A 115343-nucleotide genomic window follows, 5' to 3' on the forward strand; every position below is an offset into this window, starting at 1 on the left:
CAAATCCTGCGCGAAGTGGCCAAGGACATCGCGGTCTTGCATGCGCCGAATATGTCGCCGGGAATGAACGTGCTGTTCGCGCTGGTGTCGCAGGCGGCGGCGGCGCTGCCGGAGTATCGCGCGTATTTGACGGAAGCGCATCACACGATGAAGGTGGATGCGCCGTCGGGCACGGCGCTGCGGATTGCCGAGATTGTGGAAGATACGGTGGGCAAGAAGATCGAGGTATTTTCCTTGCGCGTGGGTGACGTGGTGGGAGAGCATACGCTGGTGTTAGGCGGCCACGGCGAGCGGTTGGAGATTACCCATCGCGCCGATTCGCGCGCGGTGTTTGCGCACGGTGCGCTGCGCGCGGCGGAGTGGCTGGCGGATCAACCCGCGGGGTTTTATACGATGGCGGATGTTCTCGGGCTCTAATGCGAGGAATCAAACATGTTATTCATCGTCGCCATCTTCGTATCAGTATCCGCGTGTCTCGCACAGCCGTTTCCGCCGGACTCGGTGTGGACGTTTGCGTTTGATGATGGCGGGGATGAGTATTTTTATGATGCGGTGGAAGTTGAGGACGGCTATTTGCTGTGCGGCGAGGCGCGGGAGTGGAATGCGCTGGCGGGACATGGTATCATTGTCAAGCTGGATCGCTCCGGACATTTACTCTGGGAACGGCCTTATCCTCACACCCATCCAGAACGATTTCCGGAGATCTTGAAGCGAGCGGACAATGACTACCTGTTGGGTTGTGAGCTGTTGTCCAGCAACGGAGAGTCGCACCGGCTGCGGGTTTATGAATTGGATGACTGGGGCAATGTGAACGTCACGTTCTGGCACGAATTGGGACAGATGGACCCCTATCCCGTCCGCATGGGGACTATGAACATGCCGGGAACGATTAATTTCACGACTTCATATTCGCTCGAACTGTTTGAAGGCGAGAGGATGTGCGTGCTCGAGATATCGGATAGTGTGGGCAATTCACAACTGCGCTATTTCAACACGGGCGGATTGAATGACAACGCGGGGCATGTTTTGCTTGACTCCGCGACTTTCGAATCAGTCTTATTCGGAACCACTCGGGCGAATATCACGAGTGACACGGACGGCTTGCTGGTTTATCAAGGTGACGTACATGCCGCGCATGGCGACGTCGGTGACGACGGCTATCTGGCGGCAGCTTATGACGCCGTTCGTGGCCGGGTGGTTGCAACGGGTTTCACAACGACCAACGGCAGTGCAAGAGACCTGTGGATTCAATCCACCGTCCTGCGAAATCCGGATTCGGTGAACTGGTCACATCATTTTGGCGGATTGTCGAATGAAAGCGGCGCAGCGATTCTCAACGCTGATGATGACGGCTATATCATCGCCGGAAATTTCTCATCGGAAGACATCGAGTTTGAGCAGTCGGATTTTTGGTTGTTGAAGGTGGATGAAGATGGCGACAGCGTGTGGTCGGTGCTTGCGGGGCGCGACGAGGCGGATCGCTGTGAGGGGATGATTCAGACTGAAAACGGCTTCCTGCTGTTCGGCGCATCGCAATCGTTTGCCGTGCCGGGGTGGGATGGGTGCGCAATGTATTTGGGGTATGTGCCGGATTTGGCGGTGTCGCCTGCGAGTTTGAATTTCGGGCCGGTACAGGTGGGCGACAGCGCGGTGCGGACGGTAAATTTGGTCAATACGGGTTCGAATGTGTTGACGGTGAGCAGTTTCACCGCGACAGATGTCTATCATGCGCGCTTCAGCGAACCGGCGACGGTCGAAATCGGCGACACGCTTCGGGTTGAAGTGGTGTTCGCGCCGCAGTCGGGCGGGAGTATTGTGGATACGCTGCGGATTCAAAGCGACGCGATCACGGGCGAGAAGATTTTACGCTGCCTTGGCGCGGGAACAGGCGTGAGCGCGGAGGATGGGACAGTGCCGCGCGAGTTCGCACTGCATCCTCCCTATCCGAATCCGTTTAATGCGACGACGACTATGCGATATGATCTGGCGCGGGAATCAGACGTGCGGCTGGAACTCTTTGACGTGAGCGGACGATTGACGCGCGTGCTGGTGGCGGGTACGCAGTCGGTGGGTTCACATACAGCAACTTTGGATTTGCACGACGTGAGTTCGGGGATTTACTTTGCGGCGCTACGCGCGGGGAGCGATCATGCGGTGCAGAAGTTGTTGCTGGTTAAGTAGCCTGCTGTTATGGGCGTGCGCCGCGATGGCGCAGCCGCCGGGGATAGATAGCATTTATCTGTTCACGCAGTTTTCCGGATTGGTTACGCAAGCGATTCCGCTTGAAGGTGGTGACGTAATTCTGTCAGGCCATCGCAGCATTCCGCATCAAGCTGGCGAGTGGCAGATCATGCGGATGACGCCGGAACGTGAGATCCTGTGGCGGCGGACAATTCCGGAGCATGTCGCATCCGCGCAAGGAGAAGCTGATTATTGACGGCGACTGGATCGTCGGCGTCGGGCGCACGTCCGTTCGGATAGACTCCAACACATTCAGCTCAGAGTCCGTGTTGATCCGATACTCGATTGACGGCGACAGCGGGTGGGTGCGCGACTATAACGATCCGGTCAACTATGAAACGCTTTACAGCGTTACCGCCGACGGACAGGGTGGTTATTATGTGCTGGGCACGAAAGCGATGCTTAGCAACGAGACGTACAACTACCAGGTTTGGCTGTTCAAGGTGGATTCGAACGGCGACATGCAGTGGGAGCGATTCTACGGCGACGAGCATTTGGATCAGGCGGGCGATATCGTTAGGCTCGTGGGCGACAGTCTGCTATTCTCGATGACGACTACACTTGGTGCGAATGATCACGAGAGCTTTGTCTGGACGACCCTCGAAGGCGACAGTCTGACATCGGTCGCGTTTGAGTCACAGGGTGCCGCCTACGCATCCCTTGGCATGTACCTGGTGCCGCGCAACGGCGGTTGGGAACACCTCTGGCTGAATGCAATCAACAATGTCGAAGACGAACTGCACTATTTACGGACGGATTACCTCGGCAATGTGATTTTTCAGCAGGTTGTGACCGCTCCGCAGAACGCGATTCAGGACTTCCGGCAGACGCCGGATGGTTTGCTCACGGCGGGATACAGTCCGTTCGGTGACATAGCCACTCGGGATGTTGTTATCGGGCGGCTTAGCGAATCGGGCAACTGGTACTACGTTGAAGCGATTCCCATGGACCTCACGCAATCGACCTCCGGGTTCTTGCCAACGATCGGTGGCCAGATCGCGCTGTTGGGCAACACGCAGTTGGATGACACGACGTACAGTGCCTGTATCTTTTATTTGCACGACAATGAACACGACAGCTTTCTATTCGCGATACCGTCGCGCGTGAATTTCGGAGTCGTGCCGGTCGGCGAGGTGCGGCTGCAGGAGATCAGCTTGATCGTGTCCGGTGATTCGTCGGTGACGATTTCCGAGCTTTTGCTGCCTGACTTCATGACCGCACAATTTCCGACGCCTGTCACGGTTCTCCCGGGGGACACGCTGATTTTTGAGATTGGTTTTCGCGCGGACGAGCTGCGTACTTATGCAGATACCCTGACGCTGACGTCGGACGCACGCAATCCGGTTTTGGGCATTCCCGTGTCCGGTCAGGCACCGTATCCGGCGTGTGAGCCGGCGTTGGGAGTGCTGAATTTCTTCTGGATTCCGGTGGGGGATAGCGTGCGGCGGCCCTTCGCGGTGCGGAATGCCGGGGTGACGACGCTGCACATTGAACCGATCGTCGAGCCTGCGCCGTTTTATCTGGACAGTCTGGGGCCATTTGACGTTGCGGCGGGCAGTGAGGCGGTGCTGTGGTTCACCTTTAGACCGGACTCGGCCGTGGACTATCGCGGCGAATTGATTTTGCAGAGCGACGATCCGTTTGGGCCTGACACGGTGACGCTGTTAGGTCGCGGCGTGACGCGCCCAACGGACGCGGACGATGCGGCGGAGCTTCCGCGGGAGTTCAAGCTGCACTCGGCCTATCCCAATCCGTTTAACGCGGCGACGACCATACGATTTGATCTGCCGCGGGAAAGCGCGGTGCGGCTGGAGCTGTTTACCGTAGACGGGCGCTTGGCGGGCACGCTATTGGACGGTGTGTTCGCGGCGGGAGTGCATGACGAAACTTTTGATCTGCATACCTTGAGTTCAGGAATCTACTTTCTGGCGTTACGCGCGGGGAGCGACCATGCGGTTCAGAAACTGTTGCTGGTTAAGTAGTTTGATGGCAATATCGCTGTGTGTGACGGCGGGCGTAGCGCAGCCGCCGGCGTTGGACAGCACATACATGTTTGACGAATATGGAGTCCTTACGGCGATGGCACCGCTGCCGGATGGGAATACGCTGGTCGCAGGGCAGTTTCGTGAAGATGGAGTATTCTTCACGCAGTTGCGCGGTATGAACGTAGCCCGCCAGTTTGAATGGACCCAGACGCTATCCACGACGGCGCAGGGCGCAGTTGAAGGGCTGTGCGTCGGGACGGAGTCGGTCCTCGTGCGCGTGCGCGAACGGGTTCCCATTGACAGCATTTCGTGGACGACACGGAGCAATTTTGAGTGCCATAGCTTTGCGGGGGACAGTCTGTGGGAAATCCGGCTGGATGATGACAGCGTAAATTTTGTCACGCTGGGCCCATGCGCCGCGACGGCGGACGGCGGGTTTCTCGTGCAGACCCTGGTCTCATATGTAGACAGTATCTGGGTTCGCTGGAGTTCAAAGCTGACGAAGCTGGGCGCAGATGGCGAGCTTGAGTGGGAACGCTTCTACGGCGACTCCGCGTATGGCGAGCCGGGCGGTCTGATCGTGACGAACGCCGATTCGATCTTGATGGCGCTGTTTGAAGTTGAGACGCGGGGACCGATCGTGCGGTTCGTGTGGCTCGACGCGGATGGCAATCCGGGTCGCGAGGCGCGCTTCGACATTGAGGGCATTGAATCGAATTCCGTTCCAGTGCACTTCATCGCCACGGCATACGGCTATGATCTTGTTTGGGCGAACTCGGCTCCGGGCAATCTCAATTACCAGCTGAATCTGTTGCGCATTGATGACAGCGGGGCGCAGGTGATGTATACGGGGGCCTTGGCCTCGGTGAATCGCTATCATGCGTTTATTCCAGTTGAAAGCGGTTTATTGGTCGCGGGCAACGGCGATTTCGGCCAAAACACCGGCGTCTACCTCGGGCATTTGGGAGCCAACAGCAGTTGGTATTTTCTGACGCAATATCCTGCGATGACGATTACGTCGGTAGTTGGCGCGCTGCCGGGCGTCGGGATAGGCGCTTTTGGCGCGATGAACGATATCTTCTTTGATACGCACCCGGCGCTGTATTACTTTGGGGATCTGGGAGCGGCAAGCTATTTGTACACGACGCCGAGCCGGTTGGATTTCGGATTGGTGCCGTTAGAAGAGACGCGGGAGCTGCAGTTCGCGTTTCAGGTGACCGGCGATTCGACGGTGACGATCACGGACTTTCTGATGCCGGAATCGTATGCCATTAGCGAACAGACGCCGGTCGTGGTACCGCCGGGCGCAGTGGTCACGGTGCGGGTGGGATTTCGACCTGAAGAGCGGCGGGAATTTCGGGACACGCTGAGTGTGGTCTCGTCCGGGCTGAATCCGGTAATTGCGGTGCCCCTGACCGGTGCGGCGCCGTTCCCGCTGTGTGAACCGCATGCGCAACAATTGGATTTCCGCTGGTGTTTGGTCGGCGACACCGCCCGCGAAACGCTGCGGCTGGAGAATCCGGGGACGGAGCCGCTGCACATTGATGCGCTGGCTGATCCGTTGCCGTTTCGGGTGAGTGATGCGGGGCCGTTCACGGTGGATGTGGAAGGGAGTTTGGATTTGAGTTTGTGGGTCACGGCGGCGGAGCCGGGCGTGATCAACCGCGAGCTTCTGATTTACAGTGACGAACCGGCGACGCCGGATACGATTCGGCTGACCGTGCGTGTTGTTGAAGAGCCGGATGCGGCGGGTGACGCGGTGCCGGTGCCGCGCGAGTTGCGACTCTACGCGGCGTATCCGAACCCGTTTAACGCGGCGACGACGCTGCGTTTTGATTTGCCCCGCGAGTCGGCGGTACGGCTGGAGCTTTTTGACGTGAACGGGCGGCGCGTGCGAACGCTGGTGGATGAGCCGCTGACCGCGGGAACGCATGCGGTGCGTGTGGAGTTGAGCACGGCGGCTTCGGGGCTGTACTTTGCGGTGCTGTGCGCGCAGGGCGCGACGCAGGTGCAGAAGGTGCTGCTGGTCAAATGAGGCTCGCACTGTCCTTATTGTGTTGCGCGCTGCTGTGCGTCTCGTGTGAAGAGGGCGACACGCCGGAGCCGGGCGTCAGTTATGAAATCGCCGTCGGCGACACGCTGATTACAATTCCGGCCGAGGCTGTGAATTTCGCGGGCACGCTGGGGCGCGGCAACCATTTTGTATGGGATGCCTATATGCTGCGCGAATATCAGGTGGCGAGCAATCCGAATTTGCCGCGCGAACACGGCGTGCCGTATCAGGGGACGCTCGAACAGTGGAAGAACACGTCGTGGACGACGCGGCGTTCATTTTTGGTGCCGCCGTATGACCACAATGTGACGACGACCTCGCCGGAAGCGTTCTATTACATGATCGGCACGTATGCGGAGCAGTTCGGCTATGGTTGGGTGGATACGTACGATCCCGAGGCGAATTTGTGGGACAGCGCGCTGCGTCCGTGGCTGCATCCGGCGGATTCGACCTTGCTCCCCGACAATCCCGGCACGATAGGCTTCGACGGCGGGCTTGGGGATATGGCGGAGTACCGGGCGATGTGGGTGGTGGAATAGGAACGGCGAACTAGCTAGAGATCAAATTGAAGTTGCAAGAGTCCGACAAGCTACTACCGAAGCATGTGTAATGTATCCACGAGATCAGCGGGTGGTTATCACTTCGCAATCATATTACCATTCATAATAACCCCATGTCCTTAGTCATCCAAAAATACGGCGGCAAAGCCCTCGCGACCTCTGCGGATATTGCGCAGGTGGCGGGGTTGGTGTATGCGCGGGTAAAGGCGGGGACGCCGGTGGTGGTGGTGGTGTCGGCGTTGGCGGATACGACGGATCAGTATGTGGCGCTGGCGCGATCGGTCAATCCGCAGCCACGCGGGCGGGAGCTGGACGTATTGCTCTCGACGGGCGAGCGCGTGGCGATTGCCATGCTGGCGCTGGCCCTGAACGCCATCGAAGACGACATCGCCGTCTCGTTGACGGGTGCGCAGGCGGGGATTATTACAGACACGCTGCATACGGCGGCGCGGATCGTCGAAGTGCGGCCCTTGCGCGTGCGTGAGGTGCTGGAGCAGGGGAAGATCCCGGTGATCGCGGGCTATCAGGGGATTACGACCGAGAAGAATATCTCCACGCTGGGCCGCGGCGGGACGGATGCGACGGCGGTGGCCCTGGCGGTGGCGCTGGGCGCCCGGTGCGTCGAATTTATGAAGGACGTGGACGGCGTGGCCAGCGCGGATCCGAAGCTGGTTGCGGGGACGCGGATTCTGCCGGAGTTGGACTACGCCGATGCGCTGGCCATGATGGGGTTCGGCGCGAAGATTTTGCAGGTGCCGGCCGTGGAACTGGCCGCCGAGTTCGGGATGCCGCTGGCCATCGGAAACTCCAAGACGGGCGTGGCCGGGACGATCATCACGGACAAGCCACTGGCGCGGCGGACGCTGGGCGCGGTAGTGCAGACGGCGGCGACCCTATTCACTCCGGCAAGTCATGCGGAATTTCTTTATCTTGAGGGTTGCCTGCGGGAGCGGACGATTTTGCCGCTGTTCGTGCGCGGGGGCGACCAGCCGCTGATCGTGCTGCGAGCCAGCGACGAACCGCACCTGCTATTCCCGGAGCTTGCCGCGCGGTTTGACAGCCGCTTCGACCTGCTGGCGCTGCTGGGCGCGGGGGCGGGCGGCGTGGGCTCACTGGCCGACCGGATCGCGGGAGCCGTGGCACCCTATCGCGCGGACTTGCGGGATGAGTTGTATTTTGAAGATCGCGCGCTGCTGCTGGTAGAGCGTACGCGCGCCTCGGAACTGGGTCGAACCTTGCACAGTCTGTGCGCGCCGGCGCAGACGGTGCCCGCGCACCTTTGAGACGGCTGGTCGGTACAGGGGAGAATTGACAATTGGTCCTTGCTTAACTTATTGCTGAAGAACTCGTGAATACGCACCTATCTCCCGCGACACCGCCCGTAACGGTGCGCGTTGGCCTGTTGGAAGGTTACGAACGCGTGACTTTCAAATACACGGGCCGCTATCGGATTGAAACGCGATCAGGGACGATGCTGCGCGACGCGGCAGTGTCGCCCGTGAAGTGGCGCGTGCTGCGCGAACGAAGCACGCCGACGAAGTTTTTGTTCAGCGTCCTGGCCTCATCGCACAAGACGCGTGAAGAAGCGATGACGCTGGCCGAGCAGTTCGAAGAGCGCGGCATGCAGGCGGCCGTGCGGCAGATTGGCGGCCCGATCGAAGTGGACGGCCAGGTCGTCGGCGACAACACGCTCTACCGCGTGCAGGTCGGGAATTTTCAGCGCGAGGAGGATGCCCGGCATCTCTTCTCGAAGCTGGCGCTCGACTATGCGCCGCGCTTGGTGCGCGAGGTGCTGACGCACGCGTCGGGGCGGCTCGAACTGTTTGACCAGAGTCTCGAACAGCATCTGGAAAGCGTGGACGGTTTCCGGCTCGTGCCGCTCGATCCGGACGCGCGGCTGACGCTGTACGGCGTGCGCATGAACTCGGGCTTTGAGTATGAACCGAGCGAGGATCGCACCTACGAGGGGATCATTGAGTTCTATGTTGATCATACGGGCGACATCGCCGCACTGACGGAGATCCCCATTGACGTGTATCTGCGCGGCGTAGTGGCCTCGGAGATGCCGACGGAGTTTCCGGAAGAGGCGCTGCGCGCGCAAGCAATTGCCTCGCGCAGTCTGGTGATCGCGACGAAGGCGATCAAGCACTTGAACGATCAGTTTGAGTTGTGCGCGCACGTGCACTGTCAGGTGTACAGCGGCGTGACGCACGACAATGACCGCGTGAGTCAGGCGGTGGCCGATACGCGCGGCTGCATACTGTTCCACGAAGGGACGATCGTGGACGCGCACTATTCGGCGGTGTGCGGCGGGCATACGGAGGACGTGCAGGCGACGTGGGTGACGCCGCCGATCTTCGCGGGGACGGGCGTGCCGTGTTCCTGCGAACACGAGCTCGAGATTCCCGACTTGATGACTGAGAACGGCGCGCGGCGCTGGATTCAGACGCGTCCGGCGTCGTGCTGCAATCTGGAAGGATTGAATCTGCCGGTGTCGCGCAACTACAGCCGCAAGCACTTCCGCTGGGAAACGACGTTTCTGCGTTCGGAGCTTGAGGAAATTCTGTTGACGAAGACGGGTGTGGACATCGGGACGCTGTACGATATCCTGCCCATTCGCCGCGGACGGAGCGGACGCTTGATGGAGGTGGAGGTGCTGGGATCGCTGGCCAATTTGCGGATCAAACGCGAGCTGACGATCCGGCGGCAGCTTTCCCATACGGCGCTCGAGAGTTCGGCGTTTCTGGTCGAAGTGCTGAACGACAGTCAGGGTAATCCCATGGAACTGGTGTTCACCGGCGCGGGCTGGGGGCACGGTGTGGGCATGTGTCAGGCCGGCGCGGCGCACATGGCGGTGAATGGCAAGAGCGCCACGGAGATTCTGCGGCACTATTATGTGGGCTGCGTAATCGAAAAGAGATATTAAGCCGGTTACAACGTTGCGGGGGACAGCATTGTGGTTATCCTGGCCTATGTGGCGCTATGTCTGATCTGGGGCACGACCTATCTGGTGATCAAGGTCGCGCTCGAGGGCTTTCCGCCGTTTGTGCTGGGCGCGGTGCGGTTTGCCCTTGCCGGGATCATATTCTTGCCGTACATGCTACGGGACCGGAAGCGGCTGCCGCAGACGCGCGCACAGTGGGGATGGATTGCGCTGACGGGGACGATGATGCTCGCGGGCGGAAACGGTCTGGTGAATTTTGCGGAGCAGTATATTGACTCGGGATTGACTGCGCTGACGGTGGCGACGAGCCCGGCCTGGTCGGCGGTCTTTTCGTGGATGATCATCGGTGAATCGGAGAAGCTCGACCGCATGTCGCTTGTGGGGATTGCGCTGGCGATGACGGGCATCTATGTGCTGCACCACGATCACATTAGTCTGTCGGCGGATGAGTGGCCGGGATTTGTGGCGCTGATATTGTGTCCACCCTTGTGGACGCTGGCCTCGGTTCTGTCGCGCAAGTATCTCCGTGAACTCGACGCCTTCACCGTTTCGGCGACGCAGATGTTCTCGGGAGCGGTTGCATTCGGGATTATTTCACTCATCATCGGGGAGTCGTGGGCGTTGGCGCCGAGCGCGAAAGCGATCGGCGCGCTGCTGTATCTAACGGTACTGGGTTCGGTGGTGGCGTTTACGGCCTACGCCTATTTGCTCAAGCGCGTGCCCGCGGCGCGGGTGAACACGTACACATTCATTAACCCGGTCATAGCGCTGGTGGCCGGCGCGGTGATCTTGAGCGAGCCGATTACGCCGGAAGTCTATCCGGCGACGGCGCTGATTTTGGCGGGCATGGGGATCCTCTACGCGATGCGTAATCGCCGAGCGGGACAGACAAAGTAAACTGGAGATTGGATGAAGCCTGAAGAATTGTCACAACTGATCGCGGAGCATAAGCCGAAGCTGGACATTCTGCGGAGGTCGCTTTGACTATGCCAAGCGCATAGGGGAGATCGAGAAGCTCGAAGTCCTGGCCGGCGGCGCGGGATTCTGGGACGACCAGGAGCAGGCGCAGAAGGTGCTCAAGCAGATAGCGGAGCACAAGTCGTGGGTTGAGGCGTACCGGCAGGTGGAATCCGCGCTGGGCGACCTCGACGCGATGCGTGAGTTGGCGGTGGAATCGCCCGACGATTTCAGCGCTGCGGATTTGGCGGGCGAAGCGAAAAAGTTCGCCCAGCTCTTTGAAGAATTGGAAACGCGCGCGATGCTGAAGGACCCCACGGACATCAAGAGCGCGATTATCCATATCCATCCGGGCGCGGGCGGGACGGAATCCTCGGACTGGGCCGCAATGCTCTACCGGATGTATCTGCGCTGGACGGAGCAACGCGGTTGGAAAGTAGACCTGCTCGATTTGGAACCGGCGGAAGAGGCCGGGATAAAATCGGCAGTGATCGAAGTGCAGGGCGAATACGCCTACGGCTATTGCAAGGCGGAAACGGGCGTGCACAGGCTCGTGCGCATCTCGCCGTTTGACGCCAATGCGCGGCGGCACACATCGTTCGCGAGCGTGTTCGTGTATCCGGAAGTGGAAGAGGTGCCGGAGATTCAGGTGCGGCCCGAGGATTTGCGGATTGACACGTTTCGCGCGTCCGGCGCCGGCGGTCAGCATGTGAACCGGACGGAGTCGGCGATTCGCATCACGCACTTGCCGTCAGGACTTGTGGTGACGTGCCAGACGGACCGTTCACAGCACCGCAACCGCGACTCAGCGATGAAGGTTCTTTATGCGCGGCTCTATCAGAAATATCTTGACGACGAGCGCGCGAAGAACGCCAACATTGAGAGTTCGAAGACGGATATCGCGTGGGGACACCAGATCCGCTCCTACGTGTTCCAGCCGTATCAGATGGTCAAGGATCACCGGACGGGCGTGGAAACGTCAAACATTCAGAAGGTGATGGACGGTGACTTGGACGAATTTGTGCGCGCGTTCCTGTTGACGGGTGCGCAAGGTAAATACGCGCGATCACGGCAACAGGCTACGACTGAAGACGATGACCTATAACATTTCTCGTGCAGGGAGGAATATGAAGAAAGTGCTGATCGTTCTGTGTTTTTGCATTGCGGCGGCGGCGTTAGGAAAGCCGACGCCCGTGGCGACGGATGGTGAACCGTATTACGCGTTTGTGCCGAATCATGTGCTCGTGGCGTTTTCAAAAAGCACGGCGCAGACGACGATTGACGAGATTATCGCGGGCAGCGGCGGCAAGGTGGGCAGCTATTCCAAACTGCTCGACTTCTATCGCGTGGAAGTGCCAACCGGGGCGGCGGCGGGTGTGCGTTATTTTCGCGCGCAGAACGCCGTGCTGTGGGCGAACTACAATTACCTGTTGACGGCGCTAATGGTGCCGAACGACAATTTGTACACGTATCAGTGGCACTATCCGCTGATCGGTTTGGAACAGGCGTGGGATCTGACGCAGGGCGATCCGTCGGTAAAGGTGGCGGTGCTGGATCAGGGTTTTCAGTTCGATCACGAAGACATGGCCGGCGTGCAGACGGTGAGCGGCTACGATTGGATTGACGAGGACAACGATCCGTCGGAACCCGATCTCGTGGACTCGCACGGTATGCACGTATCGGGAACGATTTTCGCGCGCACCAATAACAACACGGGAATCGCGGGTATCGCTCCGAATTGCCGCTTGATGCCGGTGCGTGTGCTGGACAATTCGGGGTCAGGTTCGTCGGAAGCGATTGCCAACGGGTTCGCGTGGGCGGCGCAGCAGGGCGCGCAGATCGTGAACGCGTCGTTGGGATTCCCGAATCAGAATAATCAGCCGCCGGTAGATCCCGGTCAGCCGCTGTCGGGTGCGATTCAGCAATGCGCGGCGGCGGGTGTGGTGCTGTGCGTGGCGTCGGGCAATGACAACGCTGACTATGTATCGTATCCGGCGGCCTATCCAGCCTGCATCTCTGTCGGCGCGACGGCCATCGGCAATGCCATTGCGCCGTATTCGAACGCGGGCAGCGAATTGGATGTGTGCGCTCCGGGCGGAAATACGGATCAGGACTTGAATCAGGATTCGTACGTTGACGGCGTGCTTTCGACGGTGCGCGACAATACCGGTTCGGACTACTACGTATTCTGGCAGGGAACCTCCATGGCGACTCCGCATGTGGCGGGCGTGGCGGCGTTGTTGATGTCGCGCGGTTGTCCGGCTCATCAGGTGCGCAACGCCTTGCAGAACACCGCGCTCGACTTGGGGCCGGCCGGTTGGGATGTTACCTACGGGCACGGGCGCATCAGCGCGTTGGCGGCGCTGCAATATGATTGGAGCGGCGGCGGCGGTGAAACGGTGCTGTTCGACGGTCCGATGGAAAGCAACAACGAGGGCTGGACGGTGCGCGAGGACGGCAACGACGGCGTGGGTTGGCGTTTTCTTGATTTCGGCAGCGCGGATTGCGGCAATGCAGCGCACGGCGGGCAGAACGGCATCTGGCATGACGACGAGCAGAGTGTCGGGCTGCTCGATGATTGGCTGTTCACGCCGGAGATCAGCGTTCCGGCCAACGCTACGGCCGTGACGTTTTCGTTCTGGCAGCGAAATTGTTTTGTGACGCCGCAATACTACGACCTGCATGCGATCTACTATTCGACCGACGGCGAGGACTTCACGTTGATCAGCGAGTTGGACGACGCGGCGCAGAATTGGGAACAGATTTCGGTGGACGCGGCGGCGCTTGCGGGTGAAGATGTCTATTTCGCGTGGCGCTATCGCGGCGACTATGCGACCGAATGGTTTTTGGATGACGTGCAGGTGACGGCCGTGCTGGGCACGGACGCCGACACACGCGCAGATCTGACGATTCCCATGGCGTTTGTGCTGGAGCACGCCTACCCGAATCCGTTCAACGCGGCGGTGCAAATTCCGTTTGCGGTCAACGCGGCGCGTGAATTGTCGCTGGAAATTTACAATTTGGCCGGACAGAAGGTGGCTACGCTGTTTGAGCACACGCACTTTGCGCCGGGCGCGCAGCGTGTGCATTGGCAGGCCGACGGCCTGGCCAGCGGCGTCTATCTGGTGAAGCTGTCGAGCGGCAAACAGATGCAGACGCAGAAGATCCTGCTGGTAAAATAACTTATCCTGTGACTCCCGAGACTGTCAGTTTGCCGACGGTGCTGGCCGCCGATCATGTGCGGCCGCACCGTCCGACTTACGCGCGCATCTACCGTGATGCGATTGCGGAGAATTTCGCGCGCTTTCGCGAACTGGCTCCGCGGTCGCAGGTGATGGCGGTGGTCAAGGCGGACGCCTACGGTCACGGGCTGTTGCAGTGTGCGCATCTGTTCGGCGAATTGGGAGCGGATGCGTTCGGAGTAGGATTTGTGGAAGAAGGAATCGTCCTGCGGCACGCGGGTGTGCGCGCGCCGATTCTGGTTCTGGGCGGTATCGTCGGCTCGCAGATCAGTCTGTTTCTTGAATATGATCTGGACTTGACGGCGAGTTCCGTGTTCAAATTGGAAGCGATTGAGCGGGCAGCTCAGATTAGCGGCAAGATCGCCCGGGTGCAGATCAAAGTGGACACGGGCATGAACCGTATCGGCCAGAACTTCCGCACGGCGGAGACGCTCCTGCGCGCGGCGAAGCGGGCCCGGCATGTGCAGGTGGCCGGCATCTACTCGCACCTGGCGACTGCCGAGGAGGATGACGAATCATTCGCACGGCTGCAGATGCACCGGTTCGCGGAAGTGAAACGGCTGGCACTGTCGCTGGGTTTTACCGACGCGCGCTACCACTTGGCAAATTCGGCGGGTGCGATCCGCTTTCCGGATGCGCATCACGATCTGATTCGTCCGGGGATCGGGCTGTACGGTCAGCATGCGGCGGCGCCGCTGCAACGAGACTTTCCACTGCGTGCGGCGCACGCTTTGGTAAGTGAAGTGGTCTACGTCAAGGGCGTGCGCCAGGGCGAAGGAGTGAGTTACAACCTGCAGTGGACCGCCCCTGAGAACGTGTGGGTGGCGACGGTGCCGGTGGGTTATGGCGACGGCTATCCCCGCCGCTTGTCCAATCGCGCCAGCGTTCTGATCGGCGGCAAGCGCTATCCGATTGTGGGCACCGTATGCATGGATCAGTTCATGGTGAATTTAGGCCGCGACAAAGTTGAGGTGGGCAGCGAAGTCGTGCTGTGGGGACGGCAGGGCGACGCGGAAATCACGCTGTGGGAGCTCTGCGACGCGGGCGGTTTCATTCCCTATGAATTGCCGATCTATCTTACAGGCCGCGTGCCCCGAGTTTTCGGATGATTCGCCTCGCGACACCGGGTGACGCGGCGGCGTGCCTGAAGATTTACGCCCCAATTATCGAAGCGACGGCCATCAGTTTTGAGACGGTTGTGCCGTCGGTTGAGGAGTTTGCCAAACGCCTTGCCAAGATTCAAGCGCACTACCCCTTTCTGGTGTGGGAAGAAGATGGCGAGGTCTTGGGCTATGTCTATGCCACGCGCTACCGTGAACGCGCAGCCTATGATTGGGTTTGTGAATCGGCAATTTACGTGAGTCCGGCTGCGCATGGCCGTGGCATCGGGCGGCGGCTCTACGAGCGGCTGTTCACCAATCTGCGGGCCATGAACATGATCTCAGTGGTCGGCGGCATTCGCTCGGGCTCTGCGAGTGCGGAGTTTCATCGGCACATGGGATTTGTGCCGGTGGGCACGATTCCGTTCGCGGGTTACAAGTTCGGCGCGTGGCACGACGTGGAGTTTTGGCAGTACTTGCTGGCCGATCCCGTGCCCCTCTCCCCTGCTCCGGTGATCCCGTTCCCGCTGTTGCAGCATCCGGTGAGCGGGCATGCCTAAGACGGCGCTGATAACCGGCGCGTCGAGTGGCATCGGGTTGGAGCTGGCCAAGGTTTTTGCGCGGGACGGAATACATCTTGTGCTGGTTGCGCGGTCTGCGGCAACGCTTCGCGACGTAAAGGCGCAGTTGGAGCGCGATTACGGCGTGTCCGTGACGGCGCTTAGCGCCGATCTGAGCATCCCCGGCGCTGCGTCTTCGCTTCATGCAGACGTTACGGCTCGCCAGATTCAAGTTGACTATCTCGTCAATAACGCGGGCTATGGGCTCTACGGACCTTTTCACCGGCTGGCGCTGGACGACGAGTTGGCGATGCTGCAGCTTAATTGCGCGGCGATGACAGCGCTGACGAAACTGTTCTCGCAGGAGATGCTGGCGCGGGGCACTGGGCGGGTGCTTAACGTGGCTTCGACGGCGGCCTTTCAACCGGGTCCCCTGATGGCCGTGTACTATGCGAGCAAGAGCTACGTCCTGCTGTTGAGCGAGGCGCTGCATAATGAGTTCGCAGGGACGGGGGTAACGGTCAGTTGCCTCTGCCCGGGGCCGACACCGACGGGATTTCAAGGCCGCGCGGGGAACAGCACGTCGGGTTTGTCCGGGCTGGTCTCGACCTCGGCCCAGCAGGTGGCGCGGGCCGGTTACCGGGGCATGCTGCGCGGCAAGTCGGTGATTGTGCCGGGGTTGATCAACAAGCTGCTGGTGTTTTTGGTTCGCTTTGCCCCGCGCACCTTGGTGACGGCGGCATCGCGTTGGACAGCCGAGAGCCGTTAGGGCTTTTGTTCGTTTTTCGCATCGAGACTGACACAAATCGTCGGAATTTCTGCTCCAGTATTCCATGACGGGTCCCTGGAAATTGATTTTGGACTATTCTTGGAAGGAGGGGCAATGCCTCTGGCGATAGTGGTTTTGTTATTGGGTCTGACGGCCGGAATTGCTTTGGCCGAAGAAGACCCCCAGTACATCATGACGGCGGTACGGCGGACTGCGCCGCTCACCATTGACGGTCGGATTGAGCGTGCCTGGCTGACCGGCGCGAAGGCGGACAGCTTCCTCCAGCGGGAGCCGGACTATCCCGCGCCTTCCACGCAGCGTAACGAAGTCTATGTGCTGTACGACCGGGACGCGCTGTACTTCGCGTACATGCTCTACGACACGGCGCCGGACAGCATTCGCGGACAGATTCAGCGGCGCGACAACGACGAGAATTCGGATTTTCTGGATCTGTATCTCGACACGTTTCACGACCACCGTTCCGGGTATTGGTTTACCGTGACCGCGGCGGGCGTGCAGGCCGACGGGACGTTCTACAACGAGAACAACCTGTCCAATTCGTGGGATGCTGTTTGGGAATCGGCGGTGGCCCGCACCGACAGTGGGTGGAGTTGCGAACTGCGGATTCCGTTTCAGATTCTGCGGCATGGCGGCGAGCGCGCGGATGGCTGGGGAATCGCCTTTGCGCGTAAGCTCTACCGCCGCAACGAAGCGAATTTCTGGCCGCCGGTGGATCCGGAAATCGGCTGGCGAGCGACCAAGATCGGCGCCCTCGTGGGCCTGAAGGACATTGCACCATCGGCGCACGTCGAATTGCTGCCGCACGCCGTCGGGCGGTGGGATGCACCGATGAGACAGGACTGGCGGTCTGAGAACGAAGCCGAGAATATCGGCCTCACGATGAAGTACGTTCCCTCGGCGGCGCTGAGCATTGACGGAGCGTATCAGCCCGACTTCGCGCAGGTTGACGTGGACGAAGCGGTGATCAACCTCTCCGACTATCCCGTCTTCTTATCGGAGAAGCGGCCGTTTTTTCTCGAGAACAAAGAGTACTTTGAAGAAACGCCGTATACGTTCGTGTACACGCGCCGCGTGGCCGATCCGGACTACGGCGGCCGTGTGAATTTCCAGCAGGGCAACGCGAAAGCGAGTTTCTTTGCGGGCAAGAACCGTCTGTCGTATTACAACGGCGCAACGGGTCGCGTTGAAGAGAAGCTCCAGGATGCGTTTTTTGGCCGGACGACGTGGAACTCGGGCAAACATCGTTTCGGTGTTACGGGAACGTATCTGAATCAAACCGGTTACACCGCGGGAGCGCTGGGTCTGGACGCGCGGTTTCGCTGGCGTGAACGTGACCGGCTATGGATTTGGGCGTCGGCGGTTGATCGCAGCGGATTTCCCGACCAGCACGCTTGGCGCGTAGATACGCTGCGCGACGAGCAGCCGGTTGAAGGCCGGCTCTCCTACACGCGTGATTTGGGCCCGTTCCGTTTCGACCTTGCCGGAGCCTACCGCGGCACGGACTACGACGTAAACGACCTCGGCTGGGGGGATGCCTCGAATTCGATTCGCGAGTCGTTTTGGGTTGGAGATAACTACTATCTCAACGGGACGTTTTTGCGGAACATTGGCTTCGACGTCAATCAGTTCTATGCTACTCTGTCTGACGGCGAAGCACCGGAAGGCTACGCCAATTGGAACATCTTCGCGACGACGCGCACGAACTGGGAATTCGGTGGGGGCTTGGAATGGGGAACGGATTTCCGCCGAGTGTACCAAGGCCCGACGGGTGGCGAGTTTCGTGACAATTATGGCAGCTTTAACCACGAATTCTATCGCTATTATTGGCACTGGGTGTGGTTGTGGAGCGATCAGACCAAGCCGTTCCGCTACGGATTCGACGGCCGTTACCGCACGTTCCGCGACGGGAATGCCTTCGGGTTTGAACCTGAGATGATATGGCGGCCGCGCTCAAATGTTGAGACTGCGCTTGAAGTGGACTGGACGCAAGTCTGGAATGCGTACGACTTCAACGAGGAGACGGTGGATTTTCGCAACTGGATTTGGAAGATCTCGTGGTCGCCGAGTTTGCATCTTTCGTTCCGTGGTACGCTGCAGTGGATTGAAAAGAGCTATTACAGCGACGAAGGCCTGTCCTTTTCCAATCTGTTGATGTCGTACAACTGGAGTCCGGGCAGTTGGTTCTACCTTGTTTATGACGAATCGGCGCGCAGTCTTGATCCACTTGCGGCGAGCATGCCCGGAGACCGCACGCTGCGCGCGAAGTTAACGTATTTCTTCACGGTGCCGTAAGGCACATTTGGTCCCGCAACTACATTTTACCCCCCGTAATCCCCGAGAGGACTGGGGGGAAAGCCAGAATGACAGAACAACACGATTCGCAAGACCTTTCCGATCTGCTGCGTTTGCGCCGCGAGAAGCTCGACACGCTGCGCAGCCACGGTGTCAATCCCTATCCCTATTCGTTCCGCAAGACGATTCACATCCCCGAGTTGCTCGAGCAATTCGAGTCGATAAAGGAGTCCGAGGAACACAGCGGCCCCGAATTCGCGGTTGCCGGGCGCATCGTATCCGTGCGTATCATGGGCAAAGCGGCCTTTTGTCATGTGCGCGACGAGTTTGGGCAGATGCAAGTTTATGTGCAGCGCGATCGCATCGGAGAAGAGGCGTTCGCGCTGTTTAAGCTCTATGACATCTCGGATTGGATCGGCGTTCGCGGCACCGTATTTTTGACCAAGACGGGCGAAAAATCCATGCGGGCGTCCGCAGTTGAGCTGTTGTCGAAAAGCGTGCGGCCCTTGCCCGTCGTGAAACAGCAGGGTGACGAAGTATTCGACGCGTTCACCGATAAGGAGTCGCGCTATCGTCAGCGCTACATTGACCTCGCGGTGAATCCGGACAATCGCGATATTTTTCGCACACGCGCCAAGGTGATATCCGCGATCCGGGAATTTTTGGACGGACGCGGCTATCTGGAGGTGGAAACGCCCGCGTTGCAGCCTCTCTACGGCGGCGCGCTGGCGCGGCCCTTCATCACGCACTATAACGCGCTCGACCGCACGTTCTACATGCGCATCGCGGATGAACTCTATCTTAAGCGGCTGTTGGTCGGCGGATTCGAGAAAGTCTACGAGATTGCGAAGGACTTCCGCAACGAAGGCATGGACCGGTTTCACAATCCGGAATTCACCATGCTTGAGTTTTACGAGGCGTACGCCGATTTCTCGATGATCATGGATCTGTCGGAAGAACTCTTCCGGCACGTGGCGCGGCGCGCATTGGGTACGACTGAGGTGACCTATCAGGGCAAGACGGTGGATTTCAGCAAGCCGTTCCGGCGTGTACGGTTCTTTGAATTACTCAAGGAAGCGACCGGCAAGGATCTTTTGGGCATTCCGCTCGGTGAATTGGGGCAGATTGCCAAGGGGCACGAAGTCGAAATCACACGCGAGATGGGTGAAGGCAAAATACTCGACGAGATGATGAAGACGCTCGTGCGGCCCAAGTTGGTCGAGCCGACGTTTATCTACGACTATCCGCTGTCGTTGTCGCCGCTGGCCAAGAAGCACCGCGACGATCCGCGTTTGGTCGAGCGCTTTCAGCCGTTTGCCTTGGGCTTTGAGTTGGGCAATGCGTTTTCCGAGTTGAACGATCCGCTCGATCAACGCGAGCGCTTCGAAGCACAGCGCACGCTGAAAGAGGCCGGCGACGAAGAGACGCAGCCGATTGACGACGATTTTCTGTCCGCGCTCGAATACGGCATGCCCCCCACCGGCGGCATGGGCATCGGCATTGACCGCTTGACGATGCTCCTGACGAATCAAGATTCGATCCGCGAAGTAATTTTGTTTCCGCATTTGAGAAGTTAGCATCTGAACACTCCGCTTTTCATCGCTGCGCGTTATTTGAAGGCGCGTTCGCACGGCGGGTTTATCTCGCTGATCACCTATCTATCGGTCGGCGGCGTGACGATTGGCACGGCGGCGCTGGTGATTGTGCTGTCGGTGATGAACGGCTTTGAGACGGAAGTGCGCGCGCGGATATTAGGCGCGGACGCGCATCTGCGGCTGGAGACGTACAATCCCGACGGATTGCCAGCATGGCGGGAAGCGCGCGAGATTGTCAAACAGGAACCCGACGTCACCGGCGTTGCGCCCTATATTTTCGAGAAGGGAATGGTGCGCGCGGGCAAGCGCTCGGAAGCGGCCGCCTTTCGCGGAGTGGATGAAGCGGTCTTGTCCGAAGTGTCCGACCTGCCGCAGCACATGAAGACGGGTGAACTCGCGCTGAAGCGCGACGGCTTGCCGGGGATAGTGCTGGGACGTTTTCTGGCGGAGCGGTTAGACGTTGTGCCGGGCGACACGGTGGTCGTGTTTTCTCCGGCCGGCATCAGCGGTCCGCTGGCCACGCCGCAGGTCAAGCAGTTCGTGTTGACCGGCACATTTCAGACGGGGTTGTTCGAGTTCGATGACGTGCTGGCCTACCTTGATTTGGAAACGGCGCAGAAGGTCTTTCTGCGCCGGGACCGCGTGGACGGACTGGAGATCAGGATTCGCGACATCTTCGCGGCGGATCAGGTGCGCGAACGGATTGAAGAGCGGTTTGACGCGGACTACTTCGTGCGCACGTGGCACGAGTTGCGCGCGACGTTGTACTCGTGGATGAAGATCGAGAAATGGATGTGGACGATTATCCTGTCCATTATCATTCTCGTCGCGGCCTTTAACATTCTTTCGACGTTGATCATGGTGTCCATGGAAAAGCGGCGGGATATCGGCATCTTGAAGGCGATGGGCGCGCGCGACCGCGACATCGCGGCGGTGTTCTCGCTGCAAGGCTTGATCGTCGGCGTCAGCGGCGCGCTGCTCGGCACGCTATTGGGTTTCATTGTGTGTTACGGGCAGCAGCATTACAAGTGGATCGCGCTGCCCTCGGATATCTACTTTCTCGATGCGCTGCCGGTGAAGATGCAGGGACTCGACTTCGCGCTTGTGATTGTCATTGCGGTGTTGCTGGCCTATTTAGGTTCGCTCTACCCTGCGCGGACGGCCGCGCGCCTGTCACCCGTGGAGGCCATTCGTGAAGGATAGCCGCGGCGAAATGCCGCTGTGGCTAATCGGCGCGCTGACGCTCGGGGCGCTGCTGGTGCGCCTGCCGCTGTTGAACTACAGCTTTTATGGTGACGAAGGGTTTTCGCTCCTTCGCGACAGCTCGCAGTTGATCACGGACACGGAAGACCGCTTTCGACCGCTGTTCTTCACTCTGCTCTACTTGTGGCGACAGTTGGGATTCGCCGGGGAGTGGGGACTCCGACTCCTGCCGCTGCTGTTCGGCGTCGCTCAGATTCCCTTGGCCTTTCTGGTGGGGCGCAAGCTCCGGGACGAGCGATTCGGCTGGATTCTGGCCGTGATGTGTGCGGCTTCGCCCATGCTGATCGAGTTCTCGCAAGAGCTGCGCATGTACTCGATGGTGACGGCGATCGCGCTGGCGCAAGCGTGGGTGACGCTGCTGCTTTTTGAGCGCTGCTCGCGGCTGCGGATGCTGGCCTTCGTGTTGATTGCCGCGGCGGGCGTGTACACGCATCTGCTGTATTGGTTCTTCCTTGCGGGAATCGCCATCACCTTTGTGCGTGAGCGTGAGCGGTTTTCGTGGGTTCGCGGTTGGGCGTTGCTGGCCGCGACGGTTGCGCTGTATCTGCCGAACGTGCCGAACCTGCTCAAGTTCATGGCGATTCGCGGCGACGAGTATCCGATGCACTTTGCCAGCGCCGTGCCGAAATTACTGGCCGCGTTTACGGTCGGCTTCAGCTATTTTGATTTGGGCGAGCAGGGCGCGGGCCGCGCGATCGGGGCCAGCACGCTAATGGACAATTTGCCGTTTGTGATTCTGGCCGTCGCTGCCGGATCAGGCGTCGTATGGAAGCTGATTTGGCTGCATGGTCAGCGTGAACAGCGGCAACTGCTTTGGTACGGGCATGAGTGGTTTACGCTGCCGGTTTTGGTGGCCACGCTGGCGAGCGCGGCGACGGGTAAATACTTTTTACAGCCCAAGTATCTGATCTTCGCGCTGCCGTTCGGACTCACGCTGCTGGCGCTCGGATACGACGAAATGCGCAACGTGACGGCACGCAAGCTGACGGTGGCGCTGAGCGCGATCATCTGTGCCGTGGCGATTGCGCACTATTGGCAGCCGTCGCATCACGGACGCAAGGAGGATTGGCGGACCGCGGCGGAGGTGCTCGACACTTCAATTGGTGAGCGGAATGCGCTTGTGCTGCTGCCGGGACACTATCGGCTGTTGGCATACTATGCGCCGGGGATCGAGCGGCGCTGGGAACAGATAGACTTACAGAAGGACGTAGCGCAGGCGGAGCGGCGGTTGGACGAACTGGCCGCGACGAAGCGCGACATATACTATTTGAGGCACGACGTCGTTCAGAATCTGCGGGATCCGGAGGATCGGTTGATCGCGCTACTCAACCGGACCGGGAAGCCGCTTTCCATAACGCAACTCAATCCACGTTTCAAACTTTACCGCTGGGGGTAGCCTTGCTTCTGTCTCGTCCCACCACTTATGCCGTGCGGGCTTTGCTGTATCTCGCGCAGCAGGACCCAAGCATGCCGGTGCTCGCGCCAACGATTGCCGCTGCTGAAAGATTACCTGCGCCATTCTTGGCCAAGCTGTTAAGAACGTTGTCGGAAGCGAAGATTTTGTCATCGAGCCGGGGTCCCGGCGGTGGCTACAAGCTGGCGAAGTCGCCGGATGAAATTACCTTGAATGAGGTTGCGATCCTGTTCGAGGGTCTCGCGTTGGCGCACGAATGTCTATTGGGTTACGGTGTGTGTTCGGACGACACGCCGTGTCCGGTTCACAAGGTCTGGGGTCCGCGCAAGACGTACATGCAGGACTTCATGTGTCAGACGACTATCGGAGCGCTGTTGCGGTTGGAGTCCACGCGTGAAGCGGCGGAGTTGGGCGCGCCGCGCCGTGGCCGCCGCCCAAAGGACGGCGGGCAGTAAGCCGCGCCTGCTGAAAATCGAAAAGGGTCGCCGATGGGCGACCCTTTGTCGTTTCAGACTTGACCGGATCAGTTACCGGCTACAAAGAAGAAGTAGTATACGTTGGCGACGATAGCCATCTGACCGACGACCTGCGCGACGTCCGCCACAAGCTGCCAGGCCGAGCCGTGCACGACGACCGTGTCTTCAGGTTTCAATTGCGGGATTAGCCGTTTGTCTCCCGTCTTGATATACTTGCGGACATTGACCGTCAGCACGTCCTGCTGCGCGTCGGCCTCTTCACGGACAACTTTTACATCAGACAGTCGCGAGCGCGCGCCTGGACCGCCGGCCAAGGACATGAGCGACACGAGGTCAGTCTCGGCCGGAACATAGTACTGGCCGGGGCGCTGCACGCGGCCCCAGATGTTGACGCGAATGAGCAATTCGTTGGCCTCATTCAGGTAGTACTTGCTGCCCTCGCCGACGCGTTTGACTTGCGGGATCTTGTAGGGCACGGCGCCGACTTGCACGTCGCTTTGCGCCAGCGCGCCGAGAGTAAACGACAGGAGCAGGGTGACAAAAAGGAAGCGAGTAAACCTCATGCGGCCTCCGTTGCGGCTCATTCTTGGTAGTTAAAGGTAATGTACTGCGCTGCGCCGGCAAGCGCAACATCGTTAGAATCGGACGCGACCAGACTGACAGCATTGAGCTGCCAGACGTAGGAACAGTCGGGCGTCAGCGTGCCAAACGCGCCGCCTTCACCGAAGGCCACGGAATTGACGTCCGCATACAGTTGCACCTGATAGTCCCATTTGACCGAATCCACGCCGAACCACGCCGAGTAGACGCGGATTTTGTAATACGAAAGATAGGTGCTGGCCCCGCCGATGGGATAGTTCCACGTGAGTCGGAGAGCATCGCCGGTACCCACTGCATTCAGATTGTAGGGATTGTAGAGCAGACGGAAGTAGAGGGAATCACTCCAGTCAGAGCGATTGCCCGCCGTATCCACGGCCTGAACTTGCCACCAGTAGCCTCTGGTGAAACCCTCGGTCGGTGCCAGCAGATTAGCGGGGTCACCGAATTGATCGTCGCCGCGATCTACCCAGAACAGGATCGGATTGTCGAGCAGGTCTACATCCGGCGACAGGTCGGCGATGATCGGCGCTTCACTGGCGACGGTGCCCTCGGACCAGCGGCGCACGCGGTAGCTGCTAAGATCGTCTTCGGAATTGCGGTACCATTCGATGCGGACCCAATAGAATCTTTCAGCGGACGTCGGTTCGGCACGCACTCCGGCCTGTGGATAGGCGTCATCGTCCGTGCGCGGCACGACTACGGGTCGTTGCGGCGGAACATCGTCAGCACTGAGCGTGTCTTCACCGCAACTCCAGACGAGCAGCGCGGCCGCGCCCAGGATGATTAGAATTCGCAGGTGATTCATGGGCGGCTCATTTGAGTTTGATCGAGACGCTGACACGATGGGTTGTTCCCAAGTCGCGGGCATAGTACGCGTAGTCGGCGCTCATGCGCCAGAACGAGACGCCGGCGCCCGCGGACCATTCGTCGTGCCAGAGTCCACCGCGCAGTGAGAGCACGTTTTCGAAATTGTACTCGATGCCCGTGTGACGGCGGCGCTCATAGCGCTTTTCGGTTTCGTAGGCGATTGTCAGTCGGCTGTTGCGTCCAGGCATCTTCTGTTCGAGCGAGACCGAGCTGTAGAAATTGGTGGGAACGGCGTCCTTGACGCCCTCGCCCCAGTCCACTTCCGTGCGCGTGGCGTCTTTAACGACGGCGCCGTAAGACAGCTTGGCGCGCCAATTCTCGAGGATAATTTCATCCAAGGGGAAGCGGAACTGAATACCCGCATCCGCACCGATTCCCGTGGACGAGGCGTCGCCGAGTTTATTGTTTATCAGTTTCAGATTGAGGCCAATCGGCATTTCCATGGGCACGGTGAAGTAGGACCAGCCGAGATCCATGGTGAACTGATTGTACTTGGCGAAAGTGAAGAACAGCGCCGACTCGTTGTCCGTGAAAAGTCCGTCCGGCGCCGCGCCCGTGGCCAGAAGATACTCTTGAACGGAGTTGATATAAACCGTGTCGCCGTCCACGACCACATAGCGGAAGGCCGGCGCCCGGGCGAGTATCTCATTGACGACGTCGTCGTAGTTCGGGTGTGCTTGAATGTCCGGCACGCCCAGCCGAACGTAGTTAATCGCGAACACGGATCCGGTAACGGGCAAGGTGATACCGGTCGAAGAGAAGTTCGCCAGCCCATCCCACAAGTCAGCGTACATGCCGGTGGCTTGAATACCGGTGACGTAGCCCATCCCGGCGGGATTCCAGTAAAAACTCGAACCATCGTAGGTATGCGCCGCCATGGCACCGCCCATGGCAATGCCGCGGGCGCCGACGCCGAGTTCCAGAAACTCACCGGCATATTTGGCGGCGTGAGCCGACGAGCTCACCAGCAGCAGAAGCAGGGCGCTGAGCAGGATGTTTTTCACAGGCGCACCTTGGCCAGCTTGACCGTTTCTTCGATGGTCTGATCGTGATGCTTGGCGATGATGCGCGCGAAGTATACGCCGTTGGCCACCTCTTCACCCTCGTCGTCGCGGCCATCCCAGGTCATCGTGCGGTAGTTGGCGGTGGCCCGTTCGGTATCGCGCAAGGTTCGGATCAGGCGGCCTGAAACCGTGTAGATTTTGATTTGCGTGAAATCATCGGTGACGCCCGTTAACACGTAGGCGATGGTCGTATTGTTGCGGAACGGATTGGGATAGTTGATCGCCCATTCGAAGCCGAACGTGCCGCGCACTTCAAATTGCGCGACGTACGACGAGACGTTGCCATAGTTGTCCGTGGCGCGCACTTCGAGTGTATGCTGACCGTCGGCGAGATCGGGTTCGATCATCGCCGTCAGCGCCGCGGCAGACACGAGGCTCGTGTCATTCCAGGCGATGAGATCGTCCGCCAGCGTATCCCCGTCAAGAATGAGATGGAATGTCTCGCCGGAACGCTGAACGCCCGCCGGATCACGGAACGTCGCAAAAATCTGCGGTCGGTCGGGGACGAGCGCGCCTTGCGTGAAGCGCAACCCGCCCACGGCGAGTTCGATGTTCGGTCCTTGCACGTCGGTTTGGCGGAACAGCGCAAGCTCACCGAGATGCGGAACGCTACCGGTAATACTGAGCTGCCAAACGACAATCGAGTCCAACGACGGATTGCCGGGATTCGTGACGCGGAAGGTATCCACCGGCAGTCTCGTCGTCTGCAAGTTTGTCGCGCGCACCCAATAGTCACGGCGCGGATCACGCGCGAAGACTGCATAGTTATTGACCGGTACGGACGCGCGCAGCGTGTCCCGGCCTTCGAGCTTGAGCGTGACGAACAGCGGCATCGAATCAGACAGCGTGGCCAGCGTGTCGTCGAACATGGCCTTGAAGACGCCGTGCGTGCTCTGGCTGAACGGTGTGCGCAGCCCGAGAGCCTGAAGGCCGAACAGATCCGCTTGGGCCAGCGCACGCGGCTGTGTATAGCCGATGCTCGCGCTGTCGCGCGGCAGCGAGCCGGGCGGCACACGGACATAGAGCGTGTCTCGTTGGGTCATGGACCAGTAGCGATGAGCGCCGACCTGCAAGGGGCGGGCGTAGAAGGTGCCGATGGTCTGCGCCACGGGATAGTACTTGGGCAGCGCAATAGTCACATCACGGCGATTGTTGTTCTCGTTGCTTTCCCGATACTCGTTGTCAGGATCCGCGATGATCGTCAGGTCATAAGCCGCGGGACTGAGGCTTGTGGGCATCCATGCGCCCTGCTCCGCTTCGCCAAAGCCAAGCGTCGAGACGATGTGATCCACGGCAAAGGAGTCGAGCAGAACCCGCACCGTATCACCTGAAGCAAAGTACGTGCAATCACGTACCGTAATCAGGCGGAACTTGACGTCGCCGATATCAGCCGTGGCGGACGAGCGGCTCACGCGGATCGGTTGATAATAGTACGGTCGGCGTCCACCCTGCTCGCCGGGCGACGACGATTGCACGAAAGTCAGATTGAAGTCGGGCTGCTGTTCGAGAGGCAGGTCATAGAAGCTCGATTCGATTTCATCCTGTCCGGTGGGAGTGACGAAGAATTTGATTCGGTAGGTCGCGCCTTCCGTGTCGAAATCGTAGGGGCCGAGCGGTAACGGCGTCTGGAAGTAACCGGGTTCGGTTTGGACCATGTTCACGGTGTCAATCGTGATCGGACCTTGCGCCGGCGTATAAACGCCGCGATAGCGCACACGTTCTACGTCATCCTGATGCAGGATGGTGGCGCTGACGCGGAACTCCTCACCACTGACCGCCACGGGTCCCGGCACGGGTAGGACGTCGAGAATCTGTACATGCTCAAGACTGTCAGCCAGGAAGATGGGCAGGCAGCCAATCGCGCTGCGGCGCGCAATCGGGTCGGTGATATAGACGACGGTCTTGCCGCGCGTTGCCACGAAACGCGGTAGGCCCACCGCCTCAGTCGTGCAGGGCCGCGATTCGCAATCAAGCGGGTCGAAGTCGCGCGGGTCAAAAGCGGGTGTGTGTGTCGAGCGCAGACTGAAGCGGACACGCGTTGTGTCAAATTGAATGGCCTCGATTACATCACCGTTGTACGGCGCGACGTACGCTCGTAAAGCCTGTGACGGCTCCCACGGCGGGTTGATGATCACGCGCAGCGAGTCGGAATTCTCACCGTCGGTCGGGTCGAGGACGTTCGATTCGGCGAATATCTCCGGTTCGATCGTCTCCTTGGGAAGACTGAGACGCAGTCCCGGATCGCCGAGCAGGTTCATCATCATCATCATACCCATCGTCGGCGTGAACGTGACGGGGGTATTCAGCGCACTCCAATAGCGGGCCTTGTTGAACTGGACCGCTTCGCCGATGGTATAGCCGGGCGGCTCAAGGAAGAAATCGAAAAGGTTGCGCTGCATGATCTGACCGGAAATTGCCCAACCGACGCCGGAGGAGCTGTAGAAGCCGATGCCCCCGATGAGATCATTGTTATTGTTGCGCGTGAACATGAACGCCTCACCGAGCACGGCTGACTGACTGCGGTCGTCAAAGGCGCCTACGTAGCAAGTGAAGTTGGTGATGAACGGGAACGAGAGCCGGTTGTTGAGCAGCCGCACGCCGTCCACCTGTATCAGTCGCGCGCCGGACCAGACGCCGCCGCCGCCGTGACCGTTGTAGTTTGCGACGACGCAGCCGTTGCGCAATTCGTCGCGCAAGCGAATCGGTCCCTGTCCGGCGGGGATGCTGTCGAGATAGAGACGCGTGACGTTGTAGCAGCGGTCGCCCTCCGTGAACATACGGATGGCGGGTTCCGAGTAGTTGCGCGAGAAGTTGTTAGAGCCGTCGAAAGTATCGGCAATCATCAGCACATTACTTTGGAACATGCCCTGATAGTCAGGTTCCGTTTCGTATTTGATGATCTTGCCGACATAGGTCTGCAATTCGAGCGGTGTGCGGCACGAAATCCGACCGACGGCGATATCGGGAATAATGTCGGAACCGGGGCCGGAGACACAGCCCATCAGATAGTCGGCGGAGGCCGCGCCGAAGCTCAGCGTCACAGCGGGGAATGACGGAATCTGGTTCCCGGGGACGTTGCCTTCGCGCTGTTCCAAGACGGCGTCGCCAATCAGACAGCAGTGCGTCGGGCGCACATCCCAGTTGTCGTAGGCATACTGCAGGAAGTCATGCACGGCGTACGGCGTGACCAGGCCGCCCGAAAACTGTTCATAGATTTCCGACAGCGGGATGGTCAGCACGGAGTTGTCAAAGCTGATCCGCCGCAGGCTATCCAGAATACGCAGCGAGGTGTCGGCCAGGAATGGATCGTAGGCGATCATGACATACTCCGCGCCCGTGTTATTGCGCAGATCAATCTGAATCGTGTCAGGCTCCATGCGGAACGGCGGGAAGATGTAATTCTCGCCGAAGACCAACACATCCTGCGGCCCGTCGGAAATGATGGGAAAGCGCACGGACCAACTGGCGCTTTCGTCCGCGGGCGTGACGCGGCGCGTGTCAAGCGACGTGAGGCGGGCCTGGCCAAGTTTCCAGACTTGCACGTTCGGCGTACCGAAGCCGCGAATATCATACGCGAACGTGTCGCCCAGCGTCTTGTCGAAGTGGAAGCGGAATTCGCCGTTGCGCGACCGCATGTCGCGTTCGTATTCGAGTTCAAACCAGTTGACCAGTACCTTGTCGAGCGTTCCCGAAAGTTCGTTACCGGGCACGGTCACCGAAAAGGTGTTGATGCCGTTCAGCAGGTCCTCGGTTTGGATGTGGCTGACACCGGAATCGAGTACGGTCTCGAAGATGATCGGCTCTTCGGCAACCCACGACGTGTCCGGATCGGATAGGCTCTGCTTGCCGGCCGTCAGACCGTTATCGGTCAGACCGTTAAGCGAGACCGTTGCGTAGTGATTGAGGATCAGGCCGCCGGGGCTATAGCCGGTCATGCAGGCGCGCACGATGACCGGGAAGAAGCTGAAGGGCGCGTTGGGATTGGGAAAGGGGACGAATTCGTCAAAGTTGCGCGACGTGAGCGCGTCAATGCGATCGCCCCAGAACCAGTTATCCTGAATCAGCGCCAGCGGTCCTTCGCGGGTAAGCCGCGAACTTAGATAAATCGGCGACTGCGACAGTCGGTCGTAGTAACGGTCGCGCTCGAAGTGCATAGTGACACGCACGCTGCGCTCGAGCGAGAGGTTCCAGGTGGGCTGCCACGACCCATTGATCTCACCCAGCCTCATGCCCGGCCGTCCGTCGCCCCAATAGAGCAAATAGCAATTTTCAGCCGAAAACGGGTCCTGATACAGCGACGGGACTTTGTCGAGGTAGGTGCGCTCGTTGCGCTCACCGAAAAACTCGACATAGTCGAAGTCATCGAAGCTGCCATCTTCCTGTCCTTCGACCACAATCGGGATCTCGCGACCCTTATTGTAGACGTGCAGGTCCCATGGCGTTACACGGTCCAGCGGCACGCCCATTAGGTGCATGTACTCACCGGTGAGGCGCACGATGCTGGTTTCGCGGACGTAGACCCGCCAACTGTTGACGTTGTAGATCGGGCCTTCGTGGTCGTCGAGGTTGTCGTGTTCACGGGTTTCCCGCCGATCCGGGATCCGCGTGGGCAGAGCGGATTCGGCGAGGATGCCGAGCATATTACGGAGGGCACGGGACTCAGTCGCACGATCAGCCATCCGCATTTCGTCATTTGACGAATTAGGCAGAAGAATCTGAATTTTTGCCGACTTCAGAATCCGGCCCATTCCGGTTAAAGTATTGACTTGAACTGGTTTTAGGGTCACAGACCGCAACTGGTGACCACGGTAGACTCCGGCCTCGGACACCTCAACATTGCGGTCCGGAGTGAGCTGCGCCGACTTCGGCTGCCGGAGCTGGCGGTCCAAAAGCGAGAGGCCTTCGGACTGCACGCGCGTAATGCCCGCCGCCTCCTCGCTGGGGGCCGAAGGTCGGTCGTCAATAATCCAATCCTCGGGCATCGGCAGGCAGTCGCCGAGGAGTAGCGGGGCATATTCGGGATTGAGCAGGGTCACTGAAACCTGCCCGGGCAAGGCATCGAACACCTCGGACAGGGTCGGGAGGAGAATGACACCCGGCTCATGGGCGAGGTTCGTCCCGGCCATCCGTACCTCGGTGACCTGCCCCGTGACGGGATCGGTGACTGTCTCGGTAGGCGGGGCGTACCACTCGAGGAGGATACGATCCGGGCCGATTTCAAGCACGCGCAGCCCCGGCTCGACCTTTTTCGCAAGCGGTTTGAGCGCCGTCGGCTTCTGCTTGGCGGCTTGGGAGAAGCTCTGCCAAAAGAGGCCCGTCAGCGCAATTAAGACGATAATAATCGGAATCTTAGATTTCATGCTTGCTATAGAGGGTGCCATAAACAAAAAGTTCGCGAACCTTTTTCCCCTCCGGCGTAACCACACGGCACGAGGAGTCGCTCTGGTTGGAAGGACTCCGGCCGAAGAAAGCAGTTACATCGAACGGGAAAAGGGTGAGCGAACTTTCGCTGGGTATCTCTCGTGTCAAAATGACTCAGGAGTATAGGTATCTTTTTCCAGCTTGTCAAGAGAATATAGGCCTTTACCAACGGAAATCCAGGGTTTACAGCGACTGGGCAGTCACCGCTTCCTATGGTGCAAAGGTTAGACCGACCTTGACCCACACCAGCTCACGCGGGTGGCGAGAAGCTCAATTTTCGCCTTGAAGTCCTGCATAAAATTCTCTATAATTGGTACTTAGCAGAAAAATCTAAAGGCGGGCCAGGGACGGCAGCCAAGCCGCCCGGCCGGACAGCCCTATTGTAGCCATCCTCGGGACTTGCGATCCGCGCAGCCCGTTAGCCGTTGGGAGTATTCATGTCGCTGAACATTCAAGTCAGTTACGCCCTATCGAAAAAGCTCGCGGGCCACGGGATCTCGAACGAGATGCTGAAGCCTGCTTTGGAGCGCACGACGAAGGCCGTCGAGCATGTACGGAGTGAACGCGCGGCGGGTAAGCTGCCCTATCTGGATTTGCCGGAAGACGGCAAGACGAAAGCGGCGTGCCGTGAGCTGGCCGAGAAATTCAGCGGCTACGAGAATTTCCTGCTCGCAGGAATCGGCGGCAGCTCGCTCGGACCGTTAGCGATCTTTCAGGCACTGGGACATCCGCTGCACAATCTGCTGAGCGGTGCGAAGCGCAAAGGCGCCCCGCGCTTTTTCGCGCTGGACAATATTGATCCCGTGCAGGCGGATGCTTTGTTCTCGTTCTGCAAGCCGGAAAAGACCGTTTACAACGTGATTTCGAAGAGCGGCGCCACGGCGGAAACGGCGGCGGCGACGCTGCTGATCTTCGAGCAGCTGCAGAAGAAATTGGGCGGCAACTGGAAGAAGAACGTCGTCTGCACGACCGATCCGACTACGGGGGATTTGCGCAAGCTGTGCAACGCGGAAGGCTTGCAGACATTACCGCTGCATTCGGGTGTGGGCGGCCGGTTCTCGGTGCTGACGCCGGTGGGCCTGTTCCCGTCTTATTGTCTGGGTTATGACGTGGATGCAATGCTGGCGGGCGCGGCGGAGATGCGCGAGCGCTGCTTCGACACGGACCCGCACCGCAATCCGGCGACCCAACTGGCCGCGCTGCTCTATCTGCTGGACACGACGCAGCACAAGAAGATGCACGTCATGATGGCCTACGCCAACGGACTCTATGGTCTGGCCGATTGGTTCCGACAGTTGTGGGCCGAATCGCTGGGCAAGGAGCTTGATGTGGAAGGTCGCGTGGTGAACGTCGGTCCGACGCCGCTGAAGGCCATGGGCGCGACCGATCAGCATTCGCAGGTGCAGCTCTATATCGAGGGGCCGCACGACAAGGTCTTCCTGTTCCTTGAAGCGAAAAAATTTGGCAAGCGTGTGAAGCTGCCGGAACTCTACCCGCAGGTATCCTCGCTGAACTATCTCGGCGGACAGTCGCTGAACAAGCTGATGGCGGCGGAGTTTGCGGCCACGCGCGAAGCCCTGGCCCAGCGCGGTCGTCCGTCCATCACGATGACCTTCCCTGAAGTGGATGCGCACGCGGTCGGCGAGTTCTTCATGCTGTGGGAAATGACCACATCGCTCGCCGGTGCGCTCTACCGCATCAACCCCTACGACCAACCGGGCGTAGAATTAGGCAAAGTCCTAACCTACGGACTGATGGGCCGCGCAGGCTTTGAAGACAAGGTGAAGGGGATGAAGGTATAACCTCATAGGAGGGGTTATGCGTTGGCTGCTTCTTGCACTGCTGCCGTTCCTTTCATCTTGCGCTCACCAATTCGTCCTGCGCAAAGACGCTCCGCCGGAGCGCTACGCCGAGGCGCAGCAGTTCTTGCATCAGGATCGCGCGGCGCGGCTGTTCACGAAGACGGAAACGATGCTGCGGGTGACGGATTGGCATATCGGTCCCGATTCGACAACCTACCGCATTGACGGCGCGACCGACCGCGTCGTGATGCTGAACGAGCGCATTCGCACGCTGACGACACAGGATTCGCGCATGGGAACGCGAAACGGCGCAATAACAGGCGCAATCGTGGGTAGCGGAATGGGTTTGCTCGTCGGGTTGCTAATTTCTGCGATAGACCCGCAATACCATTGTGAGACGGGCCCTGAAGAACCTGACTACAATTGGTCGTGCGGACGAAGAGACGATAATGATGCTGTAATTATTCTCTCCGGTGTCGGGATCGGCGCTGCAATCGGCACCGTTGGCGGTGCCCTAATCGGCAGTCAGACAGGCACGATGCGTTCTGTGGTTTATTATCCCGACCCGAAAGATCCCCGCCGATGGGAATACTTGCCCCGATAGTTTTTGCACTTCTCTTTTCTACGTCCGTGGCTTCCGAACTCTACTCCATCCCCTTCCAAACCAACTCCGGCGACACGACGTCACTCGCGGCCTACAAAGGCCAAGTAGTGATGGTTGTGAATACCGCCAGCGAGTGCGGACATACGCCGCAGTATGCAAACCTTGAGAAGCTGTACGAGCAGTACAAGTCGCGCGGGTTTGTGGTGCTTGCGTTTCCGTCGAACGATTTCGGTGCGCAAGAACCCGGATCGGATGCACAGATTCAACAATTTTGCGCCACGAACTTCGGCGTGACCTTCCCGCTGATGAAAAAGATACCGGTGCTGGGCGAGCACAAGCATCCGCTCTACAAACATCTGGTCCAGCAGAGCGAAGCACAGGCCGAGGTTGAATGGAACTTCACAAAGTTTCTGATTGACCGCAACGGCAAGGTTGCGGCACGGATTCACTACCGCACGCTCCCGGACGCGCCGGAGGTGGTCGCGCAGATTGAATCACTTCTGGAGGCGAAACCTTCGGAATGACGCGCAGCCCGGTTTTTCGCCCCGCCGCCGATCGCTATTTGCCATTGGGAATCGCCGCATTTAGCGCCGGCATGATCGTGTGGGTGACGCAGATTTGGGGATTGGCCGTACACAAGGAGCAGTTCGGTCCGCTGCTCATCGCCCGCAGGTTGGCAGGCGGTGCGCCCTTCGCCTTTGGTGTCACGGATTTCCCGGCGGGCCCGTTGTGGCCGTTGTGGTTATCGTTCTTTGCCGAAACCGGATTTGCAATCGAGAGCGTTGCGCGCTTTGGACAGGCGCTGGTCACGGCCCTCCTGCTTTATACGCTGACGCGCTTCTATCTGCGCCATCTATTGTCGCGCGCCATTGTGGCAGGCACGGCCTTGGCGGCCTGCACAGGGATGCTCCTGTTGGGCGAGGTCTATACCCTCTCGCCCGTGCCGACCATGATGCTTCTGGCCACGCTGGGACTCCTGTCCTTGGCGCGGTTCCTTCTGGAAGAGCAGGTGCTCGCGTTTCTGGCCGCAACAGCGTGCTTGACGGCGGCCGCCTTGCTATGGATTCCGGCGGTGGCTTTGTCGGCGGGTGCGGCACTGGCCATTCTCTTAGGCGGCCGCGGCAATTTAGCACGGCGCGCAACCGGCGCCATGTTCTTCAGCGCGGCGGCCATCGTTCCGGTGATGCTCGTGCTGATACAATCGGGCTGGCCGGAAAGCAGCGGCATCCTTGCGGGCTTTCTGGTCGGGCTCGACCAGTTGACGGCGTGGAGCATGTGGGCGGCATGGCCCATGTGGCTGCGTTCAATATTGACTCTGTTCGTGCTTGTCGGCTTGGTGTTGGTATATTGGGTAACGCGCGGCCCGGCGGGCATCGGCCCCGCTCTCAAACGCCGCGAATTGCAACTGTGGATTCTGATTTCCATTGTGTGGACCTTGCAGCTGCTGGTCATGCCGCTCAGTGCCACGCTGCTGCCGTTGCTTCCTGCCTTGGTGCTGTGGCCCGCGTTGGGGCTGGATAGTTTCCGCGATTACACGCCCGTTGCCCGTGAACTCTCCGGGCGCGGTGCACGCTTCGCAGTCTGGGCCAGCGCAATTTTGTTGATCATTCCCGTGTGGCAGACGATCACGGGAGCCTGGTGGCTCTATCGCGCTGGCGACGGAGTGCGCGGTTTCCAATGGCAGACGTCACCGGTGGTGTATGAAGTGCGCACCGGTCCGCAGTGGCCGCTCTACAGCGACCAGCCCGAGCTTGCGCAATATGTGTTGGATCGTCCGCTGCGCCCGTTGCCGACGGACTTAAGCAATCTGGAATTGACCGAAAGCCGCATCTTCATTTTAGGTGATTCCTGCCCGCCGGGATTTTGCGATGCGGCCGCTCAACACCCGACGTTAGCGATTACCGCATCTCTGGCGACGCGCGACGCATTCCTCTACGACGTCACGCTGCGCCCCGCCGAACCTGCCTTGACCGCCTCGGACTCGCTCATCATTCCGTAATCCTTTTCAGTTATCATACTTTTTCTGCCATGAACTTGCTGCGCATTTTCGCTACGCTGCTGTTTTTCGCGTCTGTCTCTTGGGCTCAGGCGCCGCTGCCGGATGATCTGGCGGGCACACGTCCGGGCGCGTTTACCGCGCGGGCCCTCGGACTTGGTCACACATTCCTGACCAGTCAGTCAGGCTCGCACGCGCTGATGGGCAACCCCGCGCTGCTCTCGGATCAGACCACGCGCTGGATGCTCAACACGCAAGCGGATATTGCGCGCGTCAAGGAGACGCGGTCGTATCCGTTCTATGATGCGTTCGACGGCGTGCTGGGCTACAATAACTACGCGCTGAACGACCACGTCTATTCGAAACTCGATGGCGGCGTATCTTATCTGCTGCCGCAAGAGCAGTTGCAATCCATCGTGCTATCGGTGGGCAGCTATTCGGCGTATCAATTCGGCTACCGCTATCATGAAGAAGTGCGCAACCGCTTCTCCACCGGCGGTGTGCAGGACATGATTCTGGGTTTCAACACGCACGACGTGAGCGGCGATCTGCGCGGCTACGCCGTGGGTGCTGCCGCAGCGGAAGGCCGCCTGGCGATGGGCTTCAGCCTGTCCTTCCTCGGCGGTGATTGGGGCTACGTGCATGCCGTGAATTATGCGAGTCCGGATTCACTCGACCTCGTGCAGCGCGCGGACTTTTCACCGCAGGGCACGCCCGCCGATTTGAATTTCGGCGGCGCCTATCAAATCAACGAGCGCGTACGCTTGGGCCTCCGCGCCCTGTTTCCGGCGGGCAAGCTCAAGTATGAATATACGAGCACGATCTCGATCGGGGATTCCACGACAACGGGTTCCGGCACGCAGACGGTGAAATACCCGTCGCATTTGGCGCTTGGCGCCGAGTATCGTCCGCAGAATGAATTCCGCCCGATGCTCTATCTCGAAACTGAGCTGCACACCTATAGTGAAGTCAGCGACGAGATGAACGACGTCGTCGAACTGCGCGCGGGCGCGGAACAGCAGATCGTCCCCGGAGCTCCGGCGCGTTTCGGACTCGTCTATGCCACGTCACCGACGGACAAGGATCGCGCCACGACGCTCTTCACCGCGGGCATCGGATTCAAACTCGGCGAGATGAAGGCCGATTTCGGTCTCGAATTCGGAGAGCTGAACTACACGGCGGACGATCTGTTCCCGCAGTCGCTGTATGGCGAGATAGATCGCATTGACCGGGATCGCATCGAGACCGGGCTGTTCCGCGGGATGATTTCACTGAGCTGGGAGCTTTGGAAGCTATAAGCAGCGGTCAGCCGTTGGTAACGATCGGGCTGCCGATCTACAACGCCGAAGCCTACTTGGCCGATTGCATCGAGTCCATCAAGGCTCAGACGTTGCGCGAATTTGAAGTGCTCGCGGTGCTCGACGGCGGAACGGACCGATCAGCGGAGATCTTGCGCAAGCACGCCGATTCGCGCTTTCGCATCCTGGACAATGGCCGCAACATCGGGCTGGCGGCGACCTGCAATCGGATGCTCGAACTCTGTCAAACCGAGCTCTTGGCGCGCATGGACAGCGACGACTTGATGAGGCCGGAGCGTCTGCGCAGACAGTACGACTTCATGCAAACGCACCCCGATGTGGATGTGCTGGGAACCTATTTTGACACAATAGACGAGACGGGGCGGGTTATCGCGGGACCGGTGGCGTTCTCGACGACGCCTGAAGCCATCCGCGAAGAGTATCGGGTGCAGGCGGCGCTGCACCATCCGACCCTCATGTATCGCGTGAAGCGAATCATCGAATTGGGCGGCTATCCGGACAGCCACGTGAGCGAGGACACAATCTTGTGGCTGCGTGGCCTGTCGCAAGGTTTCCGCTATGCGAACCTGCCTGAAGTGCACTGCTCGTACCGAATCCACTCGTCACAAATGATGAACCGGCTGCGTGAAGCGACGCTGGCCGCGTTGGACAAGGCCTACGCCGATTTCGGTCCGCAGATTTGGGGTGACCGCGCGCCGGACTACGTCTCCGGCTTGAACCGCTGGGAACGATTGCGGCGGCGATTGAAACGAAATCTCACACGTTTAATTTCCTCATGAAGCATTTGCTGTTAGCCTGTATCGTATGCGCCCTGTTCGCCGGTGTTTGCTCCGCGGAAACGTATTCGCTGGTCATCTGCAATACCAACGACGTGCACGGCGGAGTGGACTCGGCGCAGGCCTCATTTATGAATCCGGAGTTCCCGCCCGAACTGGGCGGCGGCGCATCCTTGGCCACGCTCGCGCGGCGGCTGCGCGCATACGCTCAGGCCCAAGGCAAGGGATTTCTGCTCTTGGATTCGGGCGACATCTTTCAGGGAACGCTCGTCGGCACCAAGAGTGAAGGCGAAGCGGTCATGCGTTTCATGAATGAAGTGCAGTACGATGCGTGGGTGATCGGCAATCACGAGTTCGACTTGGGCCGCGACGTCTGCGAACGGCTGATCAAGCAGGCGCAATTCCCGACGCTCTCGGCCAACATCTTTGATGTGCGCGACGGTGATACGACGGCCTTTGCCAGGCCGTATATGATCAAGCAATTCGGTCCGCTGAAAGTGGGCGTCATCGGCATGACCACGAGCGGCACCGAACGCGCGAGCTTCGCCGACAACGTCCGCAATCTCTATTTCGCGCCGGAGACCACCACGCTCGAACGCTATCGTGACACGCTGCTGGCGCAGGGTTGCCAGGCGATCATCGCAGTCTGCCACTTGGGTTTGCCCTTCGACCGCTGGGATGCCTGGGCCGATCTGGAAGAGGCCGAGAGTGCGGGCTGGAAGACGCCCTATACGCGCAACGCCTTTGAGTTGGCCCGCCGCGTGAGCGGTATTGACGCACTGTTCGCGGGGGATATTCACGTCGGCTATGTCGAACCGTGGGTGGATCCTGTCACGCACACGCCTTGCTTTCAAGGGTATGGCCGCGGTACCAATCTAATGGCCGTGGAGTTTGAGTTTGACTTGGCGACCGGACAGCTTCTCGGTTGGAAGAACTTCTCCGACGAGAGCACGTTGATTACATTGTTCTCCGATCAATTCCCCCGCGACCGTCAGGTGGCCGAGTGCATTGACACGGTGGTGGCGCGTGTCGAGGTGGGATTCAACGAGCGTATCGGCGTGGCCGAGCAGCCGATCACGCGCATCGGCGAAGGCGAAACGGCGCTTGGCAATTTGGTCTGCGACGCCCTGCTGTGGCGGCTCAAGGGTGATATTTCGCTGACGAACAAAGGCGGCGTGCGCACCGACCTCCCGGCGGGCAACGTGACGCCGCAGGATGTGTTTAACATCCTGCCCTTTGACAACACGCTCGGCTCGGTGGAAGTCTCCGGGAAATTCATCAAGGACCTGCTCGAAGACAAAGTCGCATACGGCGGCAGCGGTTTGTATGTAGGCGGCATGAAGGTCAAGGTAGATCGCTCCCGCGAACGCGGCGACCGCATCGTTGGCTTGGACATCGGCGGCGCGCCCTATCAGGCCGACAAAATGTATCGTCTGGTGACTACGGACTATCTGCTCGAAGGCAATTCCGGAATGGAAAAGCTCGCCGAACTGCGCAGTCAGGCCGCCGTCGAATCGGGCGTTTACATGCGCGACGCGATTATCGAGTATATCAAGTCGCATTCGCCGCTCCGTCCGATGCTGGACGGTCGCTGGCAGTTCCTCGATCGCAGTTAAACAACGGCAACAACTTCTGAACATATCACATAAATCGGAGACACGTACCATGAAATTGAAAGCACTTGTGCTGCTCTGCCTGCTGGCCACGACGGCGTTCGGGCAGGTCATGATTAACGAATTGCTCTACGACACGCAGGGCACGGATGACACGGCGATCATGTACACGGAAATTTACGGGCCCGCGGGCACGAATCTCGCGGGTTGGTCGCTGGTGAATATCAACGGCAACGGCGGTGTTATTCACTTGACTGTGAATCTAACCGGCACGATTCCGGATGACGGCTATTACGTCGTCGGCGGCGCGAGCGTTCCCGGCGTGGATCAGGTGGCACCGCACGATTTTCAGAACGCCGGTGGCACGGGTGGTCCGCAATGCGACGGTCTGGATCTTGTAAATAACAGCGGTCAGACGGTTGATCATCTTTGTTACGGCGAATGCGCCGCGGCCGAGTCGTGTGACGGCGAAGGTGGCGGCAACGCTCCCGATCCGTTCCCATCCGGCGGTTTGAACCGAGTGCTCGCTCGTATTCCCGATCACACAGACACCGACCACAACGCAACGGACTGGGTGGCGTCGGATACGCAGACCCCGGGCGCGCCGAACAGCGGCGAACCGTGCGAACCAATCAACGCGATGTTGGAAGATGTGCGCGCTAACGACGGCAACGGCGTACCGGAACTCAACGGCGAATTCGTCATAGTGCGCGGCGTGGTGAACATCAATAACTACGTCGTGGACGACTCGACGTCGAGCTTCTTTGTGCAAGATGACAACGCGGGCGTCAACGTGTTCGGCGGTGGCGTGCAGCAAGGCATCGCGGAAGGCGACTGCGTCGAAGTCTCCGGCTGGGTGAGCAATTTCAACGGCTTAACGGAAATCGTCTCCTCGGGCGCAGGCAACTGCTCTTTCCGTGTGGACGTTCTGGAAGGCAACGCGGAAGTCGAACCGCTGGTGCTGACCGGCGCGTCGGCTTTTGAAGCATTTGAAGGCATGTTGATCGAGATGCGCAACGTCACAATCGTGGACGGAGATTGGCCGACGGGTCCGACGCAGAATGCCAGTTTGACCATTACTGATGGCAACGGCACAGTTGGCCTGCGCATTGATCGCGACACGGGTGTGTGGCAAGCCGGCGAACCGGCTGGCGCGTTCACCGTGCGCGGCATTCTCACGCAGTTCGACGACTCCTCGCCGTACTCGGATGGCTATCAGATCACACCGCGATACGTCTCCGACATCATGGGCACGGCCGCCGATGACCGCCCGCTGCCGCTGGCGCAGGGTTTTGAACTCGTGAATACATATCCGAATCCGTTCAACGGCGTGGCGACGATTGAATTCGCCGTCGGCAGTTCGCGTGAAATCGCAGTAACGATTACCGATGTGCTGGGCCGTGAAGTGTACGCAACCAACCTCGCCAACCTCACGCCGGGCGCGCATCGCTTGCAATGGGCGCCCACGGGCGCGGCGGGCCTGTATTTCGTGCGGGCGACAAGCGGCGCAACGATTGCGACAACCAAGCTGCTGTACCTGAAGTAATCCGCCGGCAATTCGGCGGAACGCAAAACGGGCGACCCATCAGGGTCGCCCGTTTTCATTCTCCAGCGGCAGTGTCCGCTTAATACAACTCCACCACCGTGCTGCCGAAGTCATCCTGATTCGCGCCGCCGTCGTGCATGTGCTTCACGAGCGGGTGACGCTGCAAGAACTCCCGGACTCGCACGCGCAGTGCGCCCGTGCCTTTGCCGTGAATAATCTTGACCGACGGATAGCGGTGCGACGACGCGACGGTCAGATAGCGGTCAATGATCGGCACGGCTTCGTCGCCGAGCTTACCGCGCAAATCCAGTTCACCGGTGATACGCTCTTCCGAGAGCATGACATTGATCCTGACCTTGTCCGATTTCTTCTTCATCGTCAGCGGCGGGATGTAGAGCCGCGCGGAGTCAAACCACAATCGCACGCCGTTCATCTCGACTTCAACCTGCTTGCCGCCGCGCTTAAGATTGGTGACGACGCCGTCGCCCTCCACCCCGTCTACTGCGATGCGCAAACCGGCTTCGATCACGGTCGGGCGGTTGCGCTCGGGCTGCGGTACCGCGAGATCCTTGTCGGCACGCTTCTGCTCCGCGGAAACTTTGCTTGATAATTCGCGCAGTTTGTCCCGTGCAGCCTGCACGGACGCGCGCTCGGCCTGCTGTTCTTTGATGACTTTGACCAACTGCTCAATTTCCACGCGCGACTCGTCAATCAACTGCTCCGCTTCGGCCAGCGCCTGCTTGCGCGCCTGCGCTTTGATGCGTTTGAGTTCTTCGGTGCGCTCTTCATAGAGCTTGGCCAGCGCTTCGTATTGGTTGAGTTTGAGATCGGACTCCTGCCGCAGCTTTTCGTACTCCTCGATCTTGCGCGAAAGCTCGCTGACAAGCTCTTCCAGACCCAGCGCACCGCGGTCCAGAAAACCGCGCGCGCGTTTCAGCACGCGTTCCGGGAAGCCGACCCGCTGAGCAATTTCCAGTGCATAGCTCGAGCCCGGCAGTCCTTCGCGAAATAGGTAGGTAGGAACAAGACTCTGCTCATCAAAAGCCATCGAGCCGTTGACCAGCCCTTCGGTTTCATGGGCAAAGGCCTTCAACGCGCCGTGGTGTGTGGTGACCACGCTGACCGCGCCCTGTCCGGTCCACTCGAGGAGCGTAGCCTGCGCCAAAGCGGCTCCGATCGCCGGATCAGTGGAGGATCCGATTTCGTCCACGAGCAAGAGCTTCGGCTGTGCGTCGTCTTCAGTCATCTTGCGCAGTCGCGCGACGTGCCCGGTGAAAGTCGAGAGATCGCCTTCCAGCGATTGCGCGTCGCCGATATCGGCCCATACCGTGGCGAAGTGGCACATCTGACTGCCCGACGACGCCGGAATGAAGAAGCCGGAGTTGGCCAGCAGGCTCAACAGCCCGACGGTCTTCAGCGCAACGGTCTTTCCGCCGGCATTGGGACCGGAGATCACAACCGACCGCACGGGCGGCACGATTTCGATCGTCAACGGCACAACTTCGGCGAGCTTGCGTTCGCGCACGCGCTCGAGCAGCAGCGGATGCCGCGCGCGCCACAGCCGGACGACGCCGTGATCATTGAGTTCGGGCGCCACGCCTTCCCAGCGCAGCGCCAGCCGCGCACGCGCGTAGAGTTCATCGAGTTCGCTCATCAGCTCGAGCGACAGCGCAATCTCCTCAAGCTGTGCGAACACCAGCGCCGTGAGCTTGAGCAGAATCCGGTGAATCTCGCGCTTCTCTTCAAGTTCGAGCTGTCGCAATTTATTCGATATCGGCAGCGTCTCGACCGGTTCCAAAAACACCGTGGCTCCCGACGCGCTGGTGTCCACCATCACGCCCTGTACCTTGTGCTTGGCGTCGTCGCGCACGGGCAACACCAGTTTCCCGTCACGATAATTGACCACGCTGTCCTGCAGATAACCTTGATCGGCCCACTTCTGCATGATCAAACCGAGACGATCTTCAAGATGCTTGCTCTCGCGGCGGCGCTCCTGCCGCAGCCGCTTAAGGTCAGGCGAAGCGTCGTCGAAAAGATCGCCGTTCAAATCAATAGCCCCTTCGATCTGCTTGGCGATGCGGCCGTGATCCCACAACCGATGCGCGAGGCCGGAGAGTTCGGGCAGGTAGCTCGCGCGGCTGGCGAGTTGGGCGCGCACACGGTTGATGCACGTGAGTGTCTCGGCGATCTTGCGCAAGTCGAGCGGATCGAGGCTCGCTCCTTCGATACTCGCGCGCGACAGCGCTTCGCGGATATCCGCCAAGCCGTCCATCGGCAGGCCGCCGTTCGTCTCGGTCAGCACCCGCACCATCTCCTGCGTGCGCGTCAACAGCAAATCGGCGCGCTGCCGTGTAAGCGGTGGTTCGAGTGTCAAAAGCCGCTCCGCACCCAGTGGCGAAGCGGCCAGTTCCGCCGCAATCTGCAACACGCGTTCCCATTCGAGGGCGTGAATAGTCTCTTCGCCGATCACACCCATTCGCGGTTTTCGCGCGACTCCCAATGCGTGATGTCAAAGGCGATGTCGCGGCCGTAACGGATCAGCTTGGACTTATTCATGAACGTGCGCATCTGTCCGCTCGCGTCAGCCCACTGAATGACGAGCACCAGCGCGGCGATCAGGAAGATTCCCTTGGCGATGCCGCCGAACAGGCCGAGGATCCGGTCGGGCCACTTGGCTCTCGTGCCGTCAATCCATTGGTGCAGGCGGTGACCGAAGTAGGCGAAGATGAGATAGATGATGAGGAAGAACAGCAGGAACACGAGTCCCGAGCCCCAGCGCAACTCCCACCCGGGCGCGGCGAAGCGCCCGGCCAGGCCTTGCAGCTGCTCGCTGAACACCAGCGTCAAGGTCAGACTGGTCGCGAGGCCGATCGTAACCATCAATTCGAACATAAGCCCGCGCTTGACGCCGCCGATCGCGAAGCCGATGAGCAGAAAGATGATCAGATAGTCGAGGAGATGCAAACCAGTAGTCATGCCAAGAAGATAGCCAAGCGCTTGTTTGTTCGCAACCTTAGGACAAAAAAAATCGCCCGGACAGACGGCTGTACGGGCGAGACGGAAAAACGGACGGCAGCTTAGCGATTACGAAGTATGCGGTTGATTTTGCGGATCTTGCGCTTGGTCTGGCTTTCTTCGCGTTTATTGGTTTCGCTGGGCTTTTCATAGAACTGACGGCGGCGGAGTTCGGAGAGGACACCGGATTTCTCGCAGGCTTTTTGGAAACGGCGCACAAGGCGCTCCATCGGTTCCCCATCTCGGGCTTTGACAAATGTCATGGCTTAGACTCACCTCCTTCCGCAGCGGTTTAATTACAGACTCTGAATCTACACTCATTAGGCCAAAGAAGCAACCCCCATCAAAATGAGTGCAATAGCGTGCGATTAAGAACAATATTGCGCCTCCTGATTTTGGACTTATAAATCTTAAATTAAGTTTATTCAGCAATTAAGGCCAAAAATGTCAAGATCACGGCCTATTGATTCCCAGATGGCCCGGTGCTAAATTATGATATCCTAAGAGGAGAACCCAATTCATGCAGAAAAACAAGTTATCACACGGCGGGGCTTCGACCCTGCTCATCTTCGTCATCAGTCTGGTGGGCGTCCTGGTGCTCCTTTGGCTGCTGACTGACATCTTTGAAAAAAAGCAGGAATCCCGCTATTCATATATCAAGACGCAGGAAATCGCCTGGGGCGAACCCGATCCTGAGAAGTGGAGAGTGAACTTCCCGCGCGAATATGCCGCGTACATGAAGACGATGAAGACCTCGGAACTGGCGACAATCAGTCCCTACGCCCGCTATGGCGGTTCCGAGTCCATCTCCAAACTCGACAAGGACCCACGCATGAAACGCCTGTTCGCGGGCTATCCGTTCAGCGTGGACTATAACGAAGAACGCGGACACATGAACGCCATGCCGGACATGCTGAACATCAAACGGCTGGGCGACAAGAAGCCCGGCTCGTGCATGACCTGCAAGAGCCCACAGGTACCGCTGTTCATTGAAGAGCACGGCGCTGAAGCGTTTTACCAGACGCCGGTGACGGAGCTCGTCGAAAAGCACGGTTTCAAGCATTCGATTTCCTGCGGCGATTGCCACAATTCGGAGACCATGGAGCTTGTGGTGCGCCGTCCGGCGTACATCGAAGCGCAGACGCGCCGTGGAATTGACATCAAAGCGCACGATCAGAACCTGAAGCGCACCGACGCCTGTGCACAGTGCCACGTGGAATACTACTGGCCGAAGGAAACGAAGTACGTAACCTTCCCGTGGGACAAGGGGCTTTCGATTGACTCGATTGAAGCCTACTACGACTCGATCGGCTTCTCAGACTGGGTGCACGCGGAGACGGGCGCGAAGATGATCAAGATGCAGCATCCCGAATACGAGATGTGGAGCGCGGGCATTCATTCGCGCGGCGGCGTCGGCTGCGCCGACTGTCATATGCCCTACACGCGCGACGGCTCGGTTAAGGTCACCGACCACTGGATTCGTTCTCCGTACATGAATTTGACCAACGCCTGCTTGACCTGCCACCGCGAGAGCGAGACGGAGATGGCTCAGCGCATTCGCGAGATTCAGGACCGCACGTGGAATTTGATGGATCGCTCGGAGGTGGCGCTGATTGCGGCCATTGACGCCATCAAGGCCGCGATTGACGCCGGCGCAACGGATGAAGAGCTGGCCGAATGCCGCAAACTCCATCGCAAGTCGCACATTCGCTGGGACTTTGTCTCAGCCGAGAACTCGATGGGCTTCCATGCGCCGCAAGAGGCTACGCGCATGCTGGGTGATGCGATTGACTATGCGCGGCAGGCGGAACTCGCTGCGACCAAACTGCTGGCCAAACACGGTAAGCTCGAAGTTGCCGCGCTGACGCACTAAGCGAAAGGCGCCACATGAAACCCCCGAACACTCTGGTCACCCTGACGGCGGTATTGCTCGGCGCGTTCCTGGCGATCGGCGCATACACGGTGTACTACAGCAAGGCCTACTCGTATTTGCAGGACGATCCGCGGGCGTGCATGAACTGTCACGTGATGAAGGACGCGTACGACGGCTGGCGGGTGTCGAGTCACCGGAACGTCACGTGCAATGAGTGCCACACTCCGCACGACTTCGTGGGCAAGTACGCGACAAAGGTGGAGCACGGCGCGCGGCACTCCTACGTCTTCACGTTCGGCGATCCGCAGTTGATGCGGTTGAAAGAATCAGGCGAAGACATTGTAACCGACAATTGTGTGCAGTGTCATCAGACGCTGGTCAATAACACGCTGCCCGATCACGTGGGTGAACGAAGGTGCATTCAATGCCATCAAGGCGTCGCCCACGGCCGCATGGCCAACCGGCGCAGATAAGTCTTAACGGGCGGCAGGGATGCCGCCCGTTGCGTAAGATAGAGTTAGTTGACTAGTCATGAACGCAAAAAGCCCACTCGCATGAGTGGGCTTTTTGAATTTATCGCGATGAACCTAGTATTCGTCGTCCCCGCCGCCTTCGTCCACGCCGCCGTAACCGGAATAGTCTTCCTCACGCTTGCGCGCGGCGACACGTTTCTTCAGGCAGTTGAAACACACGCGCTCAACCGACAGCCAACCGTGCGGCTGTCCGCACTCGATGCACGTTTGCATGCGCGGCGCTAACCGCTTCGGGCGCGGCGGGAGCGGTGCGGCAGCCGTTGGTGCAGGCGGCGGTCCGGGCAAATCCGGATCAAGAATCAGCGTGGCCGAGAACGGATCAAGGTCGTCGAGAATCTCAACATCCTCGACCTCCTCCGTCACTTCCATATCTTCTTCCAGAAACTCCTCGGTAGCGCTGCGCTTCCGCATGCGTCCACCGCGTTTTCCACCATCCGCCTTGCGGGGCCGCGAGGGGCGATCGTCGTCGCCATCGTCCTCTTCATCGTCGTCGCGCTCATCGTCGCCATCGGCAGCCTCCACACCCGGCGTCTCTTCGTCGTCATCCTCGTCGTCGTTGGCGTCGCGCGCGCTCTTCTTCACGGTGCGCGCGGCTTCGGTTTCAACGGCATCCTGCTCCTCAGCGGCCTTGCGGCTCCGCTTGGCAGGCTTCGCGGTTTCGACGGCAACAGGTTCAGTTTTGGCAACGACCTTCTTGATCGGCGGCATCGGTTCGGCCAATGGCTCGGCAAGCTCCACGATCGGCTCGGCGGCTTGAATCGGAGCGGCGGTCTTCTTGGGCTTTATAGTCTTGGTGGCTTTCGCCGGAGTTTTCTTAACGGGCATGGGGCTCTTGGCCGGTTTGGCAGGCTTGGGACGCGTGGCTCCTTGGGCGGCCGGCTTGGGGGCGGCTGCCTTGGACTTGGGAGATTTTGGTGCTTTCGAGGGGGTCTTTTTTGCCCGCGTGACCATACAGCGAGACCTCGGTTGGGACAGTTTGGGGTGTCCGCAGAGCTGGACTGAAGCAGAAACCCATCAGGAACTGCAATTGTTCCCAGCACTTCAGGCGGACATTAGTGCGTTTAGCCCAGGAGCGCCCCAATATAGGCCACCAATGGGCACGGGTCAAGCTAAACTGCTGAGGAATCCACAGCACCTGCCATCGCTCATCATTGCAGAAATCACACAATATCAAGTGTTTAATCAAAATGCCGTCAAACATGACGGACGAGTGAGGAGGCGGACAGAGGCATCCTGCGGTCATTTTCGCGTGGCACTTTCCTTGCACAGGTGAATCTGGTCTTAAGCAAATATGAATGTGAACTGTGTTTGAGAGCATTGCCACGCCCCGACTGACCGACGACACCGAGCAGCCAACATCTTTGGGAAGAGTGCTATGGTTGGCCGCGCATGCCAGCGGGCCGACCGCGCCGATCCAAGTCCACGACTTGGGCCTGGAAGTGCGAATTGTCCGCAGCAGCCTGGTCGCCCTGGGATTGGTCGCGGACTTTGACCCCGAGGTGTTATGGATAGACAGTCTCGATGATGAGCTTACGCTCGAAGAGATTCTCTACGCATTACGCATACCGCGTCGGATTCATCCCATAGCCGTGGTGATTTCAACGCAGCTTGCCAATGACTACCCCAATCTTATCCTGACGGATTCTGACGAAGTGCTGGATCCGGTCGAGTGCACGAAGCACGTCGGGCAGCTCTTGCAGTTGATAAAAGTCACGCGGCTCGAGCGGCAAGTGATGAAGCGCGAGCACGAGATTCTCGACTCGCTCCCGCATGCGCTCTTTGTCGTGGACCGCAATTTGACGCTCTGGAAGGTGAATCGGAATCTGGCCACGACGCTGGATATCACCGATCCCGAATTTCGCAAAAAAGCCCTCGGGCGCTCGCTGGGTTCAGGTCTCGCGCTGGCGGGATTACCGGTTGACGGCGACACGCCTCTGCCGCATCTCGTGCACGAATTGGAACAGTGCGTACGCAGCGGCCGCAAACGGTTTCGCGTCAAAGAGCGCATCAGCTCCAGTGATCGGCTGTTTACGGGTGAACTGACTCAACTCGTTCATAGCCCTGAGCATTTCCTCGTGGACTTGCGCGACATCACGGCCGACGAACAGGCGGTACTGGTCGAGGCGCGGCGTGAACGGTTGGCGACGATCGGCAATCTCTCCGTCGGCGTCGCGCATGAAATTCAGAATCCGAATACCTTCAGCCGCGTGAACGCCGCCAACTTGAAGATGATGTTCGAGGCGATCAAGCCCGTCATCTCGCAAGCGGCCGAAGTCATGGGTGGTAAGCTCGGCAATCTGCCGGCGCCACAGTTCATCGCCAAGATGAACGAAGCGATTGGCGCCGTGGACATGGCCAGTCGCCGGATTGAAGCCGTGCTGACAACGCTGAAGGCGTTCGGACGGCAGGACGACGGTCAGTTGGATGCCGTAGATGTCAAGGCCGTGGTTGAAGAAGCTGAACTTCTGGTGCGTCACGAAGCGCGCGGCAAGTGTGACATCGTGCTCAATCTGCCCGCCGATCTCCCGCGGGTAACCGCGTCGGCGACGGGCCTGAGCCAAGTGCTCGTGAATCTCCTGCAGAATTCCGTGCATGCACTCGACGAGGCCAAACCGCAGGCGCGCGGCAACTCACCCGGGCGCGTGGAAATTCGCTGTGAAGCCGTCAATCCGGATGAAGTGATTCTGTCGGTCTCGGACAACGGTCCCGGCGTACCGGCCACATTGCAAGAGAAGATTTTTCGCCCCTACTTCACGACGAAACCTCAAGGCCAAGGGACGGGTCTGGGGCTTTCGATTTCGACCGATATGATGCACCGGTTCGGCGGGGATTTGACGCTACGCAGCCGGGCGGGCGAAGGGGCCACCTTTTACATCAAGCTGCGGCGGCACGATGGGTCGCCCGTCACTACATAGGAGTAATCATGTCTTACAAAGTTATGATCGTGGACGACGAAGAGCTCATCCTCTCGTCGCTCGAAACTTTCTTGACCATGCGCGGCTACGAGGTAGCGACGTGCAGCAACCCCATTGAAGCGCTCGAACGAATCGAATTCGAGAAATTCCACGTCGTGCTGATGGACATTAACATGCCGCAGATGACGGGGCTCGAACTCCTGAAGCGCGTGAAGACCGCGCGCCCGACCGTGCAAGTCATCATGATGACGGCCTACACGACGATTCAGAAGTGCATCGAGTGTGTCGAGCGCGGCGCCAGCGACTACTTGCTCAAGCCCTTCGAAGACATGGAACAGCTTGCCACGCTGATTGACGAGACCTGCCGCCGCGTCGCGCGCTGGGAGTCCATCGCTAAGGAGAGTCTGCGCCATCCGCGCGACGTCACGGCGCATCAATTGTAACGAAAAACTACCACCGCGCGGGGATTAACCTGGGTCAGGCCTCCGGCCTGACGAACGCGGTTCCCCGCCGGAATATAGGGCGTCCTCGCGGTAATAGAGTACCGCGAAAAATAAGAAAACCGCAAGCACGAGGGTCGTGTTTGCGGCTTCTTGTTTTATACCGTGTTGTCGAGCGCTCAGAACCGGTAAGCTGCTCCGATCATCAGCGAAGTGGTCAGCATCGCCACCTGCTCTTCAATCTTCTCAAAATCGTAGGCGTCTGACTGTGTCGTGGAGCGGCTCCACGTCGAGAGACTCCAATGGAGATTCGCCGACAGCATCAAGTTCGTGGGCCGAATCCTGAATCGAAGTCCGGTGTCGGCAAAGAATCCCAGCGCCGCAGTCTCGTCAACGGGTCGTTCTTCCAAATAGAGCCGAGGCTCACCTTGCGAGTAGTCGTAGTTCCATGAATAGAACTGTGTGTCACGAAGACCGAGTAATACACCGCCGCCGATGCAAGGAACGACCACGGCCACAGGGTTTCTGGTCGTGAACCAGTGCGCGCCTGCCATGATGTTATTCTGTCCTTCGCTGTACCAGCCGGGCGAATCCACATCCTCGTCAACACTCCAGCGATACCATCCCGCGAACAATCGCAAGCCGGGCGATTGAACGCCTACACGAATGACCTGCTCATCCAGCGGATTGGTTGCAGCCGCCTCGGCTTCGATGAACAATCTCGGCGAAGCTACTGCCTGAATAGCAAACGAACAGAACAATATTGCAACCGCAACGGCGCAGGCGCTGCGCATCACTTACCTCATTTGCTTTCCAGCGGTTTGTAATGCTTCTCCATCCACGCCTTGTAATCGGCCTGCTTTTGCTTGATGGCCCGCCACCACGCTTCGTTCTCGACATACCACTTCACCGTCTTCTCGAGCCCCTGCTGGAAGTTGTGCTTCTTCACCCAACCGAGCTTCTGAATCTTGTCGGTGTCCACCGCGTAGCGGCGGTCATGGCCGGGGCGATCCTGCACATAGGTGATGAGATCATGCCCCTTACCCAACAGCTTTAGAATCGCGTGCGTGACGTCAATGTTGAATTCTTCATTGTGCGAACCGCAGTTGTAGATCTCGCCGACCTCGCCCTTGTGCAGGACGAGATCAAGTCCGTCGCATTGATCCTCAACGAACAGCCAGTCCCGCACCTGCTTGCCGTCGCCATAGACGGGCACGGGCTTATTCTCGATCAGGTTGGTCACAAACAGCGGCACGAGCTTCTCGGGATACTGAAACGGTCCGAAATTATTGGACGAGCGCGTAATCAATACCGGCAAACCATACGTGACAAAATACGAGCGCGCGAGCAACTCACCCCCGGCTTTCGCGGATGAATACGGCGACGACGGAAAGAGATTGTCGGTCTCTTTGAAGTAGCCTTCCAGCCGCGAACCGTAAACTTCGTCCGTCGAGATGTGCAGGAAGCGCTCGACTTTGCGGCGGCGCGCCTCTTCGCACAGCACATAGACGCCCTTGACATTCGTCATCACGAACAGATCGCCCGCGTGAATCGAGCGGTCCACATGCGTCTCGGCGGCGAAGTTCACGACGGCATCGCAGCCGTCCATCGCTTCGGCAACCTTCACCGGGTCGCAAATATCGCCCTGCACAAACCGATAGCGCGGATCGTTCTCGATATCCTTCAGGTTATCAAGATTCCCCGCGTACGTCAGCACATCTAAATTCGTAATCTTCAAGTGCGGATACTTCCGAAGCATATGCCGCACAAAATTGGAGCCAATAAACCCGGCCCCACCGGTGATAAGGAGGTGGTTCATGAATTGTTATTATTGAATCTTATTGCTCTTCTGAAGATTGTGACGCGCGCAAAGCAGTTGAACATTCTCGGCAAGCAGCGATGTGCCACCTCGTGAAAACGGCAGGTTATGATCAAAATGGAGATTGTCCTTGCTTCCGCAAAGTACACACTGCCCTTTGTCGCGTTTAAAGACTTCCGCTTTTACAGCCGTAGGAATTAGTCGCGAATGTGTGAGCTCGTCTGCTGTCAAATCGTGCTGATCCAAGTCGTCAACAAGTTCCAAGCGAAACTTGTAAACATTTCGTCTTCCGTCGTATTGAAGCCACGAATCAACCAGCTTGAAGCTGCCATTAAACACCCAGACGCCATCATAGATCTTCTGATACACACGAACGATTTCCGGCGCAGAATGCCCATTCTTGAATGACACAGCGGCACGATAGAATAGCCCATTCTGCGTGAGAATTCCGCTCGGCCTCACGCTTGGTTGGTCAACTTCTTTGGGATCTTTATCAACTGTGTTTCGAGCGGCGTCATGCCCCTCGTAAATCAGGGCTCGACCGCCATCTTCGATTTCATCCCGATATGGAGCATTTCCTCGGGTGTTCATCAAGAAAATACTCGTCCGGCCATTCGGCCGAAAGTGCATTCCAGCTTGCAACATTCTACCAAACTCATTTTGGCACATCTCATGGTGCGAGAGAATGGTGTTGCGAGCAATCATACCGTCCCTTCCAACCTCACCTCTTCTCCCCCACCACAGCAATCGTCTTACACAAATACTTCGGCGACACTTTCGCCAGCCACTCGGGCGACGCGTCCACGCCGCCGGGATGAATGACCTTAAGGCCTGAGGCCTCAAACAGCTTGGCGATGAACTTGTGCGTGAAGATACTCATGTGGCGCGTGTCGGCCGCGGGGCCGGGCATCTTGCCGCGCACGAGTTGACCGAGATACTCGACATGCTGAATGTTCGGCACGGTCAGCGCGACCTTGCCGCCCGGCTCAAGCACGCGTGAAATTTCATTCAGCGCATGCTCGGGAAACACCAGATGCTCAAGCACCTCAAGACACGTCACAAAATCAAAACTCGCATTGGCGAACGGCAGGCCGTCACGGTCAATGTCATTCTGCACCTTGTGATCCAACCCTTGCGCCTGCGCCAGCGCGTTCTCGGCGAAATCCGTCCCCGTCACATGCACGCCGTCGAGTTCCTCGCGCGTGACGTGCGGCAGAAATCCGTTGCCCGTCCCGATATCCAGCCAGCGCTTCGGCTGATGCTTAACGACGTGTTCATGCGCAAAGCGAAAGCGCCCGCGCAACTGATACGTATGCGCGCGCGCTTCGAGACGGTCGTCCCACGATTGCGAATTAAGAGTCTTGAGATCGGGCACGGTCTATTTAAACACAATATCCCAGTTGTACGGAATCTTCGGATCGTCGTGCGCAGCTCGGTGTTCGTCGGGATTCTGATAGTCATAAAGCTGGTCGGGGCAATTCACCACGACGCTCTCGTGCTCGCTGATGCACTTCCAGCCGTGATAAACGCCCGGCGGAATCACGATCAGCATCGGATTGTACTCGCCCACGAAAAACTCGTTGACTTCGCCCTTCGTCGGCGAATCGTCCCGCGCGTCGAACAGCACGACCTTGACCATGCCCTTGACGCACGTCATTTGATCGGACTGCTTCTTATGAAAGTGCCACGCCTTGACCACGCCGGGGTAGTTGGTGGTCATGTACACCTGCGCGATGGTCAGATAGTCGGGATCATCGCATCGCAAAATTTCCATCAAGCGGCCCCGTTCGTCGGGCATCAGCCGCAATTTCTTCGTAACAACGCCTTGAATCATGTGTCAGTTTCGGAAGTTAGGGTTTCTGCAGAATGAAAATGTTCTCGTTGCGCCAACTGCGTTGTTCCACAACGCGCAGCGGCAGCGTTTCGGACAGCCGGGCGATGAACGCGGCAAAGTCCGCGCACGTCCAGCAGTGAAAGTGGATTGAGTAGTCGGCGGCTTCAAGCTCGGCGGCGAATCTCTCGGCGTCCGTGCCCGACCGGTCCTGCACAAGCGTCGCCCACTCCATATAGTGCTGCAGGCGTGAATGCTGCGGCCCATCCTGATGATCGGCGAGCAGATGCTCCCACGTCGTGGGCGTGCGTTTGTGGTCGAAGGTCTTCGTCAGCTCGGGCACGGCCAGGTAGATGACGCCGCCGCGTTTGAGTTTCGCGCAGAACGTCTTCAGCGTCCCGATCGGGTCCTGCGTGTGCTCGATGACATGATTGGCGATCAGGAAATCAAGCGCTTCATCGCGCACGCAGGCCATGGTTTCGCCATCGGCCACGAACGACACGTGCAAAGGGCGTCCGGCGTGCTCCGGGTAGTGTTCCAGAAGCTGACTCGGAGTCATGCGGTCGAGATAATACGCACGCGCGCCGCGCGGCAGAAACAGCGGCAGATCCAGCGCGCCGACTTCCACTCCGACTCCCCGCAAGTGCCGTAACGCGATCTGATAGCGCAAACTCACCAAACGTCGCGCCGCACGCTCGAACTCAGGGTGGGAGCGCGCCACACGTTTCAGCAGAGCGATCATCCGCGCAAATAGTCCTTCAACCCTTGTTCCCACGTCGGCATGTCGTTGCCCAGCGCAAGATCATAGAGCATCGCGGAAAGCTGCGAATTCTTGGGGCGCGGTGCGGGACGGGGAAAATCGGCGGTCGTGCACGGCAGAATCGGCGTGGTGACGCCGCGCAATTCCAGCGCCTTTTTCGCCAAGTCGTACCACGTCGTGACGCCGCGATTCGTGATGTGGTACGTTCCGAAGGCGCCGCTCTCTGACAAGCGCAGCAGTTCCGGCACGAGATCCGTGACAAACGTCGGCGATCCAAATTGATCATTGACGACGCGCAGCTCATCGCGCTCGCGCGCCAGCTTCAAAATGGTCTCGATGAAGTTCGGTCCGTGCTTGCCGATCAGCCACGAAACGCGCACGATGTAGTGCCATTGCGAGAGTTGCCGCACGAAACACTCGCCGGCATACTTCGACTTGCCATAGACACTCTGCGGGTTCGCGGCGTCCCATTCGTCGTATGCGCCCTCTTTCGTGCCGTCAAAAATGTAGTCGGTCGAAATGTATAGCATCGGCACGCCGAGCGACTCGGCGGCCAGCGCGACATTTTGCGTGCCGATGGCGTTCACGCGCATGGCGGTCGCGATTTCCGTTTCGCACTGATCCACCTTGGTGAAGGCGGCGCAATGAAAAATGAACTCGGGATCCGCTTCGCCGATCAGACCGAGTAGACGCTCGCGGCTGGTGATATCGCCGTCGGGCAGATCTACGCCGACGACTTCATCCCCCTGATCTTCGCAGGCCAGCGACAGTTCGCTGCCCAGCATGCCGAGGTTTCCAGTGATAAGAACTTTGCGCATTCTGTATTTCCCCCCGCAACATGCGGGGGAATAAAGGGGGGTTGTTTAGCGAGATCGAAACCGTTAAGCGTTACGCGCTAGCGGCAATGGGTCCAGCGTTCACGCTGGTTAGTCGAGAGAGTAACTTGCTTTGACGACCGCCGTGATATCTTTTTCTTTCGACGACGTGTCGTAGTAGCCGTAGTCGGATACGTCGGTGGAGTTGCGCGGTGTGACTTGAAAAACGCCCATCTTGGCGTCGCGCAATTCACCGAGTTTGCTGTCGGACGATTCAGCCATCACGCGGGCGCGTTCGGTGGCGTCTTTCATCGCTTCACCGAGCATCTCGATCCGTAGATCGGCGAGCTTGGTGTAAAGGTACTGCGCGCCCCAGCCGGTGAACGGCACGCCTTCGCTGATCAACTGATCGGATTTCTTGATCAGCTCTTCGATGGCATCCACGCGCGGCGAGCGAATTTCAAACGTCTGATTGACACGATAACCGAGGATGCGGCCCGTGAAGTAGCCGCTCTGGTTGTATTCCTGAATCTGCTCGCTGGAGACGGGCTTCATCGTGACTTCGGCGCCCGGCACGCTGTTGTCGGCGAAGAACTTTTGCACGCGCGCGGCATGCACCTGCACAGCCTTGTAGGCGTCCTGCTGCGTGTTCTCTTGCGCGGTGACATTGCCCGACCACACGATCAAGTCCGCCACGATGGGCCGCTTGGCCGAACCGGTGACGGAGATCATATCTCCGGCCTTGCGCATCTCGACCATCTTGATGCCCAAGATAAATGCCGCAGCCACAATCGCAATCGCGATAAAAAACAGGCCGCCGTTGGTATCGTTTTTTTCAGACATGGTTAGCGGGAGCTATAGGTACGAGTGTTAGTTTTGCGTCGCCGCGGCGCGGGCGGGCCCGGCACTTCAGCCATGCGCTTTTTCGCTTCAGCCTGAGTGGGCACTTCAAGGCGCATGATGACGGCGCTCGAAGTGGTCTTTGGAATCTTCAATCCGTCTTCACGCGTGCCGTCAATGTGAAGCTGCATCGCTTCCATCATGTTTTGCTCGACTTCGGCGCGGGTCTTGCCGGTAGAACCCACTCCAGGCAAGTCAGGGCAATAGGCCGAGAAGTTGCTTTGGCCACTTTCAATGACGATCAGAAAGTTCTGGTATTTCATTTCAACCCCGCTTGTTCAAGGATACTTCCGTAGGTTTTCGGGTGAAGCACATCGTTTTCATGCCCCGGAATCGTGACGCGTCCTGATTTGGTTGGATGCTTGTACTGACGATGACTGCCCACGAATTTCACAAGCCGCCAACCGTCATTCTCCACAATCTTGATTGCGTCACGGACGCGGAAACGCGGCGGCATGTCCTAAAACCAAAACTCCTTCAATTCCGGCTTAACCTGCTCCGCAACGAGTCTCGACGCGCGATACAGTGACGGGAACGTCCCCGCATCCGTCCACCAGCCGTCGATGGTCGAAGAGGTCAGCGTGCCTTCGCGCAAGTAGGCGTTGTTGACGTCGGTGATTTCCAGTTCGCCGCGCGCGGAGGGCTTCAGCGTCGAGATGATTTCATAGACGTGCGCATCGTACATGTACACGCCAATCACGGCGAGGTTGGACTTCGGCGCGCGCGGTTTTTCTTCGATGGACAGCACATTGCCGTTGTCGGCCACTTCGGCGACGCCAAAACGATGCGGGTCGTGGACCTCCTTCAGGAGAATCTTCGCGCCCTTGCCCTGCGCCTTGAACTGATCCACATGCGCCTTGATGGGATTCTCGAGAATGTTGTCGCCGAGAATCACACAGATCGCGTCATCGCCCGTGAATTCACGCGCGAGCCGGAGTGCATCGGCAATTCCGCCTTCGCCTTCCTGATAGGCATAGTTAATCCGCTTCAGGCCGAAGGCCTTGCCGTTGCCGAGCAGATTGAGAAAGTCACCCGCGTATTGTCCGCCGGTGACGACAACGATTTCAGTGATCCCCGCGTCCACGAGCGTCTGAATCGGGAAATAGATCATCGGCCGGTCATAGACAGGCAGCAGATGCTTGTTAGTGATCTTGGTCAGGGGCAGCATGCGCGTGCCCAAACCGCCGGCAAGGATAACGCCTTTCATAGGAATCTGGAGAGGGGGTTATGTGAAGGGGGAATTTGTAAATGAAAAGTCATAAGTCTGAAGTCAAAAAACAGAACGAAGTCGCAATTTGGTTTTGACTTCTGATTCTTGATTTCATACTTTTGCTCTGATCTCCTGCCCGCGCACAATCACAAACGCGACGAGCGCGACGAGGAAGAAGACCAGCAGGGCCCAGGCGATGCCCTGAATCGTGCCGATGACGGTGCGGTAGATTTCGAGCGTCCAGGTTTCGTCGTTCAGGACGGGCGGCACCCATTCGGGCTCTTTGTCGCCATCGGGTTTGGTCTGCTCGATCCAGTGTCCTTGTGCGCCGGGGACATACTGCTCAATCTTGTAAAGATTGACGCCGGAGCTGATCCCCACCACGATGACGGCGAAGATGATGTACCGCTGCCAGGCCGTGGAAATCTCGTCGTGCATGATGCGTGCGAGAATTCCGCCGACGGATTTACGAAAAAGCAGCGCCACCGTAAAACTGGTGGCCAGCGAGGTCAGGAGCGTGGCAAAGAGAAGCGAGAAGAACATGGCCTATCCCCTAATAGTGCAAATCACCGGCGACCAACGCGCCCGGTTCGACATACGGCCCGCTGAGGACCATGCGCCGGGTATGGTCGTCAATGTCGTCGAGATAGAAGCTCCACTCGCGGTGGTCTTCGGGTTTCAAACCCTGTTCGACAATGCGCACGCGTTTAATCAGGTCGAGGTCTTCTTTGGGAACTCGGTAGCGCGGCAGGATGACCCCGAGCACGTAGACCGTCTTGCTGGCCGACTCCTGAATGATGAGACACTTGCGGTCGGACACCTGACCGTACCCCCATCCATCGGCGGCGTACGCGCGAATCGAGGCTTCGGGCCGCGACAGGTAGATGTTAAGTCGGCAAGTATTCTCAGAAATGCGACCGAGCACAAGGCCTCCGGGGTGACCGACAGGGCGGGCAAACAGTGCTTCACGAATCTGACACAGCAAGTCGTAAAGGTACGGTTTTCTCGCTGGAGAGTCAAGCTAACTCCCTCGGTTTCTTAAGGTTGGGTGTTGATTCGCTTGCATTTCCGGGTCGGGAAAGCTACCTTGTGAAGATGACAAAGCAGCATTTCTATTTGATCGGGCCGGGCGCCGTCGGCAAGGTGTTGGCGCGGCGGCTGGTCGGCGCCGGTTGGACTTGCGCCGGGGTTTGCGGCCGGGGAAGTTCGGCCGGGCGCAGGCTGGCAAAGGAATTGGGCGGGCCGTACGTCTCCTCGGTGGGGGAGATTCGTTTGGGTCACGGGGTGATTCTGCTGGCGGTGGGGACGGGACAGATCGCACCGCTGGCCAAGGAGTTAGCGCGGCTGGACCTCGCCTGGTCCCGCATTGCAGTTCTGCACCACAGTGGAACGCTCGACACCACCCCTCTGGCTCCCTTGGCTCGGCTCGGAGCGACCGTGGCGGCCTGCCATCCGTTCATGACCTTTCCTCGCTTTGCAGGCCAAGTCGGCGCGGGCACAAAGGAAGACTTGTATGACCCGCGGTTTCCCTTGTTCTTTGGGATAGACGGCGACGAGCGCGGCTTAAGAACCTGTCGCAAGGTTGTCAAAGCCTGTAATGGCAAGAGCTTAGTCGTACGTGGTGGCGACCGAGTGGCCTATCATGCGGCGGCGGTTTTGGCTTGCACTCTGTTGGGGGCAAACATAGCGTTGGCGACCGAGGTACTCAAGAAAGTCGGAATCTCGGAAAAACCGGCCCTTGATGCGGTCATGGCGATTGCCCAAGAAACATTGCGGAACTTTGCCGAGTATGGAATGGGCAGGTCGTGGACCGGCCCGGCTGTACGGGGGGACAAGAAGACAGTCACAGCACATGTGCGGGCGATGAGCAAGCTCGACCGGGACGCGGGCCGGGTGTACCGCGTGCTGGCGGATTGGGTGATGCAACATAAGAAGTGAGTTTGTCGGTCAGATGGACATGGACCGACCCAACCTCTTCCTCCGGATTCTCAGGAATCCCCTCACCCGCATCATTCTCGGCATGGTCATGGTGGCCCTGCCGATTGCGGGGGTGCTCGAGCTGGCCAATCAATACGGCGAGCCGCGCGGCCTCACCGACCTCGACATTTTCGAATTGGTCAGCAACAGCCTGGGAATTCTCTGCGGCTTCGCGGGCTATCTACTCTTTGTCAGGCTAATCGAATGGCGTTGGCCGCGGGAAATCTCGCTGTTCGGGTTCTTTCCCGAGTTCGGCAAGGGGCTGGCGCTCGGCGCAGTGTTGTTCTCCGGGACGATGCTCTTATTGTGGCTCTTCGGGCACTATGATTGGACCGGAGCGAACTCTGTGACCGTGCTCTCGGCGGCCTTCAGTGCCGCCATTGCGGGGTTCTTTGAAGAACTGCTGGTACGCGGCGTGATCTACCGGATTCTGGAAGAGTCGCTCGGCACGTGGATCGCACTTGCACTCTCAGCGGTGTTGTTCGGTCTCGCGCACGTCGCCAATCCGAATGCCACTGCTATCGCGACAATTGCCGTTGCGCTCGAAGCGGGCTTGCTGCTCGCTGCGGCGTATTCGTTGACGGGCCGCTTGTGGTTTGCCACGGGCCTGCACTGCGCATGGAATTTCACACAGGGCGGCATCTTCGGCCTGCCGGTCTCCGGCCATCCGATGACAGGCCTGTTAGTCGGCACCGTCAGCGGCCCCACATGGATTTCCGGCGGCGAATTCGGCGTCGAAGCCTCACTCATCGCGGTGCTCGTGTGCATGACAGCGACGGTGTTCATCTTGCGGCTCGTCGTCAAGCGCGGGTTGGTGGTGAAGCCATGGTGGAGAACTAGTTAGCCCTGGGTCCGGCCTCTGGCCGGACAACGCCAACAACAATTTCACGCCCTTGTCATTCTGAACAAAGGCTCGGCGCAGTGAAGGATAACTGTTAAAACATCGCAGCGCAGCGCTCAACTCCGCCGTAGCGCCCAGCTTGCTGGGCAAGAACCCCCGAGAAGAATCACGAATTCCTAGTACCCATTTCAAAGACATCGGAAGAGTACTTTGATATGAACCATCCAAATCTTCAAGACCAAGAAGCTGCTTTGATGGCAAGATTCCGACTTGCTCACGCGAATGAGAACTATCTGAACTTCATTCTCGCGGCGGCATCCGCCGCGGATGCCCCTTGTCGTGTGCCACGTCGTCCGGCCCAAGGCCGGACCTAGGTTCTAATCTCGAACATCGCACTTCGTGACCAAACCCTCCACAATCTTCCTGCAAATCACCATCGTACTCGCCGCCATTGGTGCGCTGGCATTTCTGATTTGGGAACCGCGTATGGAGGGCGTGAATGCGCACGCCACGAATTGGGAGATGTACTCCGATCCGTTCATTCTGTTGGTTTATGCGGGATCACTTCCGTTCTTCTATGCGTTGTATCAAGCCTTCAAATTGCTCGGGCACGTTCGCCAAGACCGAGTCTTCACGCTAAACTCCGCAAAGGCCCTGCGCACGATCAAGTATTGCGCATTTTCCATAATCGGTTTTGTCATCGTCGAAGAGATCACCATCATGCTGAATCACGGCGATGATGATGCCGCCGGAGCCATGATGCTGGGTGTCATGATTATTTTTTGTTCGATTGTAGTGGCCGTAGTGGCGAACATGTTTGAGAAGTTGGTACAGAATACCATTGCGGCGAGCCCGGCCGGGCTGCAGAAGCCTTAACCCGGCTCGGCGAATCGCTCCTCATTCACCATTTCAGTCCGGGAACCAAACCTCTTGCCCAATCGTTCAATAACGATGCCCCACGATTTTACTTCTCCCACCGCATGTGAATCCGCACACAAGCAAAAAGTGAAATCACTGTTTCCCCAAGACTCCCGTTCCGACAATTGTTAGAATCGAACGCAAAAACAAATGCTTGGACAGAATCGTCCGGCCAGCGGCCGGACCTATCTTTCAAATTTCACACTTAGGCTTACATGCCCGAAATCATCAAGAAAATTCTCTGGGCCGACGACGAGATTGATCTGCTGGAAGCACACGTGCTGTTCCTCGGACAGCACGGCTATCAAGTAACCGGCGTCACGTGCGGCGACGACGCGCTGTCGAAAGTGGATAGCGAATCGTTTGACTGCGTGCTGCTCGATGAGCACATGCCGGGCCTCGACGGACTGGAGACCGCCGACCGGATCAAGACCAAACGGCCCGATTTGCCGGTGATCATGATCACCAAATCGGAAGAAGAGGCGTTGATGGACGACGCGCTCGGGGCGAAGATATCCGATTACCTGACCAAGCCCGTCAATCCGACGCAGATTCTCGTCGCATTGAAAAAGGTGATCGACAAATCTTCCATCGAGCAGCGCATCGCGACGCGCGACTACCTTCAGGAGTTCCGCGAGATCACGTTGAAGCTGATGGACAATCCGGGCTGGCGCGAGTGGGCGGATATTCACGCGCGGCTGTCGTGGTGGGATATCGAACTGGACAGCCTGCCCGACGGCGGTCTGAAGCAATCGCTCGAGGGCCAGCGCAGCGAGTGCAACGTGGAGTTCGGCAAGTTCATTGAAAAGAACTACGAAAACTGGCTGTGGAATCAGAGCGAGCGTCCGCCGCTGTCGGTAGACGTGGTCCAGAAGTTCGTCGCCCCGCGTCTGAAGGCCGGTGAGAAGGTGCTCTATCTGGTGATGGACTGCATGCGCTATGATCAGTGGATGGCGATTGAGCCGCTGCTCTACGACAGCTTCCGCGTCACCCGCGATTTTCACTACTCCATCCTCCCCACCGCCACGCCGTACTCGCGCAACGCGCTGTTCGCCGGGCTGTTTCCGTCGGAGATAGACAAGGAGATTCCCGGTCTATGGCAATCTGCGGACGAGGACGAAGGCAGCTCCAACCGGTTTGAGCGGCAATTGCTGGACATGCAATTGCAGCGACTGGGGATAACAATTGAACCGGAAGCGCGCTACGTCAAGGTACTCGACCCCGAAGAAGCCGCGAACACCGCCAAGAAGGTCTCGCAGTACTTCGACCGCAAGCTGGTGTCCATGGTGTTCAACTTTGTGGACATGTTGGGTCATGGCCGAAGTCACTCTGACATTTTACGCGAGATGCTGCCGCATGAAGCGGGCTACCGTTCGGTGATCAAGGCGTGGTTTGAGCATTCGAGTCTGCGGCAGATTCTGCAGTCGTTCGCCAAACAGGGTTGGACGGTGATTGTGACGAGCGATCACGGTTCGATTCGCGGGCAGAAGGGCGCGAAAGTCGTGTCCGACCGAGAAGCCTCGACGTCGCTGCGTTACAAGTACGGCCGCAATCTGCGCGTGGACAAGCGGCAGGCGATTGTGGTGCAGACGCCCGAGAATTTCAAGCTGCCGAAGCGGGGCATGAACACGGGCTACATTATCGCCAAAGAGAACTACTACTTCGTCTATCCGACGAACTACAACAAATACCTATCGCTTTACAAAGACAGCTTCCAGCACGGCGGCGTTTCACTCGAAGAGATGATTCTGCCGGTGGCCGTGCTGGAAGGCAAAGGCAACTAACTCGCATGGACATCGCTTGCTGATCTTTCTGTCGGTCGTCATTTCGATCATGGGGCTGCTGCACTGGTTCTTGTACTCGCGGCTGGTCTCAGCATTAGAACTCACCTCCCCCGCTCTGCTCTGGACGCTGCGCATTCTGGCGGCGTTTCTCTCCGTATCCTACATCATCGGCCGCATCATCGAGGCAAAGCTGCCGGGCACGCTGGCTCACGTCGTGGATTGGATTTCGTCGGTGTGGCTGGGGATGATGTGGCAGTTTCTGTGGATCACGTTCCTGTTTTTTCTGGTCAAGGTTGTGTTGGTCATCTCCGGTCAATGGGGCGGCTGGACGATGGAGCTGCACAGCGCGATTGGCCGTTACAGTTTCCTGGCGGTGACCGGACTTGTGGTGTTGATCACGGGCTATGGGGTCTACAAGGCGACAGGCCCGGCGCGGCTTGTTGAAGTGGACGTGCCCGTGAAGCGATGGAACGAATCGCTGCGCGATTTCAAGATCGCGATGATCGCGGATTTTCACGCCAGCAATACCAACGGAGAAGCTCGCATAGCGCGCTGGTGCGAACAGATCACGGCGCTGCATCCTGATGTGATACTGGCGCCGGGAGACATTATCGACACTCCGGCGCCACAGATACCCGAAGTGGCAAACGGTTTTCGCAAGTTGGCGGCGCCGCTGGGCGTGTTTTCCACGACGGGCAATCATGAATACTATGTGGGGATGCCGGGCGCCGTGGACCTGATGCAACGCGGCGGATTTCGGGTGCTCATGAACGAGCACACGCAATTGCCGAACGGTGTGCTGGTGGCGGGCATGGAGGATCGCACGGCGCGCTCGATGGGCCGACCGCTGCCGGCATTCGCCAGTCTGATTCCTGAGCAAGACTCATCGGACGTGCAGATACTTCTGATGCACACTCCGGCGACGGGCGACGTGAATCGCGCCATTGAGGCGGGATTTGATCTGGTGGTGAGCGGCCATACGCACGGCGGTCAGATGTTTCCGTTCACGATTTTCACGAAGATGGCGTTTTCCTATCATCACGGATTGTATGCGGTCAACGACGGCTATCAATTGACGACGTGCGGCATTGGCTATTGGGGCCCGCCGATGCGTGTGGGCAAGCCGCCGGAGATCATGCTCATCCGCTTCGTGCCGCCGGACCAACCCGCGCGCTGTGAGTGGCAATAGCAACGCAAGAAGCCCGACTCGAATGAGCCGGGCTTTTTTGCTTATCTGGATTCGGGCGACGCCGGGCTATTTTACGGCCGTCACCTGAAAGTAGAACTGATCAAACGGAATCTGATCGAAGGGGACAAACAGCGCGGTGTCGGCGATTGTGGTGAAGTAGTTCTCGGGAGCGAAGACGCGGCCCGGTTCACCGGCCATGTAGATCTTATACGAGCTTGCGCCGACGGAGCGGTTCCACGTCAACTGCACGCCGGTATCAGTGGGTGTGAGCGAGAGGTTCTTGGGCGGTTCGGGTGCGTCTGGTCGGCCTTCGATGAAGATTTCATCCACCGCCGCTTCCACCAATGATGGCGGCGCAAAATCCTCGGCTACGAACTGGAGAATCATGTTTTCGGTGGGCGCGACAAAGTCTTCGAGCTTGAAGGACGCGTCCTGCCAGCCATCCGAGCTAACCGAAGTTTGAATCAGATTCACCCACGATTCACCGCCGTCGTTAGAGATCTGCACACGGAAGAAATCGCCGCCTTTTTGCGGGCCGCGATCATTGGAGTAGGCATACTTGAAGCGGAGCTTGGCATCGGCCAAATTGTCAAGGCGGAACAGCGGGGAACGCAGGGTGGTGCGCCCACCGTCCACGTCGTGCGACGCGGCGGATTCGCCGGTTGCCGCTCCATTGCCGGTCAAGAAGCAGTAGCTGCCGTAGGCGGTGGCGTCTTCATTGACTTGCACGGGATCGCCATGCTCGGTTGAACCGACCGGAATTCCGCGTGTCCATACGCCAGCCGTGGCATCGTCTTCAGGGACGCCGATGATGAAGCCGCGATCGACTTCAGCATCGTCGGCGAGGCCGCGTTCGAGATCAATGCTGACGGCGAAGTCGTTGCGCTGCGACGTGGAGACGGAGTCGGGTGCCGCAAAATCCTTGTAGCCGAAGCGCGCGACGTAGAGCGCGTAGCGGTGTTCAGCGGGAACTTGGGCGAAGCGGAAGACGCCCTGCAGGTCGGTGGTTGCGGTGTAGCTGCCGACGGTGGAAATCAGATAGACTCGGGCGCCGACGATGTGCGATCCGCCGTAGCGCACGATGCCGCTGATGACGCCGGTTTCACTGGCGGCGGCGGACATTTCGACGGCGGCGTTGATATCGAGACGACCGTAGCCAAATTCGTTGTCTTCGCCGGGCACGCCTAGGTCGCGGGCCGCTAATTGCAATGTGGTTTTGGCGGCGCTGGCAGTCAGATCAGGATTGACCTGCCGCATCAAGGCGACGGCACCTGCCACATATCCCGCCGCAAGCAGCGATCCGCGGGCGGAGACGAAATCGCTCTCGTGCGCACTACGCACGCCGACTCCAATCGCGGTGATTTCCGGCTTGATGGACTTGCGATCACAGGGCGAGGGTCCGCGACTGCTGCGCGGGTCTACGCTGTTGCCGTCACTGTTGAGCGCGCCGACCGCGAAGAAGGTTTGGGGCTGATCGGACAGTGCGGCGGGCAGCATGACGGATCCGCGACCCTGATCACCGTGATCCCCGGCGGCGAAAATGAGAATAGAACCAAGCTGTTCGACATTGGCAAAGGCACTCCAAGCGGCTTGCGGCAACGCGGACGCGCAGGAATCTCCGGTTTGCCAGGCCTGCAGAATGACATCTGGAATCGCGTCGTACGATTCGCTTTGCGATGATTGCAGAGCGCGCAGCACATCGGACAGGCGGGGCGCATTGTCGCACGGCAGAGGCAAGAGTCGCCACTTGGCGTTGGGCGCGACGCCGAGCGTGTCGCCTTTTAGCTTATCGCAGCCCACGGCAGTACCGAGCATCAGCGCGGAGGCGACGTCACAATAGACGCTTGCGATGAGCGGCTCGGCGCCGACGTAGCGATCGTTCAATGCGGGATGCGACGAGACGAACGGCCGACCGACGACGCCGACGACGGCGCCATCACCGAACACGCCGGCGCTCCACGCGTCGCGAGCGCGCATCGCGACGAGCGCGGCCTCGGCGGTAAGCATTTTTCCTGTGCTTGGCGTGACTTCCGTCGGCGCGAGCAGTTCGACAGATTCGTCCAGACCGATTTCATTCACGGTCTCGAAATTCGCGATCAGTTCCGCTCCAGCGCGCGTCACATCAGCGCGCAACAGATTGGCGATCCACAGGAACTCGGTGCGTTCGATCATGCCATTGCGCGCGAGAATATCGAGCGACGTGCGCACTTCGGCTTGCGACGCAGCCGACACATTGCGCAATGAATCGAGGAGCATGGCATGCCGTTCGGGTGTAAACAGGCTGGCACCGCGAGGCACGAACTCATTCCAGCTCACGAGATCGGGCTGGCGGGAGAAGGAGATCAGCACGGGGAGACGTTCCGACTCGGCCGCATTGCTAAAGGCCGCCTCCAGTCCCGGGGTCATCCGTCCGGCGATTGCCGCTTGACCGACGAGGGTCACGAGCCCGAGGAGCAGCAGGGTTAAGCCGCGAAAAGTCAGTTTATTGTGAGTCATTGTGGGTGTATGGTGCGCATGGGACATAGCAAAGAAATATACAAAAACCCGCGGCCTCTTGCAACCACGGGTTTGTATGATTCACAATCAGGCGGCGGACTATGCTGTAACGGCAGCCTCGTCGTAGGCCGGGAAATTCAGGGTGATGGTGGTGCCGACCCCGACTTGTGATTCGAGTTTCAATTCGGCGCCGTGAATTTCGGCGATATTGCGGATGATCGGCAAACCCAATCCGGTGCCGCGATCGCCTTTGGTTGAATAGTAGGGTTCAAAGATTTTGTCGAGCTGATCCGCAGGGATGCCCGTTCCGGTATCGGAAACGGAGACAATGACGCGACCACCGCTGCGCCGCACGGCCAGTGTGAGCACGCCGCGTTCGACGGATTCCATGGCATGAACCGAATTGATGATCATATTGATGAAGGCCGATTCGAGTCCGTGCGGATCTCCGATGACAAAGGCGCTGTCATCAAGATCGAGTTCGAGCTTAAACTCGGCTGCCTCGTCGCGGCTGAAGCCACGCAAACTGCCGGTTGTCGTTTCCAGCAGGTCCACGACCGAGCTCAGCAACTCGCGCATGTCCACGACTGTGAAATCGGGCTCGACCGGGCGGGTCAGGTTGCGCAAGTTGCGGGCGATTTTTTCGATGCGTTCCGTCAGGGCGGAGATTGTACTCAGGTCTTTGCGAACCGAGTCGTCGAGCGGAACGCCTTCGCGCTCCAAGCGCATGGCCAGCAGTTCGACGCGCCCCTTGACGGGCTGCAAGCTGTTGTTGATTTCGTGTGCGATACCGCCGGCGAGCTGATTGACGGTCAGTTTCTTTTCGGATTCAATCAGATGCTGTTCGAGCATTTTCTGCATCGTCACGTCTTCGAGGATCAAGCCGGCGCGTTCCCGGCCGTCGAAGGCGCGGGTAAGTTTGAAGAACGAGTAGGCGACGGCGCGCTCGTTGAGTTTCATGGTCATGCGGCCAACATCACCGGTGCGGCGGAACTGGTCGTGGGCCGCGGACAGGGCCACGATGGCGGCTTCGCAGCATCCGGAGTTGTTGAGGGGCGATCCGATACGCAAACTTGAGCCGAGGATTGTCATGGCCTGCGGGTTGGCGAAGTCCACGTTGCCGTCGCGGTCGAGAATCAACACTCCATGTGGTTGGCTTTGCAGAATGGCGGCCAGATATTCTTGCAGGTCTTTGTAGCGCGCTTTGGAATCTTTTTCAGCGGCGTAGAGGCGCGCGGTTTCGAGAGCGACGGCGGCGAGATGCACAAAGGTCTCAAACAGCGACAGGCTGGTCTGATCGAAGACGCCGGCGAGCTTGGTGGTGTCCACGTACGCGACGCCGAGCAGGTTGTTCTTCGAAATCAGCGGCGCGCCCATAATGGAACGTACCTGCATTTTGGCGATGGACTGCTGCTGCGAGAGATCGGACGCACCGATGACGTCATTGATAAGAATTGAGCTGCGTCCATCAATTACACGGCGGATGATCGTTTGTGACGCGGCGGTTTCGGCGTCGGCGATTTCGGTGGCAATGTTGCGGGCGACGGCGAAGCGCCACTCGCCATTGGGCTCAACGAGCACGAGGAAACCGCGTTCCGCTCCGGTGAGTTCCATCGCGGCGCTCATGGCGCGTTCGAGAATCGCCGCAGGCGTCATGTCGCGATTAATGTCTTCAATCAACGCGGAGAGTTTGGCGAGACCGGAGGCAAGTCCGCCGGTCGGGTCGAGGTCCGCGCCCTGGCCATGGCCGGGCGTCAATTCGTTGAGTTCGTCGAAAAAATCCAGTGCCACATTTACCTCGGTGCTTGCATACCTTTGCGGAGTTCGACGGCTTCGTTCTTGAAGCGAATGATGTGCGGCGCCTGCAGGAAGGTGGCTTGCCGGTCTTCGGGCAGACGAGATGCGATTGCTTTCAGAATGGCCACGCCGCGGCCGAATTCATCCAGCGCTCGTTTAGGCTGTCCGGACTTGGCGAGCTGCCGTCCGGTCGCCCAATGGAATTTCCAGAGCAGATCGGGATAGATCGAGATTTTGCGCAGCGCGACCTGCCATTGAACGGGATCAATGGTGACGCCTTCGAAGAAGGACTCCGTCAATTGGGTCCGCGCGGCGGTGAAGGGGTCCCATTTTGTGTCCGCGACTTTGCGGGCTTGAGCGAGTTCATCGTGAATTGCTTCGCCGTGCCCGCAATCGGCGGCGATTTGGCAGCGCGTCAAGTGCAGATGGAGAAGCGCGAGCGGATCGGCTTCGTCGGACAGCAATTCGTGTGCGCGGTCGGCGGCGGCGGCGGCGCGTTCAATTTCGCCGCGTCGGCAATAAAGCGTCGCGAGGCCTTCCCAAGCCTGTCCTTCGGCCTTGCGCGTTCCGACGGCGCTGGCGATATCGCGCGCGGATGAGAGCACCTGCTCGGAGTCCTCGATTTCTTCGAGGGTGAGGAGCAGTTTGCCGAGGTAGATCATGGGCTCCAGTTGGAGCTCTTGATCGTCAAGCGCGTCGGCGCCTTTGACGGCTTCATTCAGATAGGCCATAGCGCGCGTGTAGTCGGCGCGTTGATAGGCCAATTCGCCGAGGTTGCTCAGGATTTCCGTTTGTTCGCGCGGACTTTGCAGTTCGCGGAACAGGGCCAGGGATTTCAGGTAGTAATCTTCGGCGGCGCGGAGTTCCCCGGTTTCGAGCGCGTCAATGCCCAAGTTGTTGTAGATACCCGCCAAGCGGTGCACGTCGTCAATTTCGCGCGAGAGATCGGCGCAGCGCTGCCAAAGACTGCGGGCGCGTAAACGATCACCGGATTGCGCGGCGAGGACGCCGAGGTTGTTGTACATGTTGGCGATGCCCTTGCGATCACCGAGCGCTTCAAAGACTTCCAGGCAGCGCTGCCAATAGAGCTTGGCGACGTCGGTATCTCCGCGATAGAAGGCGAGCGTCGCGACGGTATTGAGCAAGAGCGCGAAGTCGGGTTCGGTGGAGTCGGCGGGCATGCGCATGAGGCCGGACTCGGCCAACTCACGCGCGCGGTCTCCGGCGCCGCGCTTGAATTCGATCCACGCCAGCGTGCCCAACACGGATCCTGCGACCTGCGCCGTGCTCTTGTCGAGGAGCGGCAGGCAGCGTTGCAGGATTTGTTCGGCCTGTTCGGTGTGCCCGAGCTTTTCGCGCAGGTTGGCGAAGCGGGCGAACTGCGGCAGGCTGTCGGGTGTGACCGGCGCGGTGCCGTTGCGCGTCACATCGGCGAGGATGTCGGCGGCGCGCACGAGATCACTTGCGATATACTCGATGCGCGAGAGTTCGATCAAACAGACGGTGCGGTGCGGCTCGGGCGCGTGATGCGAAGCGTGTTCGAGCAGGGTGCGCGCCCAGGCGAGCTTGCCGCGGCGGATGCCACTTTTGATCGTAGCGGAGATTTGTTCAGCCGGGGCGTTGAAGTGGCCGGAGAGAAAGTCGTGGAACAGCGCTTCCTCGGCGCGCACGGAGTCGTCCGGCACGTCCGCCTGCATCCAATGGCTATGCATCGTCTCATGGATAACGCGCCGGTCGGTTTCACGCATGAGTGACTGCAGGACCTGATGCAGGGCGGAGTGACGCAGCTCAAGTCCGTCGGCGCGCTCGCCAATCCATCCTGTCTGGCGCAGTTCGGCGAGTGTGCCCGCAGGGTCGGCGCCGGCGTTTGACTTCACGATGAACTCGACAACTGCCAGCGGCAGCGGGGACAATGAACAGGCGAAGCAACGCAGCAGTGCGTTCGCTTCCGGGCTCAATTGGGCGATGCGGTCGGTGACGGCGGCGTAGACGTGTTTGTGTACGGGCAGTTTCCAGCGACCGGGCAGCAGCTCCCAACCTTGGAGGCCGATGCGCAGTTGGTCGGCGGCGACGAGTTCATCGAGCGCGGCTTCGAGCGCGGACGGGAAACCGAGTGTCTGTCCGAGCAGATGCGCTTTGAAGTCATCGGGGAATTGGTTATCCGGGAACGTGGCGGTCACGAATTTGTGAATTCCGACATCGTCGAGCGGCGTGAGCGCGACATTCTGCCACAGTCCGGGGAATGTCGGCAGGCCGTCAGGATATGCGCCCGCGAAGATCAGCCAGCAACGATGCGCGGCGGCGTTTTGCGCAACCGCGGTAAGGCGTGCGGCGTCAATGGTATCGGCGTTGGGCAGCAGCAGTGCCTGCGGAAATTGCGAATCGTGCGGCAGTTCGCGGCTATTGTTGACGATGCGCGTAGCGACTCCGGCGAGCGTCAATTCGACGGCGAACTCCTTGAGCAGGCGTGTGCGGCCCAGTCCGGCGCGCGCGCTAATCAGGATGTTGGGCGGTTGTTCTCCGGACTTCATGAGTTCGCGGAGCGCCACGAGTTGATCGCGCACGTCATGATTGGTGACCATTCCGGACGACGAGATATAGGCCCGGCGCGTTTCGGCGGTTTCGTAGGCGAAGTTGACGCCGTCGCGCTCGTTGAGCATGGCGATCGTGTGGCGCGCGGAGGCCGGTCGGTCTTTGGGATTCGTGTGAACGAGCGCCGCGATGACGTCGGCGAGTCCGATTGGCAGGTCGGGCCGGAAACGCAACGGATGCGGCGCTTCCGTGCGTGACCGTGACTGCGAATTGGCAATGGCATCCAGGCCGTCGAAGGGCAATCGTCCCGTGGCGAGCCGGTAGATGAGCATGCCGAGGGCGTACAAGTCGGTGGCAATCGTCGCGGGCGCATGGGCAAGCAGCTCGGGGGCCATATAGTCGAGCGTTCCGCCGGGGAGATCCACTTCGTCATCGTGCCCACCGGCGAGTCCGAAGTCCACGAGTTTAAGCGCGGCAAACTCGCCGTTAGGGGAGAGCCTGCCGAGGACGTTACCGGGTTTAATGTCGCGATGCAAGAGACCCCGGCTATGGAGGAAGGCCAAGGCGCGGCAGAGTCCGACGAGCACGACGCGCAGTTGTTCGGGCGACCACTGTTTGATCAGTTGATCCAGCGGTTTGCCGTCCACGAATTCGCAGGTGAAGTAGTAGCCGCCTTGATCGGGCGGGAGTGCTCCGAAGTCATAGACCTCGGGGATGTGCGGGTGAAGCACACCGCGAATGCTGCGGAATTCGGCGCGGAAATTTTCGGCGGCCTGGTCATCGTGAAGCGATTTCAGGGTTTTGAGCGCCATGATTTGATTGGCTCGACGCGCATCCACGACCAAATAGACCACGCCCATGCCGCCGGAGGCGATGGTCCGTAGTATTTGGTATCGGGATTCAATTGCAAACGCGTCGTGCATCGTCAACCCATTCGTCGAATCGTGCTGAAATCACGACCGCAGCGTCGGTTATTGGCAACCGTGCTGCGGTTTTCTACTTATGTCAACTGAAGTAAAACAAAAACCCGGCCAGTCACGGCCGGGTCAAGGTCATAGTTGTGAAAAACCGTTTAGCCACTGATCCTCTGGCTGATGATGTAGCGGCTGAAGTGGTTGGTCAGTCCAACGAGAGCGTGTCCGGTCCAATCCACCCAGTGCGGCATTTCCAACAAACTGCCATCATCTTGAACGTAGAAGATAGCGACATCACGTTCGAGATCAATCCGATCCGGGTCGAGGCCCAGATACTGGAAATCAATTCTAATCCAGATGTCGCCGCTGAAGTTTTTGATACCGAGCTTGATCTTCTTAATGGGCGAAATCATGTGTGCGTCCTTCCTGTATGTGCATTGTTTGTCAATCATGTTCAGGTTGCTACATTGCAACGCATGTGCCGACTATATTGAGACTATTGCGGTGATGATTTACAGTAGTTTATTGTACTGACCTGATTGAGCCCTGGTTTTAATGAACCGGTCATTGCCGAAATGCACCACGCTAAGGTGAGTTGATCTGAGCACACTGTGAGATCGAATTCGACTAATTGGCATACAAACTACTTCTGCGGTTAAGCATTAGCCGAAATTAGATCTCCCGCCCGGCTTGCTCAAGGCCGAGCGGGAGATCAGGAGTGCACATGCAGGGTGCGAGGTCGTCCGAATTATAGAACCAGAAAGATCAGATAGCGTCGTGTAATACGCAGCATTGTTTGTCCCCATTTTAGTCAGAAGGCCGAAGCAGATGTGAAGACCTCGGTCCGGACGACGACCCGGAGGATCGCCGCCCGGACCAACCACGGAGATTAGGCGATAATGTACCGGCTGAAGTGATCCACGCTGACCGAGATGGTCTTGGCGGCGGGATCAAAGAAGCGTTCGGCCTGCTCGACCGTCAGCGAACCGTCGGGCGCCATATACCAGATTTGCAGTTGTGATGCGTCCAGCGGTTCAATGCCGGCGCGCTCACAGTAGTCAGGATCGTACTGGGTTCCGGCATAGGACAGCGACAAGCGCACGGGTGATCCATCGGCGAAGAAGAGTGGGCTGGGACCGCAGTCCACGCCGATGCCGGTGCCGGAGGCCAAGGCCAGCGTGAAGTTGACCGTTCCATCAATTGCGCCGACGGGTACGACGAAGTTGTGGCTGCCGCAGCGGACGATACCGCCGACGGCGCCGTCAATCGGGACGGGAGTGGCGCCTAACTGGCCAACGGGACGGCGATTCGGATTGATGTCCATACCCGGCGCGTCCCAGTAATCTTCGTCCATGATGACGGGAATCGGGCGACCGGGGACAATTTCGTCACCGGGCTGGGGATTCCAGAGATCGGTCGCGGTGTCCGCGGAGTCTGAGTTGGCCGTGGGCGCCTCGAAGAGACTACAGCCCAGAGTGAACAATGCCACCGCGAGAATACCCGTCAGAAGCGCAACGGATCGAAAAAGTGAGTGGGCTCGGGGCTTCATGGTCAAGACCTCATCGTTTTTCTGCTTGTCTGGGTTGAAGGATGGCAACGTGTATGCCAACTATAGTAGGTGTACTAACCCGTTGAGGAAGGGTGGTGTTTTATCAAGGGATTGCGAATAGAATTACCTATTTGGGGCCGCTCGGTCGGAGATAAAGGAAGTGGTGGAAATGCTGAATAGACTCGTGTAAAGGGGCCAATGTTGGTGGAAATCCCCGCAGAATTGGGTCGGAGTCTTTCCATTTCAAGGGAAAGTTTGTACATTCGACAAGACCTCAACGAAAGGAGTCACTGTGAGACGAGTAGGATTATTGCTGGTTTGCCTGATGGTGGCGACCACGGTTTGGGCGGCGGAGCCGCGGCCGATGGTCAAGTCAGCGGGTGAGCTGGCCTGGGCCGCGATACCGGACGACACTCCGGACGAGGAGCAGGTCCGGCTGGCCAAGGAGTATTTGGACAAGTACCCGACCGAGATACCGCTGTTGCGGAGCGTTCAGAATGTTCTGAATCGGAAGTCGGACTTGACGGTCGAGTTTTGGAAGGAGCGGATGGACAAGCAGCCGACGACGGCGAACCGCTACTTGTACGCGCGGAAGACGGGCGATGCGGCGATCATGGCCGAGCAAGCCCAGGCGATTTTGCGCGACGACGCCACGAATTTCTGGGGCGATTATTTGGCGGCGGTGGCGGAATGGAGCAAAGAGGAGCCGGACCTGAAGAAGGTGGCGGCGCACTTTGACGCAGCGATTGAGAAGGATCCGTCCCGTCCGGAAGGCTGGGGCTATGCGGCGGAAGTGGCCGAAGAGCTGAAGGACTTGGACAAGGCGCTGCGGATGTATCAGGCCGAAGCAGTTGTGAAGCCTGGCGAAAAGGGACCGACGCTGTCCATGCTCGGGATTTTCGCCCAGCAGCGCAATTCGGAGAAGTACTTCGCGCTGGTCAGCGAAGTCTTGCCGAGCGAACCGCCGCTCAGTTTTCAATTGGGGATGCACGGCACCGATCACCTGATGAGCTCGTCCGATTTGGGCGGGCAGTATTCGGTGCTCGAGATGTTCACCTATTGGTGAAGGGGCTGTGTGCAGCGGTCGCTGCCGGAAATGAATGCCTTGAAGAGTGAGAACAAGTTGCCGTTTCCTGTTTATGCCGTGCATGCTGAAGGCAACAGTGAGAAGGCCAACGCGCTGATGGATTCGACGGACGTGAACGGTAAGCCGTGGACGCTCGACTTTGTTTATGGTGACAAGGCTTTGAGTGAGCGTTTGGGTGTGGCGGGCTACCCGTCTTACTATGTGATTGACGACCGGGCGCGTCCGCGCGCGCTGGTGTACGGTCATCCGGAAGATACGATTGGCACGTTGCAATGGTTGATCGAGGAGCTCAAGAAGCGCGGTTAGACAATTTTTGTTGAGTCAGAACAAAACCCACTCGGTTGAGTGGGTTTGTTCGTTTGTGGGGATTTGAATTGGTCGGGCTGGGTGGAGCAGTTGAATTTGTGAGGGAATTTGGATAGATTTGTCTTTAACCCAACCACAAAGGAGAATCAAATGTTCAAGGAATTCAAAGAGTTTGTGATGCGGGGCAATGTCCTCGATATGGCCGTGGGTATTATCATGGGTGCCGCGTTCGGTCCAATTGTGGGGAAGCTGGTGGATGGCATCCTGATGCCGCCGTTGGGGCTGGTGCTGGGCAATGTGGATTTCACCAACATCTTCATTGTGTTGAAGGAAGGTGCGACCGCCGGTCCGTACGCATCGCTGGCCGCGGCGAAGGGCGCAGGTGCAGTGGTGATGGCGGTGGGCGATTGGCTGAATTCGATCGTGACGTTTTTGATTACGGCGTTCGCGATATTCATGGTGGTCAAGGCCGCCAATGCGGCGCGCCGCAAGGAAGAAGCCGCTCCGGCTACTCCTCCCGCTCCGCCGAAGTCGGAAGTTTTGCTTGAAGAGATTCGTGATTTGCTGAAGAAGAAATAACCTGACAGACGATGATGAAGACGATTACGTTACTGACAATTTTGCTGGTGAGCGCGGTGACCGCGTTCGCGGGCGACCAACCGGAGCCGGGTCCGTGGAAGGTGGATATTTCGACAGGCGTGGTGACCACGCAGTCGGCCTACTCGGACAACTGGACGGGCGGTGAAGCGGGCTCGATCAACTGGATCGGGTTTTACACGAGCATGACGAAGCGGCAGTTGTCGCGCAACTGGTACACGCAGTTTGATTGGAAGCTCGCCTTTGGGCAGACGCACGTTCAGGACAAGGAGAGCAAAGACTGGCAGTCGCCGACGAAGTCGGAAGACAAGATTCGTTACGACGCGATATTGAAGCTGACGAAGGGATGGTTCGCCGATCCATACTTCGCGCTGACTTTTGAATCGCAGTTCCTCGACGCATCGAGTCCGTTCACGGCGCGCTATGTCAATCCGATGGAGTTCACGGAGTCGTCGGGTTTGGCGCGGACAATCGTCGAGGTGCCTGACAAGACGAAGCTGACGACGCGTCTCGGTATCGGATTACGCGAGCGCATTGCGCGGTTTGACGATCCGGCCGATACGCTGAGCGCGACGCCGGGCACGAAGTCGGAAAGCACGGTGGACGGCGGCGCCGAATGGGTGACGGACTTGCTGTTGGGTTCGGCAGCATCGAAATACAGTTTCAACTCGAAGCTGACGGTGTTTCAGTCGCTGTTCAATTCGAAGGAAGACGAACTTCCGAACGACTATTGGAAGACGGCCGATGCGAACTGGGACAACCAGTTGCGCGTGAAGGTATCGTCGCTGATCAATGTCGGGTTGGCCTGGCAGTTGTTGTACGACAAGGAGATTGATTTAGGCGGCCGCCTGAAGCAGTCGCTGAGCGTGGGGTTGGTTTACAACTGGGCGAACTTTGACAAGGCCGCCGAGAAGTAGTAACGATTGGCGAGATTGATTCACGAAAAAGCCCACTCGATTGAGTGGGCTTTTTGCGATGCATGCGAGTCGTTATTTCGTGACGGTGACGGTCTGCGGGTAAATGGTGACCCAGCCCGTGATGATGCCGATGACGATGTCGTCAATGGCTTGCTGCGTTTGAATGTTGTAGTTCTCGGCGCCGCCCGCAAGCGTCTTGGCGTCCACCGTTGTCAGCGGTACGAGTCCCCAGAGGGCGAACCATTGTTTCTTCTTTTTGGACACGCCGGATTGCGCGCCTGTACCGACCTGATGATCAAACGTCCAGCAGCCGGAGAGCGCGGCGCACATCGCGAGCACGAGCGCGAGCTTGAGCATTTTCTTCATGCCAGTTGACCTTCTTGCTTGTTGAGAGGGAAGCTAACGGGAATTGCTTGATGAAATTCGGCGCAGGGTGCCGAGCGATGACTCGACGGCGCGCGCTTCGGTGGGCCACATACTGACCGGAACCGTATAGTCGAGACTGACGGGCTGGTCGGCATGCAGGATGATCTTGGCGTGAATGAGCTGCGGGCTGCGGCTGAAGAGCTGGAGGGCCCGTACGCCGGCGATGTTAATCCACTGTTCGCGGACTTCAATATCTTTGCGCTGTTCGCGGTACACTCGAGCGACTTCGCCGGCCCAGGCGAGAAAGTCGCGTTGTAAGTCCACGGCACGAGGAAAGGTGCTGACGAGTAGCATTGGTCCACCCGACACATGCTTAAAGACGTATGTCGGCAGGAGCCGCAGCTCCGAGGTGTCACGCGCGGCAACATCAAGGATTCGCGCGAACGTTGAGCTATCCACTTCAGCCCATTGCGCAGGGGCCTGCAAGCGGACGCCGCCGACTTCGATGACGCTGCCGAGCAGCGTGGAGTCCACGTTGAATTCAAGTGGTTCGAAGACGCCATCTGGCGCGGCGGACTTGTCGCGGGAACAAGCCGCCATCAGCAGGGACAAGGCCAACACAGTCAGGGCAATGCGCATGGCGAAATGATACGCAGAAATCGCAAAAACCGCAAGGAAAAAGGAAAGCGGGGCGAGTCTGTTGGACTCGCCCCGCTGTTCACATCATGCTCACCCGGGCTAAGGGCCCGGTGCCACGGTTACCCTTGGGTGCGGCTTCGGCGCTGATTGGTTACTTCATCAGGACCATTTTCTGCTGAGCCGTGAAGCCGTTGACCGTGATCTGATAGAGATAGACACCGGAGGCGAGGCCGGCGCCATCGAAACTGAGCTGATGACGGCCCGCCGCGAAGTAGGTGTCGGTTAGCGTGGCGATCTCTTGGCCCGAGATGTTGAAGACCTTCAGGTTGACATGGCCAGCTTCGGCGAGGTCAAAGGAGATCGTCGTTTCCGGGTTGAAGGGGTTGGGGTAGTTCTGATGCAGAGCATAGGTGCTGATGACGCCCGCGCTGCTTTGCGGAGTCGCATTGACCGTGGCCAGCGTTTCGCGCGAACCGTCGGCATTGACGGCGACCAGCGAGTAGCCGTAGGTCGTGCCGTTCACCACGGTTGCGTCCACCCACGAATATTCGGCGCCAGTGGCCGTATTTTGCGCGGCGATCTGGGCCATGGTAGCGCCGTCCCGAACGACTTCAAAGCGATCCAAATTCGATTCCGAGGCCGTGACCCAATTCAAGGTCACCGAGGCATCGCCGGCGGTAGCATCGAAGCTGTTCAATTCGACCGGGAGAATCTGATCAAGCGTGACGCAGATACAGCCGTTGCCGCGAATCTCGAGCCAGAACCAACCGTTGGTCCACTGCCAGTTGCCAAAGAACTCCTGAATGTAATCGGACGGTTCACAATCAACATCGCAAGGATTCAGGCAGCCGAAGCGCTTGGTCACGACGGGGAACTGCCCTTCCGGCACACCCCAAACGCGAATATACGAGCTTTGATCGGCGCAGAGGGCGATGCACTGTGATTCACCGACATCGGTGGTCGCATCGAAGACGGCGTTTTCGGGAATGCATACGCAGATAATCTGGCCACGGATTTCGCCGCCGGGGTAGTTCGGAGCCGGGGTATGCACGTTGACGTAAAGGCCTTCATTCTTGAAGAGCGGCACATCAGCGGCAGCGATAGCGTAGTTGCCGCCCGCGCTGAGATTGGTCAGATTTTGCAGGCCGACGATGACCGGGCCATTGGTCCCGGCAGGAGCGCGATGGAAATGCGCGGCGGATACGGTGGCGGGGGCGTTCAAGCCGGCCCAGGCAATCGCGTACTCAACATTAGTCTCGGCGGCATTCAGGCGAAACCAGCCGAAGCCGCGACCATTGGAGACGACGGCGGGATTCTGGACTTCTTGAGCCGGGTCGAGACTGGCAACGCACGTCCCACGCGTCAGAAGTTGACCGCGAATCTCACCAGCAGGGTAGTTCGGAGTGTGCACGTTTACATAGTAGCCATGCGCATCGAGCAGGGCGATTTGCGCAGGCGTCAAGTCCATCCAGACGCCGCTGGCGCCGGTGTTCGTGAGATTCTGGAGCCCGTGAATAACGCCGCCTGCGACGCCGACATTGCCGGTATGGATGTGCGCTGCGGAGACGTTGGCGGTTAGATTGCCCCACCAGATCGTGTAGTAGAGATCGTCGCCGATTAGTTCACAGCGAGCCCAACCTTGGCCGGATGTAGCCAAAACCGGCGGAGTCTCCTGATTCCCGTTGAGATAGGCGAAATGGGTGTAGGGCCCGGCGATGGCGGCACTTGCCATCAGGGTGAAGAGAATACCAAACAGTAGCTTGCGGTGCATAGCGACTCCTTAGGTTGACGCGACACATAACTTGACGACTTTTGTCGTATTCAACATAGGGCACGTGGTGTTAGGAGTCAATCGAATTGGGGCGTCGCGGCAGGAAGTCTTGCAGGGTGTGCTTGCACGTAGTGGGTTAATATTGCTGAATATAGGCGAGAAGGTATCGCATTGGATGCGATTTCCTCGGAAAATTCGTGAGTATGTCACAGAATGAGCGAGAATAGGTGCACGGGAGCAGAACGAAAGCGGGGCGAGTCTAAAAGACTCGCCCCGCTCACTTTTGTGCTCCATCGGGCTGAAGCCCGATACGAGATACTATCGGTTACTAAGCCCCAGCGGCCGCGCCCGGGCTCAGCGACCAGCCGGGCTGGTTACTTCATCAGGACCATCTTGTGCTGGGCCGTAAACGAGCCAGCGGTCAGACGGTAGAGGTAGATGCCCGAGGTCAACGCCGACGCATTGAAGTTGACGCTGTGCGTACCGGCATTCAGATTACCGTTCACCAACGACGCGACCTGCTGACCGGCGACATTGAAGACGGTCAAGGAGACGTTGCTGGCTTCAGCCAATTCGAAACCGATGGTGGTCTCCGGGTTGAACGGGTTGGGGTAGTTCTGATGCAGGGCGAAGTTGCTGACCACGTTCTGCTCACCACGCGGCGTGGCCGAAGCGGTGGACATCACGTCGCGCTGGCCATTCAACGACAGGCAGACCAGCTGATAGCTGTAGGTCACGCCAGCTTCGACATTGTTATCCACGAAGCTGTAGGTCGCACCCATCGCGTCGTTGCGAGCGGAGACGGTCGTGACGACGGCGCCGTCGCGAACGATTTCGAAGCGATCCAAACCGGCTTCGGAGGCGGTGGTCCAGTTCAGGTTAACGAGCGCAGCGCCCGCGGTCGCCGTAAAGGAGGCCAGTTCGACCGGCAGCCAATTGTCACCCGGAATATCGAGCGTGTAGCAGATGGTGCAGCCTTCGGCATCCACGAGAACCTGCGACTGGGCCTGACCTTCGCAGGGCATGAGCTTCTTCGGCCAAAGGCCTTCCGAGCACGCTTGCAGGCGAACATCGAGATAGGCGCTTTCCACGGGCTGGGTAATGCAGACCTGCACCTGACCGAGGGCATCGGTGAAGGCGCCGGTGGTGGACAGCGTGCCGACGTTGTTCAGCTCGGCCAGATTGATCCAAACTCCGGAGACCGACGAGTTACCAAGGCTAAGGGCGTAGGCACCGCGCACGAGGGTGATCGTGGCACAGATGGTGGCCACGCCGTCACTGATGACGACCGGATCCGTGGCGATGAGCAATTCGTCGCCGCAGTTGACCACGTTCTTGGCGAACGTCGGGTCAAGGTCGGCTTCATATCCGAGCGCGTCGAGGACCAGCACATTGGCCGGGTCGTTGTTGAGCGGGTCGGAGTTGAAGACGGTATTGACATACGGGAAGGCCGGGGTGTCGCCGACGTTCGGGTAGCCACGACCAGCATCGGTGTGAACGTAGGGGATGCCGTCGTTAACGCCGCCGCTGCGGTCGGTCGAGAGCTTCCAGACGGCCAACTGCTTGATGCGGTCGGTCTGGGCATCCACGACATCGAAGTTCGTCAGGACGTAGGCCATCGCCGGGGTGACGGTCGGGTAGAGCGGATCTACGATGCAATCTTCGATGTCCACGCAGTAGGGATCCTGCTGCAACGCGTGATCCATGTCGGTGCAATAGGTATAGAAGGTGCTGGGCAGGTCCGGGCAGTTGCTGGTGGTGAAGCAAAACATCGCCAGGCGAAAGTTGTTGCTGCCGCCAGGCCATTGGGTTGTGCCACTGTGCGTTCCATAGACATAGCCCTGGAAATCAATGACGCACTGGTCATCGAGAGTGCGGACAGGTCCGCGATCATCTCCAGGGACGTTTACGGGCGCATTGACATCATTTGATGCGAACGCGGCGACCGCGCAGAGCATCAAGGCAAACAGTTTGAGAGTTTTCATCGTTTTCGGGGACCCCTTTAGGCTATTTGAGTTCTCATTTCATAGTACATGAGCGTTCACGTCCACAATGTTGTGGACCCGCAACATTCTTCACCTAAAAGATACGATTGAATTGACGGCGAGTCAAATAGAATGAGTCTATTTATTGTACTGTTAGTTCAATGTATTGATGACCCTACTGACTTACTGTTCACAAAATGTTGACAGTTTCAAACGATTGCCCGCACAGAGATTACGGGGCATTTTATGAGGGCGGGTTCGGTTCGTCCGTGCGCGGTCTGGTGCAGTATTTAGGCCAATAGCATGCTAATGGGACGTGATAGGGAATATTTGGAGAGGCATAAACGAACAGGGCGAGCCAAATGGCTCGCCCTGTTGTGTTGTTTCATCGGAAAGTCCGGGCGCGGGGCCCGATCTGGTTTCCGGGTCTTACTTCAGCAGGACCATCTTCTGGTGGGCCGAGAAGCTGCCCGCGCGCAGCGAATAGAAGTAGAGGCCGGACGGGAGATTGGTTCCGTCAAAGTTCACGGTGTGTTGGCCGGCATTCATCAAGCCATTGGCCAGAACCGCGACTTCCTGACCGAGCGCATTGACGACAGTCAGCTTGACATCCACGACTTCAGGCAAGCTGAAGGTAATGGCGGTCGTGGGATTGAACGGATTCGGGTAGTTCTGCGCCAGCGAGTACGTGGTGATCAGCGCGGCTCCGGCGATCGGGGCAGCGGTTTCGGTGGCCAGTGTCTGGCGGGAACCGTCCTGGTTAACGAGCACCAGCGTGTATGTGTACGCGGTGCCGTTGACGACATTGTTGTCGGTCCAAGAATAGTTGGCACCAGTGGCGCTGTTTTCGGCGCTGATTTGGGTTTGCGTCAGGCCGTCCCGCGTGACTTCGAAACGGTCGGCATTCGTCTCGGAGGCGGTGCTCCAGGCCAGTTGAACCTGACCGTCGCCGGCGGTCGCGGAGAAGTTGTTGAGTTCGACGGGCAAGAGGCGATCCACGCAGAAGCAGTAACAGCCGCCGTCAATGGACCCGAGGTCCGTGCACCAGAGCTGCTGATCCGGGAGGTAGATCCAATCCATGTAGAGGTACGGATAGGCGGGCGAGCAGTCGCTTTCACAGCCGCTGGGCGGAATGGTGCGGGCGACGCTGCAGCCGTCCGCCCACGTGGCGACGGGGCGTTGTTCGGGGCTGGCCGGGCCGACGAAGATCTTCTGAATCTGGTTGGGGCAAATGGTCAGGCACTGGCAGAAGGGCACTTCGTCTACGGTGAAGTAGTAGTCGCGCTGGTCGCAATTGACGCACGGCACATCGGAGTCGTGGACGTTCAGACCGAAGTTTCCGAACTGAGCGTTGTAACCGTTGACCAGGATGTAGTAGGTGACACCGACCTCGCTGCACCACTCGACGTACGATGCCAGATCATATTCCGGGCAGTACTCGTGGTAGACGCCGTCGTTATCGTAGTATCCACCCCAATCGTCGTTGGCGGTGACGCACTGGAGTTCGCCGCAGTTACCGCGGTAGACATGCAATTTGGTGTCGAAGTCGGTCAATTCCGAGCAGGTCGATGCCGACATCCACGAACCCGTGCCGGTGACGGCATACCAGACGGCGCAGGACGCGACGGGGGATTCACATGCGGCATCATCGGTGTAGAAAGCGCCGTCATGGGTGTTGCCGTACACGAAGTCCCAACCGTCCACGTTGAATTCAATGGCGGAGGCGGTATTGCAGTAAGAATTCGGCGCGGCTTCGGTACAGCCGGACGCGAGCGCAAGGCAGGATTCACCCTGACCGATGTTCAGGAAGTATGTCCCGAGACTTGAACAATAGCCGTCAATGACGATGTAATACGTGCCGTTCTGAGTGAGGTCCACGGTGATGCAGGACGAGTAGCCGAAGTCGTCGGAGCAGGCGTACAAGTACTCGTCACCGGACACGTTGAATTCTGCGTCGTCATTGCAATCAACCAAGGTCGAGCCTTCGAGGCCGGGGCAGCCGAACCAGAGGCTCAGGATGGTGTCAAAGGACGAGCCGCAGGTGGAGAGGGTGTAACGGCCGGGGAGCAGGCCGTTGGGTCCGATGACGAGGGAGTAGACGTGTTCGACGCCGTCGCAGCCGCAGGAGTAGTCGTCGGTTCCAGTGGGCAGATCGTTAACAGAATTTTCGTCGAGCAGGCCGGAGTCAAAGTACGGGACGGCAGGCACGGCGACCGCAGATTCGCAGGTTTCGCCGCCGTCGTCGAGGCGAGCGGGCGCTTTGCGGGTGTTCAGCGCGGCCAACTCGTTCGAAAGAGCAGCGAGTTGGAATTTGAGGTCGGCGACATCGGCACGGGCGCTGCGGGCCGTTTGGATCGCTTGGCGCTTAGCGGCAATGTCGGACTTAATTTCTTGGGGGCTGCGGGCAAAGGCCGCGGCGGTCAGCAGACAGAGACAAACAACGTAAACAAACTTTTTCATCCTTGTTCCTCAGGTTGGAAACGATCTGACCACTATTTCAAAAGAACCATCTTTTTCTGGTCTACAAACGAGCCGGCGGACAATTGATAGAAATACACCCCTGAAGGGAGATCACGGCCATCGAACAGGACGCTGTAGCGGCCGCGCGTGAGGTTGCCGTTGAGCGGCGTGGCAACCTGCTGACCGAGCACGTCGAAGACGACCAACTCAGCCGGGCCATCTTCGGCGATTTCCACTTCGATGGTCGTTTCGGGATTGAAGGGGTTGGGGAAATTCTGGTGGAGTTTGAATTCGCGGACGACGGCGGCATCAAAGGCGGGCGTGGCCTGTACGATGCCCCACTCTTCGCGGGTACCATCCGCGTGAACAGCGATGAGTGCGTATGCGTAACTATGGTCGTTTTGAACTTCTTGATCCAGCCACTCGTAGTGGCGCTGCGCGGGAGTGACCGGAACGCGGGCGGCCGCGCGGCCATTGCGCACGATGTCAAAGCGGACGATTGTTTGCGGGTCCGTGAGCTCCCAGCGCACGAGCACCTGGCGCGACTGACCGACGGCCGTGAGCGAGGACAACGGCATGGCGGACAAAGTGGCCGCGGATAAGATCAGGGTCAGTAACACAGCAGTAAACGAACTTTTCATCGTAATCTCCTCTGAAAATTGGGCCTACCCCACCCCTGTGTAGGTACCATGAAGATAACAGCGGCGCAGGAGATTTCCAATCCTAATGATGCAGGATTGCACAAATTAAGTTGAGAATTCGTTGATGTTTAGGTGTACTAAGTATAGTGCGGTTGGCGACGCGATTGGGCACAAAAAGCGACGGCTCGCCTGAAAGGGAAGGCGAGCCGTCATGCGATTGCAGATCCCCGGGACCCACAATCAGCTTATGTATAGAAGTTCTCACAAGCTAAGAGAATCCTCTCGAAAAGCAAGGGTTGGGATTTGATTATCGGGGTCGGTTTAGCTAATTTGTAGATGTCCATGGAACCGTTACCGAATACCTCCTCTCCCGCACCGGAAGCCTCAGGGTCCGGCGTAAGCCGCAGCACCGAACTGCTCCGGGCCTTTGCCGGTTTGGTAGGTCTGCTGCTTGTCGTGCTGCTGACGGCTTCGGTTTGGCAGGAGCAATCGGGATTAATCCGTGTTCGCTTTGCGGGGACGCTGCAAGGCGACAGCGAGTGGGCTGTGCGGCCGAATGGCGACTCAGTGCGGGTCTTGACCCGACTCGTCGCGACGGACTTCCTGCCGGATCCGCTGCCTGCCGTGGGCGACACTTTGATTGCCATTTCAGGCGAGACGTTGACACCAGCGCTGTACCGGGCGTTGTTTGTCGAGAGGATCTTGCCTTCGGATACGACGATAGCCTTGACGTATCGCGGTGCGCGAGGCACGGTCGAGACGATGGGCCACTTCCGGCCCGATCCGGCTCCGACGTTTTTTATGACGGTAGTGATCGACGCTTTGCGATTCCTGATCGCCTTTGCGTTTTTGGGCGTGGGATTATGGGCGTTTTTCGCGCAGCCCAATTCGCAGCAGGTGCGGGTGTTCGCGTGGTTCTGCTTCGCGATGGTAGCCATCATGCTGACGACGGTGAATGTGGTTGATCCGCGGTTTGCGACCTTCCAGATTCCCTTCCGTGATACTGTGGAAGCGATACTGGGCGGATTGGCGATTGGCTCCGCGACGTTCTGGGCGCATCTGCAACTGCTGTTTCCGAAACCGTTAGAGGTGTGCGCCCGGTACGGCCGCTGGTTGATCACTTTGATCTATACACCGTGGGTTGGATTTGGCGTTCTGACGGTCTTAAGCTCTTTAAACATCATCGGCGAGACCGACTCGATTGCCGGCGTGTTCGGGCTGGTGCAGGTGGCCCTGCTGTTGATCGGCTTTGTGATCTTGGGCTGGCGCTACCGCAAATCCGTTGACCGAGTGGAGTCGCGCCAATTGCGGTTGGTGCTGTTAGGCACGGGGCTGGGCATCGGCGGTTTTGTCGGACTCATCTTCATCACCAATCTTGCGCAAGACTGGTTGAGGGATGACCCGATGCGGCTGATGCTAATGATCGTGGTAGGCTTCTTGTTCTTGTTGCTGACGCCGATTTCGTTTGCCTACGCTTTTACTCGCTATCGTTTGCTGGAGGTGCAGGGCAAGCTGAAGCGCGGCACGCGGTACGTGATCGCGATTGTGGCGGCGTTTCTGGCGCTGTTTGGCGTCATGTATGCGGTTGGGCAATACACGCTGTTTGGGAGCGGCATCAGTGACAGTCCGTGGGCGATGCTGTTGGTGATGCTGTTCGCGCTGGGGGTCGGGCGGATCTCGAATCGGCTGAGCAAGATTTTGGAGCAGCAGTTTTTCCCGGAGCGCAAGCAGCTTCGGGAGCGGTTGGAAGGCGCAATTGAGCGGACGGCGTCCATCGGGGACAGCGGGAGTTTTTGGGACGACTTAGGGACACGGCTGCAGCAGAGTTTGCGCATTCAGACGGTGCAGCCGGTTTTGGCGGGTGAAAACGGCGGGCAGTTCTTGTTGCCTTCGCGTGAACATACTCCGTTTGTACTGAACAGCGATTTCATGGCCCGCCTTTCGCGCGAGCGGCGGCCAATTCTTGTGGATGAGTTGGTGGCGAGCGGTCGTTCGGTGTTGTCTGACGACGAGCACCGTTGGCTGTCGGGGAACAACGTGGCGCTCGTGCTGCCGCTGATCACGCAGCAACGGATGTCGGGCTTTTTGGCGTTGGGGTTCAAGAATGAAGAGGAAGACTACGCTCCGGAGGAGCTGACGCTGCTGGGCAACTGGGCGCCGCAGTTGGCGATGGCGAGCGAGAACATGCGGCTGATCGAAGAGAACGTCGAGAAGCGGCGACTCGAGGAGCAGATGCAGATGGCGCGGCGGATTCAAGAGGGATTTTTGCCGCGCGAGCTGCCGATGACGATCGGGCTTGAGGTGGCAACGCACAGCCGGTTCTCATTGGAAGTCGCGGGTGATTATTTCGACGTGCTGACTCTGCCGGACGGTGAGACGGTCACGGCGATAGCTGACGTGTCGGGCAAGGGCGCGGGCGCTGCGTTGTTGATGGCGAATTTGCAGGCGTCGCTGCGGACGGCGGTGGAGGCCGGCATTCCGTTAACGCGGGCGGTGGCTCAGGTGAACAATCTGATATTTAGAAATACGCCTCCGGAGCAGTACATCACGTTTGTGGTCGTGTCGTTTGATCCGCGCACTTCGCAACTGCGTTACGTCAACGCCGGGCACAATCCTCCACTGCTGGTTCGGAAGGACGGTGCGGTGGAGGAACTTCCGGCCACGGGTCTCATCATCGGTGCTCTGCCGAATATGATCTATGAAGAGTGTTCGACGCCGTTTCTGCCGGGCGATCTTCTGGTGATGTATACCGATGGCATCAGCGAGGCGATGAACGACGCTGAGGAAGAATACGGCGAAGCGCGACTCACAGGGTTAGCGCGGCAGTTGCGCGATCAATCTCCCGCGCGGATTGTGGCGGCGATGGAAGATGACGTTGAGCGCTTCTGCGGACGGATACCGATGGAAGACGACTCGACGATGGTCGTCGTAAAGCGGATGTAGAGCATTAAAAAGGGATTCTAACACGGTGCGGGCAGCCTTCTGGCTGCCCGCACTTTTTTTCAAACTGCTGACGCAGTTTGAGTATCAGAAACCGGACATATCCTCGTCATTTAACGGGAAACGGGGATTCACATAATTGGACCGTTGATCTGCCGCAGCCGGTTTGGCACCGACGCGGCGCCGGGGTTTGCGCGCATCGTCCTTGCACACACTGGTTGATTTCGTGGAACTACCTTTGCCATTGACGATGTCGCAGAGTTCGGCGACGACAGTTTCCATGGACAATGACTGCCCGTGGAGTTGTTCGGCTGCCGCTGCGCCCTGTTCCGCCGCTGCGGCACTGCTTTGGGTTATCTTGTCCATGTTGGACACGGCCCCATTGACTTGGGAAACGCCTTCGGCTTGTGTATGCGACGCGCCAGCGATTTCGCGGATAATATTCTGGACGCGTTCGACGGAAACATTGACGCCGCTTAGTGAGGAGGTTACGTCGGCTACGGCGGATCCGCCCTCGTTGACACGGCTAACCGTTTCGTCAATGAGTTCATTGGTTTCCTTGGCCGCTTCGGCAGAGCGCATGGCCAAGTGCCGCACCTCTTCGGCGACGACGGCGAAGCCTTTTCCCGCTTCACCGGCGCGCGCGGCTTCGACAGCTGCATTCAGTGCGAGCAAATTGGTTTGAAAGGCGATCTCGTCGATGGTCTTTACGATTTTCGATGTTCGTGCGGATGCGTCCTGAATGTTGTTCATGGTTGCAGCCATTCGATCCGTGCTTGCGGACACGGCGTGCACGGCATTGGCCGTGTTGTCCATCACCTCCGCCGCTTCTTCAGAATGATCGGCATTGAGTTTGGTTTTGGCGGAAATTATCTCAAGATTTGCGCTAACTTCTTCAATCGATCCGGCTTGGATGCTGGCGCTCTGGGCCAATGACTGACTCGAGCTCGAGACTTCGCCCGCCGCTTCGGCGAGCTGGTGCGAGCTATCATTGAGCGCGTTCATGATTCTGGTTATCGGCACGTTTAGCGCGTAATGCACGAAGAAGAACAGTCCAGCACCAAGGGCGATCAACCCGGCGAGGATTATTCCGGCGGCCTTCCATAGCGCTTCTGCTGTGGCTTTGTCTGCCGGGTCGAGTGATTGAATGACTTCAAAAGCGCCGTGAACTTCGCCGGATTTCCAATTTTCCATTTGGCCTCCGGCCGGATCCAGTCCGCGGTTGTTGCCCCAGTATTCCTGGGACAACGCCGGATCTCCATGGCACAGCAAGCATGTTTGAGATAAGACAATGGGGCGGAAGAAGCGCACGGCGTTGCGGTCTTCGTCGACGACGAAGTATTCGCTGACTTTGCCCGATTCAAGTTGCTGCAGGGCTTGGGACTCGACGGGGTCAGGTGCGTTATCAGGATTTCGAGGCTGATTTTTCGGCACGCGGAATTCGTAACCAGCTTCAGCTGCTTTTCGCATGGCCGCTTTCCAGGCTGTTACAACGGGTACGGAGGCGAGCACTTTGTCCATCTCCCCGGCCTCGTACCATTCGCGCAGTTGCTCCTTGGTGAAGACCCCCTGCGCCCAATACTCTTCCATGCCTTGTCGCGTGGATTCAGTGGCCAGGCAGATGGAGCGAGCATTGTTGACCAGAGACTTAACGGCAACATTGCGCTGACTGTTCGCGTAGGCAAGTAGGAGGACGATCAGGAGCGCGCTTGTCAGGACGACTCCGATGGCCACGACCTTCTTTTGCAACGAAAGCTTGGCTAGCATTTTCTGACTCTCCTTAGAAAGAATGAAATACAGGACTCAGCTTCCGCCCAAGCCGTGGAGTCATTTGTGCCCTGTAAGTAGTAAAACGATAGACTAAGAGAATGCAAGGCGAGTGCCAGAATCGTCAACTTATTCATAATTTATTTTTAATAAAATCAAGTATATACAATAAATTTCGCAAGTAAGAGTATCGCAGTTTTGAATAGAATTCTACTCAATTAAACACTGCAGATATCGCGGTGCAACTCCTTGGCGGAATTTCCTGCGTCACTGCGGTGTCGGCTCTAATGGATGCGTGCATTGGCGGCGAATCCAACGTTTGAATCGCGCACGATTGGGCTACGAGACCGTTCGATAGGCAACACGGCGTCGAACCCGGCAAAACTTGGTAGGACCGAACGATAAACGGGCAGCCAATATGAGGCTGCCCGTTTCAGACTTCAACTTGTTCTTGAGTGATTCGCGTCGCTCAGGCCTGGTTCCCGTTGACGATCTCCATAAGGATTTCGATGTTCTCCGACATTGTTGCTGCCTGCTGACTCAGCTCGGCGGAAGCGGATGCGGATTCTTCGGCTGCAGCTGCGTTCTGTTGGGTGACGCGGTCCATTTGTGCGACGGCCTGATTAATCTGTTCGACGCCTTGTGACTGTTCGTTTGTAGCGGCGGAGATTTCTTCGACAATTGCAGCGGCTTTGTGGGCCGACCCAGCGACTTCCACGAGGCTGCTTTGCAGGGTCTCGACGACGCGCACACCCTGACCGACCGACGCGATGGTACCTTCAATCAACGCGGATGTGCTTTTGGCCGCTTCGGCGGAGCGAGTGGCGAGGTTTCGAACTTCTTCGGCGACGACCGCAAACCCTTTGCCGGCCTCGCCGGCGCGGGCGGCTTCGACGGCGGCATTGAGCGCCAGCAGATTTGTCTGGAAGGCGATTTCATCAATTGTCTTGACGATTTTCGACGTTTGATCAGACGAGTTCTTAATTAGGTTCATGGCGTCGCGCATTTCGTCGGCGGACGATTCAGCGCGGCTTACGGAATTAGACGTCATCTGCATGAGCCCGGACGCAGATTTGGCGTTGTCGGCGTTGTGACGGGTCATGGCCGACATTTCTTCAAGGCTTGAACTAATCTCTTCGATCGCAGAGGCCTGTTGATTTGCGCCGTCAGCGAGGCCTTTGGCAGTTGCACTCAGCTCATTAGATGCGGCCGAGACTTCGTGAGTGGCCTGCGCCATAGTATTCGCGGAGTTGCGAATCGGCGCGGCGAAGCGTCGGCCCACGAATGCAGCAAAGAGCACACTGGCCGCCACAAGCGCGAGCGTGGCCCACATCATGGCGGATCGCGCCCCGAGTGTTTTCTCGAGCGCGTCTTCCTTTTCCATGCGAACAAGCACGGACCAGTTCATGCCGGGATATCCGAGGGCGCCTTGCAAATGCGTGTATCCGGCGATCTGTTCGATTTTCTTACGGGCATGCATGGATATCATATGGCCGGACTTTCCGGCGACGGCATTTTGGGCGCTGTTGACGCCTGCCGCGACGAGATTCAGTTTGAATAGGACATTGCCATAGTCGCGCATGATTTCGTTCTTGCCGCCGCGAATGGAAGGGTCGTGGTCTACGATAACGGTACCGTCGGCGTCAAGCAACGTGATTTCGGCGCGTTCGATGCCGGAGGCATGCAGTTTGGCGTAGGTGCCGAGGATCATTTCTTCGACGAGCGAGAAATTGGCGCTATTGTGCCATACACCGATTAGTTTTCCGGATTCGTCGTAGACGGGAGCGGCGAAGCCGACGGTCAGTCCGTCCTCGCCGGGATAGGCGCGCTGGACGATTTCGGAGCGATAGACATCTTCAATATAGGTACCGGTCGCGATCTTGTTTTCGGGCGCGGAGAACGGCATCGAGCTGGTGAAGTTTCCGTTTACGCAGGCTTGAAACCAGTCGGTTTGGGCAAAGTTTTCGTTATAGAGGAAGTCGGTATTGACAGGCGACCCCGAGGCATCGGCGTTACTCGCGGCGATGACGCGGCCCTGTGTGTCGCAGAGTATCATGAGCGAATAGATGACGTAAGTTCGCACGTAGTCGTTCATGGCCGAGGCAATCGAGCTGCCGCTGGGCTGATACCATTGGTCTTTGCGATCGGTAATGACTCGATTCAAGCCGAAGGCCTGGACATCGCCGTATCGTTCGAAGAGGTTGCGGTCGATTTTGTCAGCGAGGCTGACCGCTTCATACTCGGCGATGCGGCTGGCTTCGTTGACGGCCTCGTCAAGAGCTGAATTGCCAATTACGCCGAAAACCATCATGGGGATGATGCTGAAGGCGAGGCAAAGCAGAATGACTTTGGTTGTGAGTGATAGGTTACGCAAGGCGGGCATAGATGCAAAAGCTCCGAAGTAGTGGGAGTATCATAGGTTTCAGTCTAAGCATCAAGAAGCAGGCGGTCGGGCGACGGACCGCGAACAAGGTAATAAGCTTGTTCGCGGCCCGCAACCGATCGCGGATTAGAATCCGTTCATATCGTCATCGAAGGGAATACTCGACTCAGCGATGGCTCTGTTGGAGGGCTTGTGGCTGGTCGCGGGCATGGTGAATTTATGCTTAGGTGCGCTATGTCCGCCGCGCTTGCCGCGTGTCGGCGCTGGCGAAGTACTGGCACCCTGAACCAGGTTGTTCAGTTGTCCGACCACGTCCTGCATGGACATGGATTGGCTATGCAGTTCTTCGGAGGCGGCGGCGCTTTCTTCGGCGGCAGCGGCGTTGCTCTGGGTGATCTTGTCCATTTGGGAAATGGCCTGATTCACCTGCGAGATGCCCTGTGCCTGTTCGCCCGATGCCGCGGCAATTTCGCGCACGATCTGCTGGACCTTGCCCACGGATTCATTGACATTGCCGAGTGACGACGCGACCATATGCACCGCTTCACCGCCTTCATGGACCCGCGACAACGTCTCTTCGATAAGCTGATTGGTTTCCTTGGCAGCCTCGGCCGAACGCATCGCGAGGTTGCGGACTTCTTCGGCGACGACGGCAAAGCCCTTCCCGGCCTCACCGGCGCGGGCGGCTTCGACGGCGGCGTTCAAGGCGAGCAAGTTGGTTTGGAACGCGATTTCGTCGATGGTCTTGACGATCTTGGACGTGCGCGCCGACGCGTCTTGGATATTGCTCATGGTTTCGGCCATGCGCTCGGAGCTGCGCGAGACAGCACCGACGGAACTGGCGGTAGTTTCCATGAGACTGGCGGCGGTCTGCGAGTTGTCAGCATTCTGTTTGGTCATGGCCGACATCTGTTCGAGACTTGCGCTTATTTCTTCGATAGAAGAGGCCTGCGAACTGGCTCCCTGAGACAAACCCTGGCTAGCCGACGAGACTTCGCTGGCCGCAGACGAGAGCTGATCAGCACCGCTGGCCAGGCTGTCTACGATTTGGGAAACGGGCTTGTTGACCGCTGACTGGACAAAGAAGTACAGCGCAGTGGCCATCGCGGCCATACCAGCGAGGATGATCCAGATGGCATTCCAGAGGGCAGCCATGGTGGCTTTGTTGGCGGCATCCAGTGGCTGGATGATCTCGAAGGCTCCGTGCATCTCTCCGACCTGCCAATTTTCCATGCGGGCACCGGTGGGATCGAGGCCATTGGGGTTCCCCCACAAAGCCATGGATTGACCGGGATCGCCGTGGCAGATCATACAGTTCTTCGAGAGGCGAATCGGCTGGAAATAGCGAATCGCATTCATCTCCTCATCGTGAACGAAGTACTCTTTGTCACCGGACGATTCAAGCTGTTTCAGCGCTTCGGCTTCGATGGCGTCTGGTTGATTCTCGGGATTGCGAGGCTGGAATTTCGGAGTACGGAAGGTGAAGCCGCCTTTTTCGGCGCTGGCTTTGCCGGTCTGCCAAGCGGTATAGACAGGCACCGTGTGGAGGACGCGGTCCAGGTCGTGCTTGTCGGCATAGCCGCGCACCTGTTCGACGGTATAGACGCCCATGTCCCAGGCCTCTTCCATCTGGCTGCGGACGTCACCGACGGCCGAGACCACCGCCCGCGCTTTTTCAATGTTGGTGTTTTCGGCGTTCTCATGTTCGTGGACTTTGTAAAGTCCGAGCAGCACGGCCAGAAGGCCGGCGGGTAAGAGAATACCAATGCCAATGATTTTGGTGCGTAACGGCAGATTTGCAAACATTCAAGTTCTCCTTCAGCTCTGTTAAGACTGAGCTATTACCACCGACGTGGTGTTGTATTGAAAAAGTTACGAAAGTGCGTTGTGGTGTATACAGCAGTGGCTCTGTGAGCAAAAGAGGTGCCTGAGTCACAACCCAGCAAACAAGACTTGAGATGTTTTGGTCTTTCAACAGTTAGGAAATATAGTTACTATGAGTGGTGGTCGGATTGCGCAAAGTGAGCGCTATTTCGCGGCTGTGGGATTGCAAATTGAATGTTCAATCTCGCCGGCAACGGTGACAGGCCTCACAAATTTGCCGGGTTAGCAATCTTGATGGAAATGACAAAAGCCACCGAACGGTGGCTTTTGTAGGATTGGGTGTGCGAACGGGTATCAGAAGTTCGTCATGTCGTCGTCAAACGGAATCTCACTGGCGTGTTGTGGTTTGGCCGAGTTACGGGGTCTGGAGAGGTTGGACAAGACAGTCGAGCGCGGCCTTGCGGCGAAGACCGGCGCGTCGGGCGTGGTCTCGTGCCCTCCGTGCCCATCTCCGTGCACCAGCGTGACCAGATTGCCGATCGTGCCGGAGAGCGAGGCGGCTTGTCCGGAGAGCTGCTCGGCAGCGGCAGCACCCTGTTCGGCGGCAGCGGCGTTGCCCTGCGTCACCTTGTCCATTTGACTGATCGAGGAGTTGACCTGATCAATTCCCTGCGCCTGTTCGCCGGAAGCCGCCGCAATTTCTTCGACGAGCGCGGAGACTTTGGAGGCGGCGGTGGTCACCTGGCCTAACGCGGACTTAAGGTTGTCCACGACTTGCACCCCGCCGTCCACGCGGGTGAGTGTGTCTTCAATCAGAGAGCTGGTGTTTTTGGCGGCTTCGGCGGAGCGCATGGCGAGATTTCGGACTTCTTCCGCAACGACGGCGAAGCCCTTCCCTGCTTCGCCGGCCCGGGCCGCTTCGACGGCGGCATTCAATGCGAGTAGATTCGTTTGGAACGCGATCTCGTCAATCGTCTTGATGATTTTGGATGTTTGATCGCTGGCATTCTTGATCGAGTCCATGGCGGCTTCCATGTCACGCGCACTTTTGTCGGCGGCTTGGACGGTGCGGTTGGTCTCGGACATGAGTCCTGTGGCGGCCCGGGAGTTGTCGGCATTCTGGCGCGTCATGGACGACATCTCTTCGAGGCTCGAACTGATTTCTTCGATGGAAGACGCCTGTTCGCTGGCGCCTTGGGCAAGACTTTGGCTGGTGCTGGCGACTTGACCGGCGGCACTGGCGACTTGATCGGAGCCGGAGAGCAGGGCCGTGACGATTCGGCCGATGGGCTTGTTGACGCCGAAGTGAATGGCCATCCAGAGCAGTACGCCGCAGATCAAAAGGCCAAGGAGCGTGATGGTCGCGCCAGTGCGCAACGCGGAGGCCAAAGCGGCGTCGGCCTTGTCGAGCGACTGTACGACTTCAAACGCGCCGTGAACCTCACCGACCTTCCAGTTTTCCATGCGGGCGCCGGTGGGATCAAGCCCTTGGTTGTTGCCCCAATACTGCGCAGACATGGCGGGATCGCCGTGGCAATACATGCAGGTATTGGTGAGCTTGATGGGCCGGAAATAGCGAACCGCGTTCTTTTCTTCGTCAACGATATAGTGTTCAGCGACGGCACCGGATTCGAGAATGCGGAGTGCTTCGGCCTCGACGGCGTCGGGCTGATTCTTGGGATTGCGGGGCTGGTTCTTGGGGACTCGGAATTCGTATCCGGCTTCGGCAGCTTTGCGCATGGCGGTATTCCATGCGGTCACGACCGGGACTGCGGCGACGACTTTATCGAGTTGACCTTGTTTGGCCCAATCGTGCAGCTGTTCGATGGTAAAGACTCCGTCGGCCCAGTAATCCTCCATGCCCTGGCGGGTAGATTCGGTTGCCAGACAGATAGAGCGCGCCTTTTCGACGATCGCTTCCACGGAGTTTTTGTGCTGCTGCGCCGAATAGGCGAAGAAGAGAATGACCATCAACAGGGTTGGCAGTGCAACCCCGGCGGTGATGATCTTGGTGCGAAGAGACCACTTGCTGAAAGACATGGCGAATCCCGTCCGTTGGGGTACAAAATTGTACACGGCAAGCGAAGGCGGGTCGTGTTTCCCGCAGACGAGATCGCATCAGGCGAGCGCCGGGGCGAATTCCCCGGCGTGATCGAAAGGTAACCTCCGCACGGCCTCTGTCGGGGCCGGATGGAAAGGGATTTCCGCGGAGTGCCCGTATTGCGCGACGGGCGGCGCGAATTCAGATTTTAGGCTTCGACTTCGGCCAACTGGGCGGAGACGCCGTCGGCTTGCAGCGAGAGAATGCGGTCAATGTTGAGCAGAATATTGACGCGTCCCTTGGCCTTGCCCATCCCGAGGATGAAGCTGTTATCCACGGACTCGTTGATGGTCGGCGCATCTTCGATGTCATTGCCTGCAATGTCGAGGACTTCGGAGACCTTGTCCACCTGCAAACCCATCAGATTGCCGCTGACATCCACGACGATAATGCAGGTTTCCGCGGTTGTTTCCGTGGACTGCATATCAAATTTCAGGCGGAGATCAATGACGGGAATGACTTTGCCGCGCAGGTTGATGACGCCGCGCACGTGTGCAGGCATGCGCGGGACCTGCGTGATGTCCATGATGCCGATGATTTCGCGCACCTTGAGGATTTCGATTCCGTAGGCTTCGTTGGCCAATTCAAAAGTCAGATATTTCCCGGCGCGTTCGTCGGTTTGGATCGTGCTCATGTGAACACCTTTGTTGAGAGTTGCTCTTAGCGAACTACTTAATGTCTGCCAAGATAAGCAAAGGTAATGCCCGGTGAAAAAGCTCAGGTGCAGGTTGAAGGATTTTTGGACGGCGTTTGAGGTTTGGCGGCAGGGAGAGTTGTTTCTTTTTGGAATTCAGAGATTTATACGCGTGCGGCGGTGACGGCATGACGGCGAAGCAGGGCAGGTCATCCGGCGCACAGTAGTTCATCTCAGCACAAAACCCGGACAAAGTGTCCGGGTTTTGGGTGAAGGTTGCCAAGGCGCAACGCGCTACATCGTATAGAATTCCGTACGGCGCGTGGTGAAGGTGTCGTTATACGAGTTGATGGTCTTGTCGTCAGCGCGCTTGGGATCAATTTCCACGGTCATGACATCGGTTGAGGCAATCGCGCCGCTGGCGAGCAGTTCGCCTTGGGTACCGACAATGACGCTGCGTCCGGTGAAGGAAACTTTGCGACCGTCGCGCTCTTCGATTCCGATGCGATTGGATGTGGCGGCGAAGACATTATTTTCAAAGCAGCGGGTGACCATGGCCGCCTGGCAATAGGGCAGAACGAGATTCGACGGATGAGCGACGATTTGCGCGCCCCGCAAAGCGAGCGTGCGGGTCACTTCCGGAAAGCGCCAATCAAAGCAGATCATGACGCCGACGCGAGCGCAACCAATGTCGTAGACGTTGAAGGGGATGTCACCGGGATCAAAACGTTCGACCTCTTTATCGTAGAGGTGGACTTTGCGGTACTTTCCGACGATGCCCTTGGGGCCCATGAAGACGGACGAGTTGTAGACTTTGCGATCCACACGTTCGACCATGCCCATGACGGCGAAGCAATTGCGGTCGCGGCAGATCTGCGAGAGCCACTTGGTCGTTGGTCCAGAGGGCGCCTCTTCAGCGAGCTGCATACTTTCTTCGCGTCCGCGAAATTCGTAGCCGGTCAGGGCGAGTTCGGGCATGACCCAGAGGTCAGCTTGCCGGTCGCCGAGTAGTTTTTCGATTTGCTTTTGATTGCCGGAGATGTCTCCGAAGACGGGGTCAGTTTGTACGATGCCAAGAATCATGAGCCGCTGTGCAGGATAGAATGTGAAGTGGTCGGTGTAATAAGTCGGCGGGTTTAGCCGCGCGCCTGTTCAGAGATTTTCGCGATGTACTTTACGATTTCGCCGGGTTTTGTGAGGCCCCACGGTTGACTTCCGACATCGTGGAGGGCTACGCCCTGGTAGCTGCCGGCGGAGTTGCTGACATTTTCGGCGCGCAGGACGTAGATTTCGCCGGGCTTGAGGGTGACGGGGTTGCTGATGCCGCCGGCATAGATTGGCGATTTACGCACAAGGGCATGCGCGGTGACGGTGTATTGTCCGGGCGGTACGTTGAGTACGGTGACGGAATGCGTTGCTTCCAGCGGGATCCGCGGGAGGGCATCGGTGTTGTCCGCGCCTTCCAGCGTGACCATGGCCAGCCAATCGCCTTTGGCGGTGGGCTCCGGGAAAGCGACCAGTACGGCGGCGTAGCCCGCTTGGAGAAGCGCGCCTTGGCGGTCAAGCGGGGCCGGTGGCGTCGTCGGCTTGGTCTGTTCGGTCGTGGCCGCCGACTTATCGGAGGGTTTGGAACAGGCGAATCCGAGTAGACAAAAGGAGCAGGCGAGAGTCAGGCGGAGCAATCGAGTCATGGGGGATCTGTGTTAGGAATTAGTAGTCGTAGGCCTGCGGATAGTACCAGCCGCCGAAGCGGGGCTGGCTGGTCCGGGGCAGGTAGTCGGGAGTCCAGTTCCATCGTGAGCCGCCTGCGAGCGCGTAGCTGAAGCCCAGCGAGATGCCGATGTCGCGCGTTATCGTGCGGAAGGTCGGGTCGGCCGGAATATACAGCCGGTAGTTGTCCTGGTACTCCTGAGATTGCGTAGCGCTAACATGAAACGACAGGCGGTTTTCGACGAAATACTCGACATTCACTTCATGCCCGAAGTACCACAGGCTGCCGTGGTCTACGTTACGGTCGAGCGGGTCGCGCACCATGCGCACATGATCGAACATGTATGACACGGCCATGCGATCAAAGATTGCCCATTCGGCCTCGATCTCATTGGCCCAGAAGAATCCGGCGCCGGGCTTCTGGATCCGCCGCGAGAGGTTCGACGAGAGCGTGAGTTGCCAGCGGAGCGAGAGCGGCAGGTTGGCTTCAAACTCGGGGCCGATCCAGAACTGGTCGGAGTGCTGGATATTTTTGCGGGACTCAAATTTCAAGGTGTCCGTGGTTGCGGACGTATCGGAAATCTCCGTCCTGAAGGATCGTTCGGTGTAGCGGTAGATATTGCGGCTATGTCTTCCGATAGCCATAAAAGAGAGCCGGATGCCGCTGAACCGTGGTCCGACCGCGGTCACATACTCTTCGGCCACGCGATACATGGCGTAGGCGTCGAGCGGACCCGTGAGGGCCGGGTCGGCTTGCAGAATCTCTTCGATATCGCGCCAGAAATAGCGGTCAGGGCGTTCGAAATTCGCGAAGTAGTCAGGCCGGGTGTAGAACAGGTCGGCAAGTTTGCGGCGGCTGTCGGCGGTTAGTTCGCCGGTAATGCGGCCGAGTTCGCGCAGGCGTTCTTCGAGAATGTAGGCCTGATAGAGGCCGGTTGCATCGCGGACGCGGCCCCAGCCAATGCCCGTCTCGCCTGACGCGTAATAGCTGTAATAGTCGGTCTGTCGGTCCCAGACGCCGGTGCTGGTTGCGTCCACGGAGTCTGTGCGATAGTCGCTGTGGGACCAATCGGTATCGGTTCCGGCGCCTCCAGAGGCACTCCACTCGATACCCAACGGCAATCGGGTCGGGAACAAGATACCGGCAGAGTAGAGCCGATATTCCGGTGACAGATGCCGTTCGACGTAGTCTCCAGTGGTATGATGACTCTCACGATTTTCCCGGGAATCCTGGGAATCCCGAAAACCGTAGACGTCCGCATCCGCGGAAAATTTCAGCGAGAGATTCTCGCTATCCCTGAGCCAATCGGCTCCGAGCCTGCCGTAGAGCCAGCCGGAACCGTACGCGGTGCGAGCTTGGTCATCGGTATGGGACTCGCCGCGGAGCGATACGCTGGTCTCAGCGCCGACGGCAAAGATGCGATGCGTTGGGATGCGATAATCGCGAAGTTCGTAGGCCGACAGCGTGGCACCGCCGCCGAGGAGTAGGATCAAAATAATGGCGAACATGTCCAGACCTCTTGTTTAGTTTTCTAATGGAAAAGAGAGTCCGACGTTGAGAGCAAGTATTGGCGGGCGATGTGGGGTTTAGTGATTGTAGTCGTAGTAGTAGTAATAGTAGTCGTAGTCCAGCGGGCCGCGGAAGGCATAGGTCAGGCCCAGGCGGAAATCGGTCCAGCGCGTGTCTTCGATCTGGTCATAGCCCCACCAGTTGTAGCCGGGTGGTACGCGGTTCCGCTCCCAGTCGTAGCGATCCGTCAATTGGGCATTGAGGCTGATGTGGTTTTCGATGAGGTAGTCGAGCCGCAGTCCCAGCGTTCCGCTCCATGACTCGGAATGTTCAGTATCGTCGCCGACTCGATCAACATAAGCTGCCTGCATGTTGAACGAGCCGTGGGCGGACCAGCGATCGGCGATCATCCAGCGCAGCGAGTTTGTACCGCTGGCAAGCCACCTTTGTCGGTACGGATCGCGGCCAAACGGTCGTTCACGATGGTTCGCGAAATCCGCCGATAGCGAATAGTGCCAGGCGAGACTGATCGGCACGTCATAGGAGAATCGAATTCCCCAGTAGAAATTGTCATAGTGCAGGTGGCTGCGCGAGGCGTCTTCGTCATACTCATCAATGTACACCGAGTCGCCGGCGATCACCTCGCGCTGACCGCGCCAGTTGCGGCGGATGTCGTTATCGTGATCGTAGGAGAAGTATGGCGAGACGGCGAAGCCGCTGTAGCGTGTGAAGGAGCGGAGGTAGCCTTCGCCAGCGCGCATGAGCGAATAGGCGCCGAGGGATTCACGGCAGGCAGGGTCGTTCAGCAGCAGCTTCTCGACATCGGCCCAGAAGTATTTTTCCCAGCGATTGGCGTCGTAGCGCAGGCGATAGACTTGTGCCTCGTGCAGCAATTCGGCAAGCGCCCGGCGATTAGCAGGGGTCAGTTTGCCGGAGAGTACTTGGTCTTCAATCAGGCGTTGTTCGAGCACGAGCGCGTCGGCGACGGGCGTAACATTGCGGCGGCGGCCGAAGGTGGGTCCGGCGCGCAGGCTGAAGTCATAGGATTGATCCCAGCTTTCAGTTTCTGCATCACTCCAGCGGTCGCCATAGACGTTATAGTAGTTACCCGATCCGTCGTTGTAGCCATGCCATCCGTAATTGTGATCGGACGACTCGCCGCCCGCGCCGGAGTATCCAACCCGCCCGGAGGCGTCAGCGGTCAGGGCGAATAGATCGCGCCACAGGTACCAACTGCGATCGGCGTCGGCGCGCAGGAAGGACTGGAAGGCATAGCGGCGCGCGAGGGATTCCCTGCTGTAGCCGTACCACGCGTCTCGCGACTTGGATTCGTCTCGATTCAGCGACTCGTTGAGTCCGACATTCAGGCTGTAGGTGCTCGTCTGGCGGTCCGACTCCGTGCGACTCAGACAATTGTAAGTGGCGGCGGCATCGTGGTTGAGGGACGTCGTCCGGCCATAATTCGGATACTCCCGGTCGGACATGCGGCGCTCGAATTGGGTCGAGAAGCGGACATTGGACTGGACCACCCGGCTGCGGGGGAGGCGGAATTCAGTAAATTCGTTGGCAGCGGCGGGCGCGAGTATCGCGAGTAGGGAAAGAACCAGCAACGGTAGCAGCATAACTACTCCGAAATGGATAAGCAGACCGGCTATGTAAGATTTCTATAGTATTCCCAGTCTTCGAGAGTGTCCACGTCGCGCAGTTCGGCGAGGGTGGCCCAGGGGATACGAGCGGCGTTCAAGCGCTCTTGCGAGCGACAGAGGACGTCAGCGCCGCCCCAGGGGATGTCGGCGAACAGTTCCGGGACAATGCGCGTAAGACCAAGCAAATAGTAGCCGCCGTCGGTGGCAGGTCCGAAGACGACGGGGACGTCGTTCAGGCGATGCGAAGCCTGGGTCAGGATGTCCGGGGTGAGTGCGGGGCAGTCACTACCAATCAAGATGACCTGCCGGGCTCCGCCGACGAAGCCGCGAATGGCGGCAACGCAGAGGCGCTGGCCGAGGTCGCCGGCGGCTTGTTGCGTCAATAGAGGGCGTAAGCCAAAATAGCTTTGTGCCTGCACAAAGTCAAACGGGTCGGCGAGGGTGACCTCGACTTCAAAGGACTCATCGAGTGCGGCCAGCAGCCGAGCGGTGCGGCTCACGAGATCTGTGTAGATTTCGAGCGCTCGCTCGTGTCCAGCCGTGGCGGCGATGCGGGTCTTGACCTTTCCCCGTTCGGGCATGCGGGCCAGACAGATAACAGAAGACATATTGGTGCTCAGAATTCGGCCGAGATGCGGGGGAGAACCGCTGCGCGAACGCTCCGCGCGGCGACGCAAGTACGGGCAAGGTCAGGCGACAGCACCGCCGCAGGAGGAGCCTGCACCAGCGGTACAGCCATAGCAGTGGTTGCGGGTAACGATTTCGCGGGTGTGCAAGGCGGCACTCCACTGGGCGATATGGGCGGGCAGGCCGTGATTGACGCGCAAATCGAGCATTTGGTTGAAATCGCAGTCGAAGAGATGGCCTTGCCAATCCACGGAGATAAGCGAGCGGCACATCACGTTGCGCGCGGCGTGGGGGTTAAAGGCCGTGACGAGCTTGTGCATGTATTCGTCAAACTGGCCGCTGGTCAGCAGAAAATCGAGAAAGCGGCCAATGGGCATGTTGGTGATGCAGAAGAGCCGGTTGAAGACAATGCCGTGGTCGCGCGCCAGAATCGTCTTGTATTCGGCTTCGAGCGCGTGCTGATCGGGTGTGATCGCGGCTCCGCCGGGATTGTAGACGAGATTGAGCTGCAAGCTCTCCGCGCGGCCATAGCCGAGCGCATTGAGGCGCTTCAGGGCTTCAATGGACTTGGCGAAGACGCCTGCGCCGCGCTGTTGATCGGTATTCGCGGCGGTGTAGCAGGGCAGCGACGCGATGATTTCGACGTGATGCTGCGCGAGAAATTGCGCGAGGTCTTCGTGCGGTTTGGTCAGCAGGATCGTGAGGTTGCAGCGATCCATGACGTGTTTTGCGCGCGCTTTGCACTGCTCGACAAACCAGCGGAAGTGCGGATTGAGTTCGGGTGCGCCGCCGGTGATGTCCACGGTATGGATCGAGGGCGTTTCATCGAGGACGTTCAGGCAGTGCTCAAAGATTTCGCGCGGCATGATCTCCCTGCGATCGGGTCCGGCATCCACATGACAATGTCCGCAGGTCTGATTGCAGAGCCTGCCGACATTGACTTGCAGGGTCGTGACGCCGGTGGCGCGGAGCGGATAGAGCGCTGGCGCCGTGAGCTGTTGATCAAAGCGCATCCACGCCGCGGGCGCTTCGAGCAGACGCACCTGCTCCGCCGGATCGGCCAGCGGGTTCTTGATGGTAAGGAGGGAATGGGTAGTCAAGGCGTGAGGAATCCTCTCTGGCGCGAGGAGTGTGAAGGCGACGGGGTCACTGCCCGTTCAGCGACCAATCGTAGTCGGTGTATTCGATTCTGGTGGTCTTGGTGATTTCGGGGTAGTAGAGTTGCAAGAGTGTGCGGATGCCGTCGTCGTTGTTGAAATCGGGGCGGTACCATTTGAAGATGGGGGACAGATAGAGGGTACCGTTCTCGAAGCGGTTGCAGTCAGGGCGCGCGGTGAGGAAGCCGCGCTCCTGTTCGGCCAACTGGGTTTTCATTTTCGAATCGGCATAGGCGTCGCCGCGCAGAAGTGGACAGCCGCGCGACGCGCAGACGATGGCGAAGTGAATGCGCGGTTCGTCGAAGTCGGCGCGCAGGATGTCGTGTTCAATCATACCGAGGGACGCCATGTGGTCGAACATGCGAATGAACTTTTTGTTCCACGGACTGGAGAACAGGCCGCCGATGTCCTGCACGCTGGCGACCGGCCAGTGGTCAATGACCAACTGCATCGTCGCGGCGTTGTAGAGATTGATGAGGTAGGCGAGTTTTTCGTTTTTGGTAAAAGCACGATACTGCTCGAAGGTGACTTCGCCGCAGGAAGCAACGAAGCTGTCGAGCGCGGCGCGGTCGTGCAACAACTCAGAGTAGTTGACGCTGCCGTCGCGGACGTGCTTGTCGAGCACGGTTTGATATTGCGCGTAGGTGTGATCAAAGGCGAACGCCGCCGAAACGCAAAGCAAAGCCGCGGCGAGGAGGAATCTACTCATCAGCGCCTCCACCCTGCTCGTGCGGTTTGCGGAATTTTTTCTGGATGTCTTCCATGGAGTGGCCGCGATAGTACCACCAGAGTGTTTGGAAGTTCGTCTGCATGGCGCGGAAAGTGCCGAGTTTATCATAGCGACGAGCGGAAGTGGTCAGGAGTTCGGGGAGAATGACGGTTTTGCCGCGCTTGGCGAGCAGCCGTTGAAAGGCGAAATCTTCCATGACGGGATAATCAGGAAAGCCGCCGAGTTCGCGAAAGACTGAAGCGCGCACAAAGAGTCCCTGGTCGCCCCACGGCAGATCGAAGAGCCGGGAGCGCAGATTGGCCCCCCACGCGATGGCGCGCAGTCCGGCGGTGCGTTGGTCAAACTTCAGACGAAAGGCGCCGCCCAATAGTTCCGGGCGGTTGTGCAGGATTTCGAGTATTTTGGCGATGGCATGGCGCGGCGGCTGGGAATCGGCATGGAGGAACCAGAGAATCTCGCCGGTGGCGATCTCGGCGCCGCAGTTAAGCTGATGGCCGCGCGCAGCGCGGGTGACCAGCAGGTGGTGTGCCCAAATCCGCGCGGTGTCGGCAGTGCCGTCGAGGCTTCCGCCATCCACGACAATAACCTCGGGCCGCGGCTCCTCGAGGATCAGCCGTTCGAGCAGTCCGGGTAACCGACGTGCCTCATTGAGCGTCGGGATGATGACGCTGACGCGTTCGTGAATCGGTGCGGCCGAGCGGATTGGACTTGCAGTCGCCATTGCATCTCGTTATCTTGCACAAGGTAGCAATATAGCCAATCCTCGGGAAACCTTAAAGACGGAGCAGCATGTCGCCAGCGTCTGGCACGCCGTGGGTGAAGTGGGTGATTTTGCTGGCCATCGCAGCGGGGTTAGTTTATGTTTTCATAAGGTTTCCCCTTTCAGAGTGGTTGAGTCAGCAGCTTATCTGGATCGAGCAAATGGGCAGCGCGGGCTACATTTGGTTCGTGGGGCTGTATGTTGTGGCTACGGTAGTCGGCTTCCCGGCCTCGGTTTTGACGCTGGGAGCGGGCGCGGTGTATGGAGTGGTTACGGGTTCGCTGCTGGTTGTTTTAGGTGCGACGTTGGGAGCGACGGCGGCTTTTCTCGTGGGACGGTATCTGGCGCGCGGTTTGGTGGAACGGCGAGTGGCGACCCAACCGCGCTTTGCGGCCGTGGATCGGGCCGTCGGACGCGCGGGTTTCAAGATGGTGCTGCTGACGCGGCTCTCGCCGGTGTTTCCATTTGTCGTGCTTAACTACGCGTTTGGCATTACGCAGGTGAAGCTGCGCGACTACTTCTGGGCGTCGCTGATTGGGATGCTGCCGGGAACGGTGCTCTATGTGTACTTGGGGAGTATCGCGGCTGCGGTGGCTACGGGTGACGCGGTAACCAGTCCGGTGCGCACGGCGGCGACGGCGGCAGGGCTGGTGATGACGATTGTTGTTACAATTTATGTGACGCGTGTGGCGCGGCGGGCGCTGCGCGACGTTGAAGGAGTATCGGCATGAGTGCGGGTCACGACATGATCTGGCCACGGGACGCGCACAATCTTGCGCTGCTTTCGCATGTGCATCCGGCGGACTATGTGAATCCGATGCCGCAGGGGAGATATAATCTCGTGGTGATCGGCGGCGGCACGGCGGGCCTGGTGTGCGCGGTGGGCGCGGCGGGGCTGGGCGCCAAGGTCGCCTTAATCGAGCGCGATCTTTTGGGCGGCGATTGTTTGAATGCAGGCTGCGTTCCGTCGAAGGCGCTTGTGCGCTCGGCGCGGGCGGCGCATGAGGTCAAGCGGGCCGGCGAGTTTGGCGTACGGGTCACAGCGCATGAGGTGGATTTTGCGGCGGTGATGGAGCGCATGCGGTCGCTGCGCGCGCGCATTGCTCCGGTTGACGGCGTGGAGTCGCTGCGTCAGAAGGGCGTGGACGTCTTTCTGGGCGCGGCGCGGTTCGTTGATTCGGCGACGATTGACGTTGAGGGAACGAGAGTGTCGTTTGCGCGCGCGGTGATCGCGACGGGAACGCGGGCGGCGCTGCCCGAAGTACCGGGGTTGGCAGACGCGCAGCCTTTGACCAACGAAACGGTGTTCGGCTTAACGGAATTGCCGCGGCGCTTGGCCGTTATCGGGGGCGGACCGATTGGCGCGGAGCTGGCACAGGTGTTTGCGCGCTTTGGGAGCACGGTGACGCTCTACGAAGTGAGTCCACGGCTGCTGCCGCGCGAGGATGCTGATGCCAGTACGATCATACGTGCGGCGTTGGAGCGCGACGGCGTGCAATGCCGCATGGGCGCGCGGAATCTGCGTGTGACTCAATTGGGCGGGGAGAAGATCGTGAACTGTGATTCGCTGGGCGTTGCGGCCGAGGATCGGTGCGATCAGATTCTCGTCGCGGCGGGGCGTTTGCCAAATGTGGAAGAATTGAATCTCGAAGGGGTCGGCGTGCGGGTGGATCGCCACGGAGTGCAGGTCAACGACTATTTGCGGACTACGAATGCGCGGATCTTCGCGTGCGGCGACGTGTGCACGCAATATAAGTTCACTCATGCGGCGGATGCGCTGGCGCGGATCGTCATCGGCAACGCGCTGTTTTTCGGGTCGGACAAGGCATCGGCGCTGAATATTCCGTGGGCGATTTACACCAATCCTGAATTGGCGCAGGTCGGCGTTCGCGCGAATGACGAAGAGGGTAAGCGGCAGACGATCCGGTTTGATCTGGCGCATCAGGATCGCGCGCTACTGGACGGCGTCACGGAGGGATTTATAAAGGTGACGCACGACCGACGCGGACACATTCTTGGTGCGACGATAGTGGCCGAACACGCCGGCGAGCTGATCGGTGAAGTGGTGGTGGCGATGAATCATCGTGTGAGTTTGAGTCATCTGGCCAATGCGATTCACCCCTACCCCACTCAATCCGAGATGCTGAAGCGCTGCGGTGATCTCTATCGGCGGACAATGCTGACGCCGTCGGTGGCAAAGCTGTTGCAGAAGGTCTTGAAGTGGCGGCGGTAGTCAGGCCGGGCCGGAATTCAAAACGGGTTAGCGTGAAGCTAACCCGTTTTTGTTGTTGTAGCGGATGGGCGGGATGCTTCAGTCCGACGCGGACATCTGCAACACTGCCTGTGCGGACTGTACTAAACGGCGGCGGGTTTGCGCAATTCGCTGACGGAACGGATTAATCGCGTGAGCGGTCCCGCGAGGATCGGTTTCATCAGGTAGCCGTCGAGTCCGAAGGACCGGTAGTTGGTGGGCATGATCAGCTCGCTGAATCCGGTCATCACGATAATCGGGATGTCGGGACGAATCTTGCGGACTTCGGCGGTGAGTTCGACGCCGGTCATGTGCGGCATGGTTTGATCGGTGACAATAACATCGAACGCATGCGGGTTGGCGCGGAAGGCCTCGAGCGCTTCAATGCTGCTGGACCGCGTGGTGACCTTGAAGCCGAACGTTTCGAGCATATCGGCGAGCATGCCGGCGATATCGGGTTCATCATCCACGACGAGCACGTGTTCGCTTCCGGTGATCGGTTCTTCATCCATGACGACATGGGTTTGGAGCGGCACGTGGTGTAGCGGCAGGTAGACCTTGAAGACGGTTCCCTTATCCACTTCGCTTTCGGCGACAATCGCTCCGCCGTGGGCGGTGACGATGCCGTGCACGACGGACAGGCCGAGGCCGCTGCCCTTGTTGTCGGCTTTGGTGGTGAAGAACGGTTCGAAGATGCGTGCGAGGGTCGCGCAATCCATGCCGTGGCCAGTATCTTGTACGCACAGACGGGCATAGCGGCCTTCCTGCAAACCGTCGAAACCATTGGCCATGATGTCGCGGCGATCGCAGACGTCGAGCGTCACGGTCAACTTACCGCAGTGCTCGGCCATGGCGTGCGACGCGTTTATGCACAGGTTCATGATGATCTGGTGAATCTGTCCGGGATCCGCCATAACGACGCCGCAGTCGGGGTCTATTTCGGTGCGGATTTCAATGCTGGACGGAATCGAGGCGCGCAGCAGCGTGAGAGACTCTGTCAAGAGTGGCTGCAATTGAACAGGGATCGTCTGTTTGGTACCTTGGCGGCTGAAGGCCAGAATTTGTTTGACGAGGTTTTTGGCGCGCATAGCGCCGCGGATCACGTTTTCGAGGTGGTCGCGGGTAACATTCCCGTCGGGAGTGGTTTTAATGGCCAGTTCGGTATAGCCGACAATCGGTGTAAGGATGTTGTTGAAGTCGTGCGCGATGCCGCCCGCCAGGGTGCCGACGGCCTGCAAGCGCTCGGCATGTCGCAACTGGTCTTGCAAACGGTCTGTTTCAGTTTGCAAGCGTTTCTTCTCGGAGAGGTCGCGGCAGATCCAGACTTGGTGGTATTCGCCGTGAATGTCAACATGAAAGCCGCGGACCTCGGCAATGATCGTCTGTCCGTCAGGCAGCGTGTAGTTAACTTCAAACGTCATCGGTCCGACCAGCGCGGAGGAATCGGGAGCATGTGCTCGGCGTTTCTGGAGGTATGCATGAAACGGCGCGAGTTTGGCCAGCGGATAGCCGACAAGCTGGAGGGGCGTGTGCCCGGTCAACAGCGAGGCGGCATGATTCGCGACGAGAACGGATCCTTCTTTGTCGGAAGTGATGATGGCGTCCGGCGCATTGTCAATCAAGGTGCGCAGGCGCATCTCATTGTCCAGGGCGATCTGTTGGGAGCGGGCCAGCTCGATTTGCGCTTTTTTCAGGGAGCGAAACAGCTTCGCGGCGTAGACAATACCGATACCCATTAGAAACGAGACGTCCAAGGCGACGAGTTCGCTTTCGAGGTCAGGCGGCCGGGTGATTTCCCCTGTGACCATGCGAAAGAGGGTTATGGTGCGGGGCACGCTCATGAGGAAGAGCGCGGCGGCAATGGCCAGCCAGATGCGGCGCATTTCGAGGTCGCGCATTTGCCGGATGGCGACGACGGCGGCAACCAACTGCAACAGAATCGAAGTAGCGATGATAAGGGTTGCTTCCATAACGGGGCTGCCGGGTGCTTTCGAGTAGTGGAGTGAAAAGTATGGATAACTTATTCGAGCTACAGACAAAGTCCCTTTTGCACAACGTGTGCCAGCCGGACGGATTGGGGCGCGGGTAGGGGTCGCCAGCCGGGTCGTTAGTTTTAGCTGGGCATATAGGTTGAAGCGTGGATGGCTGGCAAGCCTAAGAAGACCTCCCGGGATTGTGAGGGATGTTAGGCATGTGTGAGAGTGTTAGGAGAAGTGTAGAGGATTGTTACACTTGGGTTGTGGGGGTCGTTAGAGTTTTTTGGCCGGGAGCAGTTGTTCCTGAGTTTCACAGGTACTATATTTAACCGATTTGCTATGGTTATATCCTTGACAACCGGAGGTAAAATGTCCCGTTTCTGGATGATTTTGGCGGCCCTTTGTTTGGGCGCTCTGTCGGCATTCGCGCAGGTGCCGGGTTCGGTGGTTTTCACCGAAGTTATGTACGACGACACGGCCGGGACCGATGTCGAATGGGTTGAGATTCACAATACGACCGCGGCACCGATTGATATTTCGGGCTGGGTTGTCGTGGACGACGATGTCTATCCGGCGAATGGCGGCGAAGGCGCGATTCAGGTGCCGGCCAGTACGACGATTGGTGCAGGCGCGTATATGGTTCTGTCGCGCGACGCTACGGGTCTGGCGGGCGCGGTCATGTGCACGCAGATCAGCTCGTCATGGGGTTTGGGTAATGGCGGCGATAACCTCGCGCTCTATACTGCGGCCACGGGCGGAACGCTGATTGACGGCGCACTGAATGTGAGCTACCCGGACCTGGCTGGGGCGAATCTTGGCAACTCGATCGAGAAATGTGATCCGAACTCGGCTTGGTCGAGCGATGCCGCAGCCTGGCATGAGAGCACGAACATCTTTGCGGCGGCGGGCCGTTACCGTAAGTGCACGCCGGGGAGCGAGAACAGCCCGTGCGCGGACGCGATTCCGCCGACGATTGCGTCATGTTCGGTTATTTCGGGTACGCAGGTGGATGTGCTGTTCAGTGAGACCGTTGAGTTGGTTTCTGCAGAAACCGAAGGCAACTACGACGTGGCCCCGACGGTCGGCGCGCCGGTCTCGGCGCTGCGTGACGGCACGAATTTGCGTTTGGTGCATCTGACGTTTGCGGCGATGCCCAACGGCAGCTATACATTGTCGGTCAACAACGTGACGGACGTTTGGGGCAATCCGGCCGCGGATCAGACCTGCACTTTCTCAATTAACAATGCAATCAATCCGGGCGACGTGGTGATCACGGAAGTCATGTATGACGACACGGTGAGCACGGACAATGAGTGGATTGAGATTTTGAATCAGACGAATTCGACATTGGACATTTCCGGTTGGGTCGTGTCGGACGACGACGTTTACCCGAGCAACGGCGGCGGCGGCGAAGGCGCGATGATCGTTCCGACCGGGACGTTTTTGGCGGCGGGCGCGCGTGCCATTCTGTGCCGCGTGGATTTGCCGGAAATTACCGGCGAGATCCTGTGTGCGAACTTGATCGGTGGATGGACGCTGGGTAACGGCGGCGACAACTGTGCGCTGTTCACGGCGGCGAGCGGCGGTTTGCTGGTGGACGGTTCGTTGAGCGTCTTCTATCCGGATTTGGCGTTTGGTAACGCAGGCAACTCGATTGAGAAGTGTAATCCCGACGCGGGTTGGTCAGGTGACGCCGCCGAGTGGACACAGACGAAGGTATCGTGGTCCACGACCGGTCGCTATCGCCACATCACGCCGTACACGCAGGGCTTCTGCTGCCCAGACCCGGCGGCGGGTACGATTACGGTAAACACATATGGACCGGATTTCTGGATTTACACGCTGACGCATGTTAGCGGATGTATTGACCGCGTGATCTTCACGAACTTCTGCGCGGGCACGGTTGGTCAGGTGACGGGCGAAGCGACGACGTTTTGGTCGGTGCTTCCGAACGGCGACGGCAACGACGGTGACTCGATTGTGTTCGTGGCGGAGCAGCCGCTAAATGAAGGATCGGTCACCGGGTTCGCGCTGCAGCATCCGTGGTGCAATGATTTCGTGGACTGGACTGCGGGCGGCAATTCGGGTTCCGTCGAAGGACCGCTGCCGGTTGCGTTCAACGGCCTTGACATCATCGCGGGCGATGCGGAAGTTGTGCTGAATTGGAGCACGGCATCGGAGATTGCCATCGAGCGCTTTGAGCTGACGCGTGACGGCGCGCTGATCGCGAACGTGACGGCGCGTAACAGCGCATCGGGTGCGAACTACACGTTTACCGACAATCGCGTGACCAACGGCGAGACGTACAGCTACGAGCTGGCGGTGGTGTCGATCACCGGTGATCGCGACGTGCTGGCTACGCAGTCGGCGACTCCGCAGAGCGGCAACGCGATTGTGACGGAATTCGCGCTGCATCAGAACTACCCGAATCCGTTTAATCCGGAAACTGCGATTCGCTTTGATTTGGCCGAGGCTTCTGAAGTCACGCTGACGGTGTTCAACGTGGCCGGTCAGGAAGTGGCGACGCTGGTGAACGGCAACATGAACGCGGGCGCGCATTCGGTCAGTTTTGACGGCGCGAATCTGACGTCGGGTGTTTATCTTTACCGCTTGACCGCGGGCGAGTTCACCTCGACGATGAAGATGGTATTGCTGAAGTAACCAGCCTGAACGCTGGACCCGCTGCCGCTGGCGCGTGATGCTTGGCGGCGGGGTGATGGTAGAAAAAGCGGGGCGAGTCTTTGGACTCGCCCCGCTTTTCGTTATCACTTTGCTTGACAGCTCTCTTAACGATGTGCTCATGATTCTTGCAAAATCTTCACATGTTGCACACTCTGTTCTGACAAATGATTGTTACATTCTCGCAGTCAATCCGAGGAGCGCACATGAACGGAACGCAGGGCCGATTATTCTCGGTAGCCGGAGTCGGCAGCCCGTCCCGAGACTTGACGGTGAGAGCCGCGCAGATGGCGGCGACGGTAGCCGACCACATTTTGTCACTTCCAAAGGCGGACAGTCTGTACCGCACCGTATCGGCGCAAGCCTCCGGTTCGGGTTTTTGCCGCGATCTGCTGCGGGAATTGGACTTGAAGATTGATGTGTCGGACGAGGATTTGTCGCGTGTGCCGTCGGGCGGCCCGGCCGTCGTGGTTGCGAATCATCCGTTCGGGCTGTTGGATCCGATGATTCTGTATGCAACGCTGCGCGCTTTGCGGCCGGACGTGAAGGTGATTACGAATTTCATGCTTTCGCGGATCAAGGAGCTGAACGACTTCTGCATTTTTGTTGATCCGTTCGGCGGCCCACAGGCGCAGCGGCAGAATGCGAAGGCGGTCCGGGAGACGCTTGATTGGCTGAAGAACGGCGGGATGGTGGTGATGTTCCCGGCGGGCGAAGTGGCGGCTTTGACGAGCCGCAATTGGCAGGTGACGGAACCAGAATGGAACAGTTCATGCGCCCGGCTGGCGCGCATGACCAGTGCTTCGGTGGTGCCTGTGTTGTTTAAGGGAACCAACTGTCCGGTGTTTCATTTGGCTGGACTGGTCCATCCGCGCTTGCGTACGGCGCTGCTGCCGCGTGAACTTCTGAACAAGCGCAGCATGGAGATTCGCTTGGCCATCGGACACCCGATCTCGGCGCAGGCGCTTTGTCAGTACTCGAGCGATGAAGGCGCGACCCAGTACTTGCGGCGGCGCACCTTTCACCTGAAGAACCGTTGGAAATTCCGCCCGCTTTCAGCAGCGTTGCAAAACCGCACCCCAAAGCCGCTGCCGTCGGTTGCCGAGCATCCGCGCCCGTGGGCGCTGGCAAGCGAAGTGGCGCGGCTGCCGCGCAAATGTATGATGCTCGAATCCGGAGACGTGGCCGTCTATTGCGCGTCGGCGCGGCAGATCCCCGAGATGCTGGTGGAGATTGGCCGTCAGCGCGAACTGGCATTTCGGCTGAGCGGTGAAGGCAGTGGTTTGGCCATTGATCTTGATCCGTATGATCAAGACTACTTGCACCTGTTCTCGTGGCATCGCGGAGAACAGGAGTTGATCGGCGCCTATCGTTTGGGACCGACGGATCGCATTGGCCGACGGGACGGGCTTTATGTGCAATCGTTGTTCAAAATTCATCCGCGCTTGCTGTCTCAGCTTCGTCCGGGGCTTGAGTTAGGGCGGAGTTTTGTCAGGCCCAAATATCAGCGTTCACCCGCGGCGCTGGCACTGCTGTGGAAAGGCCTGGCGCGATTCGTGAGTTTGAATCCTCAGTACAATTTGCTGTTCGGGCCGGTCTCGATCAGCAAGGAGTATGATGCGGCGTCGCAGCAGATGATCGTCGGCTACTTGCAGCAGAATTGTTACGATGCTCAGGGCGCGGTGTGGGTGAAGCCGCGCACGCCGTTCAAGCGCGTGGATGCGCTGCCGTTCACGGGGCGGCTGCCGATGATGTCGCCGGACACTTTGGACGAGTTGTCGGCGCTGATCAGCGACTTGGAGCGCGACGGCAAGTCGGTGCCGGTGTTGGTGCGGGAATATTTGAGGCTCGGCGGGAAAGTACTGGGCTTTAATGTGGATCCGAATTTTAGCAATGTGGTAGATGCGCTGATTCTGGTGGACCTCACCAAAACGCCGAAGCGGGTCCTGGACCGATACATGGGCCGTGCAGAGGCGGAGGCGTTTCGCAGTTTTCACGCGCAGTCTACGACGGCGACGCTGTCGCGGCTGTTGGCGGCGTAGCGGAACATTACGCAGTGTGGAACAACAAGCGGGGCGAGTCTTTGGACTCGCCCCGCTTTTCTATGCTGGCAAACGGGCACAACACGTTGTGCCTCTACTTCTTTGTTTTCTTCCAGGCGTTGTAGTGTTCGACGAGGTTGCGGACATTTTCTACGTCGCTGGTGACTTCGGTCTTGTAGGTAATGTCTTTCGTGTCCGCCTTCCACTCGATGACTTCGGAGCTGCCGAGGGCGACACTGGCTCCGTTGTGTTCCATCAGCGTTTCGTCAATCGCGCCGGGCAGGAGCAGGATCGGGGCGCAATTGCAATCGGCGGTTCGATAGAGCTTGGCGGCGCCCATGTTGGCAAAGGTGAATTCGACTTTGCCGCAGAGGACGTCATCCTGCACGAAGAGTTCCTTGTTGGTGATGACCCAATCGGGGTTCTCGTCGTCGAATGTTGAGCCTTCGACATAGTCCGTGACCAGCGTTCCGAAGTCTTTGAAGGAGACGTCGCGCTCTTCTTCATCGCTCGAGTGGATGTTGTAGAACAGAATCGAGCCGGAGCCGGTGCCGTCCTCGTTCAGTTTGAACGAGTAGGTTTTGTGCTGCACGTTCAGGCAGCCGACAGAGAACGCGGCGAGCAGAATCAGGGGCAGAAGTTTCTTCATGGGACCTCGGGGAAAATATGGAGTATGAAATGGGAAATTGCAGGAAGATGCGGGGCACCCGCAGCGGGTGCCGCCGCGATGCAAAGCAATCAAACGCGCGCCGATCTTCTCAACAGCGGTGTGGCGCGGTAGCGTTCTTCGTGGAACCAGTTGAAGAGGGCGTCCATGATGGCTTCGACGCGGGCGAGGCCGATTTTTTGGCCCCACGCGATCGGGCCGTGCGGATAGTTGACGCCGAGCTTCATCGCGGTGTCAATATCGGCGGCGGGGGCGACGCCTTCTTGCAGCGCGTGATAGGCCTCGTTGACCAGACATGCCACGGTGCGCACCAGCACTCCGGCGGGCGCGTCACCAACCGTGGCGAGTTTAAGGCCAATGGACTCGAAGAGCGATTCGACCGTGGCAAAGGCGGCAGGCTCGGTCGCGTCGAGCTTGGTCAACTCGACTAAGGTCGCTTCATGGAACGGCGGCAGAATGCTCACGCCGACAAAGCGCTCTGGCGCGATAGCATCGGCGGCCAGATCACACAGGGAACTGGTGAGCGTCAGCGTGATGATCGGCGTTTCGCCGGGCAGCGCGTCTTCGAGATATTGCAGCGCTTCGAATTTCGAGGTGATGTCGGTGGTGTAGCACTCGAACGCAATGTCGAATTCACCGGCGTCGGCATGCTCTTCTTCAGCGAGAATGCGCAGTTTGGTGCGCGCGCGACCCTCTTCGATTTCGGACGCAGCCAGCAAGAGCGTCGGGGAATGCCCGGCCTGATGCGCACGCTCGGCAAAGGGCAAGATGTCCTCCAGCGGGCCGACGAAGAGGATTTTTTCGATGGGATAGAGTTCGAGGTCGCTCATTTTCCCTCCGACGAGTAGTCGTAGAATCCCCGGCCGGACTTGCGTCCCAGGAAGCCAGCGTCCACCATTTGTTTTTGGATCGGATGCGGGCGATAGCGACTGTCACGGAAGTAGGCTTCCCACACCGACGAGGTGGCGGCGAAGTTGACGTCAATGCCGATCAGGTCCATCAATTCAAAGGGGCCCATTTTAAAGCCGCCACCGTCGCGCAGAATGCGATCAATGGTCTGATGATCCGCCAGACCTTCGCCCAGCGCGCGCAGGGCCTCACCATAGTAGGGGCGAGCAACTCTATTCACGATAAAGCCCGGCGTGTCTTTGGTCACGACGGGCGTTTTCTCGAGTTCAAGAGAGTAGGCGACGACGCGCTCGATGGCGCTCTTGTCGGTCTGCTGTGCGGCAACGACCTCGACGAGCTTCATGCGCGTGGCCGGGTTGAAGAAGTGAAAGCCGCAAACACGGTGGGGCAGTTTTGTGCGCGCGGCCAGTTGCGTCACGGAGAGTGAGCTGGTATTCGTGGCGAGCACGCAGTCACCCGAAACATGATCGTCCAGCCGTGTGAAGAGTTCGACCTTCAGTTCGAGGTTCTCAGTGGCGGCCTCAATGACGAGATCGGCGGCGCCGCACTGCTCGACCAACTGCACCGGTTTGATGCGGGCGAGTGTAGCAGCAGCGGCGGCTTTGTCGAGCTTACCGAGTTCAACGGCCTTGGCGAGGTCTTTTTCGATGCGTTGAGGCGCTCGCTTGAGGGCATCGGGGAAGGCGTCAAACAGGAAGACCGTACTACCGGCTTGAGCACAAATCTGGGCAATACCTGCGCCCATTGTGCCCGCGCCGAGTACGGCCACGGAAGGGAAGATTGGCATAAAGATGAGGTTCAGTTACAGCAACAGAACAGATGCTGCCGTCACATACAGGCGCAGTCCCGCCGGGAGCCGAACTCCCGGCGACCAATTGAAGCGGATGTTACTCTCTGGCGCCGCGGGCTTTTAAGAATTGGATGAACTCGTTATTTTTGCGCCATTGCGCAACGCGGAGCGGCGTCCATTTGTTTTCGTTCATGAAATTGATGTCTGCTCCGGCGGCGATCAGCGCGGTGGCGGAGGCGATGTTGTTTTTCAGCGCGCTGAGGTGGAGCGGGCTCATGAGATT

At 58.7% G+C, this 115343-nt stretch carries 95 protein-coding genes (2 of these 95 cut by a window edge); 45 read left to right on the plus strand and 50 right to left on the minus strand.

Going from position 1 to position 115343, the window contains the following annotated elements; translation table 11 throughout:
• The 19 genes from IPH10_09305 to IPH10_09395 all read left to right on the plus strand — a co-directional run.
• A protein-coding gene (locus tag IPH10_09305) for a 4-hydroxy-tetrahydrodipicolinate reductase (GenBank protein ID MBK6911107.1) crosses the window boundary here: on the plus strand, nucleotides 1-417 show its 3' portion. It extends 300 nt beyond the left edge of the window; the window shows 417 of its 717 coding nt (coding positions 301-717); the start codon falls outside the window, past its left edge; the stop codon is at nucleotides 415-417.
• A 15-nt stretch (nucleotides 418-432) separates the two neighbouring features.
• Nucleotides 433-2181, plus strand: coding sequence for a choice-of-anchor D domain-containing protein (locus IPH10_09310; protein MBK6911108.1), 1749 nt, complete (start codon nucleotides 433-435; stop codon nucleotides 2179-2181).
• A complete protein-coding gene (locus IPH10_09315) occupies nucleotides 2150-2437 on the plus strand; it encodes a hypothetical protein (GenBank protein ID MBK6911109.1) in 288 nt (95 codons plus the stop codon). Before IPH10_09310 ends, IPH10_09315 begins: the two co-directional genes overlap by 32 nt.
• Nucleotides 2403-4223: a T9SS type A sorting domain-containing protein gene (locus tag IPH10_09320; GenBank protein MBK6911110.1), complete on the plus strand. Its 1821-nt coding sequence runs from the start codon at nucleotides 2403-2405 to the stop codon at nucleotides 4221-4223. Before IPH10_09315 ends, IPH10_09320 begins: the two co-directional genes overlap by 35 nt.
• 4 nt (nucleotides 4224-4227) lie before the next feature.
• Nucleotides 4228-6261, plus strand: coding sequence for a T9SS type A sorting domain-containing protein (locus tag IPH10_09325; protein MBK6911111.1), 2034 nt, complete (start codon nucleotides 4228-4230; stop codon nucleotides 6259-6261).
• Nucleotides 6258-6818 carry a hypothetical protein gene (locus IPH10_09330; protein MBK6911112.1) on the plus strand — a complete coding sequence of 187 codons (561 nt, stop codon included), beginning with the start codon at nucleotides 6258-6260 and terminating at the stop codon, nucleotides 6816-6818. The genes IPH10_09325 and IPH10_09330 overlap by 4 nt, the downstream gene beginning before the upstream one ends.
• A gap of 134 nt (nucleotides 6819-6952) precedes the next feature.
• A complete protein-coding gene (locus IPH10_09335) occupies nucleotides 6953-8122 on the plus strand; it encodes an aspartate kinase (GenBank protein ID MBK6911113.1) in 1170 nt (389 codons plus the stop codon).
• A gap of 65 nt (nucleotides 8123-8187) precedes the next feature.
• Nucleotides 8188-9765, plus strand: a complete 1578-nt coding sequence (locus IPH10_09340) for a SpoIID/LytB domain-containing protein (protein MBK6911114.1) — start codon at nucleotides 8188-8190, stop codon at nucleotides 9763-9765.
• 30 nt (nucleotides 9766-9795) lie between these two features.
• Nucleotides 9796-10680, plus strand: a complete 885-nt coding sequence (locus IPH10_09345; protein ID MBK6911115.1) for an EamA family transporter — start codon at nucleotides 9796-9798, stop codon at nucleotides 10678-10680.
• Between the two features lie 12 nt (nucleotides 10681-10692).
• A protein-coding gene (prfB, locus tag IPH10_09350) for a peptide chain release factor 2 (GenBank protein MBK6911116.1) occupies nucleotides 10693-11845 on the plus strand; the annotation gives its coding sequence in 2 pieces (ribosomal slippage) (nucleotides 10693-10758 and nucleotides 10760-11845; 1152 coding nt in all).
• Between the two features lie 22 nt (nucleotides 11846-11867).
• On the plus strand, nucleotides 11868-13922 hold the full coding sequence (locus IPH10_09355) for a S8 family peptidase (protein MBK6911117.1): 2055 nt from the start codon (nucleotides 11868-11870) through the stop codon (nucleotides 13920-13922).
• 8 nt (nucleotides 13923-13930) lie between these two features.
• Nucleotides 13931-15091: an alanine racemase gene (gene alr / locus IPH10_09360; GenBank protein ID MBK6911118.1), complete on the plus strand. Its 1161-nt coding sequence runs from the start codon at nucleotides 13931-13933 to the stop codon at nucleotides 15089-15091.
• Entirely contained in the window at nucleotides 15088-15642 is a 555-nt protein-coding gene (locus tag IPH10_09365; GenBank protein MBK6911119.1) for an N-acetyltransferase, read from the plus strand. The genes alr and IPH10_09365 overlap by 4 nt, the downstream gene beginning before the upstream one ends.
• Complete coding sequence (locus IPH10_09370) at nucleotides 15635-16411, plus strand: SDR family oxidoreductase (GenBank protein ID MBK6911120.1); 777 nt, start codon at nucleotides 15635-15637, stop codon at nucleotides 16409-16411. The genes IPH10_09365 and IPH10_09370 overlap by 8 nt, the downstream gene beginning before the upstream one ends.
• Nucleotides 16412-16525: 114 nt before the next feature.
• Nucleotides 16526-18724: a carbohydrate binding family 9 domain-containing protein gene (locus IPH10_09375; protein ID MBK6911121.1), complete on the plus strand. Its 2199-nt coding sequence runs from the start codon at nucleotides 16526-16528 to the stop codon at nucleotides 18722-18724.
• A 68-nt stretch (nucleotides 18725-18792) separates the two neighbouring features.
• A complete protein-coding gene (gene lysS, locus IPH10_09380; GenBank protein ID MBK6911122.1) occupies nucleotides 18793-20301 on the plus strand; it encodes a lysine--tRNA ligase in 1509 nt (502 codons plus the stop codon).
• Between the two features lie 36 nt (nucleotides 20302-20337).
• A complete protein-coding gene (locus tag IPH10_09385) occupies nucleotides 20338-21522 on the plus strand; it encodes an ABC transporter permease (GenBank protein ID MBK6911123.1) in 1185 nt (394 codons plus the stop codon).
• On the plus strand, nucleotides 21512-22978 hold the full coding sequence (locus IPH10_09390) for a glycosyltransferase family 39 protein (protein ID MBK6911124.1): 1467 nt from the start codon (nucleotides 21512-21514) through the stop codon (nucleotides 22976-22978). The genes IPH10_09385 and IPH10_09390 overlap by 11 nt, the downstream gene beginning before the upstream one ends.
• Before the next feature lie 2 nt (nucleotides 22979-22980).
• On the plus strand, nucleotides 22981-23451 hold the full coding sequence (locus IPH10_09395) for an Rrf2 family transcriptional regulator (protein ID MBK6911125.1): 471 nt from the start codon (nucleotides 22981-22983) through the stop codon (nucleotides 23449-23451).
• A 68-nt stretch (nucleotides 23452-23519) separates the two neighbouring features.
• On the opposite strand, the gene IPH10_09400 is transcribed toward IPH10_09395, so the two are convergent.
• Genes IPH10_09400 through IPH10_09415 form a run of 4 tightly spaced genes read right to left on the minus strand, consistent with a single transcriptional unit; the run spans nucleotide 23520 to nucleotide 31363 of the window.
• Entirely contained in the window at nucleotides 23520-24035 is a 516-nt protein-coding gene (locus tag IPH10_09400) for an SLBB domain-containing protein (protein MBK6911126.1), read from the minus strand.
• Between the two features lie 17 nt (nucleotides 24036-24052).
• Nucleotides 24053-24877, minus strand: a complete 825-nt coding sequence (locus tag IPH10_09405) for a hypothetical protein (protein MBK6911127.1) — start codon at nucleotides 24875-24877, stop codon at nucleotides 24053-24055.
• 7 nt (nucleotides 24878-24884) lie between these two features.
• Complete coding sequence (locus tag IPH10_09410; GenBank protein MBK6911128.1) at nucleotides 24885-25943, minus strand: hypothetical protein; 1059 nt, start codon at nucleotides 25941-25943, stop codon at nucleotides 24885-24887.
• Complete coding sequence (locus IPH10_09415; GenBank protein ID MBK6911129.1) at nucleotides 25940-31363, minus strand: T9SS type A sorting domain-containing protein; 5424 nt, start codon at nucleotides 31361-31363, stop codon at nucleotides 25940-25942. Before IPH10_09415 ends, IPH10_09410 begins: the two co-directional genes overlap by 4 nt.
• Before the next feature lie 498 nt (nucleotides 31364-31861).
• Between IPH10_09415 and IPH10_09420 the strand changes: the two genes are divergently transcribed.
• Genes IPH10_09420 through IPH10_09455 form a run of 8 tightly spaced genes read left to right on the plus strand, consistent with a single transcriptional unit; the run spans nucleotide 31862 to nucleotide 41080 of the window.
• Nucleotides 31862-33226 carry a glucose-6-phosphate isomerase gene (locus IPH10_09420; protein MBK6911130.1) on the plus strand — a complete coding sequence of 455 codons (1365 nt, stop codon included), beginning with the start codon at nucleotides 31862-31864 and terminating at the stop codon, nucleotides 33224-33226.
• Nucleotides 33227-33242: 16 nt separating this feature from the next.
• The gene (locus tag IPH10_09425; protein MBK6911131.1) at nucleotides 33243-33830 is read left to right on the plus strand and encodes a hypothetical protein; all 588 of its coding nucleotides are present in this window, start codon (nucleotides 33243-33245) and stop codon (nucleotides 33828-33830) included.
• On the plus strand, nucleotides 33809-34354 hold the full coding sequence (locus tag IPH10_09430; protein MBK6911132.1) for a glutathione peroxidase: 546 nt from the start codon (nucleotides 33809-33811) through the stop codon (nucleotides 34352-34354). The genes IPH10_09425 and IPH10_09430 overlap by 22 nt, the downstream gene beginning before the upstream one ends.
• A complete protein-coding gene (locus IPH10_09435; protein ID MBK6911133.1) occupies nucleotides 34351-35829 on the plus strand; it encodes a hypothetical protein in 1479 nt (492 codons plus the stop codon). The genes IPH10_09430 and IPH10_09435 overlap by 4 nt, the downstream gene beginning before the upstream one ends.
• A gap of 35 nt (nucleotides 35830-35864) precedes the next feature.
• On the plus strand, nucleotides 35865-37124 hold the full coding sequence (locus tag IPH10_09440; GenBank protein MBK6911134.1) for a hypothetical protein: 1260 nt from the start codon (nucleotides 35865-35867) through the stop codon (nucleotides 37122-37124).
• A complete protein-coding gene (locus IPH10_09445) occupies nucleotides 37112-37924 on the plus strand; it encodes a glycosyltransferase (GenBank protein ID MBK6911135.1) in 813 nt (270 codons plus the stop codon). Before IPH10_09440 ends, IPH10_09445 begins: the two co-directional genes overlap by 13 nt.
• Nucleotides 37921-39537, plus strand: coding sequence for a bifunctional metallophosphatase/5'-nucleotidase (locus IPH10_09450; protein MBK6911136.1), 1617 nt, complete (start codon nucleotides 37921-37923; stop codon nucleotides 39535-39537). Before IPH10_09445 ends, IPH10_09450 begins: the two co-directional genes overlap by 4 nt.
• Nucleotides 39538-39586: 49 nt before the next feature.
• Complete coding sequence (locus IPH10_09455) at nucleotides 39587-41080, plus strand: T9SS type A sorting domain-containing protein (GenBank protein MBK6911137.1); 1494 nt, start codon at nucleotides 39587-39589, stop codon at nucleotides 41078-41080.
• A gap of 79 nt (nucleotides 41081-41159) precedes the next feature.
• On the opposite strand, the gene IPH10_09460 is transcribed toward IPH10_09455, so the two are convergent.
• The 3 genes from IPH10_09460 to IPH10_09470 all read right to left on the minus strand — a co-directional run bounded on the left by IPH10_09460 (nucleotide 41160) and on the right by IPH10_09470 (nucleotide 44358).
• Nucleotides 41160-43556 (minus strand): endonuclease MutS2, encoded by a 2397-nt coding sequence (locus IPH10_09460; GenBank protein ID MBK6911138.1) that lies wholly within the window; start codon nucleotides 43554-43556, stop codon nucleotides 41160-41162.
• Nucleotides 43547-44056, minus strand: a complete 510-nt coding sequence (locus IPH10_09465) for a CvpA family protein (protein ID MBK6911139.1) — start codon at nucleotides 44054-44056, stop codon at nucleotides 43547-43549. The genes IPH10_09460 and IPH10_09465 overlap by 10 nt, the downstream gene beginning before the upstream one ends.
• Nucleotides 44057-44157: 101 nt before the next feature.
• Nucleotides 44158-44358, minus strand: coding sequence for a 30S ribosomal protein S21 (locus IPH10_09470; protein MBK6911140.1), 201 nt, complete (start codon nucleotides 44356-44358; stop codon nucleotides 44158-44160).
• Nucleotides 44359-44660: 302 nt separating this feature from the next.
• Between IPH10_09470 and IPH10_09475 the strand changes: the two genes are divergently transcribed.
• Both IPH10_09475 and nrfH read left to right on the plus strand, forming a co-directional pair.
• On the plus strand, nucleotides 44661-45968 hold the full coding sequence (locus IPH10_09475) for an ammonia-forming cytochrome c nitrite reductase subunit c552 (protein ID MBK6911141.1): 1308 nt from the start codon (nucleotides 44661-44663) through the stop codon (nucleotides 45966-45968).
• A 14-nt stretch (nucleotides 45969-45982) separates the two neighbouring features.
• A complete protein-coding gene (nrfH, locus tag IPH10_09480) occupies nucleotides 45983-46441 on the plus strand; it encodes a cytochrome c nitrite reductase small subunit (protein ID MBK6911142.1) in 459 nt (152 codons plus the stop codon).
• 114 nt (nucleotides 46442-46555) lie between these two features.
• Here nrfH and IPH10_09485 read toward each other — a convergent pair whose 3' ends face one another.
• Nucleotides 46556-47326 carry a hypothetical protein gene (locus IPH10_09485; GenBank protein ID MBK6911143.1) on the minus strand — a complete coding sequence of 257 codons (771 nt, stop codon included), beginning with the start codon at nucleotides 47324-47326 and terminating at the stop codon, nucleotides 46556-46558.
• 479 nt (nucleotides 47327-47805) lie between these two features.
• Between IPH10_09485 and IPH10_09490 the strand changes: the two genes are divergently transcribed.
• Together IPH10_09490 and IPH10_09495 are read left to right on the plus strand one after the other, a co-directional pair.
• Nucleotides 47806-49416, plus strand: a complete 1611-nt coding sequence (locus IPH10_09490; GenBank protein MBK6911144.1) for a hypothetical protein — start codon at nucleotides 47806-47808, stop codon at nucleotides 49414-49416.
• Between the two features lie 8 nt (nucleotides 49417-49424).
• The gene (locus IPH10_09495) at nucleotides 49425-49859 is read left to right on the plus strand and encodes a response regulator (GenBank protein MBK6911145.1); all 435 of its coding nucleotides are present in this window, start codon (nucleotides 49425-49427) and stop codon (nucleotides 49857-49859) included.
• Between the two features lie 176 nt (nucleotides 49860-50035).
• Here the strand turns inward: IPH10_09495 and IPH10_09500 are convergent, their stop codons facing one another.
• The 13 genes from IPH10_09500 to IPH10_09560 form a co-directional block, all read right to left on the minus strand.
• Nucleotides 50036-50650 (minus strand): hypothetical protein, encoded by a 615-nt coding sequence (locus IPH10_09500; GenBank protein ID MBK6911146.1) that lies wholly within the window; start codon nucleotides 50648-50650, stop codon nucleotides 50036-50038.
• Nucleotides 50651-50658: 8 nt separating this feature from the next.
• A complete protein-coding gene (rfbB, locus tag IPH10_09505) occupies nucleotides 50659-51675 on the minus strand; it encodes a dTDP-glucose 4,6-dehydratase (protein MBK6911147.1) in 1017 nt (338 codons plus the stop codon).
• Nucleotides 51676-51684: 9 nt separating this feature from the next.
• Nucleotides 51685-52380, minus strand: a complete 696-nt coding sequence (locus IPH10_09510; protein ID MBK6911148.1) for an HNH endonuclease — start codon at nucleotides 52378-52380, stop codon at nucleotides 51685-51687.
• A gap of 16 nt (nucleotides 52381-52396) precedes the next feature.
• Entirely contained in the window at nucleotides 52397-53050 is a 654-nt protein-coding gene (locus tag IPH10_09515; GenBank protein ID MBK6911149.1) for a class I SAM-dependent methyltransferase, read from the minus strand.
• A 3-nt stretch (nucleotides 53051-53053) separates the two neighbouring features.
• On the minus strand, nucleotides 53054-53509 hold the full coding sequence (locus tag IPH10_09520) for a dTDP-4-dehydrorhamnose 3,5-epimerase family protein (protein MBK6911150.1): 456 nt from the start codon (nucleotides 53507-53509) through the stop codon (nucleotides 53054-53056).
• 16 nt (nucleotides 53510-53525) lie between these two features.
• Nucleotides 53526-54248: a methyltransferase domain-containing protein gene (locus IPH10_09525; GenBank protein MBK6911151.1), complete on the minus strand. Its 723-nt coding sequence runs from the start codon at nucleotides 54246-54248 to the stop codon at nucleotides 53526-53528.
• Nucleotides 54245-55084: a dTDP-4-dehydrorhamnose reductase gene (gene rfbD, locus IPH10_09530; GenBank protein MBK6911152.1), complete on the minus strand. Its 840-nt coding sequence runs from the start codon at nucleotides 55082-55084 to the stop codon at nucleotides 54245-54247. Before rfbD ends, IPH10_09525 begins: the two co-directional genes overlap by 4 nt.
• A gap of 108 nt (nucleotides 55085-55192) precedes the next feature.
• Nucleotides 55193-55924, minus strand: a complete 732-nt coding sequence (locus tag IPH10_09535) for an SIMPL domain-containing protein (protein ID MBK6911153.1) — start codon at nucleotides 55922-55924, stop codon at nucleotides 55193-55195.
• Nucleotides 55925-55926: 2 nt separating this feature from the next.
• Nucleotides 55927-56244, minus strand: a complete 318-nt coding sequence (locus IPH10_09540; GenBank protein ID MBK6911154.1) for a type II toxin-antitoxin system HicB family antitoxin — start codon at nucleotides 56242-56244, stop codon at nucleotides 55927-55929.
• Complete coding sequence (locus IPH10_09545) at nucleotides 56241-56438, minus strand: type II toxin-antitoxin system HicA family toxin (protein MBK6911155.1); 198 nt, start codon at nucleotides 56436-56438, stop codon at nucleotides 56241-56243. The genes IPH10_09540 and IPH10_09545 overlap by 4 nt, the downstream gene beginning before the upstream one ends.
• Nucleotides 56439-56441: 3 nt before the next feature.
• Nucleotides 56442-57188 carry an NTP transferase domain-containing protein gene (locus tag IPH10_09550; GenBank protein MBK6911156.1) on the minus strand — a complete coding sequence of 249 codons (747 nt, stop codon included), beginning with the start codon at nucleotides 57186-57188 and terminating at the stop codon, nucleotides 56442-56444.
• Nucleotides 57189-57302: 114 nt separating this feature from the next.
• Nucleotides 57303-57734, minus strand: coding sequence for a hypothetical protein (locus tag IPH10_09555; GenBank protein ID MBK6911157.1), 432 nt, complete (start codon nucleotides 57732-57734; stop codon nucleotides 57303-57305).
• A 10-nt stretch (nucleotides 57735-57744) separates the two neighbouring features.
• Nucleotides 57745-58116: a hypothetical protein gene (locus IPH10_09560; protein MBK6911158.1), complete on the minus strand. Its 372-nt coding sequence runs from the start codon at nucleotides 58114-58116 to the stop codon at nucleotides 57745-57747.
• Between the two features lie 170 nt (nucleotides 58117-58286).
• On the opposite strand from IPH10_09560, the gene IPH10_09565 reads away from it, so the two are divergent.
• From IPH10_09565 to IPH10_09585, 5 genes are all read left to right on the plus strand, one after another.
• Nucleotides 58287-59129, plus strand: a complete 843-nt coding sequence (locus tag IPH10_09565; GenBank protein ID MBK6911159.1) for a DUF2520 domain-containing protein — start codon at nucleotides 58287-58289, stop codon at nucleotides 59127-59129.
• Between the two features lie 19 nt (nucleotides 59130-59148).
• A complete protein-coding gene (locus IPH10_09570) occupies nucleotides 59149-60012 on the plus strand; it encodes a CPBP family intramembrane metalloprotease (GenBank protein MBK6911160.1) in 864 nt (287 codons plus the stop codon).
• 396 nt (nucleotides 60013-60408) lie between these two features.
• A complete protein-coding gene (locus IPH10_09575) occupies nucleotides 60409-60885 on the plus strand; it encodes a DUF2975 domain-containing protein (protein MBK6911161.1) in 477 nt (158 codons plus the stop codon).
• Between the two features lie 257 nt (nucleotides 60886-61142).
• Nucleotides 61143-62711, plus strand: coding sequence for a response regulator (locus IPH10_09580; protein ID MBK6911162.1), 1569 nt, complete (start codon nucleotides 61143-61145; stop codon nucleotides 62709-62711).
• Between the two features lie 16 nt (nucleotides 62712-62727).
• Nucleotides 62728-63900, plus strand: a complete 1173-nt coding sequence (locus IPH10_09585; protein ID MBK6911163.1) for a metallophosphoesterase — start codon at nucleotides 62728-62730, stop codon at nucleotides 63898-63900.
• 66 nt (nucleotides 63901-63966) lie between these two features.
• On the opposite strand, the gene IPH10_09590 is transcribed toward IPH10_09585, so the two are convergent.
• From IPH10_09590 to IPH10_09610, 5 genes are all read right to left on the minus strand, one after another.
• Complete coding sequence (locus IPH10_09590) at nucleotides 63967-66396, minus strand: S8 family serine peptidase (GenBank protein MBK6911164.1); 2430 nt, start codon at nucleotides 66394-66396, stop codon at nucleotides 63967-63969.
• A 99-nt stretch (nucleotides 66397-66495) separates the two neighbouring features.
• On the minus strand, nucleotides 66496-68187 hold the full coding sequence (locus IPH10_09595; GenBank protein ID MBK6911165.1) for a GAF domain-containing protein: 1692 nt from the start codon (nucleotides 68185-68187) through the stop codon (nucleotides 66496-66498).
• 2 nt (nucleotides 68188-68189) lie between these two features.
• Nucleotides 68190-71648: a serine/threonine protein kinase gene (locus IPH10_09600; GenBank protein ID MBK6911166.1), complete on the minus strand. Its 3459-nt coding sequence runs from the start codon at nucleotides 71646-71648 to the stop codon at nucleotides 68190-68192.
• 149 nt (nucleotides 71649-71797) lie between these two features.
• Nucleotides 71798-72052, minus strand: coding sequence for a hypothetical protein (locus IPH10_09605; protein ID MBK6911167.1), 255 nt, complete (start codon nucleotides 72050-72052; stop codon nucleotides 71798-71800).
• A gap of 476 nt (nucleotides 72053-72528) precedes the next feature.
• Nucleotides 72529-73188 (minus strand): hypothetical protein, encoded by a 660-nt coding sequence (locus tag IPH10_09610; protein MBK6911168.1) that lies wholly within the window; start codon nucleotides 73186-73188, stop codon nucleotides 72529-72531.
• Between the two features lie 292 nt (nucleotides 73189-73480).
• On the opposite strand from IPH10_09610, the gene IPH10_09615 reads away from it, so the two are divergent.
• The 4 genes from IPH10_09615 (at nucleotide 73481) to IPH10_09630 (ending at nucleotide 76095) form a co-directional block, all read left to right on the plus strand.
• The gene (locus tag IPH10_09615) at nucleotides 73481-74254 is read left to right on the plus strand and encodes a hypothetical protein (protein ID MBK6911169.1); all 774 of its coding nucleotides are present in this window, start codon (nucleotides 73481-73483) and stop codon (nucleotides 74252-74254) included.
• A 39-nt stretch (nucleotides 74255-74293) separates the two neighbouring features.
• The gene (locus IPH10_09620) at nucleotides 74294-74581 is read left to right on the plus strand and encodes a hypothetical protein (GenBank protein MBK6911170.1); all 288 of its coding nucleotides are present in this window, start codon (nucleotides 74294-74296) and stop codon (nucleotides 74579-74581) included.
• A 150-nt stretch (nucleotides 74582-74731) separates the two neighbouring features.
• The gene (gene mscL / locus IPH10_09625; GenBank protein MBK6911171.1) at nucleotides 74732-75160 is read left to right on the plus strand and encodes a large-conductance mechanosensitive channel protein MscL; all 429 of its coding nucleotides are present in this window, start codon (nucleotides 74732-74734) and stop codon (nucleotides 75158-75160) included.
• An 11-nt stretch (nucleotides 75161-75171) separates the two neighbouring features.
• Nucleotides 75172-76095 (plus strand): hypothetical protein, encoded by a 924-nt coding sequence (locus IPH10_09630; GenBank protein MBK6911172.1) that lies wholly within the window; start codon nucleotides 75172-75174, stop codon nucleotides 76093-76095.
• A gap of 72 nt (nucleotides 76096-76167) precedes the next feature.
• On the opposite strand, the gene IPH10_09635 is transcribed toward IPH10_09630, so the two are convergent.
• The 6 genes from IPH10_09635 to IPH10_09660 form a co-directional block, all read right to left on the minus strand.
• Nucleotides 76168-76461 carry a hypothetical protein gene (locus IPH10_09635; protein ID MBK6911173.1) on the minus strand — a complete coding sequence of 98 codons (294 nt, stop codon included), beginning with the start codon at nucleotides 76459-76461 and terminating at the stop codon, nucleotides 76168-76170.
• Nucleotides 76462-76494: 33 nt separating this feature from the next.
• Nucleotides 76495-77100, minus strand: a complete 606-nt coding sequence (locus tag IPH10_09640; GenBank protein ID MBK6911174.1) for a hypothetical protein — start codon at nucleotides 77098-77100, stop codon at nucleotides 76495-76497.
• Between the two features lie 151 nt (nucleotides 77101-77251).
• Nucleotides 77252-78871 carry a CHRD domain-containing protein gene (locus IPH10_09645; protein MBK6911175.1) on the minus strand — a complete coding sequence of 540 codons (1620 nt, stop codon included), beginning with the start codon at nucleotides 78869-78871 and terminating at the stop codon, nucleotides 77252-77254.
• 374 nt (nucleotides 78872-79245) lie between these two features.
• Nucleotides 79246-80856: a T9SS type A sorting domain-containing protein gene (locus IPH10_09650; protein MBK6911176.1), complete on the minus strand. Its 1611-nt coding sequence runs from the start codon at nucleotides 80854-80856 to the stop codon at nucleotides 79246-79248.
• 429 nt (nucleotides 80857-81285) lie between these two features.
• Nucleotides 81286-83316, minus strand: coding sequence for a T9SS type A sorting domain-containing protein (locus tag IPH10_09655; GenBank protein ID MBK6911177.1), 2031 nt, complete (start codon nucleotides 83314-83316; stop codon nucleotides 81286-81288).
• 32 nt (nucleotides 83317-83348) lie between these two features.
• The gene (locus tag IPH10_09660; protein ID MBK6911178.1) at nucleotides 83349-83957 is read right to left on the minus strand and encodes a T9SS type A sorting domain-containing protein; all 609 of its coding nucleotides are present in this window, start codon (nucleotides 83955-83957) and stop codon (nucleotides 83349-83351) included.
• Between the two features lie 342 nt (nucleotides 83958-84299).
• On the opposite strand from IPH10_09660, the gene IPH10_09665 reads away from it, so the two are divergent.
• Nucleotides 84300-86900, plus strand: coding sequence for a SpoIIE family protein phosphatase (locus IPH10_09665; protein MBK6911179.1), 2601 nt, complete (start codon nucleotides 84300-84302; stop codon nucleotides 86898-86900).
• 84 nt (nucleotides 86901-86984) lie between these two features.
• On the opposite strand, the gene IPH10_09670 is transcribed toward IPH10_09665, so the two are convergent.
• The 13 genes from IPH10_09670 to IPH10_09730 form a co-directional block, all read right to left on the minus strand.
• On the minus strand, nucleotides 86985-88664 hold the full coding sequence (locus IPH10_09670; protein ID MBK6911180.1) for a DUF3365 domain-containing protein: 1680 nt from the start codon (nucleotides 88662-88664) through the stop codon (nucleotides 86985-86987).
• Nucleotides 88665-89133: 469 nt separating this feature from the next.
• The gene (locus tag IPH10_09675) at nucleotides 89134-91047 is read right to left on the minus strand and encodes a hypothetical protein (protein MBK6911181.1); all 1914 of its coding nucleotides are present in this window, start codon (nucleotides 91045-91047) and stop codon (nucleotides 89134-89136) included.
• 126 nt (nucleotides 91048-91173) lie between these two features.
• Entirely contained in the window at nucleotides 91174-92853 is a 1680-nt protein-coding gene (locus IPH10_09680; protein MBK6911182.1) for a DUF3365 domain-containing protein, read from the minus strand.
• A gap of 372 nt (nucleotides 92854-93225) precedes the next feature.
• Nucleotides 93226-94911 (minus strand): DUF3365 domain-containing protein, encoded by a 1686-nt coding sequence (locus IPH10_09685; protein MBK6911183.1) that lies wholly within the window; start codon nucleotides 94909-94911, stop codon nucleotides 93226-93228.
• 209 nt (nucleotides 94912-95120) lie between these two features.
• The gene (locus IPH10_09690) at nucleotides 95121-95606 is read right to left on the minus strand and encodes a purine-binding chemotaxis protein CheW (protein MBK6911184.1); all 486 of its coding nucleotides are present in this window, start codon (nucleotides 95604-95606) and stop codon (nucleotides 95121-95123) included.
• 294 nt (nucleotides 95607-95900) lie between these two features.
• The gene (locus IPH10_09695) at nucleotides 95901-96689 is read right to left on the minus strand and encodes an acyltransferase (GenBank protein ID MBK6911185.1); all 789 of its coding nucleotides are present in this window, start codon (nucleotides 96687-96689) and stop codon (nucleotides 95901-95903) included.
• A 53-nt stretch (nucleotides 96690-96742) separates the two neighbouring features.
• A complete protein-coding gene (locus IPH10_09700; protein MBK6911186.1) occupies nucleotides 96743-97297 on the minus strand; it encodes a hypothetical protein in 555 nt (184 codons plus the stop codon).
• A gap of 19 nt (nucleotides 97298-97316) precedes the next feature.
• Nucleotides 97317-98825: a hypothetical protein gene (locus IPH10_09705; GenBank protein ID MBK6911187.1), complete on the minus strand. Its 1509-nt coding sequence runs from the start codon at nucleotides 98823-98825 to the stop codon at nucleotides 97317-97319.
• Nucleotides 98826-98903: 78 nt separating this feature from the next.
• Nucleotides 98904-100448 carry a hypothetical protein gene (locus tag IPH10_09710; GenBank protein ID MBK6911188.1) on the minus strand — a complete coding sequence of 515 codons (1545 nt, stop codon included), beginning with the start codon at nucleotides 100446-100448 and terminating at the stop codon, nucleotides 98904-98906.
• Nucleotides 100449-100477: 29 nt separating this feature from the next.
• Complete coding sequence (locus tag IPH10_09715) at nucleotides 100478-101080, minus strand: TIGR04282 family arsenosugar biosynthesis glycosyltransferase (GenBank protein ID MBK6911189.1); 603 nt, start codon at nucleotides 101078-101080, stop codon at nucleotides 100478-100480.
• A gap of 81 nt (nucleotides 101081-101161) precedes the next feature.
• Nucleotides 101162-102112: an arsenosugar biosynthesis radical SAM protein ArsS gene (arsS, locus tag IPH10_09720; GenBank protein ID MBK6911190.1), complete on the minus strand. Its 951-nt coding sequence runs from the start codon at nucleotides 102110-102112 to the stop codon at nucleotides 101162-101164.
• Between the two features lie 133 nt (nucleotides 102113-102245).
• On the minus strand, nucleotides 102246-102965 hold the full coding sequence (locus tag IPH10_09725; GenBank protein ID MBK6911191.1) for a DUF547 domain-containing protein: 720 nt from the start codon (nucleotides 102963-102965) through the stop codon (nucleotides 102246-102248).
• Nucleotides 102958-103707 (minus strand): TIGR04283 family arsenosugar biosynthesis glycosyltransferase, encoded by a 750-nt coding sequence (locus tag IPH10_09730; protein ID MBK6911192.1) that lies wholly within the window; start codon nucleotides 103705-103707, stop codon nucleotides 102958-102960. Before IPH10_09730 ends, IPH10_09725 begins: the two co-directional genes overlap by 8 nt.
• Nucleotides 103708-103775: 68 nt before the next feature.
• Between IPH10_09730 and IPH10_09735 the strand changes: the two genes are divergently transcribed.
• Nucleotides 103776-104477 (plus strand): TVP38/TMEM64 family protein, encoded by a 702-nt coding sequence (locus tag IPH10_09735; protein ID MBK6911193.1) that lies wholly within the window; start codon nucleotides 103776-103778, stop codon nucleotides 104475-104477.
• Complete coding sequence (locus tag IPH10_09740) at nucleotides 104474-105979, plus strand: mercuric reductase (GenBank protein MBK6911194.1); 1506 nt, start codon at nucleotides 104474-104476, stop codon at nucleotides 105977-105979. The genes IPH10_09735 and IPH10_09740 overlap by 4 nt, the downstream gene beginning before the upstream one ends.
• A 122-nt stretch (nucleotides 105980-106101) precedes the next feature.
• On the opposite strand, the gene IPH10_09745 is transcribed toward IPH10_09740, so the two are convergent.
• Nucleotides 106102-107967, minus strand: a complete 1866-nt coding sequence (locus IPH10_09745; GenBank protein ID MBK6911195.1) for a response regulator — start codon at nucleotides 107965-107967, stop codon at nucleotides 106102-106104.
• Between the two features lie 375 nt (nucleotides 107968-108342).
• Between IPH10_09745 and IPH10_09750 the strand changes: the two genes are divergently transcribed.
• Both IPH10_09750 and IPH10_09755 read left to right on the plus strand, forming a co-directional pair.
• Nucleotides 108343-110634 (plus strand): lamin tail domain-containing protein, encoded by a 2292-nt coding sequence (locus tag IPH10_09750; GenBank protein ID MBK6911196.1) that lies wholly within the window; start codon nucleotides 108343-108345, stop codon nucleotides 110632-110634.
• 224 nt (nucleotides 110635-110858) lie between these two features.
• The gene (locus tag IPH10_09755) at nucleotides 110859-112694 is read left to right on the plus strand and encodes a lysophospholipid acyltransferase family protein (GenBank protein MBK6911197.1); all 1836 of its coding nucleotides are present in this window, start codon (nucleotides 110859-110861) and stop codon (nucleotides 112692-112694) included.
• A 94-nt stretch (nucleotides 112695-112788) separates the two neighbouring features.
• Here IPH10_09755 and IPH10_09760 read toward each other — a convergent pair whose 3' ends face one another.
• From IPH10_09760 to IPH10_09775, 4 genes are all read right to left on the minus strand, one after another.
• On the minus strand, nucleotides 112789-113343 hold the full coding sequence (locus tag IPH10_09760) for a hypothetical protein (protein ID MBK6911198.1): 555 nt from the start codon (nucleotides 113341-113343) through the stop codon (nucleotides 112789-112791).
• 89 nt (nucleotides 113344-113432) lie between these two features.
• Nucleotides 113433-114191 (minus strand): hypothetical protein, encoded by a 759-nt coding sequence (locus IPH10_09765; protein ID MBK6911199.1) that lies wholly within the window; start codon nucleotides 114189-114191, stop codon nucleotides 113433-113435.
• Nucleotides 114188-115057 (minus strand): 3-hydroxybutyryl-CoA dehydrogenase, encoded by an 870-nt coding sequence (locus tag IPH10_09770; GenBank protein ID MBK6911200.1) that lies wholly within the window; start codon nucleotides 115055-115057, stop codon nucleotides 114188-114190. Before IPH10_09770 ends, IPH10_09765 begins: the two co-directional genes overlap by 4 nt.
• A gap of 100 nt (nucleotides 115058-115157) precedes the next feature.
• Nucleotides 115158-115343 carry the 3' end of an ankyrin repeat domain-containing protein gene (locus tag IPH10_09775; protein MBK6911201.1) on the minus strand. 357 nt of this gene lie beyond the right edge of the window, so 186 of the gene's 543 nt are visible here — the last part of the coding sequence; the start codon falls outside the window, past its right edge — the gene reads right to left on this strand; its stop codon occupies nucleotides 115158-115160.

The sequence above is a fragment of the bacterium genome, from assembly GCA_016702305.1.
Taxonomy (GTDB): Bacteria; Electryoneota; RPQS01; order RPQS01; family RPQS01; genus JABWCQ01.

Bases quoted from the DNA above. Each gene is read 5' to 3' on its own strand.
- lysS (MBK6911122.1), top strand. From the start codon at position 18,793: ATGACAGAACAACACGATTCGCAAGACCTTTCCGATCTGCTGCGTTTG.
- IPH10_09760 (MBK6911198.1), bottom strand. From the start codon at position 113,343: ATGAAGAAACTTCTGCCCCTGATTCTGCTCGCCGCGTTCTCTGTCGGC.
- rfbD (MBK6911152.1), bottom strand. From the start codon at position 55,084: ATGCGCAAAGTTCTTATCACTGGAAACCTCGGCATGCTGGGCAGCGAA.
- IPH10_09520 (MBK6911150.1), bottom strand. From the start codon at position 53,509: ATGATTCAAGGCGTTGTTACGAAGAAATTGCGGCTGATGCCCGACGAA.
- IPH10_09540 (MBK6911154.1), bottom strand. From the start codon at position 56,244: ATGAAATACCAGAACTTTCTGATCGTCATTGAAAGTGGCCAAAGCAAC.
- IPH10_09330 (MBK6911112.1), top strand. From the start codon at position 6,258: ATGAGGCTCGCACTGTCCTTATTGTGTTGCGCGCTGCTGTGCGTCTCG.
- IPH10_09745 (MBK6911195.1), bottom strand. From the start codon at position 107,967: ATGGAAGCAACCCTTATCATCGCTACTTCGATTCTGTTGCAGTTGGTT.
- IPH10_09750 (MBK6911196.1), top strand. From the start codon at position 108,343: ATGTCCCGTTTCTGGATGATTTTGGCGGCCCTTTGTTTGGGCGCTCTG.
- IPH10_09610 (MBK6911168.1), bottom strand. From the start codon at position 73,188: ATGAAGCCCCGAGCCCACTCACTTTTTCGATCCGTTGCGCTTCTGACG.
- IPH10_09370 (MBK6911120.1), top strand. From the start codon at position 15,635: ATGCCTAAGACGGCGCTGATAACCGGCGCGTCGAGTGGCATCGGGTTG.
- IPH10_09600 (MBK6911166.1), bottom strand. From the start codon at position 71,648: ATGCACGACGCGTTTGCAATTGAATCCCGATACCAAATACTACGGACC.
- IPH10_09635 (MBK6911173.1), bottom strand. From the start codon at position 76,461: ATGAAGAAAATGCTCAAGCTCGCGCTCGTGCTCGCGATGTGCGCCGCG.
- IPH10_09545 (MBK6911155.1), bottom strand. From the start codon at position 56,438: ATGCCGCCGCGTTTCCGCGTCCGTGACGCAATCAAGATTGTGGAGAAT.
- IPH10_09685 (MBK6911183.1), bottom strand. From the start codon at position 94,911: ATGTCTTTCAGCAAGTGGTCTCTTCGCACCAAGATCATCACCGCCGGG.
- IPH10_09665 (MBK6911179.1), top strand. From the start codon at position 84,300: ATGGAACCGTTACCGAATACCTCCTCTCCCGCACCGGAAGCCTCAGGG.
- rfbB (MBK6911147.1), bottom strand. From the start codon at position 51,675: ATGAACCACCTCCTTATCACCGGTGGGGCCGGGTTTATTGGCTCCAAT.
- IPH10_09400 (MBK6911126.1), bottom strand. From the start codon at position 24,035: ATGAGGTTTACTCGCTTCCTTTTTGTCACCCTGCTCCTGTCGTTTACT.
- IPH10_09670 (MBK6911180.1), bottom strand. From the start codon at position 88,664: ATGCTAGCCAAGCTTTCGTTGCAAAAGAAGGTCGTGGCCATCGGAGTC.
- IPH10_09740 (MBK6911194.1), top strand. From the start codon at position 104,474: ATGAGTGCGGGTCACGACATGATCTGGCCACGGGACGCGCACAATCTT.
- IPH10_09730 (MBK6911192.1), bottom strand. From the start codon at position 103,707: ATGGCGACTGCAAGTCCAATCCGCTCGGCCGCACCGATTCACGAACGC.
- nrfH (MBK6911142.1), top strand. From the start codon at position 45,983: ATGAAACCCCCGAACACTCTGGTCACCCTGACGGCGGTATTGCTCGGC.
- IPH10_09705 (MBK6911187.1), bottom strand. From the start codon at position 98,825: ATGTTCGCCATTATTTTGATCCTACTCCTCGGCGGCGGTGCCACGCTG.
- IPH10_09580 (MBK6911162.1), top strand. From the start codon at position 61,143: ATGCCCGAAATCATCAAGAAAATTCTCTGGGCCGACGACGAGATTGAT.
- IPH10_09470 (MBK6911140.1), bottom strand. From the start codon at position 44,358: ATGACATTTGTCAAAGCCCGAGATGGGGAACCGATGGAGCGCCTTGTG.
- IPH10_09500 (MBK6911146.1), bottom strand. From the start codon at position 50,650: ATGCGCAGCGCCTGCGCCGTTGCGGTTGCAATATTGTTCTGTTCGTTT.
- IPH10_09715 (MBK6911189.1), bottom strand. From the start codon at position 101,080: ATGTCTTCTGTTATCTGTCTGGCCCGCATGCCCGAACGGGGAAAGGTC.
- IPH10_09485 (MBK6911143.1), bottom strand. From the start codon at position 47,326: ATGCCCGTTAAGAAAACTCCGGCGAAAGCCACCAAGACTATAAAGCCC.
- IPH10_09675 (MBK6911181.1), bottom strand. From the start codon at position 91,047: ATGCCCGCCTTGCGTAACCTATCACTCACAACCAAAGTCATTCTGCTT.
- IPH10_09570 (MBK6911160.1), top strand. From the start codon at position 59,149: ATGGACCGACCCAACCTCTTCCTCCGGATTCTCAGGAATCCCCTCACC.
- IPH10_09335 (MBK6911113.1), top strand. From the start codon at position 6,953: ATGTCCTTAGTCATCCAAAAATACGGCGGCAAAGCCCTCGCGACCTCT.
- IPH10_09590 (MBK6911164.1), bottom strand. From the start codon at position 66,396: ATGACTCACAATAAACTGACTTTTCGCGGCTTAACCCTGCTGCTCCTC.
- IPH10_09690 (MBK6911184.1), bottom strand. From the start codon at position 95,606: ATGAGCACGATCCAAACCGACGAACGCGCCGGGAAATATCTGACTTTT.
- IPH10_09550 (MBK6911156.1), bottom strand. From the start codon at position 57,188: ATGAAAGGCGTTATCCTTGCCGGCGGTTTGGGCACGCGCATGCTGCCC.
- IPH10_09725 (MBK6911191.1), bottom strand. From the start codon at position 102,965: ATGAGTAGATTCCTCCTCGCCGCGGCTTTGCTTTGCGTTTCGGCGGCG.
- IPH10_09525 (MBK6911151.1), bottom strand. From the start codon at position 54,248: ATGATCGCTCTGCTGAAACGTGTGGCGCGCTCCCACCCTGAGTTCGAG.
- mscL (MBK6911171.1), top strand. From the start codon at position 74,732: ATGTTCAAGGAATTCAAAGAGTTTGTGATGCGGGGCAATGTCCTCGAT.
- IPH10_09465 (MBK6911139.1), bottom strand. From the start codon at position 44,056: ATGACTACTGGTTTGCATCTCCTCGACTATCTGATCATCTTTCTGCTC.
- IPH10_09660 (MBK6911178.1), bottom strand. From the start codon at position 83,957: ATGAAAAGTTCGTTTACTGCTGTGTTACTGACCCTGATCTTATCCGCG.
- IPH10_09375 (MBK6911121.1), top strand. From the start codon at position 16,526: ATGCCTCTGGCGATAGTGGTTTTGTTATTGGGTCTGACGGCCGGAATT.
- IPH10_09495 (MBK6911145.1), top strand. From the start codon at position 49,425: ATGTCTTACAAAGTTATGATCGTGGACGACGAAGAGCTCATCCTCTCG.
- IPH10_09450 (MBK6911136.1), top strand. From the start codon at position 37,921: ATGAAGCATTTGCTGTTAGCCTGTATCGTATGCGCCCTGTTCGCCGGT.
- IPH10_09630 (MBK6911172.1), top strand. From the start codon at position 75,172: ATGATGAAGACGATTACGTTACTGACAATTTTGCTGGTGAGCGCGGTG.
- IPH10_09535 (MBK6911153.1), bottom strand. From the start codon at position 55,924: ATGTCTGAAAAAAACGATACCAACGGCGGCCTGTTTTTTATCGCGATT.
- IPH10_09405 (MBK6911127.1), bottom strand. From the start codon at position 24,877: ATGAATCACCTGCGAATTCTAATCATCCTGGGCGCGGCCGCGCTGCTC.
- IPH10_09460 (MBK6911138.1), bottom strand. From the start codon at position 43,556: ATGGGTGTGATCGGCGAAGAGACTATTCACGCCCTCGAATGGGAACGC.
- IPH10_09430 (MBK6911132.1), top strand. From the start codon at position 33,809: ATGGGAATACTTGCCCCGATAGTTTTTGCACTTCTCTTTTCTACGTCC.
- IPH10_09415 (MBK6911129.1), bottom strand. From the start codon at position 31,363: ATGAAATCTAAGATTCCGATTATTATCGTCTTAATTGCGCTGACGGGC.
- IPH10_09640 (MBK6911174.1), bottom strand. From the start codon at position 77,100: ATGCGCATTGCCCTGACTGTGTTGGCCTTGTCCCTGCTGATGGCGGCT.
- IPH10_09695 (MBK6911185.1), bottom strand. From the start codon at position 96,689: ATGATTCTTGGCATCGTACAAACTGACCCCGTCTTCGGAGACATCTCC.
- IPH10_09555 (MBK6911157.1), bottom strand. From the start codon at position 57,734: ATGTTCTTCTCGCTTCTCTTTGCCACGCTCCTGACCTCGCTGGCCACC.
- IPH10_09435 (MBK6911133.1), top strand. From the start codon at position 34,351: ATGACGCGCAGCCCGGTTTTTCGCCCCGCCGCCGATCGCTATTTGCCA.
- IPH10_09455 (MBK6911137.1), top strand. From the start codon at position 39,587: ATGAAATTGAAAGCACTTGTGCTGCTCTGCCTGCTGGCCACGACGGCG.
- arsS (MBK6911190.1), bottom strand. From the start codon at position 102,112: ATGCGCTTTGATCAACAGCTCACGGCGCCAGCGCTCTATCCGCTCCGC.
- IPH10_09315 (MBK6911109.1), top strand. From the start codon at position 2,150: ATGCGGTGCAGAAGTTGTTGCTGGTTAAGTAGCCTGCTGTTATGGGCG.
- IPH10_09320 (MBK6911110.1), top strand. From the start codon at position 2,403: ATGTCGCATCCGCGCAAGGAGAAGCTGATTATTGACGGCGACTGGATC.
- IPH10_09325 (MBK6911111.1), top strand. From the start codon at position 4,228: ATGGCAATATCGCTGTGTGTGACGGCGGGCGTAGCGCAGCCGCCGGCG.
- IPH10_09650 (MBK6911176.1), bottom strand. From the start codon at position 80,856: ATGAAAACTCTCAAACTGTTTGCCTTGATGCTCTGCGCGGTCGCCGCG.
- IPH10_09735 (MBK6911193.1), top strand. From the start codon at position 103,776: ATGTCGCCAGCGTCTGGCACGCCGTGGGTGAAGTGGGTGATTTTGCTG.
- IPH10_09765 (MBK6911199.1), bottom strand. From the start codon at position 114,191: ATGAGCGACCTCGAACTCTATCCCATCGAAAAAATCCTCTTCGTCGGC.
- IPH10_09310 (MBK6911108.1), top strand. From the start codon at position 433: ATGTTATTCATCGTCGCCATCTTCGTATCAGTATCCGCGTGTCTCGCA.
- IPH10_09655 (MBK6911177.1), bottom strand. From the start codon at position 83,316: ATGAAAAAGTTTGTTTACGTTGTTTGTCTCTGTCTGCTGACCGCCGCG.
- IPH10_09645 (MBK6911175.1), bottom strand. From the start codon at position 78,871: ATGCACCGCAAGCTACTGTTTGGTATTCTCTTCACCCTGATGGCAAGT.
- IPH10_09770 (MBK6911200.1), bottom strand. From the start codon at position 115,057: ATGCCAATCTTCCCTTCCGTGGCCGTACTCGGCGCGGGCACAATGGGC.
- IPH10_09710 (MBK6911188.1), bottom strand. From the start codon at position 100,448: ATGCTGCTACCGTTGCTGGTTCTTTCCCTACTCGCGATACTCGCGCCC.
- IPH10_09680 (MBK6911182.1), bottom strand. From the start codon at position 92,853: ATGTTTGCAAATCTGCCGTTACGCACCAAAATCATTGGCATTGGTATT.
- IPH10_09700 (MBK6911186.1), bottom strand. From the start codon at position 97,297: ATGACTCGATTGCTCCGCCTGACTCTCGCCTGCTCCTTTTGTCTACTC.
- IPH10_09565 (MBK6911159.1), top strand. From the start codon at position 58,287: ATGACAAAGCAGCATTTCTATTTGATCGGGCCGGGCGCCGTCGGCAAG.
- IPH10_09605 (MBK6911167.1), bottom strand. From the start codon at position 72,052: ATGATTTCGCCCATTAAGAAGATCAAGCTCGGTATCAAAAACTTCAGC.
- IPH10_09510 (MBK6911148.1), bottom strand. From the start codon at position 52,380: ATGATTGCTCGCAACACCATTCTCTCGCACCATGAGATGTGCCAAAAT.
- IPH10_09420 (MBK6911130.1), top strand. From the start codon at position 31,862: ATGTCGCTGAACATTCAAGTCAGTTACGCCCTATCGAAAAAGCTCGCG.
- IPH10_09425 (MBK6911131.1), top strand. From the start codon at position 33,243: ATGCGTTGGCTGCTTCTTGCACTGCTGCCGTTCCTTTCATCTTGCGCT.
- IPH10_09355 (MBK6911117.1), top strand. From the start codon at position 11,868: ATGAAGAAAGTGCTGATCGTTCTGTGTTTTTGCATTGCGGCGGCGGCG.
- IPH10_09365 (MBK6911119.1), top strand. From the start codon at position 15,088: ATGATTCGCCTCGCGACACCGGGTGACGCGGCGGCGTGCCTGAAGATT.
- IPH10_09755 (MBK6911197.1), top strand. From the start codon at position 110,859: ATGAACGGAACGCAGGGCCGATTATTCTCGGTAGCCGGAGTCGGCAGC.